Annotated in this window: 115 protein-coding genes, 1 pseudogene and 3 riboswitches (2 of these 119 only partly in view); of the genes and pseudogenes, 27 read left to right on the forward strand and 89 right to left on the reverse strand. The window is 57.0% G+C overall.

The window, feature by feature from the left end:
- Both CBW65_RS00795 and CBW65_RS00800 read right to left on the reverse strand, forming a co-directional pair.
- Positions 1 to 1,068, reverse strand: partial view of an FAD-dependent oxidoreductase gene (locus CBW65_RS00795; protein ID WP_087455132.1) — the 5' portion only. The gene continues 534 nt to the left of window position 1, outside the view; only the first 1,068 of its 1,602 coding nucleotides appear in the window; the start codon lies at positions 1,066 to 1,068; its stop codon lies beyond the left edge, outside the window.
- A gap of 88 nt (positions 1,069 to 1,156) precedes the next feature.
- Positions 1,157 to 1,954 (reverse strand): DUF92 domain-containing protein, encoded by a 798-nt coding sequence (locus tag CBW65_RS00800; RefSeq protein WP_087455133.1) that lies wholly within the window; start codon positions 1,952 to 1,954, stop codon positions 1,157 to 1,159.
- A gap of 210 nt (positions 1,955 to 2,164) precedes the next feature.
- Here CBW65_RS00800 and CBW65_RS00805 point away from each other — a divergent pair, with 210 nt between their 5' ends.
- Positions 2,165 to 2,476, forward strand: coding sequence for a zinc ribbon-containing protein (locus CBW65_RS00805; protein ID WP_087455134.1), 312 nt, complete (start codon positions 2,165 to 2,167; stop codon positions 2,474 to 2,476).
- A 55-nt stretch (positions 2,477 to 2,531) separates the two neighbouring features.
- On the opposite strand, the gene CBW65_RS00810 is transcribed toward CBW65_RS00805, so the two are convergent.
- From CBW65_RS00810 to CBW65_RS00830, 5 genes are all read right to left on the reverse strand, one after another.
- Complete coding sequence (locus CBW65_RS00810) at positions 2,532 to 3,128, reverse strand: C39 family peptidase (RefSeq protein ID WP_157721685.1); 597 nt, start codon at positions 3,126 to 3,128, stop codon at positions 2,532 to 2,534.
- A 31-nt stretch (positions 3,129 to 3,159) separates the two neighbouring features.
- Positions 3,160 to 3,630 carry a hypothetical protein gene (locus CBW65_RS00815; RefSeq protein ID WP_087455136.1) on the reverse strand — a complete coding sequence of 157 codons (471 nt, stop codon included), beginning with the start codon at positions 3,628 to 3,630 and terminating at the stop codon, positions 3,160 to 3,162.
- A gap of 158 nt (positions 3,631 to 3,788) precedes the next feature.
- Positions 3,789 to 5,147, reverse strand: a complete 1,359-nt coding sequence (locus tag CBW65_RS00820; RefSeq protein WP_087455137.1) for a SpoVR family protein — start codon at positions 5,145 to 5,147, stop codon at positions 3,789 to 3,791.
- 17 nt (positions 5,148 to 5,164) lie between these two features.
- Positions 5,165 to 6,334: a sporulation protein YhbH gene (gene yhbH, locus CBW65_RS00825; RefSeq protein WP_087455138.1), complete on the reverse strand. Its 1,170-nt coding sequence runs from the start codon at positions 6,332 to 6,334 to the stop codon at positions 5,165 to 5,167.
- Between the two features lie 93 nt (positions 6,335 to 6,427).
- On the reverse strand, positions 6,428 to 8,326 hold the full coding sequence (locus tag CBW65_RS00830; RefSeq protein WP_087455139.1) for a PrkA family serine protein kinase: 1,899 nt from the start codon (positions 8,324 to 8,326) through the stop codon (positions 6,428 to 6,430).
- Positions 8,327 to 8,609: 283 nt separating this feature from the next.
- On the opposite strand from CBW65_RS00830, the gene CBW65_RS00835 reads away from it, so the two are divergent.
- Positions 8,610 to 9,179: a TetR/AcrR family transcriptional regulator gene (locus CBW65_RS00835; protein WP_198299719.1), complete on the forward strand. Its 570-nt coding sequence runs from the start codon at positions 8,610 to 8,612 to the stop codon at positions 9,177 to 9,179.
- 40 nt (positions 9,180 to 9,219) lie between these two features.
- On the opposite strand, the gene CBW65_RS00840 is transcribed toward CBW65_RS00835, so the two are convergent.
- From CBW65_RS00840 to CBW65_RS00870, 7 genes are all read right to left on the reverse strand, one after another.
- Complete coding sequence (locus CBW65_RS00840; protein WP_157721686.1) at positions 9,220 to 11,295, reverse strand: YhgE/Pip domain-containing protein; 2,076 nt, start codon at positions 11,293 to 11,295, stop codon at positions 9,220 to 9,222.
- A complete protein-coding gene (locus tag CBW65_RS00845) occupies positions 11,292 to 11,918 on the reverse strand; it encodes an ATP-binding cassette domain-containing protein (RefSeq protein ID WP_087455142.1) in 627 nt (208 codons plus the stop codon). The genes CBW65_RS00840 and CBW65_RS00845 overlap by 4 nt, the downstream gene beginning before the upstream one ends.
- A gap of 152 nt (positions 11,919 to 12,070) precedes the next feature.
- Complete coding sequence (locus CBW65_RS00850; RefSeq protein ID WP_087455143.1) at positions 12,071 to 13,363, reverse strand: helix-turn-helix domain-containing protein; 1,293 nt, start codon at positions 13,361 to 13,363, stop codon at positions 12,071 to 12,073.
- Between the two features lie 228 nt (positions 13,364 to 13,591).
- Positions 13,592 to 14,311: an HAD family hydrolase gene (locus CBW65_RS00855; protein ID WP_087455144.1), complete on the reverse strand. Its 720-nt coding sequence runs from the start codon at positions 14,309 to 14,311 to the stop codon at positions 13,592 to 13,594.
- A gap of 28 nt (positions 14,312 to 14,339) precedes the next feature.
- Positions 14,340 to 14,798, reverse strand: a complete 459-nt coding sequence (trmL, locus tag CBW65_RS00860; protein WP_087455145.1) for a tRNA (uridine(34)/cytosine(34)/5-carboxymethylaminomethyluridine(34)-2'-O)-methyltransferase TrmL — start codon at positions 14,796 to 14,798, stop codon at positions 14,340 to 14,342.
- A gap of 107 nt (positions 14,799 to 14,905) precedes the next feature.
- Positions 14,906 to 15,703, reverse strand: a complete 798-nt coding sequence (locus tag CBW65_RS00865; RefSeq protein WP_087455146.1) for an HD-GYP domain-containing protein — start codon at positions 15,701 to 15,703, stop codon at positions 14,906 to 14,908.
- Positions 15,704 to 15,838: 135 nt separating this feature from the next.
- The gene (locus tag CBW65_RS00870) at positions 15,839 to 16,798 is read right to left on the reverse strand and encodes an amidase domain-containing protein (protein ID WP_157721687.1); all 960 of its coding nucleotides are present in this window, start codon (positions 16,796 to 16,798) and stop codon (positions 15,839 to 15,841) included.
- Between the two features lie 200 nt (positions 16,799 to 16,998).
- Here CBW65_RS00870 and CBW65_RS00875 point away from each other — a divergent pair, with 200 nt between their 5' ends.
- The 4 genes from CBW65_RS00875 to CBW65_RS00890 all read left to right on the forward strand — a co-directional run bounded on the left by CBW65_RS00875 (position 16,999) and on the right by CBW65_RS00890 (position 22,480).
- A complete protein-coding gene (locus tag CBW65_RS00875; protein ID WP_087455148.1) occupies positions 16,999 to 17,745 on the forward strand; it encodes an IclR family transcriptional regulator in 747 nt (248 codons plus the stop codon).
- A 112-nt stretch (positions 17,746 to 17,857) separates the two neighbouring features.
- Complete coding sequence (locus CBW65_RS00880; protein WP_087455149.1) at positions 17,858 to 19,798, forward strand: aconitate hydratase; 1,941 nt, start codon at positions 17,858 to 17,860, stop codon at positions 19,796 to 19,798.
- Between the two features lie 101 nt (positions 19,799 to 19,899).
- Complete coding sequence (locus CBW65_RS00885) at positions 19,900 to 20,976, forward strand: isocitrate/isopropylmalate family dehydrogenase (RefSeq protein ID WP_087455150.1); 1,077 nt, start codon at positions 19,900 to 19,902, stop codon at positions 20,974 to 20,976.
- 124 nt (positions 20,977 to 21,100) lie between these two features.
- Complete coding sequence (locus CBW65_RS00890; protein ID WP_157721688.1) at positions 21,101 to 22,480, forward strand: CotS family spore coat protein; 1,380 nt, start codon at positions 21,101 to 21,103, stop codon at positions 22,478 to 22,480.
- Between the two features lie 24 nt (positions 22,481 to 22,504).
- Here the strand turns inward: CBW65_RS00890 and CBW65_RS00895 are convergent, their stop codons facing one another.
- The 5 genes from CBW65_RS00895 to CBW65_RS00915 form a co-directional block, all read right to left on the reverse strand.
- The gene (locus tag CBW65_RS00895) at positions 22,505 to 22,954 is read right to left on the reverse strand and encodes a 2-thiouracil desulfurase family protein (protein ID WP_087455152.1); all 450 of its coding nucleotides are present in this window, start codon (positions 22,952 to 22,954) and stop codon (positions 22,505 to 22,507) included.
- A gap of 83 nt (positions 22,955 to 23,037) precedes the next feature.
- Positions 23,038 to 24,177 carry a tRNA epoxyqueuosine(34) reductase QueG gene (gene queG / locus CBW65_RS00900; protein ID WP_087455153.1) on the reverse strand — a complete coding sequence of 380 codons (1,140 nt, stop codon included), beginning with the start codon at positions 24,175 to 24,177 and terminating at the stop codon, positions 23,038 to 23,040.
- Between the two features lie 15 nt (positions 24,178 to 24,192).
- Positions 24,193 to 24,624, reverse strand: a complete 432-nt coding sequence (rnhA, locus tag CBW65_RS00905) for a ribonuclease HI (protein ID WP_198299829.1) — start codon at positions 24,622 to 24,624, stop codon at positions 24,193 to 24,195.
- Positions 24,624 to 25,232 carry a TetR/AcrR family transcriptional regulator gene (locus CBW65_RS00910; RefSeq protein WP_087455155.1) on the reverse strand — a complete coding sequence of 203 codons (609 nt, stop codon included), beginning with the start codon at positions 25,230 to 25,232 and terminating at the stop codon, positions 24,624 to 24,626. The genes rnhA and CBW65_RS00910 overlap by 1 nt, the downstream gene beginning before the upstream one ends.
- Positions 25,225 to 26,367 (reverse strand): YhgE/Pip domain-containing protein, encoded by a 1,143-nt coding sequence (locus tag CBW65_RS00915; RefSeq protein WP_087455156.1) that lies wholly within the window; start codon positions 26,365 to 26,367, stop codon positions 25,225 to 25,227. Before CBW65_RS00915 ends, CBW65_RS00910 begins: the two co-directional genes overlap by 8 nt.
- 150 nt (positions 26,368 to 26,517) lie before the next feature.
- On the opposite strand from CBW65_RS00915, the gene CBW65_RS00920 reads away from it, so the two are divergent.
- Both CBW65_RS00920 and CBW65_RS00925 read left to right on the forward strand, forming a co-directional pair.
- Entirely contained in the window at positions 26,518 to 27,699 is a 1,182-nt protein-coding gene (locus CBW65_RS00920) for an aminotransferase class I/II-fold pyridoxal phosphate-dependent enzyme (RefSeq protein WP_087455157.1), read from the forward strand.
- An 88-nt stretch (positions 27,700 to 27,787) separates the two neighbouring features.
- Complete coding sequence (locus CBW65_RS00925; RefSeq protein WP_087455158.1) at positions 27,788 to 28,456, forward strand: hypothetical protein; 669 nt, start codon at positions 27,788 to 27,790, stop codon at positions 28,454 to 28,456.
- A 36-nt stretch (positions 28,457 to 28,492) separates the two neighbouring features.
- On the opposite strand, the gene CBW65_RS00930 is transcribed toward CBW65_RS00925, so the two are convergent.
- The 5 genes from CBW65_RS00930 to CBW65_RS00950 all read right to left on the reverse strand — a co-directional run bounded on the left by CBW65_RS00930 (position 28,493) and on the right by CBW65_RS00950 (position 31,274).
- Positions 28,493 to 28,777, reverse strand: a complete 285-nt coding sequence (locus CBW65_RS00930; RefSeq protein ID WP_408646544.1) for a phage holin, LLH family — start codon at positions 28,775 to 28,777, stop codon at positions 28,493 to 28,495.
- 58 nt (positions 28,778 to 28,835) lie between these two features.
- Entirely contained in the window at positions 28,836 to 29,609 is a 774-nt protein-coding gene (locus CBW65_RS00935) for an N-acetylmuramoyl-L-alanine amidase (protein ID WP_157721690.1), read from the reverse strand.
- Between the two features lie 36 nt (positions 29,610 to 29,645).
- Positions 29,646 to 30,215, reverse strand: coding sequence for an N-acetylmuramoyl-L-alanine amidase family protein (locus tag CBW65_RS00940; protein WP_087455160.1), 570 nt, complete (start codon positions 30,213 to 30,215; stop codon positions 29,646 to 29,648).
- Between the two features lie 156 nt (positions 30,216 to 30,371).
- Positions 30,372 to 30,572, reverse strand: a complete 201-nt coding sequence (locus tag CBW65_RS00945; RefSeq protein WP_087455161.1) for a hypothetical protein — start codon at positions 30,570 to 30,572, stop codon at positions 30,372 to 30,374.
- Positions 30,573 to 30,671: 99 nt separating this feature from the next.
- Positions 30,672 to 31,274: a DUF2140 family protein gene (locus tag CBW65_RS00950; RefSeq protein ID WP_087455162.1), complete on the reverse strand. Its 603-nt coding sequence runs from the start codon at positions 31,272 to 31,274 to the stop codon at positions 30,672 to 30,674.
- A gap of 108 nt (positions 31,275 to 31,382) precedes the next feature.
- Between CBW65_RS00950 and CBW65_RS00955 the strand changes: the two genes are divergently transcribed.
- Positions 31,383 to 31,703, forward strand: coding sequence for a DUF2614 family zinc ribbon-containing protein (locus CBW65_RS00955; protein ID WP_087455163.1), 321 nt, complete (start codon positions 31,383 to 31,385; stop codon positions 31,701 to 31,703).
- Between the two features lie 30 nt (positions 31,704 to 31,733).
- On the opposite strand, the gene nth is transcribed toward CBW65_RS00955, so the two are convergent.
- From nth to CBW65_RS00970, 3 genes are all read right to left on the reverse strand, one after another.
- Positions 31,734 to 32,411 carry an endonuclease III gene (nth, locus tag CBW65_RS00960; RefSeq protein ID WP_087455164.1) on the reverse strand — a complete coding sequence of 226 codons (678 nt, stop codon included), beginning with the start codon at positions 32,409 to 32,411 and terminating at the stop codon, positions 31,734 to 31,736.
- Positions 32,408 to 33,838 (reverse strand): bifunctional metallophosphatase/5'-nucleotidase, encoded by a 1,431-nt coding sequence (locus tag CBW65_RS00965; protein ID WP_087455165.1) that lies wholly within the window; start codon positions 33,836 to 33,838, stop codon positions 32,408 to 32,410. Before CBW65_RS00965 ends, nth begins: the two co-directional genes overlap by 4 nt.
- Before the next feature lie 72 nt (positions 33,839 to 33,910).
- Positions 33,911 to 34,093 (reverse strand): hypothetical protein, encoded by a 183-nt coding sequence (locus CBW65_RS00970; RefSeq protein WP_087455166.1) that lies wholly within the window; start codon positions 34,091 to 34,093, stop codon positions 33,911 to 33,913.
- A gap of 106 nt (positions 34,094 to 34,199) precedes the next feature.
- On the opposite strand from CBW65_RS00970, the gene CBW65_RS00975 reads away from it, so the two are divergent.
- On the forward strand, positions 34,200 to 35,003 hold the full coding sequence (locus CBW65_RS00975; protein ID WP_087455167.1) for a CBO0543 family protein: 804 nt from the start codon (positions 34,200 to 34,202) through the stop codon (positions 35,001 to 35,003).
- A gap of 79 nt (positions 35,004 to 35,082) precedes the next feature.
- Here the strand turns inward: CBW65_RS00975 and CBW65_RS00980 are convergent, their stop codons facing one another.
- The 4 genes from CBW65_RS00980 to CBW65_RS00995 form a co-directional block, all read right to left on the reverse strand.
- A complete protein-coding gene (locus CBW65_RS00980) occupies positions 35,083 to 35,361 on the reverse strand; it encodes a hypothetical protein (RefSeq protein WP_087455168.1) in 279 nt (92 codons plus the stop codon).
- A gap of 15 nt (positions 35,362 to 35,376) precedes the next feature.
- Positions 35,377 to 36,474 carry a tetratricopeptide repeat protein gene (locus CBW65_RS00985; RefSeq protein WP_087455169.1) on the reverse strand — a complete coding sequence of 366 codons (1,098 nt, stop codon included), beginning with the start codon at positions 36,472 to 36,474 and terminating at the stop codon, positions 35,377 to 35,379.
- A gap of 264 nt (positions 36,475 to 36,738) precedes the next feature.
- A complete protein-coding gene (locus CBW65_RS00990; RefSeq protein WP_087455170.1) occupies positions 36,739 to 37,371 on the reverse strand; it encodes a YktB family protein in 633 nt (210 codons plus the stop codon).
- A gap of 14 nt (positions 37,372 to 37,385) precedes the next feature.
- Positions 37,386 to 38,336: a D-2-hydroxyacid dehydrogenase gene (locus CBW65_RS00995; protein ID WP_087455171.1), complete on the reverse strand. Its 951-nt coding sequence runs from the start codon at positions 38,334 to 38,336 to the stop codon at positions 37,386 to 37,388.
- Between the two features lie 116 nt (positions 38,337 to 38,452).
- Here CBW65_RS00995 and CBW65_RS01000 point away from each other — a divergent pair, with 116 nt between their 5' ends.
- Positions 38,453 to 39,334, forward strand: coding sequence for a complex I NDUFA9 subunit family protein (locus CBW65_RS01000; RefSeq protein ID WP_087455172.1), 882 nt, complete (start codon positions 38,453 to 38,455; stop codon positions 39,332 to 39,334).
- Here the strand turns inward: CBW65_RS01000 and CBW65_RS01005 are convergent.
- Positions 39,324 to 39,848 carry a mismatch-specific DNA-glycosylase gene (locus CBW65_RS01005; protein WP_087455173.1) on the reverse strand — a complete coding sequence of 175 codons (525 nt, stop codon included), beginning with the start codon at positions 39,846 to 39,848 and terminating at the stop codon, positions 39,324 to 39,326. The two genes, CBW65_RS01000 and CBW65_RS01005, sit on opposite strands and share 11 nt — an antisense overlap.
- 65 nt (positions 39,849 to 39,913) lie before the next feature.
- Between CBW65_RS01005 and CBW65_RS01010 the strand changes: the two genes are divergently transcribed.
- The gene (locus CBW65_RS01010) at positions 39,914 to 40,249 is read left to right on the forward strand and encodes a cupin domain-containing protein (protein ID WP_157721691.1); all 336 of its coding nucleotides are present in this window, start codon (positions 39,914 to 39,916) and stop codon (positions 40,247 to 40,249) included.
- Positions 40,250 to 40,356: 107 nt separating this feature from the next.
- On the opposite strand, the gene CBW65_RS01015 is transcribed toward CBW65_RS01010, so the two are convergent.
- From CBW65_RS01015 to CBW65_RS01045, 7 genes are all read right to left on the reverse strand, one after another.
- Entirely contained in the window at positions 40,357 to 40,734 is a 378-nt protein-coding gene (locus tag CBW65_RS01015) for a hypothetical protein (RefSeq protein WP_087455175.1), read from the reverse strand.
- 120 nt (positions 40,735 to 40,854) lie between these two features.
- A complete protein-coding gene (bioB, locus tag CBW65_RS01020) occupies positions 40,855 to 41,850 on the reverse strand; it encodes a biotin synthase BioB (protein ID WP_087455176.1) in 996 nt (331 codons plus the stop codon).
- A gap of 12 nt (positions 41,851 to 41,862) precedes the next feature.
- Positions 41,863 to 42,543 carry a dethiobiotin synthase gene (gene bioD, locus CBW65_RS01025; RefSeq protein ID WP_087455177.1) on the reverse strand — a complete coding sequence of 227 codons (681 nt, stop codon included), beginning with the start codon at positions 42,541 to 42,543 and terminating at the stop codon, positions 41,863 to 41,865.
- Between the two features lie 18 nt (positions 42,544 to 42,561).
- Entirely contained in the window at positions 42,562 to 43,725 is a 1,164-nt protein-coding gene (gene bioF, locus CBW65_RS01030; protein WP_087455178.1) for an 8-amino-7-oxononanoate synthase, read from the reverse strand.
- Positions 43,715 to 45,109, reverse strand: a complete 1,395-nt coding sequence (bioA, locus tag CBW65_RS01035; RefSeq protein ID WP_087455179.1) for an adenosylmethionine--8-amino-7-oxononanoate transaminase — start codon at positions 45,107 to 45,109, stop codon at positions 43,715 to 43,717. Before bioA ends, bioF begins: the two co-directional genes overlap by 11 nt.
- The gene (locus CBW65_RS01040; protein WP_087455180.1) at positions 45,106 to 45,903 is read right to left on the reverse strand and encodes a 6-carboxyhexanoate--CoA ligase; all 798 of its coding nucleotides are present in this window, start codon (positions 45,901 to 45,903) and stop codon (positions 45,106 to 45,108) included. The genes bioA and CBW65_RS01040 overlap by 4 nt, the downstream gene beginning before the upstream one ends.
- Before the next feature lie 163 nt (positions 45,904 to 46,066).
- Positions 46,067 to 46,597, reverse strand: a complete 531-nt coding sequence (locus CBW65_RS01045; RefSeq protein WP_232463414.1) for an MgtC/SapB family protein — start codon at positions 46,595 to 46,597, stop codon at positions 46,067 to 46,069.
- A 207-nt stretch (positions 46,598 to 46,804) separates the two neighbouring features.
- Between CBW65_RS01045 and CBW65_RS01050 the strand changes: the two genes are divergently transcribed.
- Positions 46,805 to 46,942 carry a YvrJ family protein gene (locus tag CBW65_RS01050; protein WP_087455181.1) on the forward strand — a complete coding sequence of 46 codons (138 nt, stop codon included), beginning with the start codon at positions 46,805 to 46,807 and terminating at the stop codon, positions 46,940 to 46,942.
- A gap of 147 nt (positions 46,943 to 47,089) precedes the next feature.
- Here the strand turns inward: CBW65_RS01050 and CBW65_RS01055 are convergent, their stop codons facing one another.
- From CBW65_RS01055 to CBW65_RS01075, 5 genes are all read right to left on the reverse strand, one after another.
- Positions 47,090 to 47,338: a helix-turn-helix domain-containing protein gene (locus CBW65_RS01055; protein WP_157721692.1), complete on the reverse strand. Its 249-nt coding sequence runs from the start codon at positions 47,336 to 47,338 to the stop codon at positions 47,090 to 47,092.
- Positions 47,339 to 47,343: 5 nt separating this feature from the next.
- Positions 47,344 to 47,898: an RNA polymerase sigma factor gene (locus CBW65_RS01060; protein WP_087455183.1), complete on the reverse strand. Its 555-nt coding sequence runs from the start codon at positions 47,896 to 47,898 to the stop codon at positions 47,344 to 47,346.
- 272 nt (positions 47,899 to 48,170) lie between these two features.
- A complete protein-coding gene (locus CBW65_RS01065; RefSeq protein ID WP_087455184.1) occupies positions 48,171 to 48,653 on the reverse strand; it encodes a ferritin family protein in 483 nt (160 codons plus the stop codon).
- 88 nt (positions 48,654 to 48,741) lie between these two features.
- Positions 48,742 to 50,217: a hypothetical protein gene (locus tag CBW65_RS01070; protein ID WP_157721693.1), complete on the reverse strand. Its 1,476-nt coding sequence runs from the start codon at positions 50,215 to 50,217 to the stop codon at positions 48,742 to 48,744.
- A complete protein-coding gene (locus CBW65_RS01075; protein ID WP_087455186.1) occupies positions 50,214 to 51,023 on the reverse strand; it encodes a Cof-type HAD-IIB family hydrolase in 810 nt (269 codons plus the stop codon). The genes CBW65_RS01070 and CBW65_RS01075 overlap by 4 nt, the downstream gene beginning before the upstream one ends.
- A 182-nt stretch (positions 51,024 to 51,205) precedes the next feature.
- Here CBW65_RS01075 and CBW65_RS01080 point away from each other — a divergent pair, with 182 nt between their 5' ends.
- Complete coding sequence (locus tag CBW65_RS01080; protein WP_087455187.1) at positions 51,206 to 51,820, forward strand: RsfA family transcriptional regulator; 615 nt, start codon at positions 51,206 to 51,208, stop codon at positions 51,818 to 51,820.
- Between the two features lie 33 nt (positions 51,821 to 51,853).
- Here the strand turns inward: CBW65_RS01080 and CBW65_RS01085 are convergent, their stop codons facing one another.
- The 13 genes from CBW65_RS01085 to CBW65_RS01155 form a co-directional block, all read right to left on the reverse strand.
- Entirely contained in the window at positions 51,854 to 53,389 is a 1,536-nt protein-coding gene (locus tag CBW65_RS01085) for an S-layer homology domain-containing protein (RefSeq protein WP_087455188.1), read from the reverse strand.
- The gene (locus CBW65_RS01090) at positions 53,370 to 54,095 is read right to left on the reverse strand and encodes an ECF transporter S component (RefSeq protein WP_087455189.1); all 726 of its coding nucleotides are present in this window, start codon (positions 54,093 to 54,095) and stop codon (positions 53,370 to 53,372) included. The genes CBW65_RS01085 and CBW65_RS01090 overlap by 20 nt, the downstream gene beginning before the upstream one ends.
- Positions 54,096 to 54,152: 57 nt before the next feature.
- Positions 54,153 to 55,856: an ABC transporter ATP-binding protein gene (locus CBW65_RS01095; protein ID WP_087455190.1), complete on the reverse strand. Its 1,704-nt coding sequence runs from the start codon at positions 55,854 to 55,856 to the stop codon at positions 54,153 to 54,155.
- Positions 55,857 to 56,732, reverse strand: a complete 876-nt coding sequence (locus CBW65_RS01100) for an energy-coupling factor transporter transmembrane component T family protein (RefSeq protein ID WP_087455191.1) — start codon at positions 56,730 to 56,732, stop codon at positions 55,857 to 55,859. It lies immediately after the preceding gene.
- Entirely contained in the window at positions 56,729 to 58,030 is a 1,302-nt protein-coding gene (locus CBW65_RS01105; RefSeq protein WP_087455192.1) for a DUF4430 domain-containing protein, read from the reverse strand. Before CBW65_RS01105 ends, CBW65_RS01100 begins: the two co-directional genes overlap by 4 nt.
- 87 nt (positions 58,031 to 58,117) lie before the next feature.
- On the reverse strand, positions 58,118 to 59,410 hold the full coding sequence (locus tag CBW65_RS23975; protein ID WP_198299720.1) for an S-layer homology domain-containing protein: 1,293 nt from the start codon (positions 59,408 to 59,410) through the stop codon (positions 58,118 to 58,120).
- 149 nt (positions 59,411 to 59,559) lie between these two features.
- A riboswitch (cobalamin riboswitch) is annotated at positions 59,560 to 59,749 on the reverse strand.
- A 30-nt stretch (positions 59,750 to 59,779) separates the two neighbouring features.
- On the reverse strand, positions 59,780 to 60,148 hold the full coding sequence (locus CBW65_RS01125; RefSeq protein ID WP_087455193.1) for a hypothetical protein: 369 nt from the start codon (positions 60,146 to 60,148) through the stop codon (positions 59,780 to 59,782).
- A gap of 71 nt (positions 60,149 to 60,219) precedes the next feature.
- A complete protein-coding gene (gene fabL, locus CBW65_RS01130) occupies positions 60,220 to 60,978 on the reverse strand; it encodes an enoyl-[acyl-carrier-protein] reductase FabL (protein WP_087455194.1) in 759 nt (252 codons plus the stop codon).
- 95 nt (positions 60,979 to 61,073) lie between these two features.
- Complete coding sequence (locus CBW65_RS01135) at positions 61,074 to 65,543, reverse strand: SdrD B-like domain-containing protein (RefSeq protein ID WP_157721695.1); 4,470 nt, start codon at positions 65,541 to 65,543, stop codon at positions 61,074 to 61,076.
- A gap of 16 nt (positions 65,544 to 65,559) precedes the next feature.
- Positions 65,560 to 66,186 (reverse strand): class D sortase, encoded by a 627-nt coding sequence (locus tag CBW65_RS01140; RefSeq protein ID WP_087455196.1) that lies wholly within the window; start codon positions 66,184 to 66,186, stop codon positions 65,560 to 65,562.
- 193 nt (positions 66,187 to 66,379) lie between these two features.
- Positions 66,380 to 66,922, reverse strand: a complete 543-nt coding sequence (locus CBW65_RS01145) for a hypothetical protein (protein ID WP_087455197.1) — start codon at positions 66,920 to 66,922, stop codon at positions 66,380 to 66,382.
- Between the two features lie 71 nt (positions 66,923 to 66,993).
- Positions 66,994 to 67,434 carry a hypothetical protein gene (locus CBW65_RS01150; protein WP_087455198.1) on the reverse strand — a complete coding sequence of 147 codons (441 nt, stop codon included), beginning with the start codon at positions 67,432 to 67,434 and terminating at the stop codon, positions 66,994 to 66,996.
- Between the two features lie 68 nt (positions 67,435 to 67,502).
- A complete protein-coding gene (locus CBW65_RS01155; protein WP_087455199.1) occupies positions 67,503 to 68,018 on the reverse strand; it encodes a DUF402 domain-containing protein in 516 nt (171 codons plus the stop codon).
- A 118-nt stretch (positions 68,019 to 68,136) separates the two neighbouring features.
- Here CBW65_RS01155 and CBW65_RS01160 point away from each other — a divergent pair, with 118 nt between their 5' ends.
- Positions 68,137 to 68,952 carry a metallophosphoesterase gene (locus CBW65_RS01160; RefSeq protein WP_087455200.1) on the forward strand — a complete coding sequence of 272 codons (816 nt, stop codon included), beginning with the start codon at positions 68,137 to 68,139 and terminating at the stop codon, positions 68,950 to 68,952.
- A gap of 16 nt (positions 68,953 to 68,968) precedes the next feature.
- On the opposite strand, the gene CBW65_RS01165 is transcribed toward CBW65_RS01160, so the two are convergent.
- Genes CBW65_RS01165 through CBW65_RS01180 form a run of 4 tightly spaced genes read right to left on the reverse strand, consistent with a single transcriptional unit; the run spans position 68,969 to position 72,188 of the window.
- On the reverse strand, positions 68,969 to 70,402 hold the full coding sequence (locus CBW65_RS01165; protein WP_087455201.1) for an NAD-dependent succinate-semialdehyde dehydrogenase: 1,434 nt from the start codon (positions 70,400 to 70,402) through the stop codon (positions 68,969 to 68,971).
- 18 nt (positions 70,403 to 70,420) lie between these two features.
- Positions 70,421 to 70,852, reverse strand: coding sequence for a hypothetical protein (locus CBW65_RS01170; RefSeq protein WP_087455202.1), 432 nt, complete (start codon positions 70,850 to 70,852; stop codon positions 70,421 to 70,423).
- 53 nt (positions 70,853 to 70,905) lie between these two features.
- Positions 70,906 to 71,643: a YidC/Oxa1 family membrane protein insertase gene (locus CBW65_RS01175; protein WP_087455203.1), complete on the reverse strand. Its 738-nt coding sequence runs from the start codon at positions 71,641 to 71,643 to the stop codon at positions 70,906 to 70,908.
- Positions 71,644 to 71,675: 32 nt separating this feature from the next.
- Positions 71,676 to 72,188 (reverse strand): DUF4178 domain-containing protein, encoded by a 513-nt coding sequence (locus tag CBW65_RS01180; protein ID WP_087455204.1) that lies wholly within the window; start codon positions 72,186 to 72,188, stop codon positions 71,676 to 71,678.
- A gap of 195 nt (positions 72,189 to 72,383) precedes the next feature.
- On the opposite strand from CBW65_RS01180, the gene fabI reads away from it, so the two are divergent.
- Positions 72,384 to 73,154 carry an enoyl-ACP reductase FabI gene (fabI, locus tag CBW65_RS01185; RefSeq protein ID WP_087455205.1) on the forward strand — a complete coding sequence of 257 codons (771 nt, stop codon included), beginning with the start codon at positions 72,384 to 72,386 and terminating at the stop codon, positions 73,152 to 73,154.
- Positions 73,155 to 73,273: 119 nt separating this feature from the next.
- Here the strand turns inward: fabI and CBW65_RS23980 are convergent, their stop codons facing one another.
- Positions 73,274 to 73,459, reverse strand: a complete 186-nt coding sequence (locus tag CBW65_RS23980; RefSeq protein ID WP_157721696.1) for a hypothetical protein — start codon at positions 73,457 to 73,459, stop codon at positions 73,274 to 73,276.
- A 192-nt stretch (positions 73,460 to 73,651) separates the two neighbouring features.
- On the opposite strand from CBW65_RS23980, the gene CBW65_RS01190 reads away from it, so the two are divergent.
- The 4 genes from CBW65_RS01190 to CBW65_RS01205 all read left to right on the forward strand — a co-directional run bounded on the left by CBW65_RS01190 (position 73,652) and on the right by CBW65_RS01205 (position 78,317).
- Positions 73,652 to 73,876 carry a hypothetical protein gene (locus CBW65_RS01190; protein WP_087455206.1) on the forward strand — a complete coding sequence of 75 codons (225 nt, stop codon included), beginning with the start codon at positions 73,652 to 73,654 and terminating at the stop codon, positions 73,874 to 73,876.
- A gap of 762 nt (positions 73,877 to 74,638) precedes the next feature.
- Positions 74,639 to 75,208, forward strand: coding sequence for a flavoprotein (locus CBW65_RS01195; protein WP_157721697.1), 570 nt, complete (start codon positions 74,639 to 74,641; stop codon positions 75,206 to 75,208).
- Positions 75,201 to 76,433 (forward strand): MFS transporter, encoded by a 1,233-nt coding sequence (locus CBW65_RS01200; protein WP_087455208.1) that lies wholly within the window; start codon positions 75,201 to 75,203, stop codon positions 76,431 to 76,433. Before CBW65_RS01195 ends, CBW65_RS01200 begins: the two co-directional genes overlap by 8 nt.
- Positions 76,434 to 76,445: 12 nt before the next feature.
- Positions 76,446 to 78,317 carry a tetratricopeptide repeat protein gene (locus CBW65_RS01205; RefSeq protein ID WP_087455209.1) on the forward strand — a complete coding sequence of 624 codons (1,872 nt, stop codon included), beginning with the start codon at positions 76,446 to 76,448 and terminating at the stop codon, positions 78,315 to 78,317.
- Between the two features lie 44 nt (positions 78,318 to 78,361).
- On the opposite strand, the gene CBW65_RS01210 is transcribed toward CBW65_RS01205, so the two are convergent.
- Positions 78,362 to 79,594, reverse strand: coding sequence for a dicarboxylate/amino acid:cation symporter (locus CBW65_RS01210; RefSeq protein ID WP_087455210.1), 1,233 nt, complete (start codon positions 79,592 to 79,594; stop codon positions 78,362 to 78,364).
- Between the two features lie 146 nt (positions 79,595 to 79,740).
- Positions 79,741 to 79,968, reverse strand: coding sequence for a hypothetical protein (locus tag CBW65_RS01215; protein ID WP_087455211.1), 228 nt, complete (start codon positions 79,966 to 79,968; stop codon positions 79,741 to 79,743).
- Positions 79,969 to 80,135: 167 nt separating this feature from the next.
- Between CBW65_RS01215 and CBW65_RS01220 the strand changes: the two genes are divergently transcribed.
- Entirely contained in the window at positions 80,136 to 81,152 is a 1,017-nt protein-coding gene (locus tag CBW65_RS01220; RefSeq protein WP_087455212.1) for a glycosyltransferase, read from the forward strand.
- 50 nt (positions 81,153 to 81,202) lie between these two features.
- Here CBW65_RS01220 and CBW65_RS01225 read toward each other — a convergent pair whose 3' ends face one another.
- Complete coding sequence (locus tag CBW65_RS01225) at positions 81,203 to 82,612, reverse strand: tyrosine-protein kinase domain-containing protein (protein WP_087455213.1); 1,410 nt, start codon at positions 82,610 to 82,612, stop codon at positions 81,203 to 81,205.
- 16 nt (positions 82,613 to 82,628) lie between these two features.
- Entirely contained in the window at positions 82,629 to 83,507 is an 879-nt protein-coding gene (locus CBW65_RS01230) for a hypothetical protein (RefSeq protein WP_087455214.1), read from the reverse strand.
- Between the two features lie 238 nt (positions 83,508 to 83,745).
- A riboswitch (cyclic di-GMP riboswitch) is annotated at positions 83,746 to 83,839 on the forward strand.
- Between CBW65_RS01230 and CBW65_RS01235 the strand changes: the two genes are divergently transcribed.
- Positions 83,820 to 84,164, forward strand: a complete 345-nt coding sequence (locus tag CBW65_RS01235; RefSeq protein ID WP_157721698.1) for a hypothetical protein — start codon at positions 83,820 to 83,822, stop codon at positions 84,162 to 84,164. It overlaps the preceding riboswitch by 20 nt.
- 104 nt (positions 84,165 to 84,268) lie before the next feature.
- Here the strand turns inward: CBW65_RS01235 and CBW65_RS01240 are convergent, their stop codons facing one another.
- From CBW65_RS01240 to CBW65_RS01310, 15 genes are all read right to left on the reverse strand, one after another.
- Complete coding sequence (locus CBW65_RS01240; protein WP_087455216.1) at positions 84,269 to 85,153, reverse strand: YitT family protein; 885 nt, start codon at positions 85,151 to 85,153, stop codon at positions 84,269 to 84,271.
- Positions 85,154 to 85,263: 110 nt separating this feature from the next.
- A complete protein-coding gene (locus CBW65_RS01245; RefSeq protein WP_087455217.1) occupies positions 85,264 to 86,004 on the reverse strand; it encodes a FadR/GntR family transcriptional regulator in 741 nt (246 codons plus the stop codon).
- Between the two features lie 54 nt (positions 86,005 to 86,058).
- Positions 86,059 to 86,703 (reverse strand): SGNH/GDSL hydrolase family protein, encoded by a 645-nt coding sequence (locus CBW65_RS01250; protein WP_087455218.1) that lies wholly within the window; start codon positions 86,701 to 86,703, stop codon positions 86,059 to 86,061.
- Positions 86,704 to 86,841: 138 nt separating this feature from the next.
- A complete protein-coding gene (kamA, locus tag CBW65_RS01255) occupies positions 86,842 to 88,128 on the reverse strand; it encodes a lysine 2,3-aminomutase (RefSeq protein WP_087459071.1) in 1,287 nt (428 codons plus the stop codon).
- 46 nt (positions 88,129 to 88,174) lie between these two features.
- Positions 88,175 to 88,681, reverse strand: a complete 507-nt coding sequence (locus CBW65_RS01260) for a DUF2179 domain-containing protein (RefSeq protein ID WP_087459072.1) — start codon at positions 88,679 to 88,681, stop codon at positions 88,175 to 88,177.
- Between the two features lie 2 nt (positions 88,682 to 88,683).
- Positions 88,684 to 89,412, reverse strand: a complete 729-nt coding sequence (locus CBW65_RS01265) for an amino acid ABC transporter ATP-binding protein (protein ID WP_087455219.1) — start codon at positions 89,410 to 89,412, stop codon at positions 88,684 to 88,686.
- On the reverse strand, positions 89,405 to 90,058 hold the full coding sequence (locus CBW65_RS01270; protein WP_087455220.1) for an amino acid ABC transporter permease: 654 nt from the start codon (positions 90,056 to 90,058) through the stop codon (positions 89,405 to 89,407). The genes CBW65_RS01265 and CBW65_RS01270 overlap by 8 nt, the downstream gene beginning before the upstream one ends.
- A gap of 11 nt (positions 90,059 to 90,069) precedes the next feature.
- Positions 90,070 to 90,846 (reverse strand): ABC transporter substrate-binding protein, encoded by a 777-nt coding sequence (locus CBW65_RS01275; RefSeq protein WP_232463419.1) that lies wholly within the window; start codon positions 90,844 to 90,846, stop codon positions 90,070 to 90,072.
- Positions 90,837 to 91,727 carry a putative beta-lysine N-acetyltransferase gene (gene ablB, locus CBW65_RS01280; protein ID WP_157721699.1) on the reverse strand — a complete coding sequence of 297 codons (891 nt, stop codon included), beginning with the start codon at positions 91,725 to 91,727 and terminating at the stop codon, positions 90,837 to 90,839. Before ablB ends, CBW65_RS01275 begins: the two co-directional genes overlap by 10 nt.
- 167 nt (positions 91,728 to 91,894) lie before the next feature.
- Positions 91,895 to 92,038: riboswitch (cyclic di-AMP (ydaO/yuaA leader) on the reverse strand.
- Positions 92,039 to 92,254: 216 nt separating this feature from the next.
- Positions 92,255 to 93,352: a serine hydrolase domain-containing protein gene (locus CBW65_RS01285; RefSeq protein WP_087455222.1), complete on the reverse strand. Its 1,098-nt coding sequence runs from the start codon at positions 93,350 to 93,352 to the stop codon at positions 92,255 to 92,257.
- Between the two features lie 104 nt (positions 93,353 to 93,456).
- The gene (locus CBW65_RS01290; RefSeq protein ID WP_157721700.1) at positions 93,457 to 100,530 is read right to left on the reverse strand and encodes an amino acid adenylation domain-containing protein; all 7,074 of its coding nucleotides are present in this window, start codon (positions 100,528 to 100,530) and stop codon (positions 93,457 to 93,459) included.
- A 134-nt stretch (positions 100,531 to 100,664) separates the two neighbouring features.
- Complete coding sequence (locus tag CBW65_RS01295) at positions 100,665 to 101,309, reverse strand: Bax inhibitor-1/YccA family protein (RefSeq protein ID WP_087455224.1); 645 nt, start codon at positions 101,307 to 101,309, stop codon at positions 100,665 to 100,667.
- A gap of 148 nt (positions 101,310 to 101,457) precedes the next feature.
- Positions 101,458 to 101,862 carry a hypothetical protein gene (locus CBW65_RS01300; RefSeq protein WP_087455225.1) on the reverse strand — a complete coding sequence of 135 codons (405 nt, stop codon included), beginning with the start codon at positions 101,860 to 101,862 and terminating at the stop codon, positions 101,458 to 101,460.
- 26 nt (positions 101,863 to 101,888) lie between these two features.
- Positions 101,889 to 102,074 (reverse strand): iron-sulfur cluster assembly accessory protein, encoded by a 186-nt coding sequence (locus CBW65_RS01305; RefSeq protein ID WP_087455226.1) that lies wholly within the window; start codon positions 102,072 to 102,074, stop codon positions 101,889 to 101,891.
- Between the two features lie 157 nt (positions 102,075 to 102,231).
- Complete coding sequence (locus CBW65_RS01310; protein ID WP_087455227.1) at positions 102,232 to 102,534, reverse strand: MFS transporter; 303 nt, start codon at positions 102,532 to 102,534, stop codon at positions 102,232 to 102,234.
- A gap of 106 nt (positions 102,535 to 102,640) precedes the next feature.
- On the opposite strand from CBW65_RS01310, the gene CBW65_RS23985 reads away from it, so the two are divergent.
- The gene (locus tag CBW65_RS23985) at positions 102,641 to 103,000 is read left to right on the forward strand and encodes a hypothetical protein (protein ID WP_157721701.1); all 360 of its coding nucleotides are present in this window, start codon (positions 102,641 to 102,643) and stop codon (positions 102,998 to 103,000) included.
- Positions 103,001 to 103,071: 71 nt separating this feature from the next.
- Complete coding sequence (locus CBW65_RS01315; protein WP_087455228.1) at positions 103,072 to 103,395, forward strand: hypothetical protein; 324 nt, start codon at positions 103,072 to 103,074, stop codon at positions 103,393 to 103,395.
- A gap of 16 nt (positions 103,396 to 103,411) precedes the next feature.
- Here the strand turns inward: CBW65_RS01315 and mutY are convergent, their stop codons facing one another.
- From mutY to CBW65_RS01335, 4 genes are all read right to left on the reverse strand, one after another.
- Complete coding sequence (gene mutY, locus CBW65_RS01320) at positions 103,412 to 104,494, reverse strand: A/G-specific adenine glycosylase (RefSeq protein WP_087455229.1); 1,083 nt, start codon at positions 104,492 to 104,494, stop codon at positions 103,412 to 103,414.
- Between the two features lie 99 nt (positions 104,495 to 104,593).
- Positions 104,594 to 105,385, reverse strand: a complete 792-nt coding sequence (locus tag CBW65_RS01325; protein WP_087455230.1) for a DUF3226 domain-containing protein — start codon at positions 105,383 to 105,385, stop codon at positions 104,594 to 104,596.
- A gap of 1 nt (position 105,386) precedes the next feature.
- Complete coding sequence (locus tag CBW65_RS01330; RefSeq protein WP_157721702.1) at positions 105,387 to 106,481, reverse strand: AAA family ATPase; 1,095 nt, start codon at positions 106,479 to 106,481, stop codon at positions 105,387 to 105,389.
- 118 nt (positions 106,482 to 106,599) lie between these two features.
- Positions 106,600 to 107,715, reverse strand: a complete 1,116-nt coding sequence (locus CBW65_RS01335) for an aminopeptidase (protein ID WP_087455232.1) — start codon at positions 107,713 to 107,715, stop codon at positions 106,600 to 106,602.
- A gap of 93 nt (positions 107,716 to 107,808) precedes the next feature.
- Between CBW65_RS01335 and CBW65_RS25240 the strand changes: the two genes are divergently transcribed.
- Together CBW65_RS25240 and CBW65_RS01345 are read left to right on the forward strand one after the other, a co-directional pair.
- Positions 107,809 to 107,943 carry a thioredoxin domain-containing protein gene (locus tag CBW65_RS25240; RefSeq protein WP_087455233.1) on the forward strand — a complete coding sequence of 45 codons (135 nt, stop codon included), beginning with the start codon at positions 107,809 to 107,811 and terminating at the stop codon, positions 107,941 to 107,943.
- A 15-nt stretch (positions 107,944 to 107,958) separates the two neighbouring features.
- Positions 107,959 to 108,264 (forward strand): annotated as a pseudogene (locus CBW65_RS01345) (redoxin domain-containing protein); the annotation flags it as partial.
- A gap of 44 nt (positions 108,265 to 108,308) precedes the next feature.
- Here CBW65_RS01345 and CBW65_RS01350 read toward each other — a convergent pair.
- Positions 108,309 to 108,761 carry a MarR family winged helix-turn-helix transcriptional regulator gene (locus CBW65_RS01350; protein WP_087455235.1) on the reverse strand — a complete coding sequence of 151 codons (453 nt, stop codon included), beginning with the start codon at positions 108,759 to 108,761 and terminating at the stop codon, positions 108,309 to 108,311.
- Between the two features lie 125 nt (positions 108,762 to 108,886).
- Between CBW65_RS01350 and CBW65_RS01355 the strand changes: the two genes are divergently transcribed.
- On the forward strand, positions 108,887 to 109,075 hold the full coding sequence (locus CBW65_RS01355) for a hypothetical protein (RefSeq protein WP_087455236.1): 189 nt from the start codon (positions 108,887 to 108,889) through the stop codon (positions 109,073 to 109,075).
- Positions 109,076 to 109,122: 47 nt separating this feature from the next.
- Here the strand turns inward: CBW65_RS01355 and CBW65_RS01360 are convergent, their stop codons facing one another.
- The 3 genes in view from CBW65_RS01360 to CBW65_RS01370 are tightly spaced (at most 15 nt apart) and all read right to left on the reverse strand, a layout consistent with a single transcriptional unit that may run on beyond the window.
- Complete coding sequence (locus tag CBW65_RS01360) at positions 109,123 to 110,388, reverse strand: DUF4097 family beta strand repeat-containing protein (protein WP_157721703.1); 1,266 nt, start codon at positions 110,386 to 110,388, stop codon at positions 109,123 to 109,125.
- A gap of 10 nt (positions 110,389 to 110,398) precedes the next feature.
- Positions 110,399 to 111,163, reverse strand: a complete 765-nt coding sequence (locus CBW65_RS01365; protein WP_087455238.1) for a hypothetical protein — start codon at positions 111,161 to 111,163, stop codon at positions 110,399 to 110,401.
- A 15-nt stretch (positions 111,164 to 111,178) separates the two neighbouring features.
- Positions 111,179 to 112,034, reverse strand: partial view of an RNA polymerase sigma factor gene (locus tag CBW65_RS01370; RefSeq protein ID WP_087455239.1) — the 3' portion only. 212 nt of this gene lie beyond the right edge of the window; the window shows 856 of its 1,068 coding nt (coding positions 213-1,068); the start codon falls outside the window, past its right edge; the stop codon is at positions 111,179 to 111,181.

Consider the following 112,034-nt stretch of genomic DNA (forward strand, 5'->3'; position numbering starts at 1 on the left):
AATCGTTTCCCGGATGTAAAGGATGTTCCCGACAACCGGGTTGCCGGCAGCATCTTTGACCAGTTGAATCCCGCCAAAGCCCGGGAACTGGCGCAAAGCGCTAAGAAACTCCGGCGTGTCGCGGATGAAGTTGCGCGCCTGCACCCACGCCGTGTCGACATCGCGGTAATCGGTGCGCATGTCGGTCGGGAAACGCCACGAGTTGCGGTCGCGGTCATGCGCCCGTCCGTCGACGTTAAAGACGAGCAGGCAGTTCATCCACCATTCGGCAGAGTTGGTGCCGTTTTGCGCCACGTTCATCGACTTGATCAGGTAGCCCTGCGGTCCGTATTTCGCGTTAAATGCCGTCACGACCGGGTTGTTGGCATAGGTCGAGCCGCCGCCCCAGTAGCCCCAGGTGCCGTCCGCGTCTTTGACAAAATTGCCGTCGGTGACCGGCTGTGACGGCGCGACGCCGGTCACTTTGAACATCAGGGTCGCCGCCTGCTGACGCCCGCGTCCGGTCGGCCCCTGCTCATCGGTGTCCAGGTACTGTGCCGGCCAGTCGTAGCGGCCGGTCGTGCCGCCGAAGTTGGCGAGACGGGCGAGGCGCCCTTCGTCAGACGCGTCGATAAAGACCGTGCCGGTGATGTTGTGGGTGATGCCGCCATAGCGCACATATCCGGTCGTCTCATCGCGGTAGATGTTGCGCACCGTCAAGTTGGTGATGCGAAACGGGCTGGTCGCGTAGCTGTAGTTCTCCACGTCGAACGCCCAGAGGAACTTCACGTTTGGATATTTCGCCAAATCGTTATACATCTGGTTGTGCATCGCATCGGTGTTATAAAACTGTCCGTGCTGCGAGAACCACCAGGCGAACGTCCCCTGCGTGGCAAGGCCGTTGGTGTACCCTTTGGTATCCATGTAGTTCTGCCCGCCCGACGTGCCCGTTCCGCCGAGCATCCCCGCCACGTCATTGACGATGACCAGAATCTGTTTCCCCGGCACAAAATACCCGGCTTTTGCCGCGGCAGCCACTCCGGCAAATGTACCGCCATAGATGACAATATCGTATGTGTAATCTGCCAATCGTCTCGCACCTCTTCCCTTAAACTTATGTCGCTCCTACCTTATTCAGGCTGGGCGCAGGGAAGTGCAAGTCCGCCTTGTCCTTTTTTTACATAGAAGAGAGCAACATGGCGATTCCTCCGCCAAACAGCGAAGCGGCGAGGTTGACCAGATCGTTTGACAGAACCGGCAAGCCGCGATGCAGCGCCGTTTGCTGCCCGCAATGCTCGCGCCGCTCCGTCTCTTTGCCGCAGACGGTGCACTTGAACATCGCCTGCAAGGTCGCGCCCAGCAGCGAGTCGAACAGCGACCCGGCCAGACCCGACACCCCGCCGATCAGCAGCAGTTCCCCGAAGCTCATCGGCTGCCCCGTGACGAAGGTCAGCAGCCAAGCCGAAGCGCCGATAAACAGCCCGCCGAAGAGCGAAGCGAGCAGCCCAAGCCCCGACACGCCGCCTGAAGTGCCCGGCGCCACCGGTTTCAAGTTCAGCAAAAAGCGCGGCGGCCGCTTGCTCAGCCCGCCGACTTCGGTCGCCCAGGTGTCGCTGTTCACCGTCGCCATCACGCCGAGAAACGCCCACCACCACAGCGGATGCGGCCAGACCCAGGCCAGCAGGCAGAGCAGCACGCCAAGCCCTCCGTTGGCCAAGACCTGTCCGGCATCGCGGCGGCCGGTCTTTTCATAGTTGGCTTCCAGCTCCGCCTTGGCTTTGCCCTTCCATTTCGTGAGCAAGGTCGAGGACAGGAAAAACAAGATCAGCGTGCCAAACCACGGCAAACTGCCCGCCCCGTACAGCACCGTCCCCACAAACACGGCAGCCAATGCGCCGGACAGCGTCAACGATCTTTTTTGATAAGCTAAAAAAGCGATCAGTGCGCTCCCGAAACATCCGAAAATCCAATCCATTCCGTACGCTCCTTACAGTCAGATTTGAATCATTATACACTAATTTTATTACCTAAAAAATATTGAAAGAGTGACTTAAATTTGGTAGACTATGTGCTAGAGAAACCAACCTGTCAGCTGGCGATAATTCGATAATTCTTCGCGAGTAAAGATAACTCTTCCGTAATGTGGAATCCTCAGGTATAGTGGAAGAAAGGGAGGGAATGCCTCATGAATTCGAACATCTTGCGCTATGTACAAGAAGCGAAAGAAAACTTTGACCGAACGGTAGACTGCAAACACACCGCTTTTGATGACCTCTATCCGTTCATGCTGGAAGACCCAAACTTCTTTTGGTACAAGCGTCATGCAGCCTGGTCGCGCTTGTTGATGACCATCGAGATCGCGGAACGTGAAGGCATGGAATGGCGCGAGCTGTTCAAACCCCTTCAGCAAGCGATGATCTCCAACAAAGTCTTAAACCGCAAAGTGCTCGACTACTGGCTCGAACCGAGCATCTCAGAAGTCGTCGAATCCGAATAGCCTTATCCCACACAAACAAGCCCGCTTCCACTTCGGAAGCGGGCTTTTCGCAGTTCTACCCTTTGACCGTCACCGTGACCGCTTGTTTGCCGAGCAGTTCCCAGCGAGATTCGAACAGATCGCGGGGGTACTGTTCGGTCTGCCCCGTGTCCGGATCGTTGATGAACACATGCTCATCATCATACCCGATCATCAGCATGCAGTGCTGCGGCGAGATCCAGCGGATCTCCGTGCCGTCTTCGTCTTGCCAGACGTCCGTCTCGCGCCCTTCGCGCAGCTTGATCGTCGCCCAGACGATGACCGGTCGCCCATCGTCCAGAGCGCGGTACACGTCATTCATCGTCCCGCCGCTGAGATCGGCTGCGCGTCCGGGCAGATACTGTTCCAAAAGCGCTGCGACCGGCCCGTGGAACACGCCGTAGCTCTCCTGCGTAAACGGATCGCCAACAAAGCCTTTGTTCGGATTGCCTCCATACAGCTTCCCGTCCACCGCATGCGGCAGCGGCACTTTCGGCAAGGCGATGGCGACGTCTGTGTTCTTCACGTCCACCCCGGCCCAGTTCAACAGCATCGTCATCGCCGTCGCTTCACACCCGGTGGGCAGCACCGGATATTGATAAATCACCGGAATCCCTTTGATCACATTCCCCATTTCACTCTCTCCCTTGCAGCCAATCGGGCGATTAGCAGTACTGCCCGTGCTCGTCGATGCCGATCGGGAAATACGGCAGTTTGGAGACGATGCGGTACAGCGTGTCATGCCGCTCCGCCAGCCAGTCGACCGTAAAATCCTTCGGGTTGGCATGCGTCATGCCGTTGAAGAATTCGACTACGTCCTTTGCTGTCAACTGTGCCTCTTCCTGCACCATCGCCGCGTCTTCGCTGCCTTCTTCCAGTTCCTCTTCGATGTCCATCGCTTCAAACTGAGCGTTCAGCTTGTCGCAGGCGATCCAGTATTTGCGAAACACCGCGATCACGCGCCCGGCGAATGCAACCGGCTGCCAGGCTTCGGTCATCCATTTTTCCAATTCCTCTTCGCTGGCAAATTCCGCCCGGTTGCGATCCCGAATGCGCTCGCGGCGCCCTTCCTCATCGGCCACCGCTTGTCCCAGCTCGGTCGTATAGCTTTCAAACAGTTCTCTGTACGGATTCATATAAAATAGCCCCTTCCTCAGCAGCAAAACTCCATCACTTCATCTTTGTCCAATTCTACGCTTTTTATGAAAAACGTGCCAGAGCAAAACAAACGCCCTGCAGGTCAGCAGGGCGTTATCTGGTATATTTCCATAGCCTCGATCCACCCGGCCCCGCGTCATTGAAATCGGCGGTGATTCTTCTTTCCGTCGTGGGTGAAGACCACGCCCCGGCCGTCGAGGACGGTTTCCAGGTGGACGGTGCGGCCCCAGAGGTTGTGGACGTGGGGCAGCGTTTTTTCGAGATATTTGACATCGAGCTCCGTACCGTCAAAATTGTGCTTGATATACAGCTCGCCATTTTTCAGATAATCGCCGTCCTGCACGTTCAGCACCGGGAACCCGCCGTTGACGCGGGAGGCACAGAGCATGTCGCGCACTTTCTCCCAGTCTTTCTCGACGATCTTCCACTCATTGCCGACCTTTTGGTACAGGTAGAGGTCCATCTCATCACACAGCTCTTTGGTCAGGTAGTTGCGCAGGAACGACGAGTCCGACTCAAACTCGCGGATCTCCCACATCGCATCCCGGCCAAATCTTTTCTCAATATCCTCCCACATCTTCAAGCCGACATGGTACGGGTTGAGCGACGTGCGCGACGGCATGATGACACCGGCGTTCATTTTGGCAAACTCCACCGTTTCCCCTTCATCGAGGTCGAGCTCGCGCATGATCCGCAGATGCCAATACGTCGCCCAGCCTTCGTTCATGATCTTCGTCTCCAACTGCGGCCAGAAATACAGCATCTCCTCGCGCATCACCGTCAAAATGTCGCGCTGCCAGTCTTGCAGATGTTTGGCATGCTCCATGATAAACAGCATCAGATCCTTCTCCGGCTCGGCGGGAAAACGCGGGGCAGGTTTCGGCTGATCTGCCGTTTTCGGCGCTCCGATCGCAAAGATGTCCGCATACGGATCGACCCTTTCCTCGCTTTGCGGGGTCGGCGGCGAAGCGTTTTTCTGGCGGATGCTGCGCCCGACCATCGTCGGGTCGACGTGTTCCTGAATCGCCAGCGCCGAGTCGATAAACTCCTCCACCGCCAGCTTCCCGTGTTCGATCTCATACTGCCGCATCCGTTCTGCCGACGCTGCCATCGAGTCGACCATGAAGCGCGACGAGTTGCGGAAGCGGGCGTTGTGTTTGAAAAAGTCGCAGTGTCCGAGCACGTGCGCCACGATCAGCTTGTTTTGCAACAGCGTGTTGCTGTCCAGCAAAAACGCGTAGCACGGGTCGGAGTTGATCACCAGCTCATAGATCTTCGACAGGCCGAAGTCATATTGCATTTTCATCCGGTGAAATGCTTTCCCGAAGCTCCAGTGGCTGAAGCGGGTCGGCATCCCGTACGCGCCAAACGTGTAGATGATGTCGCTTGGGCAGATCTCATAGCGCATGTCGTAAAAATCCAGCCCGAAATCGCGGGCGATCATCGTGACTTCTTCGATCGCGTCTTCCAACTGTTTGATGTCGTCTTTGTTCACCTCTTGCCCCTCCTTTTCTACGAGGCCCGGATGACGTCGGCCGTGAAAAACGTGGTCAGGGCTTTGTAGACTTCGCTCTTCTCGCGGATCAGGACGTTTTTGAATTTCGGGTCGGTCAGGTTTTTGAACGCGCTCATCAGCGTGGAGCTTCTGTTATACTGGTTGACCTCGCCATAGCCAAAAATATTCGAGATCTCCATCAACTGCTTGACGAGGCGCAGGCATTTTTCATTGTCGGAGCTCAAGTTGTCGCCGTCAGAAAAATGGAACGGGTAGATGTTGAACTTGTCGGGCGGATAATTTTTGTGGATCAGGTCGAGCGCGAGGTTGTAGGCGGAGGAGCAGATCGTGCCGCCGCTTTCCCCTTTGGTGAAAAATTCGTGCTCGGTGACCACTTTTGCTTCGGTGTGGTGGGCGATGTACTGGATGTCGACATGCTCGTATTTGGTGCGCAAAAAGCGGGTCATCCAGAAGAAGAAGGAACGGGCGATGTATTTCTCAAACTGGCCCATCGAGCCGGAAGTGTCCATCATCGCCAGCACCACCGCCTGCGAGTGCGGGACTTCGATCTCCTCCCACGTCTTGTAGCGCAGATCGTCCGGGTGGATGCCGCCATGCAGGCCCTGCTTGCCGGACAAGGCGTTTCGGCGCACCGCTTCGATCAGCGTGCGGCGTTTGTCGATGTTGCCGCTGAGCCCTTTTTTGCGGATGTCGTTAAAGCGGATGTCCTGCGTTTTGATATCGTCGAGCGTCTTGCGCTGCAGGTTGGGCAGTTCGAGGTCTTTGAACAGCATCGTCTCGATCTCGTCGAGCGACACTTCCGCCTCGTAGTAGTCGACGCCAGGCTGCTCGCCGGCGCCTTCCCCTTTGCCAGGGCCTTTCTGCTGGGCGCCGCCGCTCGGGTCTTTGCCCAGCACATCGCCGACCGACGAAGAGCCGTCGCCTTGTCCGCCATGCTGGCCTTTGTTGTAGTTGTAGCGGAACTTGTATTCATCGAGCGAGCGGATCGGCACTTTGATGATCTGCCGTCCGTTTTGCATGATGATGCTTTCGTCGGTGACGAGGTCGGCGAGGTTCTTTTTGATCGCGTCCCGCACCTTTTCCTGGTGGCGCAACTGGTCCTGATACCCTTTGCGATGCAGGGACCAATCATCTTTGGAAACGACGAAGTTCGGCTGGTGAACCATTCGCGCTCCCTCCCTTTCTGGTGTTTTCAAAAGCTGAGATTTGGAAAAGGGACAGGTGCGTGCGCCGTCCTGTCCCCTGGGTCGATCGGTTGGTTATCGGTTCAGCAGGCTGCCGGTGTAGCGGAGCAGTTCGTTCGCGCAGACCGGGCAGTAGCCGTGTTCGTCGATCAGCTGTTTCGTCACTTCGTTGATCTTCTTCAGTTGCAGCTCATCTGGCGTTTTCGAAGAGGTGGTGATCTTCACGACATCTTTGAGGTCGGAGAACAGCTTCTTCTCGATCGCTTCCCGCAGGCGTTCGTGCGAGTTGTACTCGAACTTCTTGCCGCGGCGGGCGTAGGTGGAGATGCGGATCAGGATCTCTTCGCGGAACGCCTTTTTCGCGTTTTCGGAGATGCCGATCTGCTCCTCGATCGAACGCATCAGGCGCTCATCGGGATCGACCTCTTCGCCGGTGATCGGGTCTTTGATCTTCTGCCAGTTGCAGTACGCTTCGACGTTGTCGAGATAGTTTTCGAGCAGCGTTTTCGCCGACTCCTCGTAGGAGTAGACGAACGCCTTTTGCACTTCTTTTTTGGCGAGCTCGTCGTACTCTTTGCGGGCGATGGCGATGAAGTTCATCAGCCGGTCTTTGTCTTCTTTGGAGATCGAAGCGTGCTGGTCGAGCCCTTCCTTGATCGCGCGCAGCACGTCGAGCGCGTTGATGCAGTTGGTGTCGCGGCGGATCAGCGCCGACGAGATACGGTTGATCACGTAGCGCGGGTCGATGCCGGACATCCCTTCATCGTGGGACTCGTTCTTCAACTCCTGGATGTCTTTTTCCTTGTAGCCTTCGACGGCAGCCCCGTCGTACAGCTTGAGCTTCTTGAGCAGATCCATGCCCTGCTTTTTCGACTCTTTGAGGCGGGTCAGGATCGAGAAGATCGACGCCGTCTGCAGCGCGTGCGGCGAGATGTGCACGTGGCGCATGTCAGACTGCTGGACCAGCTTTTCGTAAATTTTGACTTCATCGCTGACTCGCAGATTGTACGGGATCGGCATGACGATCATCCGCGACTGCAGCGCTTCGTTTTTCTTGTTGGAGATAAACGTTTTGTACTCCGTTTCGTTGGTGTGGGCGACGATCATTTCATCAGCGGAGATAAGCGCAAAACGCCCCGCCTTGAAGTTGCCTTCCTGGGTCAGCGAGAGCAGGTGCCAAAGGAATTTCTCGTCGCATTTCAGCATCTCCTGGAATTCCATCAGGCCGCGGTTGGCTTTGTTCAGCTCGCCGTCGAACTTGTAGGCGCGCGGGTCGGACTCGGAGCCGTACTCGGCGATCGTCGAGAAGTCGATCGAGCCGGTCAGATCGGCGATGTCCTGCGACTTCGGATCGGACGGCGAGAAGGTGCCGATGCCGACGCGCTCGTCTTCGGAGAGCACGATCCGCTCGACTTGCACATCCTCGATGCGGCCGCCGTACTCGCCGGTCAGCCGCATGCGGCAGGACGGGCAGAGGTTGCCTTCGATGCGGACGCCAAATTCCTGCTCAAAGTCGGTGCGCAGCTCATTGGGGATCAGGTGCAAAGGATCTTCGTGCATCGGGCAGCCTTTGATCGCGTACAGTGCGCCCTCATCGGTGCGGGAGTAGCGCTCCAGCCCCTTTTTGAGCATCGTCACGATCGTCGACTTCCCGCCGGAGACCGGTCCCATCAGCAGGAGAATCCGCTTGCGCACATCCAGACGCCGTGCCGCCGAGTGGAAATACTCCTCGACGAGACGTTCGAGCGACGCGTCCAAGCCGTAGATTTCACCTGAGAAAAAGTGGTATTTTTTACGTCCGTTTTCATCTGTCGTGATTCCCTCGGAGGCGATCATGTTGTAGATGCGGGAATGAGCCGTCTGTGCAACGAGAGGCTGTTGTCTCACGATATCCAGGTAGTCAACGAACGTCCCTTCCCATCGCAATTGTTCCTCTTGAGCCCGATACGCGTTCAACCGGTTCAGCAGGTCCATGTTCACTTCATCCTCCTTTTTTAGTCGGGCCCGTGCCCAACTGTTCCGCTGGGTCCCTGTAGTTTTCATAAGGATATTCGGACAAATGCTTGCCCTATGACTGTAGGAGGTAAATATTCTGAATATTAGGTGAATAAGAGGTGCAGTACTGTGGCGTTCGTAATCTATATCTATGCAAGCCCGTTTGAACTGTTGCGTCCTTGGGTAAATTGAAATGAGGCGGTTTCTCTGCTATGATGTTAGGAGTGGTTATTAGTACTTACTTCTAAGTGGGTGAATGTTCATGCGCAAAAGCAAGATGAGCCTGATCTTCCAGGCTGCCATCGATGTGTTCTCCGAAAAAGGGTTTGACAAAGCGACGATGGATGATATCGCGGCGCGCGCGAACGTCGCAAAAGGCACGATCTACTATCATTTTAAAAGCAAGGAAGAGCTCTTCCTTTTCCTCGTGGAAGAAGGCGTCGAAGTGCTGCGCGACGGTGTGGAGTCGAAGCTGATGCCTGAACTGTCCCCGACGGAAAAATTGGAGTTAATCGTGCGTGAACAGATCAACTTTTTTGGACAATACCGCGATTTCTGCGTGATTCTGCTCCGTGAAACCTGGGGCGGCGAAGAACGTCAGCTGGAGTTCCGGAAGATGATCCGCTCGTATATGTATCTGATTGAACAAGTGATTCAGCAAGGGATCGAAGCGGGTGAATTCCACCCCGTCAATGCGGAAAATGCCGGTTCGGGCATCTTCGGCATGATCGCGATCTCCGCCCTGCACATTTTGCTTGGCCAAAACGCTTATGATGAAGAAGCGTTGTTCCAAGATATGAAACGCATGGTCTTTTCGGGAGTTGTGAAATAAAAAACGCCTCTGCACCCATCCGGTGCAGAGGCGTTTTTGTTTAGCCTGCCAACTGGTCTTTTTCGTGCAGGTCACGCACGCGCAAGGTGCGGCGGGTGGTGAGGATATGCACGAGCAGAACACCGACGAGCAGGCCGCCGAGGATCGCCAGGTCGCGCAGGACGCGGGCCTGATCGCCGATCGAGATGATCGAGCGCAGTCCTTCGACGCCGTAGGTCATCGGCAGGAAGCTGTGCAGGGTCTGGAAGAACTGCGGCACCAGTTCGATCGGGAACGTGCCGCCGCTCGAAGTCAGCTGCAGGATCAGGAGCAGGATGGCGACGAAGCGCCCCGCTCCGGAGCCGAGCCGTGCGATCAACAGCCCGATGATCGCGATCGAAGTCAGCGAGATCAGGATGTTGAACAGGTAAAACTCGGTCAGGTGCAACACCTTCAGCCCCAGCACTTGCGTCAGGAAGCAGGAGACGACCACCGCCTGCACGATGCCGATCACGCCAAGCGCGGAGAACTTGCCGAGCACCAGCGACGGCGTGGAGACCGGGGACAGCGTCCAGCGGTACTCCTGCATCGAGAGGATGAAATACAGCATCAACGCTCCGACCCACAGCGAGAGCGGGATAAAATAGGAAGCGAAGCCCATGCCGTAGGTCGGCACTTCATGCAGCGGCTGCCACTGTGCTTCCAGCGGGTCGGCCATGATCGCTGCCTTTTGATCGGGATTCTTGATCGTCGATTCGGACGTGGCGCGGGTCAGCTCGTTGGCCAGCGTCTTGTTGCCGTCGGCCAGCTCCTGCGAGCCGTCGGCGAGCTTCGTGCTGCCGCTGACCAGTTTGCTCGACCCGTCCGCCACTTTTCCGCTGCCGGTTGCCAGCTCCGCCGAAGAGGACGCCAGCGTCGCCGAGCCGGTTTTCAGATCGCCAAGACCTGTGTTCAGTTGGCTGGCACCCTGGGAAAGTTCGGTGCCGCCTTTGGCGAGTCCTTGCGCGCCGTTGCGGAGGGCCTGTTGTCCATCTGCGATCTGCTGCAGGGCACCAACCGCTTGCTGCAGACCGGCTTTGGAGTTTTCAACGCCGCTGGCGCTGTCGCCAAGCCCTTTCGCTACTGCGGCAACTTTGCCCAGCGCAACCTGATAGGCCGGATCTTGCTCCATGCCGTATTGTTTGCCGAGATAAGCAAGCGACTGTTGCACCGTCCATTGTCTGGGGTCGGCCGAAGCAGGCTGCCCTGCAGCAGTGCCGAGCGTACCTTGCATCTGGGCAAGGCCCGCTTGCAACTGACCGGTCTTTGGCAAAGAGGCCTGCAGACCGGACTGCACTTGGTTCACTCCCGCAGATGTTTTGTCGAGGCCGGCAACCAATTGCCCCGAACCGTCCGCCAGCTTCTTTGCACCATCGGCGATACCCGCCGAACCGGTGTAGGCCTTGTTGATCCCGGCTGCGATTTTGCCGGCACCGTCGGCGAGTTGGGCGCTGCCGTCGGCGATCTGGTGTGTGTAGCCATCCAATTCTTTGGTGCCGCTGGCGAGCTCGCGATTGCCGGTGGCGAGATCGGCCGCACCGTCGGCGAGCTTGTTTGCGCCGTCGGCCGCTTTGCTGATCCCATTGCCGGCATCGCCGATCACGTCGAAGATGCCTTTGAAATACTCTTCACTGAACGTGTTGCCCGTCTTCTCGCGCAGTTCCGTCTCCAGGCGCGCGGTGATCGTCGAAGCGATGTAGTTTTTGCCTTCGTTCGGAGTGAACAGCAGCTGGGCACGATGCGGATCATCCCCTTCCACCGAATTCACATCATCCGAAAAAGACGGCGGGATCGTCATCGTCAAATAATAGCGATCCCCTTCCAACCCTTCCTGTGCCGTCTTGGCATCGACCACTTCGAAGCCGAATTTCCTGTCCCTTAACAGCTCATCGACCAGCTCCTGCCCGTATTCGCCGCGGTCTTGATTGACGACGGCGACCGGAAACTGGTCAAGCTGCTTGTACGGGTCCCAGAACGCGTACAGGTACAGCCCGCTGTATAACAGCGGAATGATCATCCCGACGACCACCGCCGCCCGCCCGATGCGCGAGCGCAGCAGCCGGCGAAACTCCGTGCGGAAAATCCAAAACACATTCACGGCCTCCACACCTCCCCATTTGGCAACGCCGCCACCAGATCGCAGCGGTCTGCCACCTGCTGCAGCACCGTCGTCAGCAGCACCGTGCTGCCGCCGTCACTCAACTTGCGCAGATCCTCATACGCGATCTCCCACTCATCATTGGTCAGCCCCCGCTCCGGCTCGTCGATCAGCACCAGCGGCGGCCGATGCACCAGCGCTGTGGCCAGTCCCGTCCGGAACTGCTCCAGATGCGGCACATCCTTGACCCGGTATTTGCGCACGTCTTCCAGCTGATACTCGCGCAGCAACTCCTGCACCCGGTCTTTCGCTTTGCGCACGTGGTGCAGACGAGCCTGAAACAGCAGGTGCTCTTCCACCGTCAGCGTGTCAAACAGCGGCGACAGATCGGTGATCGGCCCCAGCCCGACCCGCTTTTTATCCGGTTTCTGCCCGTCGATGCGCACATCGCCTTTCGTCGGCAGCAGATGCCCGGAAGCCAGCAGCAGCACGCTCGACTTCCCCGTGCGCGACGGACCGTAAATCGCGCCGATCTGCCCGTCCTCCAAACTGAAGCTCAGGTCGTGGTAGATCTGGTGCCGCCCGTAGCTCAGTTCCACGCTTTGAAACAAAACGCCCGACATCGCGTTCGCCTCCTCACTCTTTATCTCAAAACTGACTGGTCAGTATAAATTTCAACGATGAACAGAATTATACGCCGCGAACTGACACGGTGTCAACATAGAAAAAAGCCCCGTTTCCGGGGCTTATTCCAAAGAGTAGTATGCGAAGGAATCTACAGGACGATGCCTCGTTCCTTCAAATTGCTTTCCATCGCGCGCTTCATCTGCTCCAAAGAGTGGATCGCCTTTTGCAAGTCGCCCTGGTCTTTGTAGATGTCGCCGAGCAGCGAGTACGACTTGGCGATTTCACGCGGCAGGTCGGCGATCTCAAACACGCCGACCGACTTCTCCATGTACTCGACAGCCGTTTCGAACTGGCCTTGCTCTTTCTTGATGATCGCGTAGGTGCGGTACACATAGCCGCGTTCCACATCCGCATCACCGAGCAGTTCCAGCGCTTCTTCGCAATGTTTGGAAGCGTCTTCAAACGCCTGATTGACGAGGTAAATGCGCGCCATTTCGCCATGCGTGTGCGCAACTTTGTCCTTGTAACCGTACTCTTGGTATTCGGCCAGACACTCCGCCAACGTTTGCAGCGCGAGGTTGAGGTCGCCGCCTTCACCTTTGGCGATGCCGAAGTTTTCCTTCACTTCGATCGCGAGCTTGATGTTTTTCAGACCGCGGTACAGGGAGATCGCATGCTGCGAATACTCGCTGGCCCGGTCGAAGTCGCCGATCTCTTTGAACTTTTGGCCGAGGCGGCGGAACAGGTCGGCGATCGTGTTGAAATTCGCCGTGTCTGCCAACTGCTCGTGGGCACGCTTGTAAGCGTTCAGCGCATCGCTTTTCTCGCCGAGGTAGCCGTACACTTCGCCCAGTTGGCTCAAGATCGCCGAGGCGAGGAACGGGTCTTTTTCATCCAACTTCTCGATCAGGTCGAGCGCCTTTTGCCAGTGGTAGATCGCCAGCGGGTAGTTGTGGCGCTTCTTTTCCACCAGGCCGAGCTTTTTCAGGGCGAGGATCTGCATGTACAGGTCCTTGCGGGTCGCAGCGGACGACAGCACACGGTCGAAGCCTTCCATCGACTCTTCCAAATTGCCCATCTCCAGCTGGCATTCGGCGAGGTCAAACTGGATCTCCGCCGAGTGCAGCTGCGGAATGGAATCCTCCATCAGTTCGGACAGCACAGGGACGGCTTGCCCAAACTCCCCGGCCTCCATCATGGCCCGTGCCACTTTGTATGTAGCGATCTGCTCGATTTGCATCTGCATATCGGTCAGGAAATATTCGATCGGCGTCTCCAGCTTTTCAGCGATCGCCTGCAGCAGTTTGTGCGACGGGTTGGCTTTGTCCGCTTCGATCTGGGAAATCATCGACGGCGTGACCATTCCGGAGCCCAGGTCACTCTGCGTCAAGCCTTTCTGAATGCGTAGTTCTTTAATCTTCTGTCCTAATGTTGCCGGCATACACACATTCTCCTCTCATTCAAGCCTTCAGTCTTGCGTTATTTGCAATGAGCATTAACTTTGGGGTCAATTAATTTTCGTCTTTACCCGAACATTATTAACGGAGTTAATTCATTCTATACATTTCTGCACCCGAATAGACCAAATTTTTTAAGCAAGCACCTCTCCCATTCACAATGCAGTCAAGAGAAAAGACTGTGCGCGGGCACAGTCCATAGCGGTCTGTTACTATCGCAATGCCGGGAGTTCAACACGTACATACTGCAGCAGGTCATGCAGCGTCCCTTGATGGTCAAACGGCAAACGCTGTTCCGGCGCCTGTTCTCCGTTGTTGACCCAATAGGTCTGCATGCCTACCGTGCCCGCGATGAGATCCTCATACGCATCGTTCCCGATCATCATACAAGATTCGGAAGACACGCCAAGTTTCTGTACGATCTCGCGGTAATAATTTGGGTTGGGTTTGCAAAAATGACTGTCCTCGTAGGTGGTGACCAGTTCAAACGGCAGATCGTCGATCCCCGCCCAACGCATCCGGTGCAAAGTGGCCGGGCGCGGGAACAGCGGATTGGTCGCCAGCACCAGCTTGTAGCCTTTTTCCAAAGCGGCGAGCAGGATCTCGCGGGCGAGCGGCGTCGGTTCGGACAAGTGTGACAACTCCCCAAATTGCTGCGCGTAAAACCTCTCGATGATCGGGAAAAAGGCGCCTTCATCCACCGGCAGACTCTGCAAGAAGTCCGCTTTGAACACCTGCTCGTTGGAAAGCGCCTCATCGTCGCTTTTCACCATCGCCTTGGTCGAAGCCCAGACCTGGGCGACGAACTGTTCCGGCGGCAGCAGGTGGGCGACGCTGGCGGCGAGGTGCTTGAAGTAGCCTTTCGTAAAGGTGTCATTATCCATCGGCAACAGCGTGCCGTCCAAGTCAAACAAAAGCGTGGTCAGGCCCATCAGGCTTCCCCTCTCTCTCGCTGTCTGCTTACTTCAAATCTGGAAACCCTTGCTGGCGGAGCGCTTCAAACACCACGACGGCCACCGCGTTCGACAGGTTCAGCGAGCGCGCATCAGACAGGATCGGAATGCGGATGCAAGTCTCCCGATTCGCTTCGATCAGCTCGCCTGGCAGCCCGCGTGTCTCCCGTCCGAAGACAAAAAAGTCGTCCGGCCCGTATTCGATGTCGGTGTACGACTTGTCCGCCTTGGTCGTGGCAAAAAAGAAACGGCCCTGCGGGTACTTCGCTCGCAGGTCTGCAAAACTGTCATGGTAATGCAAATCGAGCAGGTGCCAATAATCAAGGCCAGCCCGCTTTAACTGCTTATCGTCAACAGAGAAGCCAAGCGGCTTCACCAGGTGCAGCGTGATACCTGTGCACGAACAGGTGCGGGAGATATTCCCTGTGTTTGCTGGAATTTCCGGTTCGACGAGTACAATGTGCATTGAAGTGGGAACCCCCTTTTTTAAATCGCAGGGTTAAAGCCGTTCTAAGATACTAGCATACAAAAAGGAACAGCCTCTCGCAACTGCGAAGGCTGTTTCTGTTGAATTTAAGATATATTCTTATATTTTTGCAATTTCAACGATTCGTACTCCAGGACCTTGGATTCTTCCTGCACACGCGTCAATTCGGAGACCGGGATGCGCAGAAATGCATCCACGCACAGCGCACAAAATTGGGTGCCGATATGCTTCAAGATCTCTTCGCGCGCGTATTCGATCGACTGCGCCTTGCGGTACGGCCGGTCGGAGGTGATCGCGTCAAACGTGTCGGCGATCGCAAAAATGCGGGCGAGCAGCGGAATGCTCTCCCCTTGCAGCTGCGCCGGGTAGCCGCGTCCGTCGTACCGTTCGTGATGGTGCAACACAACGTCATGGCCTTCTTTGATGAAATCGATGTCTTTGACCATCAAGTGTCCCATGTACGGATGTTCCTTCATCACCGCCCATTCCTCGTCGGTCAAGGCGGACGGCTTTTTCAGAATCGAGTCGGGCACGGCAATTTTGCCGATGTCGTGCAGCAGTGCGCCCCATTCGAGCTGCTGCATCCTGCGCGCATCCAGCCCGATGCGCTCGCCGATCATCACCGAGTAGCGCACCACGCGCTGGCAGTGTCCGTTCGTTTCATCATCTTTGGCGGCGACCGCGTTGGCCAAGGCGTTTAAGGATGACTGATGGGAACGCAACAACTTCTGATTCTTCTCGCGCAGCACCTGCAGCACCACGCCAAACCCTAAACCGATCCCGGCATGAACCGCGATATCGATGAAAGTAGTCTCATGCATAAGTCCGTAGAAGAGTCCGATCAAAAATCCAATCAATCCGTAAGCATAGCGCATGTGTGCCATGGGAAAGCCCCCCTTCCATTTGGAATTTGACTGAATTTTTTATTTGGAATATTACTTCGATGGCTGAAGGGAGACTCCTGCTCTTTTTCGTGGAAACCCGACAAAAATTTCACAATTGCATGAGAACTGCAACAATCAAAAATTGTCCGGAATGTGGTAAAACGCATATTTGGTGCGCGCCGTGTACGCATAGCTGTCCCGATAATCCCAATAGCGGCGGTGCGAAGCGATCGTGTGCGCGTTGACCAAAGGCCGCCCGTACGCGTCAAAATCGACGACGACCGTGTTGTGCTGCCATCTGCCGTCCCCGTCCCAGTCGTAGCAGATGATGTCCCCAACTTTTAACTGGCGCGGGTCGGCCACTTCCTGCGCATGCAGGAGGCGCGGCAAGGCGAGCTTGAACGAATGCGCGACCGTCCAGGAAAAGCTCCAGTTCTTGCCCCGGTACCACCAGCCGTTCGAGCGGGAGCCGGAATGGATCTGCGGCATCCCGCCGGCATGCACGACCTGCGAGATGTAGTTGGTGCAGTCGTTGCCTTCCATTTTGGCATAGGCCGGGTTGAAGCCGTTCCACCACAGCTCCGCATATTTAAACGCCCGGACCCGGTCATAGCGGCCGCGCATCTCACGCGTTGCAGGCTCTGCATCGGTCTCTTCGATCACTTCGGCCTGTTCAGCAGCTGTCGGCGCCTCGCGCAGCATCTTTGGCTCCGAATTGACGATGTCGCGGGCCACCTTCCATGAGCCGCCTTCATGCAGCAACGTCAAGCGGTGCACGCTGCGCCGCGATTCATGTCCGATGTCGCCTTTCTGTTCATAGAAAAAACGCACGTTTTCAATCAGATCGACCGTCGCCGTCTCGCCGTCCGGGTTCCATTTGGACTGCATGACCTGCAGATGGGTTTTTGCTTTGCGGTAGCGAATATCGCGGGCCGGCAGCGCCTGGCGCAGCGCGCGCACCTCCTGAAAGGAATGGCATTCGGCGGGCGTGCCCGACAAAAAGTGCAGCAGCGTCCCCTCCTCGCCTTGTAGCCAGACCCGGTTTTTCTCCCGGAAAAACTCTTCGACTGTCTTCAGCCACGCCTGATGATCCATCGGGCAGACCTCCTGTCTGAATTGCATTCCTGCTCTGAAGAGACACTAGCGGTTGGAAGCGTTCATCAACTACTGATATGCGGCGCGGCTTGCCTACCTTCCGGAAAAAAATATCTTTGAACAATTTCGCACTCATGGTATACTATAAAATGAAACAGGGTTTCATCTACTGAAACGTTCCAGAGTGAGGAGGTGGGAAGATGGCGGCAGAAGGTGAAAAAGGCACAGTCCGCGCGGTCGAACGGGCACTCGATATCCTGCTCTGCTTTTCCGGATCGGATACAGAGCTTGGATTGTCCGACATCTCCAAGCGGATTGGACTGCACAAAAGCACCGTGCACCGCTTGCTGGCATCGCTGGAGAGCAAGGGCTTCGTCAGACGCCACCCCACCACCGAGAAGTACCGCCTCGGCTGGAGCGTGCTGGAACTGGTTTCGAACATCAACCGGTCGGATGACCTGTCATCGGTCGTCCGTCCTGAGATGACCAGGCTTCGCGATCTGCTCGGCGAGACGACTTCGCTCTACGTCCGGGCAGGCATGGAGCGGATCCGCATCCAGGCGGTGGAGAGCACCCAGCCCGTGCGGCGCGTGGCCGATATCGGCAAACGCCTGCCGCTGTATGTCGGCGCGTCGGGGAAAGTCCTGCTCGCCTATGCGGAAGAGCCGCTGCATGAGTTTTTAAGCGATCCGAGCCTGCCCCCCGATCTCAACCGCGAGGAATTTGCCAAAGCGATTCAAACGGTGCGCGATCAAGGGTATGCAGTATCGATCGAAGAGCGGGAGTTGGGAGCTGCAGCAGTAGCAGCGCCGATCTTCTCCCGCGCAGGTCAGATTGTGGCAGCCTTGTCTGTCTCCGGGCCTGTCGACCGCTTTACAGCGGACGCGGTGGAACGATTTGCGCAGGCAGTGCGCAAGTCGGCCGAACTGCTCAGCAAGATCGTGTAGGACGGCCTGCAATTATCATTTTAATCATGTTTGTTTTTCCTGTTGGTCTAGGCTCCCTTTAGGGTACGCTAGATGGCAGAGACTCATATGAGGTTTATGGGAGGTTTTTGGAATGGCAAAGAACCTGGTTCAAAAGATCCTGGAAGCTCACCTCGTCTCCGAAAAAGGCGAGTGGACTCCTGGCAAAGAAATCGCAATCCGCATCGACCAAACACTGACTCAAGATGCTACCGGTACCATGGCGTACCTGCAATTCGAAGCGATGGGCGTTCCGCAAGTCAAGACCGAACTGTCCGTTTCTTACGTTGACCACAACACCCTGCAGTCCGGCTTCGAAAACGCGGACGACCACCGTTTCCTGCAAACTGTTGCAGCGAAGCACGGCATCCACTTCTCCCGTCCGGGCAACGGTATCTGCCACCAGGTTCACCTGGAGCGTTTCGCGAAGCCGGGCAAGACGCTGCTCGGTTCTGACTCCCACACCCCGACTGCGGGCGGCATGGGGTCGATCGCAATCGGCGCAGGCGGTCTCGATATCGCAGTTGCCATGGCAGGCGGCGCTTTCTATCTGAACACGCCGAAAGTTGTCAAGGTTGAACTGAAAGGCAAACTGCAGCCGTGGGTTGCAGCGAAAGACATCATCCTCGAAGTTCTGCGCATCATGACCGTTAAAGGCGGCGTGGGCAAGATCGTTGAGTACACCGGCGAAGGCGTTGCATCGCTGACCGTTCCGGAGCGCGCAACCATCACCAACATGGGCGCGGAGCTGGGTGCTACCACCTCCATCTTCCCGTCTGACGAAAACACCCGCGTGTACCTGGAAGCGCAAGGCCGCGGCGGCGACTACTCCCCGCTGGCAGCAGATGCAGACGCGACCTACGATGAAGAGATCATCATCGACCTGAACACGCTGGCTCCGAACATCGCACAACCGCACTCCCCGGACAACGTAGTGCCGGTTCCGGATCTGCACAGCCAAAAGATCCCGGTAAACCAAGTGGCAGTCGGTTCCTGCACCAACTCCTCCTATGTTGACCTGATGCGTCTCGCGGCGGTTCTCAAGGGCAAGACCGTACACCCGAACGTATCCCTGGTTGTGTCCCCGGGCTCCAAGCAAGTGTTCGAAATGATCGCTCGCAACGGCGCACTGGCTGACATCCTCGCTTCCGGCGCTCGTATCCTCGAGTCCGCTTGCGGTCCGTGCATCGGCATGGGTCAGGCACCGTCTTCCGGCGCAGTATCCGTACGTTCCTTCAACCGTAACTTCGAAGGCCGTTCCGGCACCGCCGATGCAAAAGTCTACCTGGCATCTGTTGAAACCTGCGCAGCAGCAGCTGTGACCGGTTACATCGCTGATCCGCGTGAACTGGGCGACCTGCCGAACGTGGAAATGCCGGACCAATACCTGATCGACGACCGTCTGGTGCTGTCTCCGTCCGAGCAGCCGGACACCGTTGAAGTTGTCCGCGGCCCGAACATCAAGCCGCTGCCGGTTAACACCGAGCTGGCTGAAGCACTGACCGCTCCGGTTTCCCTGAAAGTCGGCGACAACATCACCACCGACCACATCATGCCGGCTGGCGCTAAAGTACTGCCGCTGCGTTCCAACATCCCGGCGATCTCCGAGCACGTATACGTGCGCGTTGACCCGAACTTCCCGTCCCGCGCGAAGGAACTGGGCAAATCGGTGATCATCGGCGGCCACAACTACGGCCAAGGCTCTTCCCGTGAACATGCTGCACTCGCTCCGATGTACCTCGGCGTGAAAGCTGTCATCGTGAAGTCCTACGCTCGTATCCACCGTGCGAACCTGATCAACTTCGGTCTGCTCCCGCTCACCTTCGTAAACGAAGCTGACTACGATGCGATCGAGCAAGGCGACGAAATCGCAATCGACAACCTGCGCGGCCAAATCGAAGCAGGCAACGAACTGACTGCGAAAAACGTCACCAAAGGCACCGAATTCAAGGTAACCCACGACCTGACCGGACGTCAGATTGACATCATCCTGGCAGGCGGCCTGCTCAACTACACCAAATCCCAAGCGGTTTAATGAACTGCTGAAGATTTGCTCACACTAAGGGGGAGCGACATGCTTCCCCCTTTTCATTGCTTACATTAGACGTTGCTTATCAGACATATGAGGTGAACTCCATGGAAAAATTTACAGTTGTAGTTATGGAAGGCGACCAAACCGGTCAAGAATTGCTCGAAGAGGGCCTGCGCGTCCTCGATCCGTCGCTGATCGGCGTCGATCTTGAACTTGCTCGTTTTGACCTGTCGCTTGAGAACCGCCGCGCGACGAAAAACCAAGTTGTGCATGACGCAGCAGCTGCGATGAAAGAGAGCGGCTTCGGCTACAAAGCAGCGACGATCACCCCGGAAATCCCGGGCGACGTCGGCTCCCCGAACGCGATCCTGCGCAAAGGCATCGACGGCACCGTCATCGTCCGCACCGGCCGCCGCATCCCGGGCATCACACCGGTTGCAGGCGTTTACGCACCGATCTCCGTCGTCCGCATGGCGGTAGACGATGCATACGGCGCTAAAGAATGGCGTGAAGGCGAAGGCGTCGACGAGATCGCTTACCGCACCGAGAAGATCTCCCGCAAGATCTGCCGCGGCGTTGCGCAATACGCGTTCGAACAAGCCCGCAAAACCAACGCGAAAGTATTCGGCGGCCCGAAATTCACCGTTTCCCCGGTTTACGAAGGCATGCTGAAAGAAGAGATGGACCTCGCTTCCAAAAGCTACGCGGAAGTTAAATACGAGCCGCAGCTGATCGATGCGACCTACGCATTGCTGATGAACACGTCCGGCGAACCGCTGGTCATCCCGGCGCTGAACCGTGACGGCGACTGCCTGTCCGACCTCGTCCTGCAAATGTTCGGTTCGATCGCAGGTTCTGAGTCGATCCTGCTGGCGTTTGACGAGCAGCAAAACCCGAAGACCGTCATGGCGGAAGCTCCGCACGGCACCGCGCCGGGTCTGTACGGCAAAAACGTGGCGAACCCGATGGCGATGATCCTCGCAGCAGCGTCCCTGCTGACCTTCTTCAACACCAAAGAAGCAGATCTCGCATCCCGTGCCATCTACGAATCGACGCTCGAAGCGGTCGTTGAAGGCACCCGCACCGCCGATCTCGGCGGCACTGCTTCCACTACCGAATTCACCGATGAAGTCATCCGCCGCATGAAAACCAAACTCGAAGTTTGGAAGACGCTGGCGTAAGCAAGCTCCGAAATAAAGAAAAGACCACCCGGCACAGGAGCCGGGTGGTCTTTTGCGTATGCGCAATGCTTGGCACCTTGTCATATGCTGTAGAAACACACAGCATCGTACGGAGGTGATATACATGGCGGACAATAAGAACGGCGATTGGCTGAAGCAGCTCTTCAATGAAGTGATGCGGCCTCCGAAGTGGATGAAAGAACCGAAGCGCCCCGGCGGGGGCGGCGCAAAAAAACCGAATGGGGATGGAAAAAAGGCTGAGGCTGACGTTTCGATCTCGCCGAAGAAACGTCAGCCCCCCGGCTGGTGGTCCTGGTCGCAATCTGACGGGGTCCCCAAGGCCCGGCGCCGCAAGCGGGAGCGGCAATCTCACCGCTCCCCCCAGCAAGTCCGTAAAACCAAACCTGCCGTCAAAAAAGAGCGTCTGTCCAACTCCCAAGGCCGACTGTCCCAGAGCGACCTTGGGAGCGCTCTTCCCGGCTCGGAAAGCGGCCTGCAAGCGCAGATTCGCCGTCATGGCTTCAGCCCGTCCGTCTGCAGATCCTACGGGATCACGCCAACCAAAGTCGAGCCCTTCGGCCCGGTGCTCCGCCTGCGCACCCAGCAGGGTCTGGTCGCCTTGAAAAAAAGCTACCTGCAGCCCGCGCACATCTCTTTCCTGCACCAGGCCTTTTTGCATTTGGAACAAAAAAAATTCACGCGCTTCTCCCCGTTCCTGTTGACGCCCGACGGGAAGCCTTACGCCACGATCGGCGGGGACACCTACTATGCGACGCGCTGGATTCGCGGTCAGGAAGTCGACTTTCGCTCCATGCCCCAACTGGCTTTGACCGCACGCACCCTGGCCGATTTCCACGTGGCGTCACGTGGGTTTGAGCCTGACGGTTATGCGCCGCCCCCGATCTTCGACATGGTTGACCGTTTCAAAGACCGCCGTGACGAGCTCGCCGAGTGGAAGCGCCGGGCTGCGATCAAGTCGCGCCCCGATGACATCGACAAGATCTACCTTAAGCATGCTGACCACTATATCGACCAGGCCGATCAAGCATTAGCGATGCTGCGCCGCCCGCAAGTGCGATCCCAGCTCCTGTTTGAAGAAGATGATCCATCGCTTCTGCATCTCGATCTCACGCCCTACAACATGATCTACACGCCGAATAACCAAGTCGCTCTAATCGACCTCGATTTCGCGGCATTTGGCCCGCGCACGCTCGATCTGGCCCATCTGATGCGCCGGGGCTTGCAGCGCCAAGACTGGGACGAGGCGGTGGCCCGCCACGTGCTCGTCAACTACAATGCGGCCGCTTCCTTGCAGCCTGCCGAGTATCAGATCCTGAGCGGCTTGCTGCGTTTTCCGCACCGTTTCTGGCGGATCGGCTACCAGCACTATGATCTTGGCCACGATCCCAACCACCTCGGCTACTTTCAGCTGGCCGAGGCTGAAGAGCAAAAGCGTCTCGCCTTTCTCGACAAATACGATAAACAAATAAGCCGAGTGTGGTAACCCCCACGGGGTGCCACAGTCAGCTTATTTGCGAAAGGTCTCTTCCGAAAACACAGCAATGCCATGCCGCTTTAACAAAGCGGACGTCACGCCGTCCCCAGGCATCTTTCCGCCAGAGAAACTGCCGTCATAAATCACCGACGATCCGCATGACGGGCTGCGCTCTTTCAGAATCGCCTCTTTCGCCCCGACCAGTTGCGCCATCTTCAAGGCCTGTTCCGCGCCCTTTATAAACTGCGCCGTCACGTCTGCGCCCTGATCGGTCAGCACTTTCGCCTTGCCATCGAGCACGTCCTCCCCCGTCCCGCCCACAATCTGCGCGGGCGGCCGAGGCGTGGACAAGCCGCCGAGCTGTTCCGGGCAGACAAAAACAGCTTCGCCCTTCACGACCATCTCCTGAAATTCCTCAATCAAATTGTCGTCCCCGTCGTACCGGCATTGGCATCCCACCAAACAAGCACTGATCACCTTCATAATCCCCATCCTCCTCTCACAGGCCAAAACCTTTCACTTCGACCTACTCAGTTCCTTTCCATCCCAAACCATTTCCTGCTTCCTCACTCAGCCCCGTCCACAGCCCAAGCCATTTCCTGCTTGATCTCTTCCTCCGGCTCCCGAGCATACGCCTGTGCGACTTTCTCCCGCGTGCCGTCCGGGTCGATCTTCTGCAGCGCCCACGCGATCGTTCCGCGAATTTCCGGCCGCTCATCACGCTCCAGCATCTCGAGCAGTTTCGGCACCGCCGCCTGCTCCCGCATGTTGCCAAGCGCGATGATCGCATTGCGCTGCATCACCTTCGCCCCGCGCCACGCCGCCGCCGACTCGCCAAACTCCCGCCGGAACTGCTTGTTCGATAAAGTCAGCAAATGCATCAGATCAGGAAACGCATACTCCGGCTCCGGATCAAACTCAATCGCCGTCCCAAACGCCACTTCCTTATTCTTCGGACAGACCACCTGACAGGTATCACAGCCCCACAAACGCCGTCCCAGCTTCGCCCGATATTCCTCCGGGATCAAGCCTTTCATCTGCGTAATATAAGACAGACACTTGCTCGAATCGGTCTGAAACGGACTCACCAGCGCCTTTGTCGGACAAGCTTTCAAACACAGATCCGGACAATCTTCACACTGCGGCAGCGGAGTCGGAACGCTTGGCTCAATGTCAACATCACATACCAATTGCCCGAGAAATACCCACGAACCGTGCGTCTCCGTGATCAGCGAACAGTTCTTGCCGACCCAGCCAATCCCGGCCCGCTGCGCCACCGCACGATCCACCAGCGGCCCCGTATCCACCGAGTTATGCACCGCGACCGGCCGCCCCAATTCCTGCTCCAGCCGTGCCGCCAACAGCTCCAACTTCCCCTTCAGCACCTTGTGGTAGTCCATGCCCCATGCATACACCGACATCTGTCCACGCAGACCTTCCGGCTTTTTCTGCCCGACGTATTTTTCTGTGCGATATGCCATCGCGATTGCCACAATCGACTTCGCCTCCGGGAAAAACGCCTTCGGATCGACCCGCTCTTCCAGCACATCATGCTCGAAGCCCGACTCATGCCCCGACTCCCGATACATCACCAAATGCTCATGCACATCGTGAAACGGCTCGGCAGTCGTCACGCCGATGCCGTCGATGCCAAGTTCCGCACCGATGCGCAATATCGTCTCATTGTCGATCTCATACTTCCTCATCGCCGCCACACATCCTCACTTCGGAACGGCTGCCCGCGCCAATTCATCACAGCGTTCATTCCACCGGTCGCCGCTGTGCCCTTTCACTTTAAAAAAGGCAATCTTGTGCGTCCGATACAGCCCCAGCAGCTCTTCCCACAGATCCCGGTTCGCCACCGGCTGCTTCTGCGAATTGAGCCAGCCGTTTTTCTCCCAATTCACATACCATCTCGACTTGAAACAATTGATCAGATACGCACTGTCACTATACACATCCACCTTGCACGGATACTTCAACACCTTCAAGGCTTCGATCACCGCCAAGAGCTCCATCCGTTGATTGGTCGTCTCCTTCTCGCCGCCGGAGATCTCCTTGCGGTGGTCGCCTGTCATCAGCACCGCGCCGTACCCGCCCGGCCCCGGATTGCCCGAGCAGGCGCCGTCTGTGTAGATCACAACTTCTTTCATCATCCGCTTCCTCTTTCGCTCTCTGTAGTATTCGCCCCGAGCCCAAGCAATATATACTGCTGCTTCGCGCGAATCTGCTCCTCCAGCGTCAAATCTTCCGGTTCGAACAGATCCAGCACAAACTGCGGCACCATCTTGGGATACAGCAGCGCCCCCATCATTTGCAGCATCGCCGTTTTCAACGAACGAAACCGAAATTGCCCCTGCGCCTGCCCCTCGGCAAGCGTATCGCGCAGCCGCTGCCAAAACGCCAGCGGATACTGCCCGAGCAGATGGTGGCGATCCGACTTCAGCATGATCTCCTGCATCAGGATCTTCTGTACATCGCACTCCTGCTCCGACCAGCGCAGAAATCCTTCCACATAGCGGCTGATCCGCTCCACCGGGTCGGCGATCACATCGATCTCCGCGTACATCTCCGGCCCCGGAAAAGCCGAATCAAGCAAAGCAAACAGCAGTTTTTCTTTGCCGCCGAAATGATAAGAGACAAGAGCCACATTGGCCCCTGCCTCCTCGCATATTTGTCGCACGGACGTCGCCTCAAAGCCTTTTTCCGCAAAAAGGCGCTTCGCCGCATCGAGAATTCGTGTTTTCACATCTTCACTCATGTGCTCCCACAACCTTCTTGTCTTTATAAATCAGCACACCGATCAAAGTCACGCCATACGCCGCCAGCGTGATCCACAAGAGACCGGCCACTGCGCCGCCCGTTCCGGTGCCGCCAAACAGCAAGTTCATGTTGCCCAGCACCGCGTACGTCGCAGGCAGGAAGTTCCCCACATTGTAAAACAGATCGGACAACAGCTCCCGCGGCAGCATCGTGCCCGAAGTCGCGAGCTGAAGCGACAGCGCGATGATATTAAACAGCATGCCCGCCTGACCAAACAGGAACAAAAACATCTGCGCAAACGCCAGGAACGAGAACAAAGTCAAAATCAAAAACCCGCTCAGTTCCAAGAAACCGGCGACCGGCTCCACATCAAACAGATACAAAATCCCCGTCGCAATCAGTCCAATCCCCACCGCTGCGCCCGCATTGATGATCTGGCGCGCCAAGAATCGCTGCCAGCGGTTCGTGCGGCTCGTGATGATCGTTGCCGTTACGGTCAACTGCATCGACAACAGCATGCTGCCAACATACGACGCCAGCACCACCATCATCGGCACCATCTGCAGCGAGAAGTTAGAGATCGGATTGAGCGCCGTATACGTGCCTTCCACACGGTCGGTCACACCTGCTGCAATCCCCTGCGCCTGAACAGCCGGCACGCGCATTTGGCTCAGCGCAGCCACAATGCCATTTTGTGTAGCCACATGATTAACATTCTTCGTCACTTCGCCCAACACCTGCTGCCCCACAGTTTTTACCATCGCCGGGTTGGACTCGTTGACCAGCACTTCAATCTTCGCCTTCTCACCCTGCTTCTGCAGCGTTGCCGAAAAATCGGCCGGGATATAGATCACCGCCTGCAGATCGCGGGCATTCAACTGCGCTTTCGCTGCTTCCAGATTCGCCGGTGTCTCCATCTCGAACGGCAGGCTGGTCTGCAGATTTTTGGCAATCTCTTTCCCAGCGCCTTGATCAGCGCTTACCACACCGATGTGCAGTTGATCCATCCGGCCGGTCACATTGTCATAGCCGTTCATCCAGACCACAGCGAACACCAGTTGGAAAAACAGCATCGTGATCAGCCCGACTAGGGTCGTCTTTTGCTGGAAAAATAATTTTAATGTTTGTCCCATACTCCCTCACCCCATCTAAAACGATTGTTTTAATCAAACGTTTGTTTAATTCCATGTTTCTAAGTATATGCAACAATTTCCTGCTGTCAACAAGAAAAATTGGATTTGGGGCATCCTATTCGGTGACCAACTCGGAGGAGGAAACGGAACATGCTAAAAGCAGACAAATTAAAGGGACTGCCCCCCTACATATTTGCCCGTCTCGATGAGCGGGTGTACAAGTTGCGCGAGTCGGGCGTGAAAGACATCGTCGATTTTGGCAAAGCCGACCCTGACCACTCCACGCCCCAAGCGGTGGTCAAGCGCTTGCAAGAAACGGCAGCCGACCCGGAAAATCATCACTACCCGGCGTTTAAAGGTTCGCTGTTTTTCCGCGAGCACGTCGCCAAGTGGTATCAGGAGCGCTTTGGCGTGACGGTCGACCCGGAGACGGAAGTGATCGCCCTGCTTGGCTCCAAAGAAGGCTTGTTCCACATCTCGCTGGCCTACGTCTCCCAAGGCGACATCGGCCTCGTGCCCGACCCGTCGTTTCCGGCGTACAACGACGGTGTCTTCTTCGCGGGCGGCGAGGTGCTGCGCATGCCGCTGACCAAAGAAAACGGCTACCTGCCCGACTTGGACAGCCTCGACGAAGCGACCCGCCAACGCGCCAAGATCCTGTTCCTCAACTACCCGAACAACCCGACCGGCGTGTTTGCCCCGCCCGAATTTATGGAGCGTGCGATCCGGTTCTGTCAGGAGCACGAGATCCTGCTTTGCTACGACCACGCCTACAGCGAAGTCTACTTGGACGATGCCAACAAGCCAAAAAGCCTGCTCGAATTCCCGGGCGGCAAAGACGTGGGCGTCGAATTCTTCACCTTCTCCAAAACGTTTAACATGGCGGGCTGGCGCTTAGGCGCGGCGGTTGGCAACGCTGAGGTGATCAACTCGCTGCTCGTCGTGCAAAGCCACATCAACTCCGGCATCTTTGCGCCGATCCAGTTCGCCGGGGTCACCGCGCTGACCGAAGTGACGCACTCCAACTTCCCGCAGGAACAGCGCGACGAGTACAAGCGCCGTTTCGAATATGCCTTGGGCAAATTCCGGGAGATCGGCTGGGACGTGCATCCGCCGGACGGCACCGTCTACCTCTGGGTGCCGACGCCGCAGAACATGAACGGCGAAGAGTTCGCCAACCACCTGCTCGACGAGTACCATGTGGTCGTAGCGCCCGGCACCGCGTTTGGCGAGACGGGTGACCGCTACGTGCGGCTGTCCTTGACCACCCAATACGAAAATGTGGTCAAAGGCATCGACCGCATCTGCCAGGCTTTACAGAAACAAGCCTAGTCCCCAGCGCTTCCCTCACATGAAACCTACTTGGCGGACAGATGCTAAGTTCAGAGTGTAAACGCCTGCTGTGAGGAGGTATTGGGTTATGAAATCCTGGCGCAAAGGTTTGTCTACCATGTTTCTGCTTTCCTTCGTCGCCACCGGCCTGTGGGGCTGCGGCCAGCAAGCGCTTCCCGATCGGTTAGACGATGACCGTGGCGGACGAATTCAATCCGGTCCCGAGAATCCGCGCGTGCCGGAACGGCTGATGAAAGACGCAAAAAGCAACGGCATCACCGCCGCCAACTCACTGGCGCAAAAGATCAACCAGATGCCGGGCGTGCAAAACACCACCGTCCTTGTGTACGGCGATGATGCGTATGTCGGGCTGACCAACATCGGCACGGAAGCGCCGCGCAAGGATGCTCAGATCAAGCAGGACTCCTGGGTCGGCGAAAGTCCGTGGGGCACCACCGAACAACCGAAATCGGCAGCCGGGATGACTGTGGAACAGTTGCAGGCGGAAGGCATCCGCAGCAATGCAGCGACCCTCGAAGGCCCGCGCACTTCCGTTTCCGGGGACATCTCCGATACACTGAAGGCGGAGATCGTCGCCCGCGTCAAACAGAAGCTGCCCCAGGTGAAAAACGTACATGTTACCGGCAACCTGCAAGTCACCCAGCAGCTCAGCGGCTACAAGTACTTCATCTCGCGCGGCGGGGATATGCGACCGTTCATGAACGACTTCCTCGGCGTGGTGGGCAACTCGTTTTAACGCAAAAAGAGACACACCCCGAGGGTGTGTCTCGCTTTATTTTGTTTCCGCCCACGCCTTCTCAATGACGGCGCGAATCTCCGGATATGTAACGTCCACGCCGTGGCTGTCACTGCGTTCCAGTACATATTTTACCGCTTCGTTCAACTTGGCCGGTCCGTCATAATGGGTAAACGCGCGCTCGGCGTAATGAAACGCCTCTTGTCCGATCAAGTTCAGCCACTCGCGCTGGCGGACGGTCGTCTTGGTGCGGTAATAGCGAACGGCTTTTAATTTCCACCGATGCAATACCACGAGAAGGACGAACATACCCAATTCCATCCCCACAAGCAGGATGTCTCGTACAGCGAGGTTAACGGCTGTTGGTTCCACTCCATCTTCACTCCCCCCTTGTCAGGCTGACCGTATGTGTGTCGTTGTCCCAATTGATCGCGCAGCCGAGCAGTTCGGCGAGCTCCCGCACCGGGACATAGGTCTTGCCTTCGATTAATCGTCCGTGCTGGACAAGCGATGCGCCGTTTACTTTCACCGTCACCCGGTCATCGCTTCTGTACGTCGCGGCCGGCAACGTTACGGCCGGCGCGATGTAGCGGCGGTCAAAGATCTTGCACAACGCTTCGGCAGCCGCTTCCGCCTGCCGCTGCAGGAAGCGCTCATCGCCGATCCGCGCTTCTTCCGCCGCATTGGTGATAAATCCGCCTTCGATCAGCAGCGCGTCCATCATCGTGTCGCGCAGCACCTGAAAATCGCCGAGATACACGCCGCGGTGCTTCTGTCCGGTCGCTGCGGCGATGTGGTGGCTGAGCAGGTCTGCCTTGTAGTAGGCGGTCTTGTCCTTTTGCGACGGGTGAATCCACACCGACACGCCATGCACGTTCTCGTCAGCGCTAGCATCGTAGTGCCACGAGACGTAGAGGTCGGCCGAGTTGGTGTTGGCGAGCATCGCGCGCGCCTTCAGATCGACCGCATCGGTCACACCCGGTACCCGCTCCGTGTCTTTGTCGCGGGTCATCAGCACCTGAAACCCGGCCCGCACCAGCGCGTCGCGCAGGTACAGACAAGCCTTGAGGTTCACGTCTTTCTCTTTCAACCGCTTGCCGACGGCGCCGGGGTCGCGGCCGCCGTGGCCCGGGTCGAGCACAAGTCTTGGCATCTTCATTCCTCCTTCACCCTCTCCTATGCAGCGTCCCTAGCGAATCGGGGACAGCTTCTGCAGCACTTTCAGAATCCCCCGGGCCGCGCCTTGCGCCTGCGCCTGCAAAAAGTCGGGGTTCTTGCACAGCTCCAGCTCCCTTGGGCTGGACATAAACGCGCCGCGGATCATCAGCGCCGGGACGTTGACCATCGACAGCACCTTGTCGCTGTCCTGGAAGACGCCAAGCATAATCTGCTGCGTCACATCGACAAGCGCATCGCCAATCATTTCAAACTCGATCATGCAGTGTTCGTCTGCCGTCTCGCTGACCCACAGCGACACGCCGCTGACCTCCGCATCCTCCAGATAGTCGCAGTGCCAGGAGACGAACAGGTCGGCTTCCATCGCCGATGCCAGCTCCGCGCGCTTCATCGCCGGGACGTCGGTGTCGCCGGTGCGGGTGAGCAGCACGTCCACCCCGTATGTTTCCAGCAGTTGCTGCAAGCGCAGGCAAACGGCCAGATTGATCGTCTTTTCTTCCGCCCCGTCTGCGGTAAACCCGCTCTCCGTGCCGCCGTGGCCGGGATCGAGGACAACATGCCATTGTTTCTTTTCGAACGTCATTGCCTAAAAAGCCCCTTTCAATTAAAAGCAAGTCAAAAAACAAGTCAATAAAACAAGTCATAGAAAAAAGGACGCCATGCCAAGCTCATGCCGTCTTGCTGACTGCACGCGCTGCATAACGTCCTCCGGGTCTCGGTCGGACCATGTAGTTTGGCTTTATTTTTTCTCGCGATAATAAGTGGTCGCTTCCATCACACAGGAGAGAATCTGTCCGTGATGTGTCTTGACTGTTCTCGTATCGAACTCGCCCAGCTTGATCTCATCAATGATCCGGCCGCGGTCCACGAGGACCAGCTTGGGGCCGTCATCCACACGAACAGATTGAAAAACCGGCTCTTTTGATTGTGCTTTCTTCATGCAATTAACCTCTCTTTGAGTACGACCTTGCATACAAAGAATAGCACATATGTTCGTATTTTTGCAAGCGGAAAAGTTGTGAAATGCGAACATTTGCTCCTATTCGCGAATCAGGATCTCCAGCTGAATCTTCTCCCCGCCCCAGTCGATCTTCTTGATGCGGTACGAATATTTATCGCCCGGCCGCTCCGAAAAGGCGACCTGCAGCGTGTATTGTTCCGACTCCACATGCACCCACGGCGGCCACGGCAGCCCTTCCAGCACGGCGAACAAGGTCTTCAGCGGAATCGAGTACCCGCCGACTTTCGCGTCTTCCGCGACCAGGGTCAGGTCGCCGTCCTCCTGCACCTGCGGGCGCATCCACATCGACAGCTCCATCTGGCGGCCAAAAAACTCCAGCGACGTGTCGGTGCGCACCAGCCCGCGCTCAAGCGAAAGCTCCGCTTTGGAGATCGGCGACTCTTTTTTCGCCAGCTGCATGGCGAGATACGAGTTGATCGCATCGGCCGACACGTTCGCTTCGATCGGCACCGCCGCCCCTTGCGTCGCGGTTGGCGCGGGCAAGCTGGAGCTTGACCCGGACGAGGTGATGTCAAACCACACGTACAAGAGCAGCGCGAGCAGGATGAGCAGGAATCCTGCCAGCAAAAAAAACGAAAAGCGCCACGGATTCTGAAGAAAGCTCTTTTTGATCGTCGACAAGGCGGACTCCTCCTTTCACAATTCCCTTCACAGTTCCTTCATTGGACAAAGCACCTGCAAGTAAGGTAGCATGGTAGCAGACTCTGTATAAAAATGAGGGATTTTCCGATGAAGCTTAACCGTTTGCGCAACTGGGCGCTGGGCTTGATTTTCCTTGCGTTTATCGTGATGTATATCGGCGTCTTTGTGCCTGTGCTGATGCCGTACCTGCTGATCATCGGCATCATCATGATCCTGATCTCCGTGTTCATCTATTTCCGCGTCGGCGCGATGTCGATGCAGATACCTACTTTAGAATGCCCGCATTGCCATAAAAAGACCAAAGTGCTGGGCGTCGAAGACGGCTGCATGTATTGCCAGGGCCTGATTCAGGTCGAGATGGCCGAAGACGGCGGACTGTACCTCATCCCGCGCAGCAAAACAACCTGATCATGGTGAGTATATGAAAAAAGACCCTGTCTATTCGACGCGGGTCTTTTTTCTTGCTTTAAATTCCCGGCAAAACGGGGTCAAGGCGCACGCTGCGCAATTCGGCTTGCGCGCTTCGCAGACCCGCCGTCCGTGCCAGATCAGCCAATGATGGGCGTCTGTCCACTTGGCCTTGGGTATCCGCTTGGTCAACTGCTTTTCGATCACGACCGGGTCATCGCTTTTCGCCAGCCCAATGCGGTTGGACACGCGGTGGACATGCGTATCGACCGCCATCGCCGGAACCCCAAACGCGTTGGACAACACGACGTTCGCCGTCTTGCGCCCGACGCCGGGCAGCTCGACGAGATCCTCCATCTTCGCCGGCACCTGCCCGCCGTGTTTGGCGAGCAGCAGGTGACAGGTGGCGAGGATGTTTTTGGCTTTGTTTTTGTACAGGCCGATCTCTTTGATCTCCTGCTCCAGCTCGGGCGGGGACAGCTTCAGAAACGACTCCGGGTCGGGATATTTCTGAAACAGCCCAGCCGTGATCTGATTGACTTTTTTGTCGGTCGACTGGGCGGAGAGGATCGTGGCGATCAAGAGCTCAAACGGATTGCGAAAATCCAGCTCGCAATGCGCGTCCGGGTACATCTCATACAAGGTGTCGAGAATTTTCGTCACCGGCACGCGCGGCAACGTCACATTCGTATCGGTCTTGCTGCTCATCGCGACGCCTCCCCGTACCAATAGCGCGGCGCCTTATCGGGCTCCCCCAACGCATTCAGTTCCTGCCCGAGCAGTTCACGCAAAAAAGGCAGCTCAAAACGGGTCGAACTTCCTTGCTTAAACTCTTCGTACACCGGCGAGAAATACAGATAATCAACGGCGCACACTTCATAGACCGCATCCGGATCGAGCGGCTGTCCGTCCAGTTCCGCCCTGATCTCATACGATTCATCTTCCTGCACGGTCACCTGCACCATCAGCCCCGACACTTGAATCCCGCCGACAAAATGGCCCCGGAAGCCGTAGCCTTTGCCCACGCGCTCCACATAAGCCGGGTCGAGCCCTTTATGCAACACCGAGAGAATCTGTGCGCCGGTCAGCTCGATCACCACCGGGATGCTGGGCCCCGGAAAGCAGGTCAGCATGTCGGCACGGGTGACCGGGCCCGCGATCAGGCCGTGCGAGATCAGCCCGGCGTTGATCATCGCGATCGGCGCTCCCGTCAGCCGGCGCATGCCGTCGGTCAACACGTTGGCGAGCGGCGAATCACCGGCCAGCGTATGCTCCAGCGGCTGCTGCAGCTCTGCGACCACCTGGGTCAGCTCTTCTGCCGCATGCTCCTGCCAATGTGCGAGCAGGTGCACCAGATCGGCATCTGGCGCTGTGCTCTCCTCACGGGCGACCGCGCCGCCTTCGTACGAGACGATCTTGCCTGCCGCCGCGTCCCATTCCACCGCCAGATGCCCGTAATGCGACCCGTAGCAGCCGGCCTGGCAGATGATCGTGTCCCCGACCCGCTCCGGCTCGCGGAGCACATGGTGCGTATGCCCGCCGAAGATGATATCGATCTCCGGGATCTCCGCTGCGATCTGGCGATCGCTGTTCAGTCCCAGATGCGACATCAGCACGATCAGGTCGACCTCCTGGCGTTTGATCTCCGGGATCAGGCGTGCAAACGTCTCGCGCGGATGCTCGGCGTGAACGCCAAACATTTTGTAAAAATCGGCAAAGGCCACCGTCAGGCCCAGCACCGCAATCCGCACGCCGTCGCGCTCGATGATCAGATACGGCTCAAATTCCGCATACGGCTCCCGCGTCTCCATGTCGAACAGATTGGCGACCAGCACCGGCACTTCCGCTTCGTTGACCAGATCCGGCCAGCTGTGCTTGGGCAGCGTCAAGCCTTCGTTGTTGCCAAACGTCCATGCGTCGTACTGCATCTGCTTGATCAAAGCGGCGTTGGTGCGCCCAAACGTGCCTTCCGTCTCCATCCGCTTGCGGTCGGCATGATCGCCGATCTCCAAGGTGAACACCGTCTCGCCTGCCGCGAGGGCAATTTCACGACGCCGGCGCAGCTGGGTCGCGATCTGCAGGTACTCTTCAAAATGGCTGTGCACATCATTCGTATGAAAAAAGTGGATCTTCATCGCTCCCACTCCCGTTTCCCCACTGTTTTTCCTTATTTTATCACAAAAAAAGACCACGCACCCGCGCGGCCTTTACTCATCCGACCCGTTGTCATTTTCATCCCAAGACAAGCGGTAGACCATCGTCGTATCGCCCTGTTCCTGCTCCTGACGGGTGGCCGGGCGCTGAAACTCGTCATCTTCGAGACCGGGCGCTACGGTCGGTTCCTGCTTGCGGTGATCGAGCTGTTTCTGCTCTCGCTTCTGTTGCTTCATCAATACTCACCTCCACAACGGTAGTATCTCTAAAAAATGTTGTTTTACCAACTGATATCAAGGGAAAGCTATATGTGTCCAATGTTCAAGGAGGTTAACTCGAGTCGTGCCCTACATAATCCTGTTTCTCGTCGCTTGGGCCGCTTTCTTCCTGTTTGCTGACCGGTCGCGATGGCGCCGCTTCTTGCCTGCCTGCACGCTGGCGATGGTGATGAGTCTGACCACCGACGTGTTGGTGACACACGTTCCGATCTGGCGCTACTATGACCTGTCGCACCAGCAGCTCGCGTTCTACTTAAAACTGCTCGACGATTTTGGCATCTATCCGGTGACCACCTATCTGTTTTTGCAACTCTTTCCGCACGCGTCCTCACGGTTTAAGCAGGTTCGCTATTTCTTCTATTGGACGACCTATGCGATCACGCTGGAACTGCTGTTTTCCAAGATGGGCTGGATGGTGTACAGTGCGCACTGGTCGCTCTCGTTCTCGTATCTCGCCGACTGGCTGATCTATTTTATCCTGCTGCGCTTTTTCCTGCTGTTCGAACAAAAGTCCGGGTCCCGCTCCATCCAAGGCCTGCAGCTTGATTTTCTGATCGAGCGAGGGGGCTTGGAAATCGTGATCTTGACCGCAGCGCCCGGCGCATTGGTGCCAAAGCACCGGCACGCAAGCGACGAGATGGTGGTGCTGCTCGGCGGCGCGCTGGAAATGCAGATCGCCGGAGAGGAGGCCTGTCAGATGGAGCTGCAAAAGCCGCTCTACATCCCGCAGGGTGTGCTGCACAGCTCCCGGTCGGTCGGGACAGAGCCTGCCGTTGTGCTGTGCGTCCTGATGCCGGCCAGTCTGCGTCGACGGCTTGGGCAATATTCGGATGATAAAATATTTGCCGGTGAGACCCTCGAACTTTAAGACAAAAAAGAAAAACTCCTCGCGTCCAGCAGGAGTTTTTCTGTCCCCCAACAACTTGTTCTCTGGGTAAGTATCTGAATTATCCGACAAAAGAAGAGATCATCGGTTCCGGCGGCTCGGTCTGCTCGACAACAGGCGCGCCCATCGGCTCCGGCGGTTCATTTTGTGCAATCTGCTGTGCCGGGAACATCGGTTCCGGCGGCTCCGTGTTCTCCGGATTATAAGTAAACTCAGCTTTGACAGCCGAGACTCCATGATTTCCCCCAAGTGTTGCGTCTGTTGCTCCCCCAGCCAAGAGTCCCCCACTCATGAGAAGAAGACTTGCGAATGTAATACCCATCCAAACTTTGATTTTCATAGGAACTTCCTCCTCTTAACCAATTAGTTGGACTGCATTCTGGCTGTACTGCTTTGCAAGCTCTTCGAGACCGACTCTTTCACAATCGTTGGCAATCTTTTGCAGCAGCGAGACCACTTTGTGCTGCGTGTCATCGCTGCCGGCCAGGAACGTGGCACGGGAAGCGCATACTTCCAGTTCATCGTAGCGACCAAGCGCAAACAGGATTTGCGCCCAGGCTTCCAGGCAGATCACCTCTTTGTCCTGCAGACGGTACTGATGGCAGATCGCGATGGCTTGGGTGATGTAGTTCATCGCCGCATACCAGTCGTTTTCCGAGATCAGGTATTTCGCGATCGAATGCAGCGTGGTCGCCTGGCCGGAGAAGTCGTGGATGCGCTTCTTCATCTCCAGCGACATCCGCCATGCGGCGATCGCTTCTTCCATACGGCCCAGATCCCGCATCAGTTCCGCGTAGTTGTGCCAAGTGCGCGCAAGGTGCAGGTAGTCCTTGTGCTTTTCAAAACCGCCTCTGGCCCGCGTCAGGTGTTCATACGCTTCGTCGAAACGCTTCTGTTCCTTATAGCAGATGCCAAGCAGCATCTCCATCAGCGCAACGTCATGCTCTTCGCCATACGCTGCAAACCACTGCAGTGCGCGGCCCGCATATTCCACGGCAGAGTCGTACTCTCCGAGATATTCGTAGACGAGGGCGATGTTTTGCCAGAGAATGGCGAGGTCACGACCAAGCTTTTGGGTGGAGTTCTGCCACTGTTTTTCCACCGAGAGCAGGAAGGAAAGCGCCTCATTGTACATCCCCACTTTAATGTACATCCGGCCCTTCATGCGCAGCGCGGTCAATACCAGTTCCGGCTCCGCTTCACCATCTGCTTGCGAGACCCAATGAAACCACGAAAGCGCCAGCCAATGTTGACGTAACTTTTCCAGAAGTTTGCCGATGCGAAGTGCCAAGGAATAATCAGCGTGAAGCCGTACGATCGATTCCCACGCGGTCAGTTGATCGCCGATCAGCTCCAAAACAGTATCAGAGTCATTCTCAACCAACAGCTCCAATTTGTTAAGCTCCTGCCCCAACTCTTGTGCGGTACGGACTGTAATCAAAGACTCCAACACTCTCAGCTCCCTCCCACTTCAACTTGATCTCGGCGTTTCGTTTCCTGATGTCTGTTCGCCTTTTGTTTGGTCTTGCGTGTTTAGAAATATAATATGTGTTCGTACCCACTTTATCAATAGATTCCTGACAACTTATTATAATATGACTAAACTTCTTATCATTCTCGTTTATTCGACAAAATGCACCAAGCTGAATTTTTTGACATTCGACAAAAAAATAGACGCTTGTATACGGTTACGGTAGACAAGCGTCAAATTCCTCTGTTAATTTGTGGAGAATGCCAAACGGTATAAAGGAAGCAAGGTTTCGAAAGTCGTTTTTGCCTGCTCCAGGAATGCTTCGGCGCTCATCTGCACCGCTGCTTCGCGCGGAATTTTGATGCCGATCATCACTTCGCCGTTTTTCTGCTTGGCGAGGCGCTGGGCGATGTTTTTAAAATCGGCCTGCTTCATCTCGCTTTGCACCATGCCGTTTGGATTCATGTGATCCGGATACCAGAGGTAATGCGACGGAATGGTGGCTTTGATGTCTTTGAGGTGTTTGATCATCTGCTTGGCGAACACGCCTTTCATCGGCGACTCGTAGATCAGTCCAAACTGAATGAAGGCGTGCGTTTCCCAAGCTCCGATCTGAAAATGCGGGTACATCTTGTAGCCGCGCTTGTTTTTGCTCCATGCGACCCAGGAGTCGTTGGGCGGATTGGTTTTGCGGCGGGCGTGTTTGGCGACGTGCGCGAACATCTCTTCCCCGGTCAGCTCGCTTAACAGCGGCACAAAGTCATCGCCCAGTTGGGTCAGCTTGACGCGCAGGTTGGCGATCAAAGCGGCCATGCGTTCTTCGAGTCCTTCTACATTGAATACGTCAAAATCTGCGTCGGTAAATCCGGTAAAGTTCAAATCAGTTTCGCTCCTCAATACCCTTTTTTCACGTCGATCATATTTTGCATCGTGCCGGCTGCCCCGGTGTAGATCGCCAGGTTGTGCAGGAAGATCCCCTGTGCGCGCTCCATGTATTTCGGTGAGCGCGAGGAGATGTGCGGGGTGAGCACCACATTGTCCAGCTCCCAGAACGGATGATCTTCCGGCAGCGGCTCCTGTTGAAACACATCAAGCCCGGCGCCGCGAATTTTCTTTTCCTGCAAGGCGGTCAGCAGCGCCGCTTCGTCGACCACTTGCCCGCGGGCGATGTTGATCAGCACCGCGCTGTCTTTCATCAGGCCAATTTCGCGCGCGCCGATCATGCCGTCCGTCTCTTCTGTTAACGGGACGATCACAACCACATAGTCGGAAGAGGTCAGCACTTCGTCGAGACCGCTGCGGTCGAAGATCTCGTCGAACTCCGGCAGGTCGCGCCGGGATGTGGCGACACCAAGCGTCCGCATGCCAAACAGCTTGGCGCGCTCGGCGATCTTGCTGCCGATCGCCCCTGCGCCGATCACGCCCAGCGTCTGGCCATCCAGTTCGTCGATGCGGATCGAGCGGTCCCAGTTCTGTGCGCGCTGGTTGTGGAACATCTCCACAAAGCGGCGGGAGAACATCAGGATCAGCCCGATCGTGTATTCGGACATCGGACCTGTGTGGATGCCCCGCGCATTGGTGACGAGGATGTTTTGGAGCTGAATCTGGGCAAACGGCATCAGCTCAAGGCCGGCCGACAGCACATGAATCCATTTCAGCGACGTGCAGCTTTGCACGATCGCTGGGGTCAAGTCTTCTCCGTATGTAATCAAAATCTCTGCCTCATGCAGTTGGTCTTTCGCTTCGGCAATGCTCGGGAAAACACGAACGTCCAGACCAGAGGCGATCTCTTTCATCTTTGCTACATGCCGGTCGCTGACCGGGCAGGTGGTGATCAGTACCATGGTCTCAGCCCCTTCGCTGTCTCTTCTACCATTATGGAAAAAGTCGAGCCGGTGCGCAAGCGTCGTTCGATGATGTAAAATAGAGGAAGCACCAATTGGAAGAAAGAGGTGGGAGCATGAAAGTGTTTCTGACCGGCGCAAGCGGGTTTGTCGGGTCTGAGATCGGAAAACGGCTGGTCGAGGCGGGCCATGAGGTGCGCGCCTTGGTGCACAAGAGCACCAGCCTGCCCCATGGCATGCAAGCCGTGCAAGGAGATATTCTGCACCGGGACAGCCTGGTGACGGCCATGCAAGGCTGTGATGCGGTCGTGCATCTGGTGGGGATCATTCGCGAGGCGCCGCAAAAAGGCGTGACGTTTCAGCGGATGCATGTGGAAGGAACGCAGAATGTGGTCGATGCGGCGGTCGAGGTTGGGGCGCGGCGCTTTCTGCAGATGAGCGCGCTAGGAGCGCGGGCGGGCGCTTCCTCCCCGTACCACAAAACAAAATGGGCGGCAGAAGAATATGTGCGGGAGAGCGGTCTGGACTGGACGGTATTTCGCCCGTCGGTGATCTACGGGCCGGGCGACGGCTTTGTGACCCTGCTCGCGGACGTGCTGAAAAAAGCGCCCGTTTTTCCGATCTTCGGACACGGACGCTTCCCCCTGTCGCCGGTGGCGCGCCATGATGTGGCGGAAGGATTTGTGCGGGCGCTGGCCCGTCCGGAGACGGCAGGCCGGGCCTACGATGTTGGCGGACCGGACAAAATCCCGTACCGCGACGTGATCCAAGGCATCGGCCGCACGCTCGGCAAGAAGCGGGTGCTCACGTTCTCCGTGCCGGTTGCGCTCGTGCGGCCGGTCGTAACGCTGATGGAAGGGTTCTCGTTTTTTCCGATCACTTCGTCGATGCTGACGATGCTGCTCGAAGGCAATGCCTGCGACCCCCACTCCTTCGCAGGTGACTTCGACCTCGCTCTGACCCGTTTCCCAGACGGGATCGGCTACATCAGAGGCTGATCAGCGCCGCCAGTTCCCGGTAGATCTCAAGGATCTCTTCGTATTTCATCCGCACCAGACCGCTGGACGACGGCGCGACAAAATCGATGACCCCTGCCACCGCAGGCTCCGGCTGAACACCCCACGGGATGCTGCGGTGGCCGTTGTACTCTTCATAGACGCCTTTGCCAACAAAGCAGGCGACGAGCGGCTTGTACTCTTCGATCAGTTGGCGCAGTCGAACGCGGCCTTCCGCATATTCGGCGCGGGTGATCTCGTCGGCGCGGCGGGTCGGGCGGGAGACGATGTTCGTGAAGCCGTAGCCGATCTCCAGCAGATCGCGGTCTTCCGCAGGCTTGATCTGCCGCGGGGTCAGGCCGGCATCGTGCAGCAGGCGCCAGAAGCGGTTGCCCCGTCCGGCATAGTTATGTCCGATCTCGCCCGAGGTGAGCGATGGATTATATCCGATAAATAAAATGCGCAGCCCTGTGGTGATCGAGTCAGGGATGCCCTGGTGATTCGTGTGGTCTGTCATACATGTACCTCCCTAATTTACACATACTAGGTTCATCTGCCAGCCATGAAGGAGGATCTTTTCGGATGAACCGTGCGGAAACAGTGTTTCAAAACCCGGCTTTTGATGAAGGCGGCGTCGGCAAAGTGAACAACTTCACCGGTGCTGCCCTGACCACCAACACCTATTATTTCAAACCGGGGCAAACCCTTGACTATCAAAATCGCCTCGTCAGCGACCAAGTCTATGTTGTGCTGTCCGGAGAAGGACAGTGCACGCTGGACAACGGACAGCAGGAAACAATCAACATCGCGACCGGTTCGGTTGTTTACGTGCCAACCGGCGTGCAATTTAAGATGACGAACTCGGGCAGTGAACAGTTGATCTGCACCGAAGTATGCCATCCGAACCATCAGCACTAAATTATTCTACATGTAAAGTACAATACGAAAACCCGACATTCCTTTGTGGAAGTCGGGTTTTCCGCTTTTTTTTGTAATTCCCATTTAATTACTGGAATTTGAATCGCCTAATAGCTGGCCTGTGCATTCGTCAGATACTTCGCGAGCAAGTTCGGCAGTTCAAGGGTCAGCTTCGAATTCGCGACCACTTCATCACACCCTGCCTCCTCCGCCGCCCGGCGCGCATCGACGTTTACGTGGGGGCCATAGGCGAGGACAGGAACACCTGTCTCTTTTGCTTTGGCCACCGTCTCCTGCCAACCGCCCGATACGGCAGTCAAATCGAGAATCACAAGCGATGGATGAATCTCCAGTTTCTCAATGATCTCCTCGTTTGAAGATACCAAAATCACATGACCGCCAAGTTGGCTCGCCACCTCACCGATCCGAACGGAAAACATCAGATTGTTGACCCAAGCCAAAACCGTCTTTACAGCTGCTTCCATGTACACTCTCCTTTCTCCCCAACATAAGGAACGTTCTCTTTAGGTACGTATTATATAGCCTATCGAATTTTGGCGTTCCCCGCAAGTGCCGCAGTCTTTCTTTTTATTCATTAAGCGAATTTATAAGGCGCATTCTTCGATTTCAAAGCCGAGATCCGCAATCATCTTCCAGTCGGATGTCGGCTCCTGTCCTTGCGTGGTCAGGTAGTCGCCGACGAAAATCGAGTTGGCCGCGTAAAGGCCCAGCGCCTGCAGCGAACGGAGGTTGATCTCGCGGCCGCCGGACAGCCTGATTTCTTTGGCCGGATTGATGAAGCGGAACATCGCCACCGTCTTCAGGCAGTGGCGCGGGTTGAGTTGTTGCATCCCTTGCAGCGGCGTGCCGTCGATGGCGTTCAGGAAGTTAATCGGGATCGAATCGGCGTCCAGCTCGCGCAGGGAGTAGGCGATCGAGACCAGTTCCTGATGAGATTCGCCCATCCCGATGATCGCGCCCGAGCACGGAGACATGCCCGACGCTTTCGCTTTTTGCACGGTGTCCATACGATCATCATACGTGTGCGTGGAGCAAATCTTGTCATAGTTTTCTTTGGACGTGTTCAGGTTGTGGTTGTAGCGGTGCACGCCAGACGCGGCGAGTTGTTGCGCATGCTGATCGGTGAGGAAACCGAGGCAGGCGCAAATTTTTAAGGACGTGTTCTCGCGGATCTCTTTCACCGCTTCCACAACGCCGTCCAGTTCCGTGTCGCTTGGTCGGCGGCCGGACATGACGATGCAGTAGGTGCCCGCCTTGCGGTTGATCGCCTCTTGCGCGCCGGCGAGGATCGATTCTTTGTTCAACAAAGTGTATTTTTCCACAGGCGCATCGGAGACGATCGACTGAGAGCAGTAGCCGCAGTCTTCCGGGCAGAGGCCCGATTTGGCGTTGATGATCATGTTCAGCTTTACTTTGTTGCCGTAATAATGCTTGCGGATCTGGTAGGCCGCGTGCATGATGTCGAGCAAGTCTTCATCGGGCGCTTCAAGGATCGCCAGCGCTTCTTCCCGGGTCGGAATATCGCCTTGCAGCACTTTCGCGGCGAGTTCGCGGTAGTTGACGGTGAGTTGCGTTTTCATGAAGTGTACCTCCTAAAGGGTTATGTAGTTGGCGAGCGGGTCGGTCGCCGCACGCACTTGCTCCAGAGTTGGCGCATCGCCAAGCCACGGGACGCTGCCGAGGACGGGGACGCCCGCGTACTCTTCGATATAGGCCGGGTTGTGCGCTTCGGCGAGGTCATGCCCGTGTCGTCCCGCCCCAGAAAGGATCACTCCGGCGACGTGCAGGCCGAGGCTTTGGGCGTAGGAGACGGTGAGCACAGTGTGGTTGACGGTGCCCAGCCCGGCACGGGCGATGATCAAGAGCGGCAGTCCGAGTTCGGCTGCCAGCTCCGCGACCGTCGTGTCGGCGGTGAGCGGGACGGCCAGACCGCCCGCCCCTTCGCAGAGCAGATGCTGATGTGTTTTCCTTGCCGCCGCATAATGAGCCAGCAAGTCGCGGCGGTTCAGGAACGCGCCGGCCCGCTCGGCGGCGAGGCGCGGGGCAAGCGGCTCAAAAAAGGCGTGACAGCAGATCTGTTCCACCGGGTCGGGCAGGTCTCCGAGCGCTTTCAAACGCCAGGCATCGCCTGTCGGATCGTGCAGCAGTTCGCCGGACTGCAGGGGCTTCCAGCAGCCGACATCGTATCTGCGCTGACGGAGCGCATAGGCGAGCCCGCCTGTGATCAGCGTTTTGCCGACCCCGGTGTCTGTTGCCGTGATAAACCAAGACATAGCTGCAACTCCCTTCTCTTACTGCTCAAGTGATGCTCGCGCCGCTTGAAAAGCAGTCAGGATGGCGGCGCAGTCCGCTTCCGTATGCAAGGCGGTCAAGGTCAGGCGGATGCGCGAAGTGCCCGGCGGCACGGTCGGCGGACGGATCGCCGGGGCGAAGATGCCTGCCGCTTCCAGTAACTCTGCGAACTGCACCGCTTCCTCCGCTGCACCGATCACGACGCCAAGGATCGGCGTTTCACTCGGCAAGACGCAGAACCCCGCTTCGGCCAGCTTCTCTCTTAGGTGGTCGGCGAGTTGCCGGACGTGCTGTCGGCGCTGCGGTTCCGCGTGCACCAGTTCTAACGCTTTACGTGCCGCTCCGACCACCGCCGGGCTCTGCGCGGTGGAGAAGATGAACGGACGCGCCCGGTTGATCAAAAAGTCGATCAGGCTGCGGCTGCCCGCGATGTAGCCGCCTTCCGCCCCTAGCGCTTTGGACAAAGTGCCCATCTGCACCGCGACCCGGCCCTGCAGGCCGAAATGGTCGACCGTGCCTGCGCCGTTTGCGCCCAGCACCCCGGTGGCGTGCGCGTCATCGACCAGCACGTCCGCTCCATACGCATCAGCAAGCCCGCAGATGCCGGGCAATGGAACGATGTCGCCGTCCATCGAGAACACGCCATCGGTGGCGATCAGGATGCGGCGATACTTGCCTTGCGCCCCGGCCAGCTTTTGTGCCAAATCGGCGAGATCACAGTGCGCATAGACTTGCACTTCTGCGCGGGACAAGCGTGCGCCGTCGATCAGCGAGGCGTGGTTGAGTCTGTCGCTCAAGATCAGATCGCCCGTGCCGGTCAGCGCGGACAAAGCAGCGAGGTTGGCCATGTAGCCGGTGTTGAACAGGAGAGCCGCCTCGGTGTCTTTGAACGCGGCGAGCTCCCTCTCCAGCTTTTCGTGCAGCTGCGTATTGCCTGTCGTCAGCCGGGAACCGGAGCTGCCCGTGCCAAACTCCGCGACCGCTTCTTGCGCAGCCCGCGTAAGGCGCGGGTCGTCGGCAAGCCCGAGGTAGTTGTTCGAAGCGCACATCAGCAACGGCCGCCCCTCGACCGTCACCATGCGGGACGAAGCGCTGTCCATGCGGCGCAGACGGCGGTGCAGGCCCTGCGCACGAAGCTCTTGCAGCTCTTGGTTAAAGTCCATGCGGCAGGAACTCCGCACGCACTTGCACGCCTTCTTCCGTCACGTCGATGATCGCCTGGATCAAGATATCGGTCATCTCGTCGAGCTCGGTGATCGTTGAACCCAGCGGTGGCATAAACACGACAACATTGCCAAGCGGGCGCAGGATCATGCCGAGCTCGCAGGCGCGGCGGGAGACGACCAGGCCGATTTTTTCCGACCAGTCGTATTCCGTTTTGGAAGCTTTGTCTTTGACCAGCTCGATGCCGGCCATCAGCCCGCGCTGGCGGATGTCACCGACATATTTGCGCTCGCCAAGCATCGCGAGGCGGGCGGCGAGATGTTCGGATTTGCGGGCGACGTCGGTCACCAGATCGCGCTCGCGGAACAGTTCGAGGTTGGCCAGCGCCACCGCGCAGCCGAGCTGATTACCGGTGTAGGAATGTCCTTGGAAAAACGTTTTCTTCTCCTCATAGCCGCCGAGGAATGCGTCGTAAATCTCATCGGTGGCCAGCGTCGCCGCGACCGGCAGATAACCGCCGGTCAGCCCTTTGGCGACACACATCAGGTCGGGCGTGACCCCGTCGTGCTCGCAGGCGAACATCTTGCCGGTGCGGCCAAATCCGGTCGCCACTTCGTCACAGATCATCAGCACATCGTAGGTGGTGCACAACTCGCGCAGCCGCTTCAGGAAGCCCTCCGGCATGGTGATGATCCCGCTCGCTCCCTGCACGATCGGCTCGATGATGAAGGCGGCGATCTCCTGCCCTTTTTCTTGGAGCAGGCTTTCCACCTGCTGGAGGCAGGCAAAGGCGCAGTCCGATAAATCCTTCCCGAGCGGGCAGCGGTAACAGTACGGGTAGTCCACGCGGTACGATTGAAACAGCAGGCTGGAATACGCTTTGTGGTAGATGTCGATCGCACCGACCGACACCGCGCCGATCGTGTCTCCGTGGTAAGCGTTGTTCATCGTGACAAACGAGCGCTTCTCCGGCTGGCCATTGTGCTGCCAGTATTGAAACGCCATCTTGATCGCGATCTCCACCGACGTCGCGCCGGAGTCGGAGTAGAAGACTTTGGCCAGGCCGGGCGGCGCGATCTGCACCAGCTGCTCGGCCAGTTCGATCGCCGGGACGTTCGCCATGCCAAGCAGCGTGGAGTGGGCGATCTTGCCGAGCTGTGCGGTGATCGCTTCGTTTAGCTCCGGCACGTTGTGCCCGTGGACGTTGAGCCAGACGGACGAAACGCCGTCATAATACTCGCGCCCGGTCACGTCACGCAGTTTGACGCCTTGGGCCGATTCGATGATCAACGGCTGGTCTGCGTTGTAGCCTTGCATTTGCGTAAACGGGTTCCAGAGGTATTTCTTGCTTTTCTCGCTAAGTGTTTGATAGGTGTCGTTCACGCCTGCTCTCCCCTTTGTTCTGTTTGCTCTACGATCAGCACAGGCGCTTGCAGCGCCGCTTCATATTCCTGAACATTCCGAATCCCGCGCACGAAAAACACCCGTCCGCCCAGCGGGCTGCCCGGTTCTTTCAGCTGTGGAATCCGCACATAGCCGATGCTCTTTGCCGCGACATATCCGCCGACATAGCCGGGATCGTCCGACCAGCAGAGCTCGGCGACGGTGTCTGCCGCAGCTGTCACTTTCGTCGCCAGCGCCAGCGCTTCGGCGACCCGCTCGTGGGCGGTGCCAAGCCGCGACATACGCTGCTTCCAGCCTGCCAGCGCCCGTGGTTCCCAGTCGAGCTGCGTCACCCGCACGCCCCGCGCCGGGTCGCTCTCCAGCCGCGCTCCGGTGTCGGCGTCCATCACGATCGCCCCGCGCATCACGCCACCGTGGGGAGCCGGACCTTGGACGAGCAGCGCTACCGCTTTTTGCGCAGCCGAAAGAGCCACTCCGGCCTGCAAGAGCTCTTCGACCGCTGCGGCGTGTCCTTCGCAAACGCTTTGCACTTCGCGCTGGGTGACCGGGAGCGCCGGCAGTTGGGTGACGTCTGCCGAGGCGACTTTTTCCACCGTCAGATTTACAAAATCGGGCTGGCCCAGCTCATGCGTCAGCGCCCGCCGGAGCAGCTTTTGCACGGTCGCTTCCAGCTCCTCCGCCCCGACCAGACGCTCGCCGCCGGAGATATGCTGTCCGCCCGCTTCGTGCGCTCCGCCTGCCGCAGCCCGCATCCGCACGCTATAATAGTCCATCGGGAGGTCCTCCCTTCGTCCATTGTCAACCAAGTATGTATATCAAGTTAACATTACGGAAAAATTGTACCATCCTCTACCAGATGCGGCAAGAACCAGTTGCATGACAAAAAAAAAGACAACTTCGCCAACCTGCGAAATTGTCTGCTATGCGATACCGCCTTTAGTAATCTTCTTCTTCTTCTTCCTCTTTGTCGGTGTTTGACTTCGAATGCGTCGTTCTTTCAAACAGGCGCGGGAACAGGTGGTGCGCATCGAGAATCACAAACGCCAGCACCGCCGACAGCAAGCCGCTCAGGTACATCCCGGCCCCGATCATCAGCCCGATCGCCGCCGCGACCCATAGCCCGGCAGCGGTGGTCAAGCCGCGAACGAAACCCCGGCCGTCCTTGATGATCGTGCCGGCCCCGAGGAAGCCGACGCCTGCGACGACCTGTGCCGCGACGCGTCCCGGGTCATACGTGGCGCCCGTGGTCGGGAAGCCGTATTCGGAAGCCAGGGCAAACATGCACGACCCGAGGCAGACCAGCGAATAGGTGCGGAATCCGGCTCCGGTGTGGAACTTCCCTGTCTTTAAATTCTTTTCGCGCTCCAGTCCCATGATCGCCCCGGCGATAAAAGCAATCAGGAGGCGAATCGCGACAACATCAATATTTGCAAGTTCAGCGACAAGATCATTCCAAATCCCAGACACGTGCGAAACCCCTCTTCAGTGCAATTTCAAACGGATGAATGTGAGTATGATGATACATCATACCACAAAATATGTCCTCATGGTTGTACTAATCGTCAGAAAACTCCATCTAATAGGTAATCTCCGGGAGATAGTCGCTAGTTGAAAGCAAGTGCCAAATCATCAGGCAAAAGGTACGAACATCCAACAAACAAGGAGGTTTTCATCATGGATTGGGTACAACTGGTCAGCAACTACGGGTTCCCCATCGTCGTCAGCCTTTTCCTCCTCACCAAGACGCAACAGAAGTTGGAAGAAGTCTCGACCTTGCTCGCCCGCATTGACGAAGCGCTCGACAATCGCTAAGGCTTACCCTGCCATCGTGTTCAGCTCCCAGAGAGAATGAAAAAGGTCGCCATCCTTACTCCCCCAAGGATCAGCGGCCTCCTTTTTTGCGAGTTTCCGGAAACAAAAAAATCGACATACCCCCACGATATGCCGATCGAATCTCCCCTATGAATTTTTCTCAAGTTCTTTCTCGACGAGGTCCATAAATCCATACGGCAGCTCCTCTCGGTACGCGCGTACGAGCGTGATCAGGCGCAGCGTAAGTTCTTGTTCAAGGTCTTTGGCATCTGCTGGCGGCGCCTGGCGAACGTACTTTTGTATCAAGGGCCGAAATCGTTGTATCACCTCGGCCAAAGCGTCCCCATCGCCTGCTTTCGCCCGCAAGATGAGGGAGCGCAACGTTGCTTGTGCCATGCTGCTCACCTCGTTTCCAAAAGGCGTTTGATCTGCCCAAGCGCCTTTCGTTTGCATTTGTTGACCGCCTGCTGGGAGATCTCTAAAATCTCCGCTGCTTCCTGCTCGGTCAGGCATTCGACGAACAAGAGCTGCAAGATCAGCTGCTGTTTGGGCGAGAGCGACTGCAGGGCCTGGTGCAACCCTTCATGCGGCGTGATGTCTTCAAGCGCATCGGTGCGTGCGATCACCTTTTCCTCAACCGACTCGGCCGGGTCCTCGATCAGATCGAGCGCCTCAAGGCCTGTCCCTTCCTCATCGCCAACCGTCTGGTTCAGCCAGAGCGGCTCCTGCTGCTGCTTGGCGCGCGTCTTGCGCAGGAGATGCTGTGCTTCATAATGAATGTGCTTGCGGATAAAACCCAGGAAGCGCATCTCGAAGTAGTGCTCTGCAAACCGGCGCTCCAACTCTTCGCGTGCTCCAACACAGTACAGGCGCTGGTTCTCCGGCTCCTCCAAAAAGCACTTCAGCAACGGGTTGCTGACCAAAGACTCGACGGGCAACTGTGCATGCTGAGCCATCCGGACTCCCTCCTTTTCTCTCCGATAAGAGATTACCCAGTATATGTTATTTCCCAGTTACAAAAACAACCCTTCCCCCTAACATCGCGAAAGTTTTCCAAATTGCGAAACTATTATCGAAATGCCGAAAGAAGAATCATTTAATTCTTCTTATGCACTAATATATTCGCTTATACTATTTATTTTTCCTGCCAGCTGAAAATTTTTCGAACCTCAGTTCGATTTTCAACCAAACAAAACCCCTTCCATCCCGGAAGGGGTTTTTCTTCTGCCTACAACTCCGCCCGAATATATGAAAAACGGGTCGAGTGCTCAAACTCATCGGTGAGCAGTTGGATCATCACATCGCGCACCCACGTGAGGCTGGTCATCAAGTACATGTCGCGGTAGAGTTCCACCGCTTCCAGCTCATCTTCAAATGCGGAGCGGAGCGCCGTCTGGAAATCGGGGATCTCCTTGCGGGGCGGGTTGGCCACTTGCGGGTGCTGGCCGGTCAGGTTGTGATAGAGCTGGTTGAGCAGGCGCTCGTGTTTCACCTCGTCGTCGTAGGCATGGCGGATCTGCCGCTTTTGAAACGGGGTCTCCGCGCGGACCTCCAAGTCGCGGTACAACAGCTGTGCCGCGCGCTCGTTGTAGATCGCCTGCAGCACCAACTGCAAAAAGTGGGTCTGGTCGGTAAACGGGGCCGAAGACACGTCTTCCGGACGCCCCATGAAACGGGCATATTCAGCAGGCCAATAAGCGCCGTAATACATTGGCAGAGTCCTCCTCGCTGCAAGTCGTTCTCTGCCCAAGATATTCGCCTGCCTGCCCAGCCGTCACCCTCCGCCAAAAAATGGGCGGTTACTTGACCAGCGTATCCAGCCCGTCGCGGCGCTGGTTCTCCCAGTAGCGCAGGCGCTGGACTTCTGCCGTCTCATCTTCGGAGAGCTTCAGCGCCGCTGCTCCGGTCAATTTGAAGAAAGCATGGCACTTTTTGCCGTCTGCCGTCTCGTTCTCTTTTAATACATCTTTTGGGCAGTCATAGGGCTGGTAGTGGCCGGTCAGATAGAATTCATTATTGATATAGTCATAGACCAAGCGTCCGTTCGTGCCGAACTTCACGTTAAATTCCGTATAGCCCTGCGGTTTGATCTTGTCTTTGCGGTTTTGGGTCTGCCAGGATTTCTCGGCAAACTTTTTCGGTTTCTTGTCCTCTTCGACGATCGTCTGCGCCTTTTTTTCTGCGATCGCGTTGTACCAGGCTTCCATGTCGTCTTTCGTCTTCATGCCGGGGCGGGCCGCCGAGACTCGCGCTTTTTCATAGGCGGGCAGCGCGATGCCTTCCGGAGACTCTCCTTTGTTCGTCACCGAATAGCGGTCATTAAAATCCCACGCATTGTGGTAGAGATAGTCCAGCGCCTTGTCGGACAGCGCCGCCGCATCCAGATTCTCGATGTCCAGGTCGGGCAGATTGCCGTCCGCGTCAACATGCCAGCTGCGCATGACGCCAAAGTGCTGTTTTTCATATTCCCGCTTGGCCGGCGCTCGCGTGTCCGCTTTCACGCGTGGCGCGATGCGGAGCGTTTTTTCATTGGCGTCCAGGGCGCCGCCTTGCGGGTTTTTGTAGGCGATGCCAACCGCCGAGTTGGTGTCCGAGATGAACTTCACCAGCGCCTTCACATTGGACGGAACGGCTTCGCTGTTGATGTCCACCGCGATCGGCCCGCTTCCCCATTCCGCTTTCCAGCCGGGGCGCTCTTCTCCGCCTGCATTGGCGCGCAGCATTGCCGACTCCGAGGAGGTGGACGCTGTGTACAGCGGTGAGTCGGCCGACTGCTCGTGATCTTTGTTCTCACGCCAGTCCAGGTTCCCGTTCAGTTCGGCGATCAGCGTGGCGCAACAGGTGACAAACTCCACCCAGTCCGTTTCGGTCGGAGCTTCTTTCTTCATGATCGTCCCCATTTTGTTGTTCGCCCGGATCACTTCCTGCGGCAAGCCGATCTCTTTAAGCAGGGCCATATCATGGGCAATCTTTTGCCCAAACGCCTGCTGATATTCTTGAAACAGCACTTTGGTCGCCTGTTTGGGCTCCAGCGATTTTTCTTCGAGGAATTCCTTGAAGTCTTTGTTTACGTGCCGTTGAATCGGCTGCTCCGTTGTGTGATCCGGGGTGCGGGCGGCCAGCATGCGCTGCACGGCACGGTTGCCAACGATGCTCTGCAACTGCAGGATGCGGCTCGCTGCCGCTTGCATTTGGACATGCGCGGCAGAGACAGGCGCGGCCTGCGACGGCTGGGCTTTTTGCTTATGAGCAGCGGGCAGCGCGCGGTGCATCACAAAAGCTTCTCCAGCATCATCGCGATGCCGTTGTTGTCATTCGTGTCGCAGATCGCGTCTGCCATCGCTTTTAACTCCGGGTTGCCGTTGCCCATGGCAACGCCGGTACCGGCATATTTGATCATCTCGAAGTCGTTGTCCTCATCGCCAAACGCGATCACATGCTCCCGCGCCACACCGAGGCTCTCGGCGATCAGGGACAGGCCGGTCGCTTTGTTCACGCCCGCCTTCATCACTTCGATCACGTTCCACGGCGTGCCCCAGTAGCGGTGCTCGACGACGTGGGCGTGATGTTCGCGCAGATGCTTTCTCAGCTCCGGCACGCCCTGCTCTTGCGCCTGAATCAGCAAGGAAGTCGGATGGTCCTGCAACAGGTCGTGGATCACGCCGATCCCGAGCGGCTCGCGTCCGTCGGCGAGGATCTTCAGGAACTGATGGTCATGCTGCTGCAGGTAAAAATCGTCTTTGACCTCCGCCATCACATTGTGGATGCCGTAGCGCTCGCAGATGTCGATCACGCCAAGCGCCGTCTCGCGGTCCAGCGGGAAGTGATGGTGGCCCCACTCTGCATCAGTGGCGTGGTGCACCAGCGCGCCGTTGAAGTTGACCATCGGGGTGGTGAGACCGAGTTCATGATAGTAATTGAGACTTGCCCGCGGCGGGCGTCCGGTCGCGATCACCACGTGGTGACCTTGGCTCTTGGCCTCTTCCAGCACCCGTTTGGTGCGCGGCGAAATCAGCTTTTGCTTCGTCAAAAGCGTACCGTCCAGATCGAGGGCAATCAGTTTTCGTGCTGCTTCGTTCATCGGTATCCCTCCTATAGTCCTAAGTATAGAAAAACTTTTTCTCGTTTTCCACTAAGAAAAGTGACAGAAAGAGCAGAGTCTTTCATATGAATGGAGTAGTCACCTAAATTTCGTGGATGAAAGTGTATCAATCTCCCAACTACGGGACATACAGATAATATACGAGTTTGGAGGCGATATTGATGGAAACAGTAGAACGTTGGACCACACGTTCCGACGCATGGACACCCGAGGACGATCTTAAACTCGCCGAGATCGTTCTGCGTCATATACGAGAAGGCAGCACCCAGTTGAACGCATTCGTAGAGTCGGCCAACCTGCTTGGCAGAACGCCTGCCGCTTGCGGGTACCGCTGGAACGGCGTGGTGCGCAAAACCTACGAAGACAAAATCAAAGAAGCAAAACTGGCGAAAAAAGAAAGGCTTTCCATCCGTCAGCAAGCCAAGCAGCGCCGCGCCTACGGACCCGACCTCGAAGATCCCTCGATCGACGGCATCATCCGCGCACTGAAAAATCATGAGCGCGAATTTTTTAATCTGCAGGAGAAAGCGCGCAAGCTCGAAGAGCGCGTGGAAGAGCTGCAGGAGCAAGTCTTTTCCCTGACCGAAGAAAACAGCCAGCTGCGCGGCGGCGAAAAACCGATCTCCCGCGCAGCGAACGAACTGCTCGGCGAAGATTCGAAAGCGTTGCTGGAGATCATGGATCGCGCGAAAAAGATCCTCGAACTGGAACAGCAAGGCTACAAGCCGCGTTTTAAGATGGACGATCAAGGCAATCTTGAACGGGTGAGCGAGTAATCGCCCCGTCATCCACGAAGAAAAGGGAGTGTCCTAGATGGACGCTCCCTTTTTATATTCGGCTTCATAGAAACGGATAAACGCATAGCCCACTTCGGCGCGGGACGCATTTTTTTTCGGATCGAAGCCCGGGTACCACAGCCCTTGCTCGTTGGCGACTTGGATGTGGCCGTCATACCAGTTCTTTTGGTTCGGACGAGCCAGCGCGTCGCTTTCCAGCCCCAGCATCCGCACGAGGATCGCCATCACTTGCGCCCCGGTCACATTGCCGCCCGGATCAAACGTGGAATCAGACGTGCCGATGATAAATTTGTTTTTGAACGCGACTTGGATGTATGGATTCGACCAGCGGTCGGTCTTCACATCGCGGAACTTGGTGATCTTCGGGCCCAGTTGGTCCTGCAGGTGCAGGCCGTTGACCATGATCGTCGAGAACTGCTCGCGGGAGACGTTGTCGTTTGGACCGTAGAGGCCGGTCGGGTGGCCGACGACGACGCCGAGGTTGACCAGTTCGATGTTCTCTTCATAATACGGATGCGAGAACGGCAGGTCGGCAAAAAGCGGCTTCCACGCGCCCGACTGGCCGGCGTATTGGTGATGCAACTGCTCATAGACCGACTCCCCTTTGATAAAATCGGAGAGCGCCAGCGCCACGTTTTGCGTGGCGAGGATGTTGGAAGCGGAGCCTTTCGTGTACCCAAATGCGCCGTCGGCGTTGCGGTAGGTCAGCATGTTGGAGATGACGTCGCCGCTGCCTTTTTTCCAAGAGATCGGGTCGATGTCGTACATGAGCAGCGCTTCGGTGACGATCGCCGAGCTGTCCGGGTTCTCGATGCCTTCGTTTTTGAAGCCGCCGAGGTCGCTTTGGTTTTGCTTGAGGTAGGTCAGCGCCTTTTGGACGCCAACGTGGCTTTGCTGGAGTCCCAGCGCTTTCATGGCGATCAGAGCCATCGCCGTCACGTCCGGATTGGAGCGGTCGTTGCCGAGCGCCCAGTTGAAGCCTCCGTCTCCATGCTGTTTGGACAGCAGGTAGTCGGCCGCTTTTTGCTGGTTCGGAATCTCCACGCCCGCCGCATACAACGCGATGATGCCGTAGATATGCGGGTTGAGCAGTTCATCGCCAAAGCCGTAGATCGTGTCGGCAAACTTGCCGTTGTCCTGCTGCGAGCTCAGCACCGCCTGCACGAGGTCGCGGCGTCCGTAGGCGCGCGGGTTTTTCCCGGCGGCGAGGGCGCCCAGCAACGTGCTTTCAAAGTCGGTGGTGGCGTCGGTGATGTTCAGGTTTTTCTTGAGGTCCTCTTCGCGCCAAGTCACGCCGTTTTGTCCGGCAGATGTGGTCCATCTGGCGCTGGTCGGCGACTGGCCGGCCGCATAAAGCGTGAGCGCAGGCCAGTCCATGACGTAGCGGAAATTGTTTTGCACGAGCTTGCCGTGCATGTAGTTGATCGCGCCGTCGCGGACGGTGGTCAGCTCGGCGGTCGTCGCCGCCTGCGCCGTGCTGAGCGGTGCGGCGAACAAGGTCATGGCGAGGGCGCTTACGAGCCATTTGCTAGTGTTGGATCTTTTCATCAGTCTGCACCTCCAGCGAGATCGTGGTGAGTTTTTTCCGAAACCGGTAGAGGGTCGGGAGAAACGAGCGGGTCAGGAGCAAGGCGAACAGCACATTGGCCGTCGCATGGGACACGTCAAACCAAAAGCTGGCCGCATTGGCTGCCAGAAAGGTCGTAAAGTTGAGCGGGAAAAAGGTGGTCAGCCAGACCCAGCTGTTCATGATCCAGCCGAACAGGAAGCCCCAGACGGCGCCAAAGACGGCGAGTTCAAGCGGGTGCACCTTTTCCCCGCGCCATCTGCCGTACAGCCCTGCTGTCGCGCCTGCCAGCCCCCAGGCCATCATCTGCCACGGCGTCCACGGGCCCTGCCCGAAAAACATGTTCGAGACGAGCGCGACCGTTGCGCCGACCATGAAGCCTGCGCGCGGGCCAAACACAAATCCCGCCAGCAGGATCAGGTACGTGGTCGGCTTAAAGTTGGGAAACGGCGCGAAGATGATCCGCCCGACGACAGCCAGCGCAGCAAGCGAGGCGATCAAGGCCATCTCTTTGGATGAGACTTTCGCCCGCTCGAAGCGCAGGTAAAACAGCCCAAGACCAAGCAAAAGCAGAACGAACGAGGTCACCGCCCAGTTCAAGTCTTCCGTCGGCCAAATCGCATACGCCAGAACAGCAAGCACAGCGGCGACGAGGACAAAGAGCAGAGTCAGCAGTTTACGCTTCACAGGACAGCCCTCCTCGTTGGCGACTCCAAACGGGGGTCTGATACCATCGCATTTCCATCACAGGCGGTTCTCCCCTTGCTTGAGGAAGTTGACGCCGTCTTGCAGGGTGACGATGTGATCGGCGACGCCGCGGAAGACGCGGCCAACTTGGGGGGCGTAGAACATGCCACGGGTGAGCATCTCTTGCGGGCTGCCTGCTGCGGCGACGGTGCCGTCGTCGATCAGCACCACCTGCTGGGCATATTCGGCTGCAAATTCCACATCGTGGGTGATCAAAACGACGGTGCCTCCTTGCGCCAGATAGGAGTTGAGCCAGGCGCCCAAGCTGTCTTTTTGCCCTGCATCAAGCCCGCGCGTCGGCTCGTCGAGCAGGAGCAGCTGCGGCTTCTGCACAAGCACTGCGGCGAGGGCGGCACGCTGGCGCTCACCGCCGCTCAAGTCGCGGGGATTGCGGTCGCGGTGGTCATACAGCCCAAGCGACCGCAGCACTTCGCCGATCTCCCGCTCCGCATCGGCCCCGTCCGTGGTCAGCCCGATCAGTTGGCGCGAAAATTGGCACTCCTGCCACAGCGTATCGTGGAAAAGGTAATCGCTTGGGTTCTGCGAGAGGTAGCCGATCTCTCCGGCCAGATCGGCCGGGTCGCATCCTTTGCTGTCCCGCCCGTTGATTTCAATTCTTCCGGAAGTCGGCTTGACCAGCGCCGCAAAATGGCGGAACAAGGTGCTTTTCCCTGTGCCGTTTGCGCCGAGGATGGCGGTGAGGCGCTCTTTGCTGATCTCTAAATCGAGGCCTTTCAGCACTTCCTCCCCTTCCGGATAGGCAAAACGGACGTTTTTCGCCAGCAGCGCCGGCGTCTCGCTTTTGCTGCGGCCGCCCAACCAGTTCAGGAACCGCTTGCCCCGCACTTCAACAGGCGCTGCCGGCTCCTGCACCGGAAACTGCGCAGTGACCGCCTGACGCGCCTCCTTGACGGTCAAGGGACGCTGCTTGGCGCCTGCCGCCACGAACAGCCGGGTCACCGGAGGCAGCAGCTCCGGGCGCACGTCGGCCGCATGGCGGGCAAATCCGGACGGATCGCCGTCATATTCGATTTCGCCGCCGTACATGGCGGTCACGCGGTCGGCGAGATGCAGCACGCGGTCGAGGCGCTGTTCGACGAGGATGACCGTGATGCCCAGCTCTTCGTTCAAGCGCTTGACCAGGTCGAGGATCTCCTGCGCCGTGCCCGGATCGAGCTGTGACGTCGGCTCATCGAGCAAGAGCACATCCGGCTGCAACGCCATGACCGAGGCAATAGCGACTTTTTGCTTTTCTCCGCCGGACAGATCGGCCGTCTTCTGGCGGCGCAGCGAAGTCAGGTCGAAGAACGACATCACTTCCGCGACCCGGCGGCGCATCTCCACCTGCGGGACACGCAAGTTTTCCAGACCAAAGGCAATCTCGCGCTCCACTTCGGTCATCACGAGTTGCTTCTCCGGGTCTTGAAACGTCATGCCGATGTGCCGGGCGATGCCGCGCTCGGGGAAATCGGACAGCAGCTTGCCGCGAAAAGCAGCGCTGCCGGCGATTTTGCCGCCGTAGAATTCCGGCACGAGGCCGTTCAAGGCGCGGAGCAGCGTTGATTTGCCGCAGCCCGATGGCCCGGCGAGCACAACAAATTCACCGCGCTGCACACCCCAGGTCAGGTTGTTTAGCGCTGGGCGATCGGTATCGGGATAGTAGTAGGTTAGATTGGTTAGTTGAATCTCAGAGGATGCCATCTAGTTCGGTCTCCTTTGTATCAGCAAGGGCGGAATGGCGAGCAGTGCGGCGAGCAGTATCGCGCCGCCCCACGTCAGGCTTCCTGCGGCGAGCAGCGGCGTCAGGTGCGGATAGAACCCGTAGGCAGCCGCGCCGATGCCCGCGAGCAGCAGCAAGGCGACAAACGCCGCCAGCATCACCGCCCAGGTCAGCGCATCCCGCCTCCCCCATCGTTCCCGCGTGTACGAGCTGCGGCGGCGCGACCCGAAGCCGCGCGCTTCCATCGCTTCGGCGACCTGCCACGATCCTTCCAGCGAAGAGATCAGCAGGACGTTGAGCATCCGGCTGTGCTTGTGCAGGCGCTCGCGGGTGCTGCCTTCCTGAAACCGCACGCCGCGCGTCTGCATCACTTCCCCGACGCTTTTTGCCTGCTCCGCAAGATACGGGATCAGCCGGGCGGTGAGCATGGCGACCACCGCCGAGCGGCCGGCCCATTTGGCCATCAGACCGAGCGCACGGTCGGGTGACAGCCAGGAGATGTACAGGTTGCAGGCGGCCAGCACGATAAACAGGCGCAAGGCCATGATCAGGCCAAACAGCACCGCTTCCAGCGTGATCCTAAGCGCCCCGAACACCGGAATGTGCGGCCCGTCATAGAGGACGGTCGCGCCGTTTTTCGAGACGAGGATGTTCAAAAGCAGGATGATCAGCAGGAACGGCCAGGTGTAGCGCATCATTTTAAACAGCGTCTTTGCGCCTCCGCCCGCCCGCAGCGCGTAATAGGTGACGATGAGCAGGGCGGCCAGATAGAGCGGGTGCGGCGTGATCATCGCCAGCACGATCAGCAGGAGCGGATAGACGGCGAGCGTTGCCGCGTGAAAGCGCTCGAACCTCATGGCGCGACCGGAACTCCGACCGCTGCACCATTGCTCAAGACCACGCCGATCTTGCCGCGCAGTTTGCCGCTTGAGCTGACCAGCGTGTTAACCGCCGCATCGAGAGCCGGTTCGTCTACCCCGATCAACAGCCAAGTCGGAGTGGTGTCGCCGTTGCCTGTGCCGGTCGCAGCGATCAGCGCCTGCCCGCTCTGGCCGGACTCGTCGCCCGTATAATCGAGCAGCTGTACCGCGCCGTCTTCGACGGTCGCATAGATGCCGGTGCGGGTCGGAGAGGAGAACAGGTCTTGCACAGACGACTCCGGCTGCAGTTCCGGCCAGGTGCCGAGCAAGATGACGTTGGTGTTGTTTTCAATCAAGTTTTGGTTGCTGTACTCGGAGGTGCGGACATTGCCCGCTCCCAAGCCGCGCAGGGCGCTTGCCAGCCGGTTCGCATCGTCAGCGTGCTTGCCGCTGTAGTAGATCACCGTGCCCGGACGCGCTCCGTTGTAGCCGACGGTGAACGGGTGCGGGTACGAGCCGACCACGCTTGGCGTGTTCGAGCCGCTGCCCGACCAGTCGTGATAGTCCCACCAGACGCTGTCGCCGTTTTGCGGGCTGTAGGCATCTGCGCCCACTCCTGCCACCGCGCCGTTGACGAAATAGAACCAGTCGCGCTTCTTGCGGGTAAAGATCGATTTGTCGGTGTAGCCTGATGCGACACCGTTGATGCTGTTCACAAAACCGCCGCCGTACTTGGTCGTCACTTCGAGATTGTCATGCATGACATCCATCAAACTGTCGCCTTTGTAGTAAGGCGTGTTTTGGTTAAAGACGGACGCGCCGCCAAAGTTGTGTGTGACGAACATATTGAAGCTGCCTGTAGGAGACTGTTTCGGCGGAGTTGCAGGCTGAGAAGGCTTGGCCGCGCCGCTGGTGCCGGAACCGCTTCCCGAGCCGCTGCCAGTGCCCGAGCCCGTCTTGCCGTTACTGGACGGAGCTTTCGCAGGCGCAGCAGGATTCGTCCCCGGCTGCGCATTCGGTTTTCCTGCATTTGATTCTGCAGCCTTCTGTTGACCCGGTTCTTTCGCCGTGTCTTGTTCGTTCGACTTCGTGTCATCTTCTTTCTGGTCAGCAGGCTGCTTCTCCGGTTCTTGGCCTGTTTGTTCCGCTTCCTTGTGCGGCGTTTCCTGCTCCGGGAGCTGCATGACTTGTTCGGGCAGCCCGTCTCCTTGTTGCTGTGACTCCTCTGCGCTGCCGCAAGCGGTAACCAAGAAGGCAAGCGCAAGAAATAGTCCAAGACGTTTGGTGAGCTTCATGGTGCCTGTTCCTCCTGTTCAGTCTGTGCCGTTAGATCGGTAAAAAGCGGGGAGGCTCAAAAAGTTGAGCCTCTCCCGTACAGCGTACTATTTGCTCTGTTTGTTGATGACATTGACGATCGCCGTCGCCACTTCGGCGCGGGTGGCGACGTCATGCGGGCGGAAGGTGTTCTCCGCGTCGCCCGACAGCAAGCCTTTGTCGACCGCCGTTTTCACGTACGGCTGTGCCCACTCAGAGACACTGTTGCGATCGGTGAACGGCAGCAGGTTCTTGGTGTTCGACAGCTCGACGCCGGAGAAGTTGACCAGCACGGCCGCCAGCTCTTCGCGGGTCAGGCCGTAGTTCGGACGGAAGGTGCCCGCTTTGTCGCCGTTCATGTAGCCGCGCTCGACCACCGTTTCGATAAACGTCTTGTAGCCGTTCGATGCTTTCACATCGGAGAACCGCGCCGTGCCGCCCAGGTTCAGGTCGCCTTCTGCCAGCGCGAGGATCTTCGACAGCTCGGAGCGGAGCACAGCGCGCTGCGGCTCGTATTGGCCGTTGCCGTTGCCGCTGACCACGCCTTGTTTCGCGAGGCCGAGGATCGAAGACTCCGCCCATTTGAAACCGGAGAGGTCTTCAAACGATGCGTTGGGGTTGCCGACGAGCACGTTCAAGGTGCCGGTGCGGATCAGCTGCGGTACGCCGGACAGAGCGTCCACTTTGTCGATGTATACTTGCATCAGGCCGGCCTGGTCCGCTTGCAGCGTCGCTGTGCCTTCTGCGTTGGTCTCGGTGATCTTTTGATTGTTTGCGGCGCCCAGCACGTTGGCTTGGTCGATCTTGACCGTGGAGATGGTTGGGTTCCACTCGGCGTCATAGGTGGTCTGCTCGGCCGTCACTTGCACGGTGAACGGAGTGCCGACAGTCGGAGTGGTGGTCGAGAAGCTGACTTGCGGGAACAAGGTCTGGGTGTAGTCGTAGTAGCCCCAGACCACTTCGTCGCCGTCTTGCAGTTCAAGCGTATCGGCCGACACGCCCGGCGCTTTGCCATTGACCCAGACCGACCAGCCGGCGTTGGCGTTGAGGTCTTTTTCCGCGACGATGCCGACTTTGGTGATGTACGAGCCGAAAGAAACGGTTTTCGCTTCATAAGGGGTGCCGTATTGGCCAAGCAGGTTCATCAATGCGCCCATTGCGGTCGGCTTTTGCATGGTGATCACTTCGCCGACGTTGTTTTTGAAAGAGGACGCGCCGACGTTCAGGACTGCTTCTTGATGATCGCCTTTGATACTGGCGAGGCGGACTTTTACAGTTGCAACATCGTCTGCCGCGAAAACAGACGCTTGCGGCGCGAGCATGACGGTGGCGAGCAGCAGGCCCGCGATACGTTTTTTCATCAGGGAAAACTCCTTTCGAGATCGGAAAATAAAAAAACTCCTGCCCTTGGGGGCTAGGAGTTGACGGTTTCGTAGGAGCAGGGTCTTTTTGGGCATATCAAAAGCATGCAAAAAATAGCCTGGTTCCTGTACTTTCCCGCCGAAAGCACCAAGGGACATGTTAGAAGCAGGTTTCCTGGCTGACGGGTCTGCCGCAGTCTCACACCTTCTCATCCGTCGCCGGACAATGGCATCTGTGAGCGCGTCACCGTTTACAGTAGCGGGGGCTGCAGTGGATTTGCACCACTTTCCCTTCTCTTCTAACTACAGTGGTAGTTTATCATTTCGCCGATTGATAAACAAGAGAAAAGACCAGCCAAAAGGCTGGTCTTACTGTTCTTCGAAAAGGTCTTTGCGCATCTCCGGCACTGCGCCGAGCGGAAGGAACGCCGAGCGGGAGTTGATCAGCGAGTGGTCGATCAGCGAGTTGTAGTTGTGCACCATGTCGAGCACTTGTTTGAAATCTTCTTCGGTGTTGAACTCGCCGCGAAGATGTGTGTCAAACAAGGACATTGCGAACTTGCGGTCCGCTTTTGCCTTGTCGATCGCGCCTTGCATGCGGGCTGCGCGCTCTGTGTCGCCGAGCGCTTCCTGGCCTTGCTTCTCAATCGTAAACGCGCCGATGGCAAAGTTGGCTGCTGCAACCGCCGCTTGAATGACCATAAATTCGTTGGAACGGAAAAGTGCTTCGGTAAGCATTAGGTTCACCTCGTATGTAGCATTCTTGGTTTCAGTTTATCCGAGAGCAGAGGTCAGGTCAAATGCTTCGCTTAGCCGATCAGCGAATAACCGCCGTCCACGATCAGAGTTTGCCCGACGATCATCCGCGACTGCTCGGTGCAGAGGAAATGCACGGAGTTGGCGATGTCTTCCGGCGTGACCATGCGGCCGGCCGGCGTGCGGGTGACCGCGTCGTTAATCATTTCGTCGCGGTTGGGGAAATGGGTCAGGGCATCGGTGTCGACAGCCGCTCCGGAGACGGCGTTGACGATGATGTTTTTCGCCGCAAGTTCCGCGCCGAGGTAGCGGGTCAAGGATTCCAGCGCCGCTTTCGAGGTGCCGACCGCCGTATAATTTTTCAAAGCAAAACGGGAGCCAAGCGAAGAGATCGCCACGATCGAGCCGCCGCCGCGCTGTTCCATCAGCGGCACCGCCTGCTGGGCGAGGAACAAGAGAGCTTTGGCATTGATGTTCAATGTCCAGTCCCAGTGCTTTTCTTCCATTTCCATCGCCGGGAGCTGCACGCCCGATGCGGCGTTGGAGATCAGGATATCGAGACCGCCCATCGTCTCTTTGATCTCTTCGAAGAGCAGGTGGATCTTGTCGAGGTCGCCGACGTTTGCTTTGACGATGTGGCATTTGCGGCCCATGCTCTGGATCAGCGCCTGCGTCTCTTCGGCCGGCTTGCGGTTGCGGAAGAAGTTGATCACGATGTCGGCGCCTTCGCTGGCCAGCTTCAGCGCGATCGCTTTGCCGATGCCGCGGGAACCGCCGGTGATGAGTGCTGTCTTGCCTGTGAGTGTCGTCATGATGGATGAATCCCTCCGTTAGTAGTTGGTCATAAGAGCAAGTATACCATAAAAAGCTGCTTCTTCGCAGAAAACGAAGAAGCAGCTTTGTGGAGTTACGCGTATTTGCGATAGAGCAGCGTTCCGCCGGCCAACAGGCACAGCATCAGACCGATCCACGGCAGCACAGGAGGCTCTTCACCCGTTTGGGGAAGCGTTGCTCCCGGTGCCGGCTGCACAGGCTGTGCGGTGTCCGGTTGGGACGGTTTGTCACCCGGTTTGCCCGGCGCCGGGGGAGCCGCTTTGATCAGCCCTGCGCCGATCGAAAGTTCGGTTGCCCCTTCGCCGAGCGTCACCGGTGCGGTCCAGCCGGTCGGGTTGGGATTGGAGTCCGCATTCGGATCATTGCCCACTCCGTTTTCGGTGAAGCCGTATCCGGCCGGAATGATAAATTTCAAGCTGTAGTCGCCTTCCGGAAGATCCAAGAATTCATAGAACCCGTGCTGGCCGAGGAAATACTTGGTCTTCGTTTTGGCGATCAGCTTGCCTGCTTTGTCGTACAGCTCAACGGTCACGCCGTCCATGCCTTGCTCGGACTGGTCGTGGACGCCGTTGGCATTCAGGTCAAACCAGACAAAGCTTCTGATTTTGCCAAGTTTCAGCATCGGCGGCTCTTCCCCGTCTTCCGGCGGAATCGGCGGGAGGCCGAGTTCGACCAGACCGGCATCGACCGAAGTCTTCTCTTCACCGATGCCAAGCACAAACACGCCGGTGCGGCCGGTCGTTGCATTCGCATCTGAGTCCAAGCTGCGCGATGCGCCCAGGCCAGCTGCGGTAAATTCGACGGTAGCCGACGGCAGAACGAAACGGACTTCATAGCTGCCAGCCGCCAGTTGGTCAAACTTGTACAAGCCTGCTTTTCCGTTCATCGTGCCGGTGACCGTGGAAGCGACCCGTTGGTTCTTGTCGTTGTACAGCTCGACAGTCACGCCGTTTTGGCCCGCTTCGCCTGCATCTTGCACGCCGTTTTTGTTCGCGTCGATCCACACGCGGTCGCCGATGCTGCCCTTCGGAAGGTCAGGCTCGACGATGACTGGCGGAACGATCGGCGGAATGACCGGCGCTTTGTAGTAGCCGGCATCGATGTCCGTAAGATGCTCGCTTTGCGCGAGAGTAAAGACGTTGGTCAGACCGGACGCGTTGGCGTCAGAGTCCACGCTGCGGTCTGCGCCCTGCGCGGTTTTCGCAGCCGGGAACGGCAGGATGAACTTCACGTAGTAGTTGCCAGCCGCCAGATCCTCGAAGGCATAGTAGCCGGGAACCCCTGCGCGGTCAGCTGTGACCGTCGAGTCGATCAGGTGGTCCTGGTCGTCATACAGTTGGACGGCGACCAGGTTGATGCCGTTTTCGCCTGCGTCTTGCAGGCCGTTGTTATTCGTATCTTCCCAGACGAAGTCGCCGATCGACGCATCGCTCAGGATGAGGCCTGCGTCGAGCGTCATGTTTTCCTCGCCTTGGGCAAGGGTCGCGGTGAAGGTATCCGGAGTGGTGAACTTTTTCCCGGTCGGCTTGGTGAAGCGAACTTCATAAGTGCCCGGATTCAGATCTTCGAACAGGTACACGCCGTCCTTGCCGCCGATTGTGGCGGTGGTCGTTGTGTCGATCTCTGTGCCGCCTTGATAAAGGGACACTTCCACGCCGTTTTCGCCGGATTCCCCGGCATCTTGCACGCCGTCACCATCCGCATCCAGCCAGACGGTGTCGCCGAGCTTGCCTTTTTTCGGCTTGAGCGGGAAATCGGCAGTCAGATGCTGTTGGTTGCCAGCCACCGTGATCACGCCCGTTTGGTCAGGCAGATACCCGGCAGGCGGCAGGACTGCGACCACATACTCACCCGGATCGAGGTCTGGGAAGAGATACGCCCCCGGATTGCCGAAGAAATCGTTCCCGGTCATCGTTTCCGAAATTTTGTTGCCATTCTTGTCGCGCAGCTCCAGCCTGATGCCGTTGATGCCGGTCTCCGCGCCGTCTTTCACACCGTTCTCGTTCTGGTCAAACCAGACGAAATCGCCGATACCCGCTTTCGGAGAGGCTTGGATGGTCACGCCAACCATTTTCGGCTCGGCAGGCAACAGCGGGTCGCCCGTCGCTTTGTCCATCTTGTAGGCGAAGGAGTTCCACGCCACTTCCCCGCCGGTCGGAGCGCCGACCGGAGCGACCATCGGCCACTCGAGCGTCATCTTGTTCAGCGGGTTGATGACATAGTCGGGATCGAATTGGAATTTGATCGCCGTGACCGAAGTGAGGTCATCCGGCGGCGTTTCCAACCAGACCCCGTTGTCATCGCCGTTGATGTCCATCTTGATGTCAGGTGTCGTGGAGTAGAACGCGGTCACATAACTGGGCACTGTGACCTCTCCCGTCAACAGCGGGCCCCACTGACTGCCACGCGGCTTTGTCACCCGCACCCCGGTATCCGTGATGCGCGAAAACTTGTTGACGATCTTCAAGTTCTTCGTCGGCACGCTGCCTACGTTTTGGATCTCCAGACGATACATCGTGCTCCCGCCCGGCGTGGTTTTGCCGACGGTCGGGAACTTGCTCCAGTCATTGTCGAGCTCGCCTTTGATCAACAGATCCGATTGCAGAGCGGTCGGAACTGCGACATTGACGTTAACATCAGACTCTACCGTGTAGTAGCCGCCCGCCCCGCAAGTATTGCAAGGCAGATCTTTGAAACTCAGGTCATTCAAATAATGCGGAGACCTGACCTGCATTTTGTTAGCCAAGGTTGTACTTTGCGTGGCCGGATGAACGGTCGCGGTGAACTTGATGGTCACCTCTTCGCCGATGGCCAGTTGATACGGATTATCAGCATCCCAATACCAATTTAGCAAGGTGGTGCCATCCGGCTCTGTGGTCTTCTCAAATTTCGGTGCCGGCCCCGCGTCTGTCGTCGTCACGACCGCACTGCCCGGATTGAATACCAATTCCGGCGGGAGCAGGTCAACGATCGACGGATTGTCGAGCGATTTGCTTGTGTACTCCGTGTTCTTTACTTTCAACGTGTACTCGATTACGTCCGAGGGCTGAACGTCCACTTTGTTGCTGCTCTTTTTCAGTTCGAGCAGCGGACGGTCATCCACGATGTACGCATACGTATTGTCGGTAACCGTTTTCGTACTGCCGTTAAAGGTATAGGTCAACTTTGCCACATTTTCAACGTTGATGTTCTTGCTTGGAACAACAAAGGTCGAAGGAATGTGATAGATCAGATCAAAGTCGGTGCTTTGAAAAGCGCTGACCGGCACCGTGGCAATGCGGAACTGCACGCCAGCGACTCGGTCTGAGTCCGCAAGCGGGAGATCTGCCACGTTCAGCGTGGAAGATACTGCCCCGCTCACGTTTTGCCAAAGTTTCCAGACTCCAGGATCTGCCTTAGTCGAATAGTACACATCATAGTTTGGAATATCTTTGAATATCGCCGTTTTTATCGTTTTCAATTGTAGATCAATCGGCACGACTTGCGACGACTGTGTCGACGTATGTGTCGGCGTCATGTCCTCAATGACGACGTTGGTGAGCGGCACATTCGCTTTCAGATCGAGCTTGGAAATGTGGAAGGTAAAATCCTGGCCCGGGGAACGTTCTCTCAGGGCTGGCGGTACCCACTTTTCAATCACTGCGCCATTGTCGAGCGGCTGGGTTGAAAATCCATGTGTGATCTCGCCGCTCACACTGGTGGGGGCCTGTCCAAGCGGTTTGAACTCCGCCACTACCCGGTTGGTGACCGTGGCGTCTGCCAATGATGCCGGATAATTGACGGTCACGTTCAAAAATTGGGTCCCGTTTTGCAGGTTCCCGAGACTCCAGACTACCGTGTTTCCGACCAGCGTGCCGCCTTGAGTAGCGGAAACAAAGGTCGCGCCATCCGGCAACGTGTCGGTCACCACCATGTTTTCGACAGCCAGACGGCCCGTTGTTGCCGGAAAGCTGTCCTTCAATGTGATCCGATACTCGACGTCGTTGCCTTTGTACGGGTCCACAACCGGACGGAATTTCTCCTTGGTGACTGTCCATTTGGCTTCGGCATGCGAAGTGACTGTCACCTCATTGGAGTCCAGCGCGACCGGAGTGCCGCTAACGGTTGCGTCAAACGTAGCCTTGGCCGTCGTCGCTGTGCCGTCCAGGGTCACATAGTTGTCAAAATAAGCCCTGACCGTCAGCTCACCGCTCGAACCGGCCGGCAGAACGCCGCCGACAAAGTTGAACGTGACGATTTTGGTAATGCTGTTGTACGAACTGCTAATCGCCGCACTGTGCGATTTGGACGCGAACGTCATTCCGGCCGGTACGGTAAACCGAATCCGCGGATTGGTGAAATTCGCGATGTTGCTGGAGGCGCTGTAAGCGATTTTGTAATCGAATACTTCGCCTGATTTCACGACAGATTTGGATGTGGTCATGATCAGATCCAGTCCATCCGTCTCCCCGGCCGCAATGCTGCTGCCCGGCGCGACGATTTGGAAGATGAGCATGAAGATCAGCATCCAGAGCGCCACCTGGCGCCGTGATTTCCTCTTCACAGTGTCTACCCCTCACTTACCCCTTGAGCAGGGTCGCTTTTACTATTAACCGGTGAGTCGGGTTGCGCATGGGATGGCAGGTGATCAGCGTCAATTCCGTTTCGTCCGAACTTGCCGTCAAAACGCTGAGATCATCAGGCTCTACCAAAAAGGAACGTTCGACCCCATATGTGAACGTACCTTGAGACGATTCGATCAGTATCGTATCGCCGCGCACCAACTCCCCCAAACGGTTAAAGTGCTTACCCGGCTTTAGGCTGCGGTGTCCCGCCAGCACTAAATGATCCGTGTCGGCAACAAAACTCGTCGTTTCCACCACCCCGATGCCAAGATCCAGCGGCTCCGGCCCAGCGCCCTGCAGCAGAGGTTCACGCAGACCGATCTTGTCGATCACGATCGCCCCCATCACGGGAATCCCGTTGATGTTTTTGTATTCGGGTGCAGGCGCGGCCAGAGCATCGTTCGCTGCAGAAGGTTTCTCTTGTGTCTGATTCTGCGTCCAGACGGTCAGCAACGCATCTTGTTTGCGCTGTTGGTTCCATTCATCAAACTCGGGCCAGATCATCAAGCCCGCTCCGATCAACAGCACCAGCCACAAACTGCTGTGCACGATCCGGTTCTGTTTCCAAGACGCTCTCGGCATCGGGTATGCCTCCTTTCTATCAACTTGAGTCTTCAATAAATAGATTGTATCTTATTTTTCGGTTCAAGAGTTGTGCAACTTTTTCTAGAAAGTGAAATTTTTATTCGCATTTACATTACTGTTTAGTATCATCCTGTGAAATGCTAAAAAAGCTGACCCGGTCACGGATCAGCTTGATGTGTGGTGCTCAGATTTACTTCAGTTTGGCCAGCTCTTTCTGCAATTCTTTATCGGCCGCCTGCAGCAGTTTGACGATCTGCTGCTGATTGGTTTGCAGTTTGGCAAAAGTGGACTTGATCTTCGGCTTATCTTTCGCGTCGGCCGCCGCGCGGAGCTCTTGTTTCAGCGCGCGGTACTCCTGCTTCGACTCCTTCAGCTGCCCCATGATCGTGCGGAACTGCTCAAGGTCTGCTTTGACCTGCGCCTGCAGCTTCTCGTCTTTCGAAGCATCCACTTTCTCATGGATCGCCTTGCTGTGAGCATGCAGGTTTTCAAACTCCGTGCGGATCTGATCGTGGGTCGCATGCAGTTGCTTGAGGTCGACCCCGGCGTCGATCAGCGCTTGTTTCTGCTCATCGGTCAGGTGCTTGTGCTTGTGGACTTGCTTATGGTCGTGCTCGCCGTGATTGTGGGTCTGGACATCGGAGGTGCCCGTGGTGGTCTCAGCCTGTGCCGTACCGGTCAGAGCCACCGCCGTGAGCGCTGCGACCGCCAGCATCGTTTTGAATTTGTACATGTGCTTCAACTCCTTTGTTGAGGTTAGAATACCCAAAAAAGCCTGCCGCAATCGGCAGGCTTTTACTGCAATCAGACAAGTTGTACAAAATCGGTCTCCGCTTTCAGCAGCTGGGCGATGTTATCCATGCGTCCGCTGTCCCGGATGACAGCAAGCACGTTGCCGCGCTGGATCTGTGCGGTGCACTGATCGACAGTAGACTCGGGGACACCGTAAGACTCGAGACGGTCTTCGATGCCCACTTGGGTGCGCTGGTTTTGATAACCGGGCAGCACGTACAGCTGCGGCGCTTCCATTTCGCCTTGCACCGGACCGTCGATCACGCTCTGGATGTTTGGCGTGATCGTCGGGTAGAAGCCTTCCACGCCGTCGCCGTTTTCATCGCCTTTGTTCTGCAGGTACAGGACGGTAAAGTCGTTGATCCCGGCGCGGTGCAGCTTTTGCATCGTCTCGTGCGCGTTCTGATAGCTCGGGAACGCAGCGACGAGCACTTGTTTGTCGACGAATTCCATGTGAGTTTCACCTCTTCCTCGCTAGTCTTGGCTAGTGTTTGTGAAGAGGCCAACTCTCATGCAAACAATCAAGTGGTCGCGTCGATCCAAGCCTGGGTCCAGCGTTTGCGCGCCTCCGGATCAAACGGGCCTTCCTGCGCTTCGAACAGCGCGACGAGCTCGGCTGTCGCTTCGGCAATTTTATGCAAAATTTCCTGCGGGTACTTCATCGCGTGGGCATGCTCGGTCAGCTCTTCTTCATCGACCACTTCGTAGACGCCGTCAACATTTACGATCAGATCGACGTCGTAATCGATAAAGCGGTACAGATGGTGCTCGCTGTCATATTCGACCGGAGACGCGATGTTGCAGTAGTAGCCGGTGCCGCTCTCTTTGCAGAGGATCGCAACGTTGTACCACTTTTCAGGATGCACCCAGTAGATCACCGGAAACGGAGAAGACCAGTCGGAGCCGTCCGCTTCGACAACCGGCGTGTCCGGGTCGATCCAGAGAACGCCCGGCTCGCCGGGCACTTCATAGAGTTTGACCCATTTGCGGTGATCGCGTCCATCGTGCTTGTAGCTTTGCATCCAAACTTGTTTCATTGGGCTTCCCTCCAAGATTTGTGGGTCGATCTTTTGACAGGCTCCGTGCTAGAATCAATTCTTGTTGACATAACATGAACCAAACAAATTTTATACATGCGAAGGAAGGTGACTCTCGATGTTGTTCATGTTGATGATTGTGGCTGTTGCCATTGCTTTGTTGCTGTCGTATGCGCACTGGAACACGTTCCGCCCGGTCATCCGTGAAGTCGAGATGACCCTGGAGAAGGACGGCGGTTTCTCGGAGCTGCGCATCGTGCAGTTGTCCGATTTGCATATGGAACGTCAATCGATCTCTCCGGCCCGCTTTGCAGGCGCGATCGCTGCGGCCAAGCCGGACATGATCGTGATGACTGGTGATTATCTGGATAACTATAAGAACTTGGATAAATTTATGCTGTACCTCGACGCGATTGTCGCCATGAAGCCGCAGCACGGCATCTGGCTGGTCTGGGGCAACCATGACCACTACCTCGGCGACCGCATCGAAGACCTCGGCGAAATGATTCGCCAAAAAGGCGTCAACGTGCTGGAAAACGAGTGCGAGTCGATCCTGTTCGGCGACAAGCGCCTGAACATCATCGGCATCGACGACTTCTGCCTCGGCAAGTCGGACATCCCGCGCTCGTTCCGCGGCGTGCAAGACGGGATCAACCTCGTCTTGTCGCACGACCCGAACATCGTGCTGGAGATGGAAGGGCACCACTTTGACCTGATGCTCTCCGGTCACCTGCATGGCGGCCAGTTTAAGATCCCGGGCGCGTTCAAGCTGTTCCCGATGGGCGAGCTGCCGAAGTCGAACGTGATCTCCGGCGCTCACAACGTCCAAGGCAAAAACATCTACATCTCCGACGGCATGGGCCAGGCTGGTTTTAACGTCCGCCTCGGTACCCGTCCGGAGATCACCATTCACACTCTGCGCACCGCTGCGTAGGGTGTTTTTTTATACGCTAAAACGCCAGCGAGATGTACTTGGTCTCAAGGAACGCGTCGAGACCGTACTTGCCCCCTTCGCGGGCGAGACCGCTCTCTTTGAATCCGCCAAACGGCGCCTGAATCGCCGCCGACGGAGCCGGGTCGTTCGCCCCGATGATGCCGTAGTCCAAGCCTTCCTGCATCCGGGTAACGCGGCCGATGTCGCGGGTGAAGAAATAAGCAGCCAGCCCGTACGGCGTGTTGTTGGCGCGGGCGAGCACCTCATCCTCCGTCTGGAAGGTGAAGAGGGGCGCTACCGGGCCAAACGTCTCTTCCGTCGCAATCTGCATCTCTTCGGTCGCGTTGTTCAGCACGGTCGCTTGGAAAAAGTAGCCTCTATCGCCTTCCCGACTGCCGCCGGTGAGCAGTGTCGCCCCTTTTTGCAAAGCGTCTTGCACATGACGCTCCACTTTCGCCAACGCCTGCTCGTCGATCAGCGGACCGATGTGCACGCCTTCTTTCATGCCATGGCCGACGCGCAGGAGGCTGACAGCCTCACCTAACTTGTCGGCAAACGTCTCCGCAATGCTCTCGTGCACATAGACGCGGTTGGTGCAGATGCAGGTCTGCCCTGCATTGCGGTATTTGGAGGCGATGACGCCTTGGACCGCAAGATCGAGATCGGCGTCTTCAAAGACGATAAACGGCGCATGGCCGCCCAGCTCCAAGGAGATCCGCTTGATCGTGTCGGCCGCCTGGCGATAGAGCAGTTTGCCAACTTCGGTCGACCCGGTGAACGTGACTTTGCGCACGCGCGGGTCGGTCGTCAGCACCGTTCCGACTTCGGCCGGAGAACTCGTCGTCACGAGGTTGATCACGCCCGGCGGGAATCCGGCTTCTGCGGCCAGCTCGACGAGGCGGATCGCCGTCAGCGGCGTCTGCTCGGCCGGCTTGAGAATCACCGTGCAGCCGGCCGCCAGAGCGGGAGCGACTTTGCGCGTTACCATCGCCGCCGGGAAGTTCCACGGGGTGATCGCCGCGACGACGCCGACCGGCTGGCGCAGGACGGTGATCCGCTTATTCGGCTCGTTGGACGGCACGGTGTCGCCGTAGATGCGCTTCGCCTCTTCCGCATACCAGAGCACGAAGTTCGCGGCAAAGCTGACCTCGCCTTTCGCCTCCGGGAACGGCTTGCCCATCTCGCAGGTGAGCAGGGTGGCGATCTCATCGCGGTGCTCCATGATCAGCTCATACCAGCGGTAGAGCAGCTTGGAGCGGCGCGGTGCCGTTGTTTTCGACCAGGCCGGAAATGCGGCATGGGCCGCTTCCACCGCCTGCAGAGCCAGGTCCGCATCGGCGTCGGCCGCATCGCCGACGATATCTCCGGTGGCCGGGTCGATGATCGGAAACGTGTCGGCAGCCGGAATCCAGTTGCCGTTTATGTACAGTTTATTGGAAGGTGAAGTCATGGGGGCAACTCTCCTCGCTTATTGATGTTGCAGCATCAGCACGCGAAAGCCTTGCTCCCACCAGGAAGTGAGCATGGCAAGCCGCTCGCGGTGCTCTTCTGTGCTGTTGATCTGTGGCACGTGCTCAACCCGCTCTGCCAAAACGCGCAGGCAGTCTTCAGGTGACATCAAAAAGTCGAAAAAGTTCTCCGCGCAGTGCGACAAACGCAGCTCGGTGCCGTCGATAACCAGCTCCCGGCCCCGCTCATAATCAAAAATGCCGCCGGCCACGCAGAATTCGCTTTCTTCTTCCGACAGCAAAGCGTTTTCTTTCAAAGACGGCAACAAACGCGGATGCAGGCTCTGCATCGCTTTTTTCCACTGTTCGCCTTCTGCCCCGTCGAGAGGCAGATGCTGTGCGCCGAAAGTCAACGGCTCATCATGGATGATCGGGACGACCGTGTAACGCATCTTACCCTCTCCTTTTAAATCGCGTATGTAAAAAAACGAGCGCAGCCAAAAGGCTACGCTTTTTTTGTTTCGTCTTCCGAGGCTGTGACTCCTCCCTGCACGCCCGAGAAATTGGCATCCGGGTCGAGGCGGAAACGCATCACAGCAAACTTGCTGCGCAAAAACGTGCGTTCGAGCATCCCCCAGACGGCGGTGGTGCTCATGTACAGCGAGATCGCCACCGGCGCTTTCCAGAGCACAAACAGCATGATCGGGAGCATCATCAGCATCGGGGTCATTTTTTTCATCAGGGCGACCTGCTCGACCCCTTCCGGCTGAATCAGCGGCACCAGCGCGCCGCCGGCGGTGAAGAGCGCCGCCAGAACCGGCAGAGCGTGTGTTGGGTCACTCACGCCAAGCGCCGCAGCCCACGGCACGAGCACCGAGGTGATGTCGCTGCCGAAATGGTAAAACAAGGCGTAGACAGCCGCAAAGATCGGCATCTGCAAGATCGCCGTGCCGATCGCGCCAAACGGGTTAAACTTGTGCTCCAAGGCGAGCTTTGTCGTCTCTTCACGCAGCTTTTCCGGTTTGTCGCCCAATTTCTTGCGCAACTCCTGCATCGCTCGGGAGAACTTGCGGTTTTTCCAGGCAAAGCGGGCCTGACGGATCGAAAACGGAAATAAGACCAACCGAACCAGCAACGTGAACAAAATGACAGCCAGACCCCAGTCGTGGACAAAACCTTCAATCGTGTTCAGCACAGGGTGCAGCACCCCGGCCAAAAATTGAATGACTCCCCAGTTGCTCATCCTTCTCCCTCTTCCCGTTTCTTATTCAAAGTTTATGATGCTGCGTAGATGGTGATGTGTTCCGGCTTGACCTGCGTGCCGATGCGGAAGATCGTTTCACCGTTTTGCCATTCGATCAGCATCGCCTGTCCGCTGTCGGCCACATGCATCCACCAGTAGACCGGATCGACCGTGTTAAAGGCGCTGGTGCCGACCGTGTTGACGTTCGACTCGCCGCGCACTTTTTCATAATAAGACACGCCGTCGTAGATCATCTCGTAATTGACCGCGTCCGGGTTCTCCAGACGGGCTTGGATCGTCTCATACAGGTAGGAACGGATGATTTCCTGGCTTTCCACCAGCAGGAAGCACTTGCGTCCTGCGTCGTTCAGCAGGTAGCCGATGCGCTGGCGGGGGCCGCCGCGATAGATGGTGATGCCTGCGACTTCATAGTCGGTCAGGTCACAGGACACAATATCGCCAACCTTTAGATTTGCCAAGGTGCGTTCTTCCGATTCCTTTTTGTCCGCACCGAAGATTCCTTTAATCTTATCGAAAAATCCCATAGACCGACTCCCCTTGTCACAGCGTTCTGCAAAGACCTGCAGGTAGTATACGGGCGAACCCCGGAAGAGTTTCACCTTCTATCAGTTTACCCCGTGAATAAAATATGGAAAAGGCGGGGCTTGTCCTTTGCGGGGAAATCAGTCAATATAGTACTAGGTACTAAGAGTGCATTCTACTCACAAAGGAGATTGAATATGAACCAACTGTTAGCCGGTAAGAAGTTCTTGATCATGGGCGTTGCCAATGACCGCTCCATCGCATGGGCGATCGCAAAACAGCTGCACGAAGCGGGCGCAACTCTGGCCTTCAGCTACCAAGGGGAGCGTTTGGAGTCCCGTGTGCAGAAGCTTGTGGAATCGACGATGCCGGGTTCGCCGTTGATTTCGGTCGACGTCACCCGCGACGAAGAGATCACCGCTGCGTTTGGGCAGCTCAAGGAACAATGGGGCACGATGGATGGGGTCGTTCACTCCTTGGCATACGCAAAAGCGGAAGACTTGGAAGGCACGTTTGTCGACACGTCCCGCGAAGGTTTCCATCTTGCGCATGACATCTCCGCATATTCGCTGGTGACCATCGCGCGCCAGGCGAAAGAGATGATGACAGAAGGCGGCTCGATCATCACGATGACCTACATCGGCGGCGAGCGCATCGTCGGCAACTACAACGTCATGGGCGTGGCGAAAGCAGCGCTGGAGCACAGCGTGCGCTACCTGGCGAACGACCTCGGTCCGGCAGGCATCCGCGTCAACGCGATCTCGGCAGGCCCGATCAACACCTTGGCTGCGCGCGGCGTGAAGAATTTCACGTCGATCCTCCCGCAAGTGGCGGAAAAGTCCCCGCTGCGCCGCAACATCACCCAGGAAGAAGTCGGCAAAACGGCCCTCTTCCTCGCCTCCGATCTGGCCAGCGGCATCACCGGCGAAACGATCCACGTCGACGCCGGCTACCACATCATGGCGTAACATCACCACCAATAACAAAGCGGCGTGCAGGGTAACCCTGCACGCCGCTTTTTCATGACGCAACCAGAAAAAGCCGCTTTCACCTGCAACCTGCAACCACCCGCGATCACTTGCGCTTTTTACAGCCGGATCTTGTCCGGAATCACGAAGCCTGCCGCTCTGATCCGGAACACTTTTTCCTCCGGATCGTAGTCGATCTTCAGCGGTTCGTCGACGAAGAACCAGGAACTTCTGTCCACGACGACTCGAATCCCGTCGCCGGCGTCGATCACTTCATCGTCTGCTCTTGGCTCATCCAGAGCCAAATCATAATACGTCGCGGCGCTTCAGCCGCCTTCCGTTTCAATGAAAAAGCGCAAGGTGAGCCAGTCGCCTTCCGTCTTGTATGCGTGCAGCGCCGCTTTGGCGCGGTCCGTTACGGTGATCACAGCCTCTTCCCCCTTTGGCATAGTGTGTCCGCCCACGGCACATCCTAGCTACTGCAGGAGGTGACGCGAATGTACGTTGGACGCACACTCAATGAATTGCAAGACGTGCCCTACGAGAAATGGACCATTGAAGAACTTGCTTATCATCAAGATGCGATGAACCAGCTCAAACGCTGCCTCAATGCAGAAGGCGAGTCCATTCTGCAAAAAGTGCTCACCGAGATCGAGTCCCGCGGCGGGATTCCCGTCTACGGCGGCGACTACGACCATCCGTCCACCATTCATTACGATTAAAAACACTGCCTGTCCACAGTACCAGAGAACTGCCGCTTATGGGAAGCGGCGGTTTTTTTATTTTAATCTGAATTTACTGACAGGAGTTTCGCTCCTATGTGTAGAATTTACTTGTTAGAACCTGATTTATTAATTCACTAACCATCTGGAGGTGACTCGACATGGAGCGCAACATCACGTTCGGCGACATCAACATCTGGATCTGCTAGTCTGCAGGTCACAAAGTCCGGGTTGATTCCCAACTCGGACTTTAATTATTTATTTTTGCACTTTTTCAAATATTTTTCATTCCTCGGTAGGATTTTGAGAATTTGCGTGGTATTTATATATACAAGAACCTTAAATTAAATAAGGAGGTGACAAACATGCGTGATCCGGTATACCTCTGCTAGTCCGACTGCTTTTTACCTACAGGTTGGGAGGTGACAAGCATGAGCTACGAACCGATCTTCCTCTGCTAGTTTGAGATAAACTGTACGATTACTAAGAAGTGGAGGTGACAAACCATGGTAGTATCCGACCCGATCTTCCTCTGCTAGTTTCCGTGCTGTCGAAATACGAAACGGAGGTGACAAACCATGGTAGTAACCGACCCGATCTTCATCTGCTAGTTTCCGTTATCTGTCGAAATACGAAGCGGAGGTGACAAGCATGCAAGATCAAGTATGGGTTTGCTAGTCACTGACTAATCACATGCATTTTTCAAATGAAAAGCCTGGATGCTGCCATCCGGGCTTTTCTTCCATACACGGAGGGGATTTTATGGACATCAAAAACGTACTCGTCGGCATCTCCGGTTCGATCGGCGCCGTTGAAATTCAAAACTATCTGGCCGCTTTGCGCAGCACCTGGGGCGCCAGCGTCCACGTCATCATGACGGAAAGCGCCGCTTCGATGCTGCAAAGCAAAACGGTCAACTATTTTATCGATGGAAATGTATTTTTGAAGTCGACCGACTCGACCGATCAATTTAAAATTCCGCACATTCATCTCACGACGTGGGCCGACCTGATGGTGATCATCCCGGCCAGCGCCAACATCATCGGCAAAGTTGCCAACGGCATTGCCGACGACCTGCTCTCCACCGCCGCGATGGCTGCGAAATGCCCGGTCGTCTTTTGCCCGAACATGAACGAACACATGCTAAACCGCCCTGCGATGCAGCGCAACATGCACCAGCTCAAAGAAGACGGTTACCTGATCATCGATCCGGGCGAAGAAGAAGCGATTCAGCTCTCGACCGGCCAGAAAGTGCAAGGCGCGATGCCTGGCTTCTCCCAGTTCATCCCGCGCCTGGAAGAAACCCTGAGGGGGCAGGGCCTGTATGTCTAACCTGCAGGCACAACCCGCCTCACCTCTTCCCAAGCAGACCACCCGTTTTTATTATCTGCTGTTTGGCCTCTTTTTTTCACGACTTGGCAACAACATCTATCTGCTCGCTTTGCCTTGGCTGGCCTATGACCTGACCGGGTCTTCGGTGCAGATGGGGACGGTGTTTGCGTTTGAAACGTTGCCGTTCATCCTCTTGTTGCCGCTTGGCGGTGTGATCATCGACCGTTCTGATCGCCGTAAGATCATGATGGTCTGCGATATAGCACGTATGGCATTGATCATTTCTCTTCCCCTGCTCTACTGGGCAGACCTGCTGACGATGGGTTATATCTTCCTGTTGTCGTTTGTGATCTCTTCACTTTCCTTCTTTGTCGACATCTCGATGTCGGCGATCGTCCCGAACCTCGTCCACAAGGAGCAGCTGATCAAATCGAACGGCCAGCTCCAGCTCGTCGACAACTCGATCCGCCTGCTCGGACCGATTCTGGCCGGCGCGATGCTCGCCGCCATCGGCACGCCGTGGTCGATCTTCGTCTGCGCCTTCTCCTACCTCGTGATGGCTTTCTGCGTGCTGCTGATCGGCAAGATTCCCCGTCCGGAAGCAAGCGGACAGGCGCCGAAAACGATCTGGCAGGATATGCGCGACGGGTTCGCGTACGGCTGGAACCGCATCGACCTGCGCGCGATCGGCGCGATCTCGATGCTCGCCAACTTTGGCCTTGGCCTCGTGATGTCGACATTGATCTTCTACCTGCGCGACACGCTGGACACCAATGAGTGGCGCGTCGGATTCGTCTTCTCTTCGGTCGGCATCTTCGGCATCATCGGCGCGCTGGTCACGCCGCAGCTGACCAAGCGCTTCCGGCGCGGCCCGCTGCTCACTTTCATGATGATCTTTGGCGGCGGCATCGGCGGCGGACTGATCGCTTTGGTGCCGAACTGGATCGCGACCGGGCTTGGCCTTGGCATTCTGCTTGGCAGCGTCGTGGTGATGAACGTGATTCTGAACGCCTATAAGCAAGGCAACATCGACAACCAGATGTTTGGCCGCGTCGAAGGGGCGATCACGTCGATCTCCAACTGCTGCATCCCGCTGGCCGGTGTGGTCGGCGGCATAACGATCGGTCTCGCCAGTGGATCGGTGATCACCTATCTGCTCGCCACGGCGATGATCGTCGGCGCCGGACTGATTTCTTATTTCACTCCATTACGCAAAATCGCCTAGGAGGTTCGCTGCATGAACGTGATGCTGGATCAAATCATCTCGACCGAAGTTTCCGCTGCCGTCCACGCCCTGTTTGAAGGCAGATCGTCCGGCAAGACCATCTGGATTGAAAACGGACAGCCGTCCGATCTCGACGCGTCCTTTGCCGCTTTTGCCGGCATGGACGGCGTGTTTTTCCGCACCACCCTGCCGCTGCTTGACCGCAATGTGTTTGGCCCGATCCGCCAGCTCCTGCAAGAGACGCGGGAGATCTGGTCGCAATGGGCATGGGTCGAACAGGACTATTTCCGCGAAGTGAACGGGCTGTTCCCCGGCACCTACGAAGGCAAGCAAAGCGTGTTCCACGTCTCCTACTCCTGGTCGGAATTGCGCCTGAACCGCGACATTCAATGGGGCTTCCGACTGATGCATTTCGCCGCGCTCGTGCTCAAAGAGCTGGCGCAGCACAAGCCGGTGGTCATCGCCATACACGATGTGCAGCATACCGACCGCCTCTCCTTGCAGACCTTGTACCACCTGCTGCACAACCTGAAGGCGGAAGGCATCGTGCTGATCCTGCAAAAAGGGCAGTACGACAACGGCGGCCGCCCGGTCACGTCTGACACCGGACAGTCGATCGAAAAATTGCTTGGGGTGATCGCCGACGCGCTGAAGCCGTTGCGACTGATCGGTTCCAAAACCGCTCCTGTTGCCGCCGCTCCCCTGCCGCTGGAAGGCGAAGCGCCGTCCGATCACATCCGCGCGATGGTCGATTCGCTCTTTGCAGGCAACTGGGACGCAGAGCAGATCAAGAAGAAGCTGGACAGCGTGATGATGGTCTACAACCTCGACAACACGCTGACCCTGGGCGATGCGGTGCTCGCCTGCATGCCGGAGCTCTCCCCGGAAGACGAGCGTGCGATTCGCTTCCACGTCTGGCGCAAAAAAGGCGTCGCTCTCGCCTTCATGGAAATGTACCCGGAAGCGATCCACGCTTTCACGCTGATGCACGACTACGCCGGCAACATGGCCGACCGCACGAAAGCGTATCACCTGCTCGCGCTCTGCTACGGCAAGCGCGTCGGGCGCTGGGACATCGCCAAACAGTTCCTGCACGAAGGCCTGCGCCTGACCGAAGGGCGCAGCGACTTCGACACGGTGTACGAACGCTGCTGGCTGTACAATTTCCTGGCCTATGTCACCTACCTGCACGACCGGGACATCCCGCTCGCGCTCGACTACGCGAACTCGGCCTATGAAGGCATCAAGCCGTTCTCGCACATGACCAAAGGCAACGTCATGGAAGAGCTGGAAGACCCGAAACTTCCGCTCCGCCTGTTCTACAACCTGTCGATCAACATCTCCTACCTGCATTACTTTGCCAAAGACTACGATGCTGCCAAAGACCTCTGGCAAAACACGGTCGGCGAGTCGGTCAAAGAGATTCCGGACATCTACAAAAAAGAGTTCTTCTACTTCGACGGCAACATCTTGAACCGTCGCGGTGAGTACGAAGACGCGCTTGTCGCCTACGAGCGCACGTATGACATCTGCATGGCGCATGCCGACTCGTTTAACGCGGAGATCGCGCTTCGCCCGCTGGCGAACACGTATTTCCAGATGGAGCGCTTCGAAGACAGCTTGCAGTGGTATGAGCGCATCTTAAACCTGAAACGGGAAACGGGCGATCTGCGCCTCACGAAGACCTACCAGTCGATCATCCTCTGCCACCTCAAACTCGGCAACATCGAGCAGGCGCAGAGCGTGTTCCAAGAAGCGCAAGAACTGCTCCCGCCGCGTTTCGCCGAGCTGTTCGTCAAAGGCACGCTGGCTGCGCACGCAGCTGAGTTCCTCGAAAACGGCCCGTACATCATCAACCAGTCGATCACGCAAATGATCATCTAAAAAAGCAAAAGCACGCAGCTGGTAACGGCCTGCGTGCTTTTTGCTTACACATCTTTGGGTTCAAACTCGCCTTCCGACTTGGCGATGACCACCGTCGCCACCGAGTTGCCGATCAGGTTGGTGATCGCCCGCGCTTCCGACATGAAGCGGTCGACGCCAAGCAAGAGCGCCATGCCTTCGACCGGGATCGGCTGGCCCGGCAGCGCAGCCAAAGTCGCCGCCAAGGTGACAAACCCTGACCCGGTGATGCCTGCCGCCCCTTTCGAGGTCAACATCAGAATCCCGAGGATCGTGATGATCTGCCAGAGCGACAGATCAACGCCAAACGCCTGCGCGATAAACAAGGTCGCCATCGACAAGTAGATCGAGGTGCCGTCCAGGTTAAATGAATACCCGGTCGGTACAACCAGTCCGACGACCGGCTTGGACGCGCCGTATTGCTCCAGTTTTTTCATCAGGTTCGGCAGGGCCGACTCGGACGAAGAGGTCCCGAGCACCAGCAGAATCTCGTCTTTGATGTATTTCAGGAACGAGAAGATGTTAAATCCGTACATTTTCGCGATCGTGCCCAGCACGAGGACGACAAACAAGATCATCGTGATGTAGACAGCAGCCATCAGCTGGCCCAGCGACAACAAGGAGCTCAGTCCAAACTTGCCGATCGTGTACGACATCGCGCCAAAGGCGGCGACCGGCGAGAATTTCATGATCATGTTGACGATGCCGAAGAACACTTCGCTGATCTTTTCAAACAGCTGCAAGATCGGCTTGCCTTTCTCGCCCAGTCTCGCCAGCGCCAGACCAAACAGCACGGCGATGAACAGCACCGGCAGCATCTCGCCGTTGACCAGTGCACCGACAAAGCTGTCCGGGATAATATCGATCAGGTAATCGACAAACCCGTGGCTTTCCGTTGCAGCCTCGGTGTATTTGGAGACATCCCCTTTGCCCAGCGCCGAGATGTCCAGCCCCGCGCCCGGCTTGATCAGGGACACGACAAGCAGACCGATCGCCAAGGCAAACGTGGTGACGATCTCAAAATACAACAACGCTTTGCCGCCGATGCGGCCTATTTTTTTCATATCGCCCATCCCCGCGATGCCAATGACAATCGTAAAGAAGATGATCGGCGCGATCACCATTTTGATCATTTTAATAAATGCATCGCCAAGCACTTTCAGCTCCGTGCCAAAAGACGGGAAGAAATGCCCGACGAGGACTCCGATCACAATCGCGGTCAAAACCTGAACGGTCAGATTCTTGAAGTTGATTTTCATAACAGCCGCCCACTTTCTACATGTATAGATCATCAGTATCTTTCCTAAATAATCGTACTCCTTTTGACACAAAATGTCCTTAGTATCTTTTTGGTTGCATAAAAAAAGCCGCTTTCCTAAGGAAAGCGGCGATGGTGATACTACGCTTATTCTGCCTGATCAAACGCGCCCATGCTGCGCAGCACGCGCTTGCGAATCATGAAACCGATGCCGGTCATCAGCACGGCCGCCAGCAGCAAGATGCCTGCGAGCGCGTAATGGAACATCGAGAACGTGATCCCGACCAGAGCGAACGTCGTCATGATCAGCAGCACGTAAATGAAAAAGAACACCTGAGCCTTCTTCGGCATCGGTGATTGGAACCACAGTGACATGTTTCTCACCTCGTTCATTTAAAAAGAGTTCTTGATTTCATCATTTTCATCATATCACAAGTTGGCCCGAAATCGCGGCAAAACGCAAAAAATGTAGTTCAGGTGACAGTAGTGAATCGAAAGTCAGGGTAAAGTAGTACCATTAGCGTACGAAAGGAACGATCCTCATGAACATCCTGATTGTTCTTCCGCCGAACCAGCCTTCTGGCGGTAACTGGACTTATTCCGGGCGGTTGCAGCGCAACTTGCGCCCATTCGGTATCAACATCACGATCAAGCCGCTCGACCAAGTGTCCGAGCCGGATTTTGCAGCGGCAGATATCATACACTCCTACAATGCGTACGTCACGGGACGCCACATCGTCCAACACGCCAAGCGCCACGCCAAGCCGTTTGTGCTGACGATGACCGGCACCGATGTCAACGAGCATCTCGGCCATCCCGATACGACCGAAACGATGACCGAAGCGGTCGATTACGCGTCCGGGATCGTCTTTTTGACAGCAGACGCCAAAGAGCGCCTCGCGACGCTGCGACCGTCGGCAGCAGACAAGTCGCATGTGATCAACCTCGGGATCGACCTGCCCGAGGGGGCGGGCAAGAAACGGGCCGATTTTGGCCTTGGGGACAATGAGTTTTTGTTCCTGCTCGTCGCCGGCCTGCGCCCGGTGAAACGTCCGCTCGACGCGTTTGAGCCGCTGAAACAGGCACATGCCAAGCTGCCGCAGGTGCGCTTTGTGCTGGTCGGGCCGGTGCTGGATGAAAACGTGCAGGCCGAGGTCGAAGCTGCTTTTGCAGACAGCCCGTTTGCCCGCTACCTCGGCGCGGTGCCTTATGAGGAGATCGCCGACCTGTACCGGGCGTCCGATGTGGTGATGAACACCTCTTCCTCCGAAGGCCTCTCCCACGCCCTGCTCGAAGCGATGTCGATCGGCAAGCCGGTGCTGGCTTCCGATGTGCCGGGCAACCGCGACCTGATCCAGGACGGCGAGAACGGCTTCCTCTACGACAGCGGTGCAGAATTGACCGAGAAGGCAATCCAGCTCGTCACCGATGCGGATGTTCGCGAGAAGCTGAGCCAAGGGTCGCTGCGCACCATCGCTGAACACTATTCGCTGGAGCGCGAGCGCGACACGTTCCTCGAGATGTACCGTTCGATCTGCAAGGCGGCGCCTTGCGTATAATAAGCTCATAGACGCCAAAAGGGACTCGATACGCATCGAGTCCCTTTTAGTTATTGGTTGATCTCAATATCTTTTTGCAGCACGCGCTCCAAAAGGAACGGAGGGCGGCTGGAGTGGCCTTCGTTTTTGTTCAGCACGGCGCCAACGATCTTGGCGTTCGCCTGGCGCAGACCCGCGACGGCGACCGCACCTGCTTCGCGGGCGACTTTGCCGCTTTTGATGACGAGCAGCACACCGTCAGCATGCTTGGCCAGCGCATTTGGCAGCAGCGAGGAGTTCATCGCGCCGCTGTCGATCAGGACGATGTCATAGCGGTCGCGCAGTTCCGGCATCAGGTCCTCCAAACGACCTTCCGCCATCGAGCGCAGCGCCGGAAGCGAAGCCCGGCCCAGCGGCAGGACATCCAGTCCGGCGATCACCGACGGGCGAATCGCATCATCCAGTTCCGCTTCCCCAAGCAGCAATTCACACAGCCCCGCCTCCGCCCCGCCCGGCGCGAGACCGTGCAGGACAGGCTGCTCGGCATTGGCGTCGAGCAGCAGCACCCCATGGCCGTTTTGCGCCATCAGGATGCCGAGGTGGGTCAGGATCGTCGTTTTGCCTTCCCCATCTAGCGTCGACGTGACGACGATCGTGCGCACATCTTCCATCGTCAGCACGGGGAGCAGGTTGCGGTACAGATGCTGGTACCCTTCCAGCACGCGGCGGTTGCGCTTGGTCGGGTTCAGCTTCAGCTGCGGCAGTTCGCTCGCCGCCGCCACTTCGCTTTTCAGACCCAGCCAGCGGCGTCGCGGCGACCAGGTGCCAATCTCGCCAATCGTCGCCAAGCCCGTTTCGAACTTGATCTCTTCCCGGCTCTTTATCGTCGGGTCGAGATACTCCCGCACGCCAAACGCCCCGACTGCCGCCATCGTGGACAAAATCAGCGCAATCGCGATGTTCATCGTCACGTTTGGCGATGTTTTGGACGAAGTGTCCATCGTCGCCCGGTCGACGACGACCACATTGTCGACCTGCATCAACTGCCCGATCTTCAGCGTAAACACGCGGGCCAGCTCATTGGTGATCACGATCGCCGCTTCCTGATCGGAATAGGTGACGGTGATCGTAAAGATCGATGAGTCGGTGTTGTTGACGATCTTGATCTTCGTGCCCAGCTCATCGGGCTTCATCTGCAGATGCAGCTTGTCGATCACCTCTTGCAGCACGAGGTGGCTTTTGATGATCTCGTTGTAGGTCTTGATCACCTTTTGGTTGGTCATCACTTCATTGAGCAGGTACTCGGCCGAAATCGTCGGGTCGGTGTTGACCAGCAGCGCTGCTGTCGCCTTGTAGGTCGGCGTCACCACAAACATGCTCAAATAGGTGGAGGTGCCGACCGCAAATCCGACGATCAAAATCAACAGGCCAAGGCGTTTCTTGACCGCGTTGAGATACTTTTTCCACAGATAGCCTAACATGCCGGTTCCACCTCCCTTATTTGCCTGCTCCGGTCATAGCCGTATGCGTGTTGAAGAACATCCAGACCGGCTCGGTGACGAGCGGGTTCATCACGTTTGGTTCATCGACGGCAAACCGCGCCTGAATCGACAGCCTGTCCTGCTCCGCCTTGTATTCGATCAGATTCTTGACCATCTTGGGATCTTTGACCTCATCGGGTGAAAACGTCATCTCCAGCATCCGCACTTCGCCCGGCAGCCACTCATCGAGCGGCCCTTCGACGGTGCCGTTGAAAATCACGCCTTCATAATAGTACGCGCTGACCGCAATCCGCTTTGGCGTGAAATTGCGCAGAAAGCCGTTGTGCAAAAACATTTGCACTTTCACCGCGCCCTCTTCATCCATCTCCAGCTTGCTGACGCCGGGGATAAACACCAGATTGAAAAAGCCGGAAATAAAATACCGCCCCGTCGGCATCGCCGCCAGCTGGCTTTCCACTTCCCGGCGTTCCGCCTCGGTCAGCTCCTTAAGCTGCTGTTTGTTCCAGACCACCGTCTTTGGCAAAAAGGTGGTCACCGCCTCTGCCTTCTTCGGCGGCTCCTCTGCCTCTTCTTGCACTGCAGGGTCGGCGACCTTGGCCGGCGCAGCGTCCTGTTTGAGGACATACAACGCCCCAAGGCCGATGTTGCCGAGCAGTGAAGCGCCGATCAGCGCCAAGACCCATTTCGGCAATTTCCATGCGCCTGCCGCTTGCTTTTTCAACGCCTGCGTCCTGACGCTGCGTGGCGTCAACCGCTCTCCGTCCACAGGCAGGCTCAGCCCCCCTGCCTGTTCCTCGACGGCCTGGAGCGCTTCGAAAAAACCTGCCTCTTTCGACTCGGAGCGGAGCTTGTCCTTTCGCTCTTCAGTTCCCATCTTGCAGCATGCCCCTTTTCCTGCTATAAATCAGAGTCATCTCTGTGGTTTAATAATTTAAGTCAAATTTGGTACTCCAGAACTATTGAATCGAATCCCGAAGTAATAAAATCTTCTAAATACTAGGCTATAAGTCCTGCTGATGTCTTGACTTTGGTTTAATTATATCCTAATATGGAACTATCGTCATAGTCTTAGTATAAGGAATCATCTGCCAAATGTCGAATTTTGTAAAATCCACACGAAACGGCAAACCGTTCGAAAGGACGGGACGCAAAGCTACGGGCCTACAGCGAGAACGATCAACACGCCATGGCAGCCGGGTTGCCGAAAGGGGAGAGAGAAGTGCGTTTCCGTTTACCTGTTGCTTTGGTCCTGGGAGTACTCGCCGGTTCGATGTCTGTCATGCTCAACGTGCCTGATATGATGTCAAACGCAGAAGGCATTGGATTCACACAATCTGCTGCCCTGGAGCCAGAACAATTGCAATCCTTTATCCAGCGGGATCACAACTTAGTCCTTGAACAGAACGGTTTCTACCAAGAGAACCGCGAATTGTTCGATAACTGGGAAATGTTGCAACAACATTCGGAATTATTGTATCTTTATCAAGACAAGATTAATCAATTATTCGAAGAAAACATGCAACTGTTCTAACATCTTGATCCGACATCCGCACCTGTTGCCGTAACGGCAGCAGGTTTTCTTTTTGATTATACAAAAACAACAGCCCCTGTGCCATCACGGCAGCAGGAGCATTTTTAGTGAATCGCTTTTTTCTTAAAACGTCCGCCCATCACATCGGCCACATTTTCAACGGCGATAAACGCAGCGGGATCATATTCGAGGACGATGTCTTTGAGCTTGGCCAGTTCGAGCCGGGTGACAATCACGTAGAGCAGTTCTTTCGGCTCGCCGGTGTAGCCGCCTTTGCCGTAGATATGCGTCACGCCGCGCCCGAGCCGGTTCAGGATCGCATCGGATATGTCGTCCGGCGTTTCTGAGATGATCGTGACCGACTTCGATTCATCCAGTCCGGCGATCGTGATGTCGATCATTTTAAAAGCGATGTAATAGGCGATCAGCGAATACATCGCATGATCCCAGCCAAAGACAAACCCGGCGCTGCCGAGGATGAAGATGTTGAAAAACATCACCACTTCCCCGACCGAAAAGCCCGTTTTGCGCGAGACGAGGATGGCGACGATCTCCGTGCCGTCGAGCGACCCGCCATAGCGGATGATCGTGCCGACGCCGATGCCGATCACCACGCCGCCGAAAACGGTCGCCAACAGCAAGTCGTCGGTGAACGGGCGCACGTTGTGCAGCATCGTGACGAAGCCGGACATCAGGAGCACGGCGATCAGCGTGGTAAAAGCAAACGTGCGGCCGATCTGCTTGTAGCCGACGATCAGGAACGGAAGGTTGAGCAGGATCATATAGAGTCCGAACGGCTTGTGCGTCAAAAAGGCGAGCAGGATAGAAACGCCGATGATGCCGCCGTCGATCACCGAGTTGGGAACGAGGAAGATCTCCAGCGCGACCGCCACCAGCAAAGCGCCAAGCGTGATGAAAAACAGGCGCTTCAGCTTGGCGGCGAGGCTCTTTTTCCGATGAACGCGCGGAGTTTTGGGCTGTGCTTCCATAGGAGCCTCCTTCAGATTGGTGCTGCAGAATGGATCTTCCTAATCGTTTCCTACTCTGCCCGATTTATACACAAAAAAGCACCCGGTCTCCTCGATGGCGACGGGTGCTCTTATGTTTTTCGGGTCAAGACGTGGCGTTCGGAATGTTCGAGATGGTCAGCGATCAGCCTCGCTGCCATTTCGGCATCGCGGTTCTGGATTGCTTCGAACAGCAAGCGGTGTTCGCGGATCGACGCTTGGGGATCGGCGGCCGCTTCATGCGTGGTGCGTAAAGTGCTGCGCAGCGCTTCGGACAGCGTGTGCATCAGGTTGAGCAGCACGTTGTTGCCGGACGCTTCGGCGATCGCGATGTGAAACTGCAGGTCGCAGGAGACCTGCTCCTCCAGCGTGTGGCGGGCCGTCTCCTGCTGCTCCAGCGCCTGTTTCATCCGCACGAGCCCTTCTTCCGTCCGACGCTCACAGGCGGCCTGCACCGCGCCTGTCTCCAGCAGGCGGCGCATCTCCAGCAGGTCGCGGAGGTTGCTGCGGCCAAGCAGAAGCGCGGCGTTCATCGGCTCGATGATCATCGTCTGCACGTCGATCTGCTGGACGAACGTGCCTTCGCCGTGGCGCAGGTCGATCAGCCCCATGCCGACCAGCGAGGAAAAAGCTTCGCGGACGGCCGCGCGCGACACGCCAAACTGTTTGGCCAGTTCGGTCATCGGCGGCAGTTTGTCACCGGGAGCGAGCACGCCGTCCTCGATCATCTGCTTGATGTGGCGGGCGACTTGCTCATAGATCTTCGTCGGTTTGCTTTTCGATTTGGCTTTTGGTTTGACTGCTTTGGCCGGTTTGGCCGGTTTGGTATCCACAGGCGTCCCTCGACTCAGATGAAGTTTGATTTATTATATTATAACACGATGAAACTACCGAATGTAAGAAGCGAGGTTGCGGGCGATCAGCGCGTGTCCGGCGTTGTTCGGGTGGATCGGGCGGCGGAACGGGCGCAAGGCGTCTTCGATCCGCCCGGTGCCGTAGCCGTCGACCAGCGCCGGCTGGCTGCCTTCAAACCAGTTGTGCAGAGGAGCGAGACCGGTGCCGAGGCGTTTGGCTGTCTGTGCCGTGACGCGGTTGAGGGCGGCGATGCCTTCGACCGCGACGGGAGAATTGGGGAACGGGTTGAACTGGGTGCAGAGGATGATGCGGGCCTTGCTGTTTTGGCGGACGGTGGTGACGATGCGCTCCAGGTTGCTGTTGTAGGTGGCGAGCAGACCTCCGATCGCCGTTTGCACCGGCTGGCCGCTCGTGACGATTCCGGCTGCGGCCTGCAGCAGATCGTTGCCGCCGATCCAGATCGTGACGGTGGTCGAGCTGCGCAGCACGCCCTGCGCCTGCGGTGTGACGGCAGCAAGCGCGCTGCTCGTCCAGCCGTTTTGAGCGATCACGCGAAGCTCTGCCGCTCTCCCCCGCTCTTTCAAGCCTTGCACGATGCGCGACGGGTACGCCAACATAGGCGTTGTGGCGCTCATTCCGGCCGTCGTCGAATCGCCCATGGCGGTATACAGGATCATAGTTTCACCTCCCCGCAGTTTTCCCGGATACTAAAGCATATGACTCAGCAGTCCAATCGGCGTGGACAGGAGCCTGCGCCGAGAAAAAAGCGAAGAGACTCAGTCCCTAGGGACTGAGTCTCTTTTTTCAGGCGAAAGTTATGGCAGGATCGGAAGTTCGCTTTGCTCTTTCGGACGTCGGCGAATCATCGTTTTGGGTTCCAAAGAGAGCTGTTTGTCGCTGAGCAGGCGGGCAACTCCGATCTCGTTGTCGGTGCTGTGGTCGTGCGTGCAGGTCGGAGGGCAGCCCTGATCTTCATAGGTCGGTTCATGATAGGTCGAGATGATCCCTTCGAAGTTGCGCAGGATGACTTTGCCGTGACCTTGAGAGATCAGATATTGCGGCATGACCGGGATCTTGCCTCCTCCGCCCGGCGCGTCGACGACGAAGGTCGGCACCGCATAGCCGGACGTGTGGCCGCGCAGTCCTTCCATGATCTCGATGCCTTTGGCGACGGTGGTGCGGAAATGCTGAATGCCTTCCGACAGATCGCACTGGTAGATGTAGTACGGGCGCACCCGGTTGTATACCAGCTGGTGCAGCAGATCTTTCATGATGTGCACGCAATCGTTCACCCCGCGCATCAGCACCGACTGGTTGCCCAGCGGGATGCCCGCATCGGCGATCTTGTGGCAGGCGGCGATCGCTTCCGGCGTCAGTTCATCCGGATGGTTAAAATGCGTGTTGATCCACACCGGATGGTATTTTTTCAGCATGTTCACCAGATTGTCGGTGATGCGCTGCGGGAAGACGACCGGCGCGCGAGTGCCGATGCGGATGATCTCGACATGCGGGATCGCGCGCAGGCTGGAGATGATGTACTCGAGGATCTTGTCGTTGACCAGCAGTCCGTCCCCGCCCGACAGCAGGACATCGCGCACCTGCGGCGAGCGGCGGATATAGTCGATCGCCGCATCGAGCTGCTGCTTGGGCACCGACTGCCCGACCTGTCCCGAGAAGCGGCGGCGCGTGCAATGACGGCAATACATCGAACACTGATTGGTGATCAAAAACAGCACCCGGTCCGGATAGCGATGCGTCAGCCCCGGCGCGGGGGCATCTTCATCTTCATGCAGCGGGTCTTCCATGTCCCACGGCGAACGCATCAGTTCGTCCGACATCGGCACCGCCTGCAGGCGCACCGGACAGGCCGGATCATCCGGGTCCATCATCATCGCGTAATAAGGCGTGATGCGCAGCGGGATCGACTGCTTCACATTCTCGATCCCGACCCGCTCCGCATCGGTCAGGTTGATCACCTGCTCCAGCGTCTCCAGATCGTTGATCGTGTGCGTCAACTGCCACATCCAGTCGTTCCACTGCTCATCGGTCACATCTTTCCAGATCTCCACATCGCGAAAATGCCGTTGCTGTTTCCCATACACATGTTGCCGATTGTCTGTCCTCGTATCCAAAAATCAGTTCCCCTTTCTATTTCACCAGCGAAGCCCAGAATCCACCGCGAAAGTGCGTTGGCTCATAGGAGATGACAAACGCCTTCGTATCGTTTTGCTCCAAATAAGCAAGCAGTTTGCGGTGGTTCCTTCGCTTCGTCAACACATTCATCATCAAACGGTGTCCGTCCCGTCCCTCCGCATGCCACGACGTCACACCATAGCCCTGTTCGCGCAGGCGCTGCGGCAGCGTGTCATGCAAGGAATCGATCACGATCTGCACCGTCAAATACCCGAGCGCCAGGCGCTCTTCGATCTTGGAGCCCACGATCACCCCGCAGCCGTAGCCCAGGCAGTAGCAGAGCAGGTTGAGCGGGTCGTCGAGACGGTCGAGCACAAGCGACAGGCCGGAGACATAGACGAACACTTCGCCCATCGCCAGAATGGAAGCTGCTGTGCGCATTCCTTTTAAGAGCAGAATCATGCGGATCGTAAAGAAGGAGACGTAGAGGATCTGAATGCCGAAAATCAGCAGCAGCCCCATGATCATATCTGCCGCACCGCCCGCAGGAAATCTTGTGTCTTCTGCTCTTGCGGCGCTTCAAAAATCTGCTCGGGCGTCCCCTCTTCGGCGATCACGCCGTCCGCCATAAAAATCACCCGGTCGGCCACTTCGCGGGCAAATCCCATCTCATGCGTGACGACGACCATCGTCATGCCCAGCCGGGCCAGCTCTTTCATCACCGCGAGCACCTCGCCGACCAGCTCCGGGTCGAGCGCCGAGGTTGGCTCGTCGAACAGCATCGCCTGCGGCTGCATCGCCAAGGCCCTCGCGATCGCCACCCGCTGCTGCTGTCCGCCGGAGAGCTGGCTCGGATAGCTCGCTTCCTTGTCGGCCAGCCCGACTTGTGACAAGATCATCCGCGCAGTTTGAATCGCAGCGTCCCGTTTCTCTTTTTTCACATGCACCGGCGCTTCGATGATGTTCTCCAACACCGTCCGGTGCGGGAACAGGTTGAACTGCTGGAACACCATCCCGACTTTCTGCCGGGCGCGGTTGAGGTCTGATCGCTGAACGTCGATCGCTTCTCCGTCCAAGGTGATCGTGCCGCGATTCGGGATCTCCAGGCAATTTAAACAGCGCAGGAGCGTGCTTTTGCCGGAGCCGGAAGCGCCGATCAACACCACCACTTCTCCCGGCTCGACATGAAAATCAATTCCGCGCAATACGTGCAGCTCGCCAAACGATTTGTGCAGCCCTTGCACGTCAATCATAGCGTTTCGCCCTCCTTTCGATCCGATGGACGAGGAAGGTGAAAATCATCACCAGCACGAGGTAATACAGCCCGGCGATCGTGTAAAATTTCATCTCTTCCAGCGTGGTCGCCGCATAGCGCATCGCCCACATAAAGAGCTCTTCCATCGTGATAAAAGCGGCGAGCGACGAGTCTTTCAACCCGATGATAAACTGGTTGCCAAGCGCCGGTATGATCCGCTGAAACGCTTGCGGCAAGATGATCCGCCGCATCGCCAAGCCTTTGGACATGCCAAGCGATCTCGCCGCTTCCATCTGCCCTTTGTCGATCGACTGGATGCCGCCGCGAAAGATCTCCGCGATATAGGCGCCGCTGTGTACCGCCAAAGCGATCACCGCCGACCAGAACTGGCCGAAGTCGACGATCGAGACCAGCCCGTAGTAGATCGCAAACAACTGCACGATCAAAGGGGTACCGCGAATCACCGTGATGTAGAGATTGGTGATCCCGCGCAACACCGGGTTGCCCGACAGTTTGAGCAGGCAGAAGATCAAGCCGATGATCGTGCCGAGCGCAAGCGATGCCAGTGTGAGCTCCAGCGTGACCAGAGCGGCTTTGGCGAAGATCGGAAACGTCTCGACCAAGGTTTGCAGAAAATCGATCATCTGCGCCGCCCCTATTTGGAAATGTCGCGGTCAAAATATTTTTGTGAAATCTTGAGGTACGTGCCGTCCGCCTGGATCTTTTTCAGCGCCTGATTCACTTTTTCACGAGTGGCATCATCATCGGAGCGGAAGGCGATGCCCATTTTTTCCGCGTAGAGCAGTTCGCCGGCCGCTTCGACGTCGATTTTCATCTGCTGCGAGGAGAGGATGCCGACCAGCCGATCGGTGATCACCGCATCGACACGCCCATCGGCCAGTTCGCGCAGAGCTTTGTTGTCCGAGTCGTAGGAAGCGATGCTGTTCGTATATTTGCGCGCTTCCTGTTCATAGGTGGTCGAGATGGTGACGCCGATTTTCGTTTGCTTGGTCACGTCGTCGATCGACTTGATGTCCGAGCCCGGCAGCACGAACAGCTGCGCGCCGGAAAGATAATACGGGTCGGAGAAATCGACCTCTTTTTCCCGCTCTTCGGTGATGCCCATCGAGCCGAGAATGGCATCGTACTTCTTCGCGTTCAGCCCGGAGATGATCCCGTTCCACGGCGTGGCGACGGGCTTGGGTTCAACGCCCATCTCTTTGGCCAGCGCCTGGCCGATCTCCACGTCGAAGCCGGTCAGCTCGGTCGTTTTTTCGTCGTAGTAGTTAAAAGGCTTATATTGGCCTGACATCGCAAACGACCACTCCGGCTGGCCGCTCTTGCTGCCCGTCTCTTCGCTGCAGCCGGTCAGCACCAGCCCTCCTGCCATCATCACGCTGAGCATCAACGGCCAGCTTCTTCTCAAGAACATGATGCCGCGCCCCCTTTCGCCCACAAGTTCATGTCTTCCAAACCGCCGCAGATGTCGCAGTTGTTGATCAAGCGGCCGCGGTAGGTGTAGCCCATCTCATGCAGCACCCGGTTCATGCCAAACGACTTGGCGCGGGCGATGGAAAATAAGCTCCTGATCTGCTGGCTTGCCAGTTCCTCTTCCAGCTTCACAAACAGGTGGCTCATCAGCCCGTACCCGCGATACTCGGGCAACGTGGCGCAGTTGGTCATCTCCGCGTTGCCGGCCATGCGGTCAATCTCCGCGCCGGCTGCGCTGACGATGCGCTTTTTCCCGTCGCGGATCAGCACAAAGATGTCGTTTTGCATCGACTTCGCCAGATACTCCGGGTCGGTCAGCGGGCTTGGATAGGTGTCAAAAACACGCGCAAACAATCTCACCAGCTCAGGAACATGTTTTTCGGTGCCAACTTCAAGGGTCAGATCGGGTGGCAATTCACGCCGCTTCGCCGGCTGTTTGTGCAGGATCACTTTTTCGAGGATCTCCTCTTCTTCCTGCCAGTGGCGGCTCAGCTGCCGTTTGGCATCGAAAAACTTGCTCATGTAATACACCGGTTCGCCTTGAAAAAAGGACGGGATCGTGCCTTCCATCACAAAGCCCAGTTTCAAAAAACTTTGCCAGTCCTGCTCGCGGGCCTGCACGATCAGTTTGCCGAACTCGTGGTTGCGGCACAGATCGAACAGCTCTGCCACAAACGGCGCCACATCCTTCCACCAGTAGCGGTGAATGATCAGCCTGCGGTTGATCGTGTCGATGGAGCAAGTGTAGGAATGATTTTTCGTTTGCTTGCTCCCTTTGATAATAGTCGGGCGTTCCATGAGTTTCTGAAAAGCAAGTGCCATCATCTACCTCCAATATTCTGTTTTTTGTCACCGGTCATAGTACATCCATTTATAGTACACAGTTATAGTATGAGGACAGAAAAAGACCGATGTACACCTCTCCTTTTGAACCGAAGGCTCCAAAGGAAAAGTCTGCATCGGTCAGCGCATGCAAAGACCATTCGATTGAACCTTCCCTGCTTTAGCCGGCGAAGTTAGCTGACGGGTAGGATGGCAGAGAAGCTATCTCATCCCTCTTGGCATGCCAAGATTAACCCCAAGTAACGTGGTTCCTCCGCTTCTGATTGCTCAGAATTAGGCCGTTGTTTTGCTTACAGTATTATGTTACCGCGCTTTCATCCTATGGGTCAAACGCGTCAAATGTGCCTCTCCCATGGCTAACTAGGCTGACCAAGGCTCCCTCCCCCTGACCCTTGGGATCTGGCAAAATCCTCCTTGATCCTCTCAGATGCGACCGAAGTCCCATGATTCGACATATTTTGAAAAAAGGACTGCTGCAAGGTGCCGCAGTCCTGATTTTTGTCCGTTTAGTCGTTAAACACTTTTTTGTGAAACGCCCGCGTCCAGTCGGACAAGCCGTCGCTTTGGCTGCCTTGCGGGGCGTTGGTCAAGGTGACAGAGGTGAGTTTGCGCACCGGATCACACCAGAGGGAACAGCCGCTCGCAGAGAGCTGGCCGTAGGACAGCATCGGTGCGCGCTCCCCTGCCGGACACTGCGCGGTCGCCGTCTCCCAGCCGAGGCCAAAGCTCTGCCCCTGCCAGACGGCATGCGAGTTGACGGCGAGCGAGACGAGGGTGGTGTCCAGATAGCGCTGGCGCTGGTGGATGCCTTTGCGCACCCACATCTCCGCATAGCGGGTCAGGTCGAGCGCGGTGGAAAACAGCCCGGCATGCCCGGCGACCCCGTCCAGCCCGTAAAAAGCGTTTCCGTCCTGCGCTTCCCCGCACAGCGTGTGGTCACGCCACGGAAACGATGCGTGCCGCCCGGTCGCCGCCACGCGGCGCTGCTCCTGCTCATTGCCCGTCTCCGTCACGGCGCAGAGCTCCGGCGGCAGGCCGTCTCCTTCGGCAAACGACGTCTGGTACAGCTCCAGCGGACCAAAGACGAGCCGCTCGCAGACTTCGGCAAACGGACGGTCCCAGATGCGCTCGAGCGCAAAAGCGAGCAGCATGTAGCCGAGATCGCTGTTGATCAGCCGCTCGCCCGGCGTCGATTCCAGCGGCGTGTCGGCCATGGCGCGCAGAAACGCTTTGACGCCTCGCGCTTCCAGGAACAGAGGTTTCCACGCCGGCAGCCCCGAAGCGTGCGACAACAGGTGGAAAAAGGTGATCTGGCCTTTGGCATGACGGTCGACGCCGGTGGCCAGCTCCGGCAGGAAGCGGGCGACCGGGTCGACGAGCGTCAGTTTGCCGAGCTGCACGGTGCGCAGCACGGCGGGGAGCGTCGCGACCACTTTGGTCAAGGTGGAGATGTCAAAGCGGGTTTCGATCGACATTGCGCGCTCCTGCGCAGGGTCGGCAGATCCGTGCGCTTCGTAAAACAGCGGGTCGCCGTTGCGCGCCACACAGACGACAGCGCCGGGGAAAATGCCCTTGGCCACACCTTGCATGATCGTATCTCGCATTCTATGTTCCCTCCCTGGTTTATTACTAAGATCCTATGCGGGAGGGAGGCCTGATAAGACAAAAACCTCGTCCCCACAATTGCGGGGACGAGGTCGTGCAGAACTTAGAACAGGTCGTCGAGCGTATCTTCGAGACGCTCCAGCTCAAACTGCTCCAGACGTTGATCCGGTTCGGAGACAAACTGTTCGAGCACATAGTGGAACTGGCCCAGCATGCGGTCGATCGTCTCGGTTGTGAACTTGACGTTGTCGTAGTTGGTGCGAATCCAGAGATGGTCGCCTTTTTCAAACACTTCGATGTGCAGATCAAACGGGTAGCGCTCTTCTTCCAGGCTCATCTGGTCGCGGATCAGCTCTTCGTAAGCGAACTGCTCAGCAGTCAGATCATGGATCTGGAAGCCGCCCGTGTGGACGTTTTGCCCGACAAGGATGATCGAGTAAAGCGGATCGGTGGTCGGACGGTGGGCGCGCAGGTCTTGGACGAGCAGATCGTACGGATAGTCCTGATTCGCGTACGCTTCCAGCGCGACCCCCTTGGTGCGCTCCATCACCTGTGCGGCGCTCGGGTTGCCCGACAGGTCGGTGCGCAGCGCCGCCGGATTGACGAGAACGCCGATCACCGGCTCCAGCTCCGGATTGGTGCGGCCGGTCAGCGGTGAGCCGACGACCACATCGGTCGTGCCCGAGACGCGGGACAGCCAGATGTTAAACGCGGCGACCACGGCGAGGAACGTGGTGGTGCCTTGCTGCTGGGCCAACTTGCGAACGCCGGCGGTCAGCTCCGGCTCAATCGTCGTGTGACGCGTCACCATCGGCTCTGGGCGCTCCACTTCGTCCGTGGTAACGTCATACGGCAACTGCGGCGGCGAACCGGCCCCGGCCAGTCGCTTCAGCCAGTACGCCTTTTGCTCCTCCATGTCACCGTCCTGCAGCGACAAGGTCTGCCACTCGGCATAGTCCACATACTGCAGCGCAGCCGGCAAGCCCGGCTCACTGCCTTCCACCGCCGCTCTGTACAGCGCGGCAAAGTCGTTCATGTAGACGTTCGAAGACCAGCCGTCATAGACGATCGCATGCGTCGAGCGCACCCAGAGCGATTGGGTCTCAGTGAGTTTGAGCAGCGCCGAGTAGAACAGCGGGCCGTTGATCAGGTCGAACGGCGTGCGGTAGACGCGTGCCAGATGCTCCGCCAGCTTTTCCTGCTGCTCTGCTGCGGAGAGCATCGAGAGGTCTTCATAGCTGCACGGCACGTCGAGATCGTCGCGCACCACTTGGTACGGCACGCCGTCCGCTTCAAGGAAGGTCGTGCGCATGATCGTGTGGCGCTCAACCAGTTGCGCGTACGCCTGCTGGAACGCTGCGACGTTGACGCTGCCTTTCAGCTCGCTTACCATCAGCGGGCCATATGCCGACTCTGGAGCCATCACGTAGTCGAACCAGAAGCGTTTCTGCGCGTTGGACAGCTCGTAGCGGTCGCGCTGCTGCGCTTTTTGCACCGGCTTGAGCTGACCCTTCGCACCGCTGCGGCGCACGTCTTCCACACGCTCAGCAAGGCCTGCTACCGTCAGCGTCTCAAACAGGACGCGAAGCGGCAGCGCGGTGCTAAGCTCCCGGTTGACACGGGACATGATGCGGGTCGCGTCAAGCGAGTGTCCGCCGAGGTCAAAGAACTTGTCATAGACGCCAACTTCTTTCAGGCGCAGGATCTCCTGCCAGATGCCTGCGATGATCTGCTCCGTCTCATTGCGCGGCAGGATCAGCGCCCCTTCGAGGTCGGGACGCTCTTCGCCCGGATCGGGCAGCAGCTTGCGGTCGAGCTTGCCGCTGACTGTGGTCGGCAGCGCGTCCATCGCCACGAAGCGCGCCGGCACCATGTACTCCGGCAACAGAGCCAGCATGTGTTCGCGCAGTCCTTCGGTCGAAGCGGTCATGCCTGCTTCCAGCTCATAGTAGCCGACGATGTAATAGCCGTTCGGTCGCTTGTGGGCGACGACAGCGCACTCTTTGACTCCCGGATGGGTGACCATCACCGCTTCGATCTCGGCGAGTTCGACGCGTTGCCCGCGCACCTTGACCTGATCGTCGCGGCGGCCAAGGAACATGATCGAGCCGTCGGCGCGGTAGTAGCCGCGGTCGCCCGTCTTGTACATCACTTCGCCCGGCGCAAACGGGTGCGGGATAAACGCTTCCGCCGTGCGCTCCGGATTGTTCAGATAGCCGCGGGCGAGGCCGATCCCGGCGAGGTACAGGTCGCCCGGCACACCGACCGGCACCGGCTTCAACTGCCCGTCGAGGATGTAGACCTGATTGTTGTCGATCGGACGTCCGACCGAAACGATGCCTTCTTCGTGCGCATCCGCCTCCGTCACTTCATGGCACGTCGAGTCGATCGACACTTCGGTTGCGCCCCACTGGTTAAACAGCCCGGCCTGGGGCAGCTGGTGCAGGAACGAGCGCACGAGATCGGCGCGCAGCGCTTCCCCGGACGAGATGACGACGCGCAGCGCATTCAGCTGTTCGCGCTTCTCTTCGCTCACAGCGTCGAGGAACAAGGACAGCATCGACGGCACAAATTGCAGCACGGCCGTCTCATAGCGGATCGCCGCGTCCATGATCGCCAGCGGGTCTTTGTGCAGCTCCGGCTCCAGCATCGCGATGCGGGCGCCGACCATCAGCGGCCAGAAGAACTCCACCGCCGCATCGTCGAAGGTCAACGTCGTTTTTTGCAAAACAGTTTCGGTCGCCTGCAGGTTGTAGCGGCGCTGCATCCAGTTCATGCGGTTCACCCAGCCGAAGTGTGTGGAGCAGACCCCTTTCGGCTTCCCGGTGGAACCGGAGGTGTAGTAGATCGACACGAGATGTTCCGGCAGCACGTCCACGTCCGGCTTGGTCACCGGATGCTTGGCGATCTCCGCCGCATCCCCGTCGACAAAAACATAACGGGCAGCACCCGGCGGCAGTTTGTCGTTCAGATGGGACTGCGAGATGCAGACCGGCGCTTTTGCATCTTCCAGCACTTGCGCTTTGCGTGCCTGTGGTGCATCGGTGTCGAGCGGCAGGTACGCGCCGCCCGCTTTCAGCACGGCGAGCAAGGCGGTGACCATCTCGACGGAACGCTCCACCGACACGCCGACCGGCACGTCCGGGCCGACGCCAAGCGTGCGCAGGTGATGCGCTAGTTGGTTGGCTTCGGCGTCCAGCTCCGCATAGGTCAGCGTCCGCTCGCCGAAGATGACGGCGATGTTGTCAGGCGTTTTTTGCACCTGCTCTTCAAACAGCTGGTGCAGACAAAGGTCGGCCGGATAGTCGGCTGCCGTATCGTTCCACGCGATGAGCAGTTTGCGCTCCTCTTCCTGCGCCAACAAAGGCAGCTCGCCGATGCGCGCTTCCGGGTCGGCGATGACGCCTGCGAGCAGGTTGATCCAGTTTTGGATCATATGGTCGATCGTGTCCGCTTCCCACAGGTCGGAGTTGTACTCCCAGTTTACGGTGATGCCTTCGTCCTTCAGGTCGCCTTTGCCGCGTACGCCAAGGCGTTTGGAATGGCGCGGGATGACCATGATGTTCATGTCAAATTTCGCCGAGCCGTTGTTGAGGCCTTCGTGGATAAACATCTCCACGCCGGGGATCTCCAGCTCCGGCATCGGAGTGTCGTGCATCGAGAACATCACTTGCATCAGCGGGTTGCGGTTCAAGTCGCGTTCGATGCTAAGCGCGCCGATGACTTTGTCAAACGGCACGTCCTGGTGGTCGTACGATTCCATCGAGGCTAGACGCACTTGCTCGACGATCTCTTTAAACGTCGGGTTGCCGCCGAGCTTCGTGCGCAGCAGCACGTTGTTGACGATCATCCCGATCAGGCGCTCCGTCTCTTTCAGACGGCGGTTGGCGATGCCGGTGCCGACGAGGATGTCCTCCTGGCCCGAATAGCGGTACAACAGCACGTTGTACGCCGCCATCAAGGTCATAAACAGCGACACGCCGTTCTTGCGCGAGAACTCGCGGATGCCTTGGCAGACTTCATACGGAATCTGGAAGCGGAACGCGGCGCCTTGGAAACGCTGCACCGACGGGCGCGGATGATCGAGCGGCAGTTCGAGGATCTCCGGCGCCCCGGCCAGTTTTTCCTTCCAATAGGCCAACTGGCGGTCGCCGTCCGGGCCTTCCATCCGCTCGCGCTGCCAGTCGGCAAAGTCGACAAACTGAATCTCCGGCTCCGGCAATGGCGATGCTTCGTTCGCTTTGTAAGCGTTGTAAATGTGCACAAAGTCGTAGAGGAAGACGGAGAACGAGAAGCCGTCATGAACGAGATGGTCTTCCACATGGAGCAGCGTGTGCACATCTTTTTCCAGCTTAAAGAGCGTCCAGCGCACCATCGGCAACTCGTTGAGCTTAAACATCTTTTTGATCTCCACGTCGACGACCGCATCCATCTGCGCTTTCTTCTCCTCTTCCCGCAGTTCGTGCAGGTCGAGGACACGCAGCTTGACCGGTTCGTACGGCATGACCACTTGGGCCGGTTCGCCGTCAAACGCTTGGAACGTCGTGCGGAAGATCTCATGACGGCGCAAAATCTCGTTAAGCGTGCGCTCCAATACGGACACGTCAAATTCGCCTTTGAACGTCAGCAGGCAAGATGCGCTGTAAGACAGGTTGTCCGGGAACAGTTCGCGCAGGAACCAGATGCGCTCCTGGGCGTACGACAGCGGCATGCGTTCACGGCGCGGACGCTTGGTCAGCGGCGTGAGCGTTTCGGTCGGCGCGCTTTGCAGCACGGCGAGCTCTTCGACCAACTCGGCGACGGTCGGTTTCGCAAACAAAGTGTTCAGCGGCATTTCCACGCCAAACAGTTCGCGCACCCGCGCCACCACTTTGGTCGCCAAAAGCGATTCGCCGCCCAGTTCAAAGAAGTGGTCCTTCACGCCGACTTGCTCCACGCCCAGCACGTCGCTGAAAATCTGCGCGAGCGTCTCCTCTTCCTGAGTGCCAGGCGCGACATACGCTGCATCATGCAACGCGCGGTCGGCCGCATCAGGCACCGGCAGCGCCCGGCGGTCGATCTTGCCGTTTGGCGTCAAAGGCAGTTCTCCGAGCAGCGCAAACGCGGTCGGCACCATGTAGTCGGGCAGGCGTGCGGCGAGGTAGCTGCGCAAGTCGCGCACGGAAATCTCCGCGCCTTCCTTCGGCACAACATATCCGGCGAGGCGCTTCACGCCCGGGATGTCTTCGCGGTCGATCACCGTCGCCGCCAGCACGTCGGGATGGGCAAGCAGCGCCGATTCGACTTCACCCAGCTCGATGCGGAACCCGCGAATCTTCACCTGATGGTCGATCCGCGAAATGTATTTCACGCGTCCGTCCGGCAGGTAGCTGCCCAAGTCGCCCGTCTTGTACAGGCGCGGCGCTGTGCCGTCGGCAAACGGATTGTCTACAAATTTCTCACGGGTCAGCTCTTCGCGGCCCAGATAGCCGCGCGCAAGCCCTGCCCCGCCGATGCAGATCTCGCCCGGCACACCGACCGGAACGGGCTGCAGGTTTTGGTCGAGCAGATAGACGAACGTATTGATCAGCGGGCGGCCGATCGTCACCGCTTCTTCCGGCAGGCAGACGCCAACCAAAGCGCCGACCGTGCCTTCCGTCGGGCCGTAGCCATTGACGAAGCGGCGGGTGGAAGACGTCCACTTGCGCACCAGTTCTGCGGTGCACGCTTCGCCTGCCGACACGACCACTTGCAGGTGCGGCAACTGGTCTTCCGGCAAGAGAGTCAGCACAGACGGAGGCAAGGCGACATGGGTCACTTTTTCGCGGTTCAGAAGCTCCACGAGGCCGGGGCCAGGCATAACCTTGTCTTTTGGAGCCAACAGCACCGTGCCGCCATTCATCAGCGCCGGAATGATCTCCGCCACCGACGCATCGAACGAAAACGCGGCGAACTGGAGCATAACCGTCTTTTCGTCGATGAAAAAGCGCTCAGTCAGCGCAGCCGACATGTTGCAGATGCTGCTGTTTTCGATCATGACGCCCTTCGGCTTGCCGGTCGAACCGGACGTGTAGATCACGTAGGCCAGATTGTCCGGCTCCACCGCAAAGTCCGGGTTGTCCGCAGATTCCTTGGCGATTTCCGGCCAGTCGCGGTCGAGGCAGATCTTTTGCGCCACCGACACGGTGACGGTCGATTGCAGGTGCTCTTTGGTCAGCAAGAGCTCTACCCCCGCATCTTCCACCATATAGGCGAGACGCTCTGCCGGATATGCCGGGTCGAGCGGCAGGTAGGCAGCTCCGGCCTTCAGGATGCCGAGGATGCCGACGACCAGCTCCACCGCGCGGTCGACACACAGTCCGATCAATTGCTCCGGCTGCACACCCTGTCTGCGCAAGGCACGGGCCAGTTGGTTGGCGCGGGCATTCAGTTCCGCATAGGTCACGCTCTCGCCTTCAAAGCGCAGCGCGGTGCGCGAAGGTGTGCGGGCAACTTGTGCCTCAAACAATTTATGAACCACATCATGAGCGAGAGGCACGGCCGGACCGGCAGTCCACGTCTTCAGCAACTGCTCGCGTTCCGCTTCGGTGATCAGGGGCAGTACGCCGATCGGCTGTTGGCTGTCGGTCAAGGCTGCTTGCAGCAGCACTTGGAAATGGCCGCCCATGCGTTCGATCGTCGCCAGGTCAAACAGCTTGGCGTTATACGACAGGATCAGGACAAGCCCGGCAGATTCCTGGCGGGAGACCAGCGCCAGGTCGTAGCCTTTTGCGTTTGGCAAACCGCCATCCAAGACCGCCAGCACCTGCAGGTCGGCAACATCCGCCACAACGTCTGCAGTCTGCGCCCGGAGCAGGTCTTGCTCCACCGAATTGACCAGTTCGGCAAACGATTGCTCCGAGCTCAGCTCGCCAAACAGCAAGCGGGCCTGTTCATCAGCATCGACCAGACCGATCGGCAGTTCATCCTGACCCGAATAGCGGGCCAACAGCGTTTGAAAAGCCGCCAAAAGCAGAGCGGACACAGTAACCCCGGCACGTGCAGACGCTTCAGACAACATCTGCGAAAACCGTTTGGGCAGTTCAAACCGCACTTCCGCTTCCTGAAAAACAGCGGTTGCAGGACGCGGGCGATCCACAGGCAATGTCAACAGAGGAATCTGTGAAACTCGTTTGTTCGTGGCATTTTGGACCAGCACGTGTTCTCTCAACTCCTTAAGATCTATGACTTTCTTACTATTCTCACTATAAATCGTATCAGCTGTCCCAGATAAGAGTCAATAAAAAAAAGCCCCGTTCGTTTGAACAAGGCTTTTAATCTTGAGATTTTAACTTAGTCATCCGAACCCAAGTTGATGCCGAACAGACGCAGCACAAACAGGAACAGGTTGATGAAGTTGAGGTACAGGTTCAGCACCGCCATCGGCACCATTTCCTCCGGCACGCCGTGGCGCGCGATGTTGGAAATGTCGTACAGAGTGAAGCCGATGAAAATGAAGATGCCAAGCAAGGTAAAGCCGAGGTACATCGTGCCGCCCAGCGGCATGAACATGTTCCACAGGGACAGGCCGACCAGAGCGATCAGGCCAACCATCAGGAAGCCGCCAAGGAACGAGAAGTCAGCTTTCGATTTCCAAGCGTACAGTGCAGTTGCGCCGTATGCGAGGGTAGATACGCCAAACGCGGCCATCACCATGTTGCCGCCGATACCGGCGGTGTAGTGAGCGAGCACCGGGTAGAACGTGATCCCGCTGATAAAGGTGAACAGATAGAGGAATGTGTAGCCGACGCGGCGCTTGCGCATAAACATCGCTGCAAGCAGCATCCCAACTTCGATAACCATCAGCGGCAGGAAGAACTGCGGCGGCACTTGTGTGCCTACAATTGTGCCAATCAATGCGAACAGAAGGCTCAGGAAGAACATCGGCAGCACGCGATTGATGCCGACCATACGACTCCCGGAATAAGACGGATTCATACTGTGACACTCCTTTCAAATCTCTCTACATCATTATACAACCTTATACGTAGAAAAAGAAATTAAGTTTCAGACAACTGATTGGAAAAGAAAAAGACCTCCAGACGTAAGGAGATCTTTCTTTCTGCAGGTGCTGTTACGGTCCGAATTACTGAGCAACGCCCGGGTTGCCTTCGTACTTGGACGCGATCTTGGTCATCAGCTTGCCGATGTCCGAGTCGTTCAGCGGACGGCCGTCGCGCTGGAGCTTTTCACCGATGCGCTGCAGCTCATCGTGGATGTAGCGCAGCACTTCATATTTGTTGGTGCCTTGCTTCAGGTTGATCGAGTTGGTCTTCAACTGGTCAACGAACGGCACCTCGTTGTTTGCGTCAGCTTCTGCGCCCTGTACCGGCATGGACTTGTCGTACACAGCGATGATCCCTGCGTTGTTGACAACGAAGTAGATCGAGAAGTACGGGTTGTTCATCGAAGTCTGGCCGAATGCGAACGTTGCCGAGATGCAGCGTTCCATCGATTTGATATCATAATTGACTTGTACCGGAGTTTCCATGCGGCGTTGTCCCCTTTATGCAAAAGTTAGCAAGACGAATTTGGACCTGCTGTATTCGTAATGATGAAATCATCTTCGACGATATCATCATAGTCGATTTGAATGCCTTCAATCAGCGCGACAGCAAACGGGTCCATCACAAACGTGACGCCGTCTGCCTCTACTGACTTGTCATAGTCTTTTGACTCATCCAGAGCCAAGCGAAAGCGCATGCCGCCTCAACCAGGCGATACACTGACGCGAATGACAGTGCCTTCCGGTTCTTGCGCCAGGATCTCCTGAATCTTCTCTTTGGCGATCTGTGTAATAGAGATCATGATGCTCACCCCTCTCTTTTATCCTACAGTGTTCCCATGCTGTGCGAAAAATTCAGTTCGGTAAAAAACCAGACCTTTTTCGCGCCAGCCCCCCGACGATGTATGTATCGAGCGTTTGCAGCAATTCGACCGTTTCCGGGTCTTTCAATAGTTTCGCTTCCACGTCGCGATACTCCTCCATCGAAGGAGCCAAAAAAGTCTCGACCACAAGATTTTTTTGGTCGATGCTCTCACTTACACTATAGTTTTCCAGCCCGGCCTGTGTGCGCTTGGCCCGCAGTTTGGCGATCAGTTGGATATAGTCTTCCCGTTTTCCATCTTCGATCCGATATTCAAAAAACCCGCGCACTGCCATTTCGATCCACCCCGCTGTTTTACAAAGGATTAAGACGCTCTTCAAACTAGCTCGATCAACACCCTGTATGATGAAGATAATACCATACATGCGAGGAGTCTCAGCCATGGAAGCCGGAACCCTGATCATCGAGCGGGCGCGTGTGCCTTATCTGGTAGGTTGTGTTTTGCCAAGTGATGTCATTCGTCACAAACAGGTGAAATCACAGCTGCACCTGCTGCCAGGACGAGATGCGTTGGAACTGCAACTCCAGATTGATGCGAACGGACAGCAGCATCATCTGCAATTCCAACTCCCTTACGCAAAACACCGCGACTTTCTGCATAGCCTAAGCGATGCGTCCACGCTGTACTTCCTCAACGGTTCCGACCACCCGACCTCCCGCACAATGTGCAATCGGATCTACCAAAGCGGATTTGCCATCGAATTGACCGATCACCACAAAAAAACCTCTCTTCCTAATTAAGGAAGGGAGGTTTTCAACTGTTCGCTGCAGAATTTTTGAGTACGCAAAACTTCAAGGAGCGAACTGAAATCATGAGAGACTTTAATAACGTTTGGGAAGAGATTCTACGTCACAACAAAAAGACAATCAAGACACTGACTCGGAAAAAGCCGAATCAAATCATCGACATCACGCCCGACGGCGATATCATCGTCACGACAGAAGACGGAACGGACACCGTCAAAAAAGCGTGGGTCGAGCAAGCCTGGAACACCTTGGTGGAAAACACAATTATCGTAGACGATGACCTGCCTGCACCGGCACGGCATCGCTCTTCGTTTATCATGGCTCTGCTCTCCAAACTCGACGGAGTACAGGCCAAGCAGGCAATACGTTTAAAGAAAGACAAACGCTAAGCTTTTCCAAGCGGGATTAGACCAACCCGCCCAACTCCTTCACAACTTTCCCATGTGCCACCGGGAACGCATACTTCTCCAGTTCCCCGACCGGCACCCATTTCACATCATCACTCTCGCGCACCTGCCCTTGGGCGATCGCGCATTCAAAAACGCGCATATCCCATTGCAGGTGGCTAAACGTATGTTGGACTTGCGCAAACAGCCGCTGCGGCGTTACGGTCACGCCAAACGCCTCTGTGAGGTGCGTGATGAGGCTGTCCTCCAGGGACATCCCTTCGACCCGCTCGCCGCCTGGGAACTCCCACATGCCCGCGAGGAGGCCTTTATCGGGGCGTCTGCGGATCAGCACGCGGTCGCCGTCGCGCAGCAAGGCGGCCGTCATGTCGACCGGACGGGGCGGCTTTTTCTTTTCCTTCACCGGCAGCTCTTCCTGAACGCCCTCTTCCAGCGCCCGGCAGTGCTCTTTGACCGGACAGGAGTGGCAGCGCGGGTTCTTCGGGATGCACACCGTCGCCCCCAGCTCCATCAGGCCTTGATTAAACGAAGCAGCCCGACCCGGCGGAATCAGGAACTCTGCCAGCCCTTCGAACGTCCGCCGCGTTTTCGGCTTCATGATATCTTCTTCGATCAAAAAGATCCTCGACAGCACCCGAAACACATTGCCGTCCACCGCAGGAACGTCCACATCATAGGCAATCGACAAAATCGCGCCTGCCGTGTACGGCCCGACCCCGGGCAGGGTGGAAATCTCATCGGGCGTATCCGGCACGCGCCCGCCAAATTTATCGCGCACCACCTGGGCGCCTTTTTGCAAATTCCGCACGCGGGAGTAGTATCCGAGTCCCTCCCACGCCTTCAGCACGTCCGGCTCAGGCGCTTCTGCAAGCGCCTCAATCGTCGGAAACAGCTCGACAAAGCGGTTCCAATACGGAATCACCGTCTCGACCCGCGTTTGCTGCAGCATCACTTCCGACACCCAGATCTGATACGGATCACGCGTCCGCCGCCACGGCAGGTCGCGCTTGATCTCTTCGTACCAATCAAGCAAATTATCACCTACAGCCTGCGCTGTTTTGCGATTCACATCAACCTTCATTTTTAGTCTCTGGCCCCTTCCTTCTTCTCCATTATAATTTTTTATGACACAACTGAAAACTGTTAGAAGTAGCCATCAAAAAAAGAGTGACTGCGTAAGTCACTCTCTGGTGAGAAGGGTATGAAAGAAGCTATTTAGTTCTTTGACGCCTGCTGTCTCAAGCGTATCTGTACATAACCAGTCGCCCTTCATCAGCGATACGTTGTTCGATGTACCGGGAAATAGCACGTTTGATATACATCCGACAATCGCTTTTGACTCGCCGTCACTTTTCCAGTCGGCTCCATAACTCTCCCGAAACGATCCAACATAGGCTCCGGCTTCGTGAAGAAGGTCTCCATAGGATGTCTCGGCACAAGCAAGCAAAACAGTTTCCAGCGTCCCTTGATTCTGATTATCGGGAAAGACGTAGATGCCGACTCTTGGTTCGGTGAGAACAATTTCGCCAGCAGAACGGATATGCAAGAAACTGTTTATTACCTCAGGACGATCTTCCTGTTCAGCAATGAGTTGTTGATACGCTTTGATCTTCTCAATCGGTTCCTTCAAGTCTGCATCACAGACGATCGCAATCGCCTTCATTCTGGCACCGCTGTCATCTAGATTTGCAATGGAAAGCGTGAGCGTTGGAATCAACTGCGACTCGCCGCCTGCATAATGAACAGCGATCAGAGTCTCATCGAGAAGGAAAAACGCAGGAACAGGCATCCGCTCTGTAAAATCACCGTTGTACGGGAACTTTTGATTGGTCAGATTCCCCCAGTAATTGTCTTCGTCGATCTTCTGCAACTGTTTTAGTTTCTTTATCTGTTTTGCTCCCTGCAAGATAAACAGCTTGGTCAAGGCAGCAACGTCATTCGGCCCTTCAACCACAACATATACATAGTCCACTCTATCTCACATCCTGCCCGTATTCATATCGGAGGGAGTACAACGCATCACCGGAGAATCGTTTCGCAGTTGTTTGACCGTCTCGATTGACCAACCGAAAGGCTACCAGATCTTTCAGGCTCTCCCGGTTTACCTCATCTGCGTCATCCTCTTCCGCCAACGGTGCTATCAAAGCGTCAACCGCTTCCAAGCTATGTGTTGTTGCTATGAGTTGGACGTTGAACTCCTTACATGCATCCATCAGCCAAGCGAACGTTTTTACCAACACTTTTGAATGTAAGGCAGTCTCGATTTCATCAATCATCAAAATACCGTCTTTTGCACGCAGAACAGCAGACGCTAAAACGATTAATCTTCGAATACCATCACCATAAAGCGCAAGCGGCACGTACGACTTCACCTTATGTCGGATATACGGAACCGCAGACCGTCCATCCGGGGACAACAATTCGAGACCTTCGATATTCTCATCAAAGGACTGGAGCAAACGAATGATATTCGAACGGTCATCTCGTTTGATCGTTTCCGTCAGCGATTTCAATGCCACGGGCAAAAATCGATGGTCAACTGGTGTGACCATTTCAGTCTCTAGGATCCTCTTTTCTTTACGAGTCTCAATATGGTGAAACGGTTCAGCTATGAGAAATTCCTGTTGCTCAGCCTCTTCATTTTCATGTTGGTCTCTTGTCGTATGTTCCATAACCATTTGAAACGCTTTTTCAGCATCAGAATGAGAATCCTCTCTGACTTCGATTACATAGACTTCCTCTATCGCAAGTTGATACTTTGTCTGTTTATGTTGAAGTTCTCCTTGGATTACCGTTTGAAAGCCTCCAACTTGATCATGAAAGAACAGCCATTCAATTGATTCTAACAGTTGCATGCGATAATCAGGAATTGCACGGTCTCGCCCTCGCGCTGTACTTAACACTTGCCCAATATCCAGCGGATTGCACAGCAACTCCACCGCTTCCAAAACTGACGTCTTCCCTGTATTGTTCTCACCAACCAGAATGGTGACAGCTCCTAAATCCTTTAATTCCAGTTCCTTAAAACCCCGAAAATTCTGCATTGTGATCCTCTCAAGATGTTTCAAACGGATCATCCTTTCGTTTATGCCCAAATCTACCAATTATCATCATTATACACCTAAAAACGAGATAATAAAAAATGCAGCCGCAAGGACTGCATTTTCGCAAGCGTACATTTCTATATTATTTCAAGTTCTCCGGGTTCAACCCCTGCAGTTCCGGAATCACGAACAGGCCGTCTTTGCGGATCAGCACGTCGTCAAACCAGATCTCGCCGCCGCCGTATTCCGGACGCTGGATGCAGACGAGGTCCCAGTGGATGTTGGAACGGTTGCCGTTGTACGCATCGTCGTAGCAGTTGCCCGGCGTGAAGTGGAAAGAACCGGCGATCTTCTCGTCAAACAGGATGTCTTTCATCGGGTTCACGATAAACGGGTTGAAGCCGATCGAGAACTCGCCGATGTAGCGCGCGCCTTCATCGGTGTCAAAAATGTGGTTGATCGCTTCGGTGTCATTCGCAGTCGCTTCGACGATCTTGCCGTCTTTGAAGGTCAGGCGGATGTTGTCAAACGTCTGCCCGTTGTACAGGGTCGGCGCGTTGAACTGCACCGTGCCGTTTACCGAATCGCGAACCGGAGCCGTGTACACTTCGCCGTCCGGAATGTTCAGTTTGCCGTCGCACTTGACGACGCCGATGTCTTTGATCGAGAAGGACAGGTCGGTGCCCGGTCCTTTGATCTGCACGCGGTCGGTGCGCTCCATCAGCTCTTTGAGCGGGTTCATCGCTTCCGACATCTTGGCATAGTCGAGCGTGCAGACATCAAAGTAGAAGTCTTCAAAGTCCTCGGTCGCCATGTTCGCCGACTGCGCCATCGACTCATTCGGGTAGCGCAGGATGCACCATTTCGTCTTCGGCACGCGGGTTTCAAAATGCACCGGCTTGCCGTAGTTTTCCGCATACACCTTCATCTGTTCGGACGGCAGGCCTGCCAGTTCGTTGACGTTGCGGGAAGCGCGCAAAGAGATATACGCGTCCATCTGCTCCATGAAAGCGCGATCATGGTCGCCCCAGAACTTGATCTGCTCAGAGCTTGCGCCGCGGATCAGTTCACGCTGAATCTGCGATTCTTTGTTCCAGACAAACGGCATGCCGCCGACAGCGTACGCTGCTTTGACCATTTCTTTGGCCAGCGGAATCTCGCCGTCGGTGATGTCGATCAGCACTTTTTCACCCGGCTGCAGGGATACGGAATACTCCATCAGGTTTTTGGCCAGCAATTCGTAACGAGCGTCTCTCATTGGGTTAGCCCCCTCAATATGTAGTGGTCCTCACTTGACTCGTCCTTTACAGATTGAGACAATAAAAGAAATGAGCGGCAAGGAGGAACTGTGATGCTAGAGATTGGCGCGACCGCTCCCGACTTTCACGCCGAAAGTACGGAAGGCCCTGTCCACCTGTATGATGACTACAAAGGTAAGAAGAATGTCATCTTGATTTTCTACCCGATCAACAACACGCCTGGCTGACGCAAGCAATTAGGCGAAGCGCGTGACGCTTCTCAGGAATATGACCGCCTCGACACAGTTGTGTTGGGCGTGAACCCCGGCAAAATGGCCGGTCATCAGAAGTTCGCGGAGAAAAACAACTTCGGCTTCCCGCTGGTCTATGACGACCGCTGGCAGATCATCTCCGAGTACGGCGTTCCGACGTTCTCCGGCCTGATGGTCAGCCGCTGTGTGCTGATCCTCGACAAAGACATGCAACTGCGCTATTTCAACAAAGGCATGCCAAGCACAAGCGAATTGATCGCCGAGCTTGAGAAAATCAATGCTTCCACTCCATTGTAGCACGAAAGCGGTGTCCCTCAGGGCACCGCTTTTTTATCTAGATGTCAGCTGTCCAGTTTTTTGAAAAAGCGTTCCAGGTAGCTGTAAAACTGCTGGGTCTCTTCCGATGTAAAATCTGCAAACATCTCCGCAGAAAACAGGTCGCGGGGTCCTTCGATCTCACGCATGAAATGCGTGCCTTTTTCGGTCAGCATGACCTTGGTGACGCGACGGTCAAACTGATCCGGATGACGGCTGACAAATCCATCCCGCTCCAAGCGGTCGATCATGCCGGTCATGTTTGCTTTGGTAACCAACAGATTTTTCCCCAACTCTGTCATGGTCATCCCCTGACCATTTCGGTCCAGAACGCCGAGCAGCGTCCATTGTTGCTGCGAAAGCCCGTAAGCCCCCGCCAACTTGTCACTGTTGCCGTGCTTGATCAACAGGTTGTTGATCCGGATCACCGCGTGGATGATCGCAGCGCGCAACTCCGTGTCATTATTCAGATTATTCATATCCCCTCAACCCTTTTGTCATCAGATTTTAATATATGAGTTTATAATACTACGCCTCTCCAACTATTCCTTCGTATGAGATCGAAAAAAACGCAAAAAATACTGGTACGGGAGGTGGTATGAGCATGTGGGATATGATCACAGACATGATGCCGGGCCGCAAACGCGGTCTGAACACCGTCACGGCAATGGTGCTGGGTGCCGGGATCGGGATCGCTGCTTGGGAAATGATGCGCCGCAACAACGTTGCAGGCAACAGCACAGATGAGATGGCGCAAATTGCCGATTCCATGATGGACGCAATCACCGAGTAGTCCGCCTCTCAACAAAAAGGGTCCCTGCCACGTTGCGGGGACCCTTTCTAATACAAATCAACAAAAATGCTGCCATGGTACGAGCGCACAGTGACCGGCCAAATGCCTTTGCCCAGCTGGTCGGTGAGCAGCGTGCCTTGTTTGGTGCCGGCGTTTTTGCTTGATTTGGTCGGCCCTTTGATCACGCCTTTGTTCGTCTCGCCCAAGAATTTGATCGAAGACGTCTCCGGCATCTCCAGCGTCGTCTTGCCGTTGTTGGCGCCGATCGTCCACGGAGCCAGCACATCGCCATGCACCGTCACGTCGCCGATGCCTGTGATCGTCGCTTCCAGCGGTCCCAGCGGATTTTGAATGTGGAACACCGCCGACTCGCCGATCGCGTTAATCGCGTCGCCGATCGTGTTGATCTGAACTTTGCCCAGCTTGACATACAGGTCGAGCTTGCCGGCTACTTGTCCGATCTTGGCATCGCCAGCATCGGAGCGCAGGCGCAAGTCGTTGCCGATCTTGTCCACCGTGACGCTGCCTTGTCCGGAATGCAGGTCTGCCTTCCCGTAGATCTCGCGGATGTTCAGCGTGCCTTTGTCCACCTTGGCCAGCAGGCTGCCGTTTAGCGTATCGACCTTCACCGCGCCAATCTTGCTGTACAGGTCGGCATTGCCTTTGTAATCGCTGACCAGCACGTCTCCCGCGTCGGTGCGCACGCGCAGCACGACGCCTTCCGGGACTTGCACCTTCAGGTCGATCGTGCCGCTCTCGTCGTCGGCCAGCGGTTTTCTGACCTCGACCGAAGTCACCCCATCGACCGTCGTGTACGGCATCAGGCCAACCGCTGACACGACCGGTGCGTTGTCATCGATGATCGAGACGTGCGCGACGGCGTCGATCTCCATCTGGCGCGAGGCGCTGCCGGTCACTTCGACCGCGCCAAGCGGATTGTAGATCACAACTTCCTGCACCGTCTCCGGCAAGGCCACCACTTGTGTCGGCAGGGCGAGGTCGCGGTTTGTCACCGTTAGCAACGGCTTCTGCGGGGCCGGTTCCTCTCCTTGCGCCGTGCGGGTCGTGGAGAGGTAAAAGTTGATCGAGAAAACGCCGACTAAAAACAGCAGCGCCAAAGACCGCCCGTCGAGGCGGATGCGCTCCTGCATCTGTTTGCGGCGGATCGATAGCCAATTCCAGAGCAGTTCCAGCCCGAGACCGATGATGATCAGCGGCCAAAAATTCAGTCCGGATGCAAACCAATCTCGCTGGAAGAGGATATCGGTTAAAAGAAGAAGACCCAGTGCGAGCATTGTGCACGCACTGGTCAAGGTTCCAACTCTACGCATGTTCACCGTTGTTGTCACTCTCTTCTACGCGGGTTTGCGGCGCCGGGAACGGAAGCGGTTTGCCTTTGACGATCCAGAAGCCGGCCCCGAGGAACAGCGCAGCCGAGACCAGTTCCTTCAGCGCTTCACGCAGTTGCCAGTTGCCCACCCCGGCCAAGTCGATCACGCCGTATGCCAGCGCGATGACGCCAAGGACTGCGAAGACCCAGCCAAGCATCGCGATGCTGAGCAGTTCCCGCCAGCGCGGGTAGACCGGGCGGTCTTCCACCGATTCGCCGCGGTTGATCTGATCGCGGAACTTATGAGCGTCCATTTGGACATAAAACCACATGATCGGCAAGGAAATGCCGGTGATAAACTGGAGCGAATTGCTCGGCACGATCGAATTCAGAATGATCAGGGCAAAGAAAATGATCATCAGCTGCACACCGCGCACCTGCAGGCCCAGGTAATAATGGCCGAGGCCCGGCAGGCAGGAGAACAGCGTGGTGAACCAAAAGCTCTTGTGCCCGGATGCCAACGCTTCCTGCTTGCGTTTCACGGCGCGAACGGCGCGCTGTTTTTTCTTCTCCGCTTTGGTCAGCGGTTTGCCGGTGTCCGCCAAAAGTCCGGTATCGTCAAGCGTCACCGTTTGCGAAATGCACGTTTTGCAGACCGCATGGTCGCCGACGGGGACCACGCATTCGGAACAGACCAGTTCGTGGCAGACGCGGCATTCGCGCTCCACGTCACGGTCAGAATGATAATAGCAGTTCATGTGATGGGTCCCTCCCTATTTCCATAGATCAAAGCTTGCCACGCTGAACAGGTAATGGAGTTCAGAATAGACGCGGGTTGTGCCGTCCGCGAACCAGGTTCCCGTATTGGAAACGGCCGCGATCGTCTTGCCGACCACCGGGACTTGCTCTGCATAGGACTGCCCGGCCGTGCCGAGCACCATAAAGCCGGTGACGACAGCTGCCGTAGCAACGCGGGTAAACAGTTCGAGACGCTTGGTCCAGACTTTGGGCTTCCTAAACGGCACGACGCTGCCCGTTTCGGCGGTCGCAGCTTTCTCCCGCTCATACTGCTCAACCTCCAGCATGATGCGGTCAACCAGTCCAACGCCTGGCATCTCCACCTGCAGCATCTCCGGCACAAACTCGCCGAGCTCCGTCATGTTGGCGAGACGCTCCGCACACAGGTCGCATTCGGCCGTGTGCAAGGCGACGAAGTCCAACTGCTCGTCGGGCATCTCTTCACCGTTTAGAAACTTCCAAATCAAATCTCCTGATACGTGCTCCATCTGTTTCCCCCCTTTCAACCGTTCGCGCAGCATGTTTTTCGCCCGGTACAGCCGGGTCTCGACTGTCCGCGGCGAAATCTCCTGCACCTCGGCGATATCCTTGTAGCTCATCCCTTGAAAATGGTACATCAGCAAGATCGAGCGGTATTTTTCCGGCATCTCGTCGAGCAGTCCGCGCACCTCGTTTTGCTGCTCCTGTCGCAGCAAAACGCGCTCCGGGGATGCTTCGAGATCAGCCGGGATCCGCTCAGCCTCTTCCACCTTTGCAGTCTGCTCCTGACGCGGCACATGTTTGCGCCGCCAGTCGATACAGCGGTTGGTGGCAATCTTGCAAATCCACGTC

This window comes from Tumebacillus avium (assembly GCF_002162355.1).
In the GTDB taxonomy this organism is placed as follows: Bacteria; Bacillota; Bacilli; order Tumebacillales; family Tumebacillaceae; genus Tumebacillus_A; species Tumebacillus_A avium.

Bases quoted from the DNA above. Each gene is read 5' to 3' on its own strand.
- CBW65_RS00800 (WP_087455133.1), bottom strand. From the start codon at position 1,954: ATGGATTGGATTTTCGGATGTTTCGGGAGCGCACTGATCGCTTTTTTA.
- CBW65_RS00805 (WP_087455134.1), top strand. From the start codon at position 2,165: ATGAATTCGAACATCTTGCGCTATGTACAAGAAGCGAAAGAAAACTTT.
- CBW65_RS00810 (WP_157721685.1), bottom strand. From the start codon at position 3,128: ATGGGGAATGTGATCAAAGGGATTCCGGTGATTTATCAATATCCGGTG.
- CBW65_RS00815 (WP_087455136.1), bottom strand. From the start codon at position 3,630: ATGAATCCGTACAGAGAACTGTTTGAAAGCTATACGACCGAGCTGGGA.
- yhbH (WP_087455138.1), bottom strand. From the start codon at position 6,334: ATGGTTCACCAGCCGAACTTCGTCGTTTCCAAAGATGATTGGTCCCTG.
- CBW65_RS00830 (WP_087455139.1), bottom strand. From the start codon at position 8,326: ATGGACCTGCTGAACCGGTTGAACGCGTATCGGGCTCAAGAGGAACAA.
- CBW65_RS00835 (WP_198299719.1), top strand. From the start codon at position 8,610: ATGCGCAAAAGCAAGATGAGCCTGATCTTCCAGGCTGCCATCGATGTG.
- CBW65_RS00845 (WP_087455142.1), bottom strand. From the start codon at position 11,918: ATGTCGGGCGTTTTGTTTCAAAGCGTGGAACTGAGCTACGGGCGGCAC.
- CBW65_RS00850 (WP_087455143.1), bottom strand. From the start codon at position 13,363: ATGCCGGCAACATTAGGACAGAAGATTAAAGAACTACGCATTCAGAAA.
- CBW65_RS00855 (WP_087455144.1), bottom strand. From the start codon at position 14,311: ATGGGCCTGACCACGCTTTTGTTTGACTTGGACGGCACGCTGTTGCCG.
- trmL (WP_087455145.1), bottom strand. From the start codon at position 14,798: ATGCACATTGTACTCGTCGAACCGGAAATTCCAGCAAACACAGGGAAT.
- CBW65_RS00865 (WP_087455146.1), bottom strand. From the start codon at position 15,703: ATGGCACACATGCGCTATGCTTACGGATTGATTGGATTTTTGATCGGA.
- CBW65_RS00870 (WP_157721687.1), bottom strand. From the start codon at position 16,798: ATGGATCATCAGGCGTGGCTGAAGACAGTCGAAGAGTTTTTCCGGGAG.
- CBW65_RS00875 (WP_087455148.1), top strand. From the start codon at position 16,999: ATGGCGGCAGAAGGTGAAAAAGGCACAGTCCGCGCGGTCGAACGGGCA.
- CBW65_RS00880 (WP_087455149.1), top strand. From the start codon at position 17,858: ATGGCAAAGAACCTGGTTCAAAAGATCCTGGAAGCTCACCTCGTCTCC.
- CBW65_RS00885 (WP_087455150.1), top strand. From the start codon at position 19,900: ATGGAAAAATTTACAGTTGTAGTTATGGAAGGCGACCAAACCGGTCAA.
- CBW65_RS00890 (WP_157721688.1), top strand. From the start codon at position 21,101: ATGGCGGACAATAAGAACGGCGATTGGCTGAAGCAGCTCTTCAATGAA.
- CBW65_RS00895 (WP_087455152.1), bottom strand. From the start codon at position 22,954: ATGAAGGTGATCAGTGCTTGTTTGGTGGGATGCCAATGCCGGTACGAC.
- queG (WP_087455153.1), bottom strand. From the start codon at position 24,177: ATGAGGAAGTATGAGATCGACAATGAGACGATATTGCGCATCGGTGCG.
- rnhA (WP_198299829.1), bottom strand. From the start codon at position 24,624: ATGAAAGAAGTTGTGATCTACACAGACGGCGCCTGCTCGGGCAATCCG.
- CBW65_RS00910 (WP_087455155.1), bottom strand. From the start codon at position 25,232: ATGAGTGAAGATGTGAAAACACGAATTCTCGATGCGGCGAAGCGCCTT.
- CBW65_RS00915 (WP_087455156.1), bottom strand. From the start codon at position 26,367: ATGGGACAAACATTAAAATTATTTTTCCAGCAAAAGACGACCCTAGTC.
- CBW65_RS00920 (WP_087455157.1), top strand. From the start codon at position 26,518: ATGCTAAAAGCAGACAAATTAAAGGGACTGCCCCCCTACATATTTGCC.
- CBW65_RS00925 (WP_087455158.1), top strand. From the start codon at position 27,788: ATGAAATCCTGGCGCAAAGGTTTGTCTACCATGTTTCTGCTTTCCTTC.
- CBW65_RS00930 (WP_408646544.1), bottom strand. From the start codon at position 28,777: ATGGAATTGGGTATGTTCGTCCTTCTCGTGGTATTGCATCGGTGGAAA.
- CBW65_RS00935 (WP_157721690.1), bottom strand. From the start codon at position 29,609: ATGCCAAGACTTGTGCTCGACCCGGGCCACGGCGGCCGCGACCCCGGC.
- CBW65_RS00940 (WP_087455160.1), bottom strand. From the start codon at position 30,215: ATGACGTTCGAAAAGAAACAATGGCATGTTGTCCTCGATCCCGGCCAC.
- CBW65_RS00945 (WP_087455161.1), bottom strand. From the start codon at position 30,572: ATGAAGAAAGCACAATCAAAAGAGCCGGTTTTTCAATCTGTTCGTGTG.
- CBW65_RS00955 (WP_087455163.1), top strand. From the start codon at position 31,383: ATGAAGCTTAACCGTTTGCGCAACTGGGCGCTGGGCTTGATTTTCCTT.
- nth (WP_087455164.1), bottom strand. From the start codon at position 32,411: ATGAGCAGCAAGACCGATACGAATGTGACGTTGCCGCGCGTGCCGGTG.
- CBW65_RS00965 (WP_087455165.1), bottom strand. From the start codon at position 33,838: ATGAAGATCCACTTTTTTCATACGAATGATGTGCACAGCCATTTTGAA.
- CBW65_RS00970 (WP_087455166.1), bottom strand. From the start codon at position 34,093: ATGAAGCAACAGAAGCGAGAGCAGAAACAGCTCGATCACCGCAAGCAG.
- CBW65_RS00980 (WP_087455168.1), bottom strand. From the start codon at position 35,361: ATGAAAATCAAAGTTTGGATGGGTATTACATTCGCAAGTCTTCTTCTC.
- CBW65_RS00995 (WP_087455171.1), bottom strand. From the start codon at position 38,336: ATGGTACTGATCACCACCTGCCCGGTCAGCGACCGGCATGTAGCAAAG.
- CBW65_RS01000 (WP_087455172.1), top strand. From the start codon at position 38,453: ATGAAAGTGTTTCTGACCGGCGCAAGCGGGTTTGTCGGGTCTGAGATC.
- CBW65_RS01005 (WP_087455173.1), bottom strand. From the start codon at position 39,848: ATGACAGACCACACGAATCACCAGGGCATCCCTGACTCGATCACCACA.
- CBW65_RS01010 (WP_157721691.1), top strand. From the start codon at position 39,914: ATGAACCGTGCGGAAACAGTGTTTCAAAACCCGGCTTTTGATGAAGGC.
- CBW65_RS01015 (WP_087455175.1), bottom strand. From the start codon at position 40,734: ATGGAAGCAGCTGTAAAGACGGTTTTGGCTTGGGTCAACAATCTGATG.
- bioB (WP_087455176.1), bottom strand. From the start codon at position 41,850: ATGAAAACGCAACTCACCGTCAACTACCGCGAACTCGCCGCGAAAGTG.
- bioD (WP_087455177.1), bottom strand. From the start codon at position 42,543: ATGTCTTGGTTTATCACGGCAACAGACACCGGGGTCGGCAAAACGCTG.
- bioF (WP_087455178.1), bottom strand. From the start codon at position 43,725: ATGGACTTTAACCAAGAGCTGCAAGAGCTTCGTGCGCAGGGCCTGCAC.
- CBW65_RS01040 (WP_087455180.1), bottom strand. From the start codon at position 45,903: ATGGACTATTATAGCGTGCGGATGCGGGCTGCGGCAGGCGGAGCGCAC.
- CBW65_RS01050 (WP_087455181.1), top strand. From the start codon at position 46,805: ATGGATTGGGTACAACTGGTCAGCAACTACGGGTTCCCCATCGTCGTC.
- CBW65_RS01055 (WP_157721692.1), bottom strand. From the start codon at position 47,338: ATGGCACAAGCAACGTTGCGCTCCCTCATCTTGCGGGCGAAAGCAGGC.
- CBW65_RS01060 (WP_087455183.1), bottom strand. From the start codon at position 47,898: ATGGCTCAGCATGCACAGTTGCCCGTCGAGTCTTTGGTCAGCAACCCG.
- CBW65_RS01065 (WP_087455184.1), bottom strand. From the start codon at position 48,653: ATGTATTACGGCGCTTATTGGCCTGCTGAATATGCCCGTTTCATGGGG.
- CBW65_RS01075 (WP_087455186.1), bottom strand. From the start codon at position 51,023: ATGAACGAAGCAGCACGAAAACTGATTGCCCTCGATCTGGACGGTACG.
- CBW65_RS01080 (WP_087455187.1), top strand. From the start codon at position 51,206: ATGGAAACAGTAGAACGTTGGACCACACGTTCCGACGCATGGACACCC.
- CBW65_RS01085 (WP_087455188.1), bottom strand. From the start codon at position 53,389: ATGAAAAGATCCAACACTAGCAAATGGCTCGTAAGCGCCCTCGCCATG.
- CBW65_RS01095 (WP_087455190.1), bottom strand. From the start codon at position 55,856: ATGGCATCCTCTGAGATTCAACTAACCAATCTAACCTACTACTATCCC.
- CBW65_RS01100 (WP_087455191.1), bottom strand. From the start codon at position 56,732: ATGAGGTTCGAGCGCTTTCACGCGGCAACGCTCGCCGTCTATCCGCTC.
- CBW65_RS01105 (WP_087455192.1), bottom strand. From the start codon at position 58,030: ATGAAGCTCACCAAACGTCTTGGACTATTTCTTGCGCTTGCCTTCTTG.
- CBW65_RS23975 (WP_198299720.1), bottom strand. From the start codon at position 59,410: ATGAAAAAACGTATCGCGGGCCTGCTGCTCGCCACCGTCATGCTCGCG.
- CBW65_RS01125 (WP_087455193.1), bottom strand. From the start codon at position 60,148: ATGCTTACCGAAGCACTTTTCCGTTCCAACGAATTTATGGTCATTCAA.
- fabL (WP_087455194.1), bottom strand. From the start codon at position 60,978: ATGACGACACTCACAGGCAAGACAGCACTCATCACCGGCGGTTCCCGC.
- CBW65_RS01140 (WP_087455196.1), bottom strand. From the start codon at position 66,186: ATGCCGAGAGCGTCTTGGAAACAGAACCGGATCGTGCACAGCAGTTTG.
- CBW65_RS01145 (WP_087455197.1), bottom strand. From the start codon at position 66,922: ATGTACAAATTCAAAACGATGCTGGCGGTCGCAGCGCTCACGGCGGTG.
- CBW65_RS01150 (WP_087455198.1), bottom strand. From the start codon at position 67,434: ATGGAATTCGTCGACAAACAAGTGCTCGTCGCTGCGTTCCCGAGCTAT.
- CBW65_RS01155 (WP_087455199.1), bottom strand. From the start codon at position 68,018: ATGAAACAAGTTTGGATGCAAAGCTACAAGCACGATGGACGCGATCAC.
- CBW65_RS01160 (WP_087455200.1), top strand. From the start codon at position 68,137: ATGTTGTTCATGTTGATGATTGTGGCTGTTGCCATTGCTTTGTTGCTG.
- CBW65_RS01165 (WP_087455201.1), bottom strand. From the start codon at position 70,402: ATGACTTCACCTTCCAATAAACTGTACATAAACGGCAACTGGATTCCG.
- CBW65_RS01170 (WP_087455202.1), bottom strand. From the start codon at position 70,852: ATGCGTTACACGGTCGTCCCGATCATCCATGATGAGCCGTTGACTTTC.
- CBW65_RS01175 (WP_087455203.1), bottom strand. From the start codon at position 71,643: ATGAGCAACTGGGGAGTCATTCAATTTTTGGCCGGGGTGCTGCACCCT.
- CBW65_RS01180 (WP_087455204.1), bottom strand. From the start codon at position 72,188: ATGGGATTTTTCGATAAGATTAAAGGAATCTTCGGTGCGGACAAAAAG.
- fabI (WP_087455205.1), top strand. From the start codon at position 72,384: ATGAACCAACTGTTAGCCGGTAAGAAGTTCTTGATCATGGGCGTTGCC.
- CBW65_RS01190 (WP_087455206.1), top strand. From the start codon at position 73,652: ATGTACGTTGGACGCACACTCAATGAATTGCAAGACGTGCCCTACGAG.
- CBW65_RS01195 (WP_157721697.1), top strand. From the start codon at position 74,639: ATGGACATCAAAAACGTACTCGTCGGCATCTCCGGTTCGATCGGCGCC.
- CBW65_RS01200 (WP_087455208.1), top strand. From the start codon at position 75,201: ATGTCTAACCTGCAGGCACAACCCGCCTCACCTCTTCCCAAGCAGACC.
- CBW65_RS01205 (WP_087455209.1), top strand. From the start codon at position 76,446: ATGAACGTGATGCTGGATCAAATCATCTCGACCGAAGTTTCCGCTGCC.
- CBW65_RS01210 (WP_087455210.1), bottom strand. From the start codon at position 79,594: ATGAAAATCAACTTCAAGAATCTGACCGTTCAGGTTTTGACCGCGATT.
- CBW65_RS01215 (WP_087455211.1), bottom strand. From the start codon at position 79,968: ATGTCACTGTGGTTCCAATCACCGATGCCGAAGAAGGCTCAGGTGTTC.
- CBW65_RS01220 (WP_087455212.1), top strand. From the start codon at position 80,136: ATGAACATCCTGATTGTTCTTCCGCCGAACCAGCCTTCTGGCGGTAAC.
- CBW65_RS01225 (WP_087455213.1), bottom strand. From the start codon at position 82,612: ATGTTAGGCTATCTGTGGAAAAAGTATCTCAACGCGGTCAAGAAACGC.
- CBW65_RS01230 (WP_087455214.1), bottom strand. From the start codon at position 83,507: ATGGGAACTGAAGAGCGAAAGGACAAGCTCCGCTCCGAGTCGAAAGAG.
- CBW65_RS01235 (WP_157721698.1), top strand. From the start codon at position 83,820: ATGGCAGCCGGGTTGCCGAAAGGGGAGAGAGAAGTGCGTTTCCGTTTA.
- CBW65_RS01240 (WP_087455216.1), bottom strand. From the start codon at position 85,153: ATGGAAGCACAGCCCAAAACTCCGCGCGTTCATCGGAAAAAGAGCCTC.
- CBW65_RS01250 (WP_087455218.1), bottom strand. From the start codon at position 86,703: ATGATCCTGTATACCGCCATGGGCGATTCGACGACGGCCGGAATGAGC.
- CBW65_RS01260 (WP_087459072.1), bottom strand. From the start codon at position 88,681: ATGGGGCTGCTGCTGATTTTCGGCATTCAGATCCTCTACGTCTCCTTC.
- CBW65_RS01265 (WP_087455219.1), bottom strand. From the start codon at position 89,412: ATGATTGACGTGCAAGGGCTGCACAAATCGTTTGGCGAGCTGCACGTA.
- CBW65_RS01270 (WP_087455220.1), bottom strand. From the start codon at position 90,058: ATGATCGATTTTCTGCAAACCTTGGTCGAGACGTTTCCGATCTTCGCC.
- CBW65_RS01275 (WP_232463419.1), bottom strand. From the start codon at position 90,846: ATGTTCTTGAGAAGAAGCTGGCCGTTGATGCTCAGCGTGATGATGGCA.
- ablB (WP_157721699.1), bottom strand. From the start codon at position 91,727: ATGGCACTTGCTTTTCAGAAACTCATGGAACGCCCGACTATTATCAAA.
- CBW65_RS01285 (WP_087455222.1), bottom strand. From the start codon at position 93,352: ATGCGAGATACGATCATGCAAGGTGTGGCCAAGGGCATTTTCCCCGGC.
- CBW65_RS01295 (WP_087455224.1), bottom strand. From the start codon at position 101,309: ATGAATCCGTCTTATTCCGGGAGTCGTATGGTCGGCATCAATCGCGTG.
- CBW65_RS01300 (WP_087455225.1), bottom strand. From the start codon at position 101,862: ATGGAAACTCCGGTACAAGTCAATTATGATATCAAATCGATGGAACGC.
- CBW65_RS01305 (WP_087455226.1), bottom strand. From the start codon at position 102,074: ATGCGCTTTCGCTTGGCTCTGGATGAGTCAAAAGACTATGACAAGTCA.
- CBW65_RS01310 (WP_087455227.1), bottom strand. From the start codon at position 102,534: ATGGCAGTGCGCGGGTTTTTTGAATATCGGATCGAAGATGGAAAACGG.
- CBW65_RS23985 (WP_157721701.1), top strand. From the start codon at position 102,641: ATGGAAGCCGGAACCCTGATCATCGAGCGGGCGCGTGTGCCTTATCTG.
- CBW65_RS01315 (WP_087455228.1), top strand. From the start codon at position 103,072: ATGAGAGACTTTAATAACGTTTGGGAAGAGATTCTACGTCACAACAAA.
- mutY (WP_087455229.1), bottom strand. From the start codon at position 104,494: ATGAAGGTTGATGTGAATCGCAAAACAGCGCAGGCTGTAGGTGATAAT.
- CBW65_RS01335 (WP_087455232.1), bottom strand. From the start codon at position 107,715: ATGAGAGACGCTCGTTACGAATTGCTGGCCAAAAACCTGATGGAGTAT.
- CBW65_RS25240 (WP_087455233.1), top strand. From the start codon at position 107,809: ATGCTAGAGATTGGCGCGACCGCTCCCGACTTTCACGCCGAAAGTACG.
- CBW65_RS01350 (WP_087455235.1), bottom strand. From the start codon at position 108,761: ATGAATAATCTGAATAATGACACGGAGTTGCGCGCTGCGATCATCCAC.
- CBW65_RS01355 (WP_087455236.1), top strand. From the start codon at position 108,887: ATGTGGGATATGATCACAGACATGATGCCGGGCCGCAAACGCGGTCTG.
- CBW65_RS01365 (WP_087455238.1), bottom strand. From the start codon at position 111,163: ATGAACTGCTATTATCATTCTGACCGTGACGTGGAGCGCGAATGCCGC.